The sequence below is a fragment of the Acidobacteriota bacterium genome (assembly GCA_009691245.1).
In the GTDB taxonomy this organism is placed as follows: domain Bacteria; phylum Acidobacteriota; class Terriglobia; order 2-12-FULL-54-10; family 2-12-FULL-54-10; genus SHUM01.
Genome location: SHUM01000007.1, coordinates 1 through 83,034, shown reverse-complemented (window position 1 = coordinate 83,034; position 83,034 = coordinate 1). Strand labels below are relative to the sequence as shown.

Below are 83,034 nucleotides of genomic sequence, written 5' to 3'. Positions count from 1 at the left end.
TCTTCCCGCTGGCCACCGCCACTTCAACCTGCCGCAACACCGTTACGATCTGCTCTGGTTTGTACCTCTGCATCGGCATATTCAAATACCTCCCTCATGAGATTCTCTCTCACTTCGGCTGGTATCGAAATCGCCGGGCAGGTCAACTGTGAATGGCAGACCGGCGGAGGTGCTGTCCGCCGTCGGTTACCCCGGCTCCATCGAGGGCTACCAGGTGAACTTCCGCGTACCCACAGACACTACCAGAGGTGCCTCCACGGTTCAGGTAAGCGTGGCCTGGATACCCGGCCCGGCGGTAACCATCAGTGTGCAGTAAATGGCACTGCAACTTCTCACAAGATGAAGGGCGGATATCTTGCCGCCCTCCTGCACTGCATACAAAAAAATCTAAGGAGAACACCATGAAAGCGAAAAAGATCGTGCTACTGAGTGTGATGTGGTCATTGCTCGGAACGGCAGCTGTGCTGCTCGCCCCAACCAAGGCGCAGGCTCAGTTACCTGCCCTTGATCCCAACTTCCAGTGGTTCAGTGTGGATGTGTGTTTTGTATTGCCCAGGCTAGATGCCCTGGGCGCTTCCATGGGAACTTCAGCAACTGCCACTGGAGATAGGCTTGCCACTACCGCGGGTCTCCTCTATCCGGAAGGAACTCTCCCCGCCAATGTTACTGACATGACTCAATGTCCAGATGTAAATCTCTCCATCGGCACAGCGCAAAACCAGAGACAGGCGATTGCCGCTACTTCCACTAATCTAGGGGTTGCCAATCAGTACAATAACTTATTTTTTCGGCTTAACGGAGGAACTACCGCTGCCAGTCGGGCTGCCTATACAGGTCCGTTGGGTGCGGTGCTTGCCACCAATTTTAATAACTCCATTCTTGTCACCGGGGGAAGCGGCGATTTTGCGGATACAGGAGATTCTTTCATCGTCGGTATTGGCGATGACTCAGGGCTTCGCAGCAAGTGGATATTCCCGCTCAAACAGAGAGCCACTCCCGCCGTGGCGGCTACTCCCAATGGCCCGGCCGTTACACACTCCAACGACTTCTCACTGGTCAGCGCGACCAAACCGGCAGTCGCAGGCGAACTCCTGTCGATCTTTGCTACCAGCCTTGGCCCCACGACTCCCGGGGTTCGCGATGGCACACCATTCCCTGCGAGTCCGTTGCAGGCAACTCGGTCGCGTGTGGGCGTTCTCGTAAATGGGAGAAATGCACAGGTGCTGTCCGCCGTTGCCTTCCCCGGCTCGGTGGACGGTTACCAGGTGGATTTCCGTGTTCCCGCAGATGCGGCTAGAGGCACCGCGACAGTTCAGTTGACCTTGGCGGGAATTAAGGGACCAGCGGTACCCATCAACATTCAATAGTTGAGGTGGTCAAATTGAAAAGGCCTGCTCGTCATGAGCAGGCCTTTTTCTGTCTCTTGGGAATTTGTTGACTGTTGGGTACCGCTCCCTCTCGGTCGCGGCTCAATTCGCGCGGCGCGGCGACACCAACTGGAAAGTTGGTCTAATCAACGTCAGCTTGCGCCCTCCGTTCGATTTTCTGGATGGCCCACTCAGCGTGCTCGGCGATCACCGGGTCGGCGTTCGAACGCAGACTGTTCAGCACGGGCAGGGAATCGGTGTCGCCAGAATTTCCCCCGAGATTTCCCAATGCGACCGCGACGTTGCGCAAAAATCCCTGATGCTTCGACCGCTTGATGGGGCTTGATGCGAAGTGGCCGCGGAACTCCTCCGGTCCGAGACGCGCCAGTTTCTGTAGCAAGCCCTCCGATTCATCGGTGAAAATTGGAAGTGGTAGAAATTCCGCCACGGTGCTGGCGGCGGCACGGCGATTCCACGGACAGACGTCCTGGCAGATGTCGCAGCCGAACACGTGCTGGTCGATCTGCTCCCGCATCGGCTCGGGTATCGACCCGCGCAGCTCAATTGTCAGATAGGAGATGCACAGGCGCGCATCGAGTTGATAAGGCGCCACGAACGCGCCGGTGGGACAGGCATCGAGACACGCCGTGCAGGTCCCGCAACGATCCAGCGGCGGCGTGTCGGGAGGAATCTCCAGACTCGTTAGTATTTCGCCGAGAAAAAACCACGAACCGACCTGCTGATTAATCAGGCAGGTGTTCTTCCCGATCCAGCCCAGCCCGGCGGTCTCGGCGTAGGCGCGCTCCAGTATCGGCCCGGTATCAACGTACGATTTGGCTTCAAACGGGAAGGGAAGGCTGGCACGCATGTCCGCCAGTAGCGCTTCCATCCGCTCCGTCATTACTAGATGATAGTCGCGGCCCTGCGCGTAAACGGAAATTCCGCCCGGCGGTTTTTCTTTTCCGGCGACCGGGGAGTCTTCCGGGCTTCCCGCCGGATAATAATTCAGGCCGAGGCAGATGACCGACTTCACCGACGGCAGCAGTCTGCGCAAGTCGGCGCGCTCGCTGCGCTCCATGTAGCGCATCTCGCCGTGCCGGCCATGATCGATCCACTCGCGCCACCCCTCAACATGCTTGCCCTCGAGGTCAACCGGAGCAATCCCTGCCAGGTCAAACCCGGCCCGGTGAGCGGCGTCCAATATGATTGCGCGGATTTCAGTTTCCATAGGTGGTGTATCAGAAGTTGTGAATCAGAGCCCCGATCGCCAGGGAGGGGGCACGTTCAACGGCCTGTATTATTCGGTGTGATATTCGGTGTAATATTCGGCAGGCGCGCCCCCTCCCTGGCGGTCGGGGCTCTGATCCGGTGCTAACAGGTCATCGAATCAACCGTTTAATTCACTCCAGGGGAACTTCTTCGCATCCCCATTCAGCCCAGATAAATCCCCATTCAACTCTCAATAATCGCCGTTCGCCATTTTTGTGTTAAGTTCCTTACCCATACGCATCCTATAATACAGCGATCACAGTAGATGTGTATTTTTAGTAGACGCGCATCCGGGCCTGACCCCGGCGTTGCCAGATTTGGAAACGGCGCGTTGTAAAAGTTTGCTCCGGACTGTTCCCGGAAAAGTCGATTTTCAGAGAGGCAACCATCAATGCATAAGCCGGCAAAATATTTTGACAAAGGTCTTACCCTGGCCGCCAGCGCGGCATGGAACACCATCCAGTTTTTCAATAAGTACAAACCAAACGACACCTTCATTCCGAAGTGGTCGGACAAGCCGCTACTCAAGTCGTATCAGAAGACCAAGCCGACGCTGGGCTGGCCGCGCCAGACCGACTCGCTTTGTCCTACCTGCGTGCGCGAAGCGCGTGCGCGCATTCTGGACGGCGAGCAGGAACTCTCGACGCTTCTCAATGAGAAGGTCGGCGAGATCAAGGCCACCATCCTCGAGCGCGACGGCAAGATCATGATCGTGAAGGACTGCCCGCAGCACGGCCACTTTGAAGATATCCTGGCCATCGATCCTCAGTTCCTGCAGAACATTGAAGGCCGATTCCCCGGTCGCGACATTCAGGCGCACAACGACAAGGACCTGCACAATCACGGGACTTCCACCATTAAGCATGGCCGCGGCGCCGTTCTCACCATCGACCTTACCAACCGCTGCAACATGATGTGCGATCCCTGCTTCATGGACGCCAATCAAGTCGGCTTCGTGCACGAGCTGGCCTGGGAAGATGTGAAGACGCTGCTCGACAACGCCATCAAGATCAAGCCGCGCCGCCAGATGTCGGTGCAGTTCTCCGGCGGCGAGCCGACCATCTCGCCCTTCTTCCTGGAAGCCTGCGCTTATGCCCGCAAAGTCGGATACAACTCCGTGCAGGCCGCCACCAACGGCATCGAGTTCGCCACCAAGCCCGAATACGCCAAGCAGGCCTATGAGTCTGGCTTGCGCTACGTCTACCTCCAGTTCGACGGCATCGGCAATGCCGCCAACGATCATCGCCGCATCGGCAATCTGTTCGATGTGAAGCTCAAGGCCATTCAGAACTGCCACGACGCCGGCATCGAGATCATCCTGGTGACCACTCTGGTCAACGGCGTGAACAACGAGCAGGTCGGGCCGATCATTCAATTTGCGCTCGACAATCCCAACCGCATCGCCTTCATCTCCTTCCAGCCGGTGTCCTTCACGGGCCGCGACGAGGAGATCACCGATGAGCGCCGCCTGCGTCAACGCTACACTCTGTCGCACATGGCGCATGACGTGAAGAAACAGACGGGCATGACCGAGCCGCTCCGCGATTGGTTCCCGCTCTCGGCCATGGGCACCTTCGCCGATCTCGCCGACCTCATCCACGGCCCCGAAGAGCAATGGGGACAGGTGAGCTGTTCCTGCCATCCCAACTGCGGCGTAGGCACCGCGGTGATGGTCAACAAGCAAAATAAGGAGTGGGCACCGGTTCCGCAGTTCCTCAACGTCCCGCAACTGTTCGCGGACATGCGCGTGATCACCGACACAGCGCGCGGCAAGACTCTCTCGAATCTTCAAATGGGCTTGGCGCTGCTGCGCAACTACGATCCGTTCCAGGCGCCGAAGAGCCTGAAGCTCTCCGACATCCTCAAGAAATTCGACAAGTCGCTGGGCCTGACCGGCACCAGCTACGGCGTCGGCAAAGAGCGCCGCAAAGACCCGTGGAACTTCCTGTTCATCGCCGGAATGTGGTTCCAGGACCTGTGGACCTATGACTTCCGCCGCACCGAAATGTGCGTGATTCCGTATGCCACGCAGGAAGGCGAAATTTCTTTCTGCGCGTACAACACCGGCATCGGCTGGCGCAACATCATCGAGAAGATGCACATGACCGCGACCTTGACCAAGTGGTACGACGAGCACGGTCGGCACGCCATCTACGCCGGCGGCAAAGCTGTCCCGCTGCCCGACGCGACTCATGCGCTCAATCTGAATGCCGAGCACGTCGCCCGCGGACCGCAGGCCACCGCGCTGGAAGGCACGCAGAACACGCGCGACGAGAAGGCGCTGTTGCGCGACGCCAAGCATGACGCGGAAATGATGAAGCTCTATCGCGAAGTCGTGCTGAAAGAAGAAGCCGTGGACCTGGTGCAGATCGGCATGCCCAAGCCCACACCCAAAACCGCATTGGTAACCAGCATTCAACCCGCCGCAGCCAAGAAGCCGGTCGCCAAGCCGGAGAACGAAATGGTTGCAGGCGATTAGTTCGTCAGTCCGTGTGGTTCATGAGTGGATCTGCTTCGCAGCGCTACTCATATTGCAAGCTAAGCAAGCGGCTCCCGGGTTGGGAGCCGTTTGTTTTTTTAGGCGAAGAGTAAACCGAGCCAACCGGGGCAACGCCAACATCGAGCGATGACGGTTCTGCTAAAATAAAACCAGCATTGCGATCGGATAATTATTTTCACGGCGTCATGCCACGCGCGTAGGTCTTCTGCCTTATTCGGATGTCATCCTGAGCGCAGCGAAGGACTTGCTTTTGGTTTTGAGTAAGCCACAATTTTATTTTTTACGAGGAAAGTAACTCATGCCCATCTACGAATACATCTGCGCCGATTGCGAAAAGCCATTCGAAAAACTCATCTTCAATGCGCGCGAAAAAGTCCTCTGCCCCACCTGCGGCGGCAAGCACAACACGCAGCAACTCTCCGTAGTGGCCTCCCCGGCCAAGGCCGGCGGCGCGTCATCCTATAGCGAAACCGGCGGAACCTCGGGTCCAACCTCGCGTCCCGCAGGCCCCTCTGGCGGATGCGGCAGCGGTTGCGGCTGCAACTAGTAGCCTGTGCCCTTTCCTGAAATTGTTTTTTCCATTCCGAGTTGCCCGTAGGGCAACACCTCGTTGTGTAAGTTGCCCGAAGGGCAACACCGTGAATAGCCGTAGGTGAAACCTACGGAAATCGTACAAATAAACGACATCAACCCCGAATGGGGTTGACCTGTGCAGGACCGCCGCGCAGGACTATGTCAGGCCCCTCCGGGGCCGTATTTTGTTTTGGGGGTGCTGATCCGTAGGTTTCACCTACGGCTATTCACGGTCATGCCCTTCGGGCATGTGAAATTTATTGGACCATTATCAAAATTGGAGTAGAGTTCCTGACTTCCAGCCAAGCCCCGGCAGGGGCGCAAGAAAGTAGCCTACGGCGCAAGCCGTGGGTTACGCGTACGATGAAGGAGCAAGCCCCGGCAGGGGCGAAAGAAAGTGGGATGGAATCTCTTTCGCCCCTGCCGGGGCTTGTTCCTATTTACATCCACAAACCCCGGGCTTGCGCCCGGGGCTACTATCTGCCGCCCCTAGGGGGCTGAGAACTTCACTCCATCAAAAGTGAAAAAGGGTCTGGGGTTTTTTGCTACCCGCGACGAAAGATCACCGTGGCCAGCGGCGGCAGCGTCAGATTCAATGAGAACGGTCGGCCGTGATGCGATTGCGTTTCCGCGATGACGCCGCCCGAGTTGCCCTGGCCGCTGCCGAAGTAAATCGACGCGTCGCTGTTCAACTCTTCCTTCCACCGGCCGCCGAGCGGCACGCCGACGCGATAATTCTGTCGCGGCAGCGGAGTGAAGTTGCAGACCACCAGCACCGTGCCGCCGCCGTTGCGCGCGCGGCGCAGGAAGCTGACGATGCTGTTCTGACTGTCGTCGCAGTCCACCCACTCGAATCCCCATCCGTCGTAGTCGGCCTCCCACATCTCCGGCGCGCCGCGATAAAACGTGTTCAGGTCGCGCACCCAGCGTTGCAGGCCCTGATGCGGAGCGTGTTCCAGCAGATGCCAGTCCAGACTTAAGTCGTGATTCCACTCACGCGTCTGGCCGAACTCGCAGCCCATGAACAGCAGCTTCTTGCCGGGATGCCCAAACATATATCCATAGAGTAGGCGCAGGTTAGCGAATTTCTGCCACACGTCGCCGGGCATCCTGCCGATCATCGAGCCTTTGCCATGCACCACTTCATCATGCGAAAACGGTAGGATGAAGTTTTCGCTGAAGGCGTAGAGTAGGCTGAAGGTGATGTAATTCTGGTGGAAGCGCCGATGCACCGGGTCCTTCGACATATAGGCCAGCATGTCGTGCATCCAACCGAGATTCCATTTGAAGCCGAAGCCGAGGCCGCCCGAGTAAGTGGGTCGCGAGACCATCGGCCACGACGTGGACTCCTCCGCGATCACCGACGCGCCGGGAAACGCGCCGTGCACCTGCTCATTGAGTTGTCGCAGGAAGCCCACAGCTTCGAGATTCTCGCGGCCGCCATGCTCATTCGGTATCCACTCTCCCTCGCCGCGGCTGTAATCGAGATAGAGCATGGAGGCTACCGCGTCCACGCGCAGGGCGTCAATGTGATACTGCTCCAGCCAAAACATCGCGTTGCTGATCAGAAAATTCCGCACCTCGCGCCGCCCGAAGTTGAAGACGTAGGTGTTCCACTCCGGATGCCAGCCCTGCCGCGGGTCGGCGTGCTCATAGAGATGCGTGCCGTCGAAATAACCGAGTCCATGCGCGTCGCTGGGGAAGTGCGCCGGCGCCCAGTCCAGAATCACGCCGATGCCGCGCTGGTGCAGCGTGTCGATCAGGTAGCGAAAATCATCCGGCGAGCCGAAGCGCGCCGTGGGCGCGAAGTATCCAATGGTCTGATAGCCCCATGAGCCGTCAAAGGGATGCTCAGTGAGTGGTAGTAACTCAATGTGAGTGAATCCTAGGTGACTCACATAGTCCGCAAGTTTGTGCGCCGCCTCGCGGTAGGTCAGCCAGCGGTTGCCTTCATCCGGCACGCGCATCCACGACCCGAGATGCACTTCGTAGATGGACATCGGTTGAGTCTGTGCTAGTGACTGAGCGCGCGCCGCCATCCACTCACTGTCATGCCATTGATATTGAGTGAGATCCCAGACCTTGGAGGCCGTGCGCGGAGTCACTTCCGCTGCAAACCCAACTGGGTCAGCCTTATCGACGCTGTAGCCATCGACGCGTGATTGGATGTGATATTTATACAGCGCACCCGGCCCGACACCCGCCACGAAGCACTCCCATATGCCCGCGCCGTGATGCACCTGCATCGGTGCATGTCCTGGCGTCCATTGGTTGAAATCGCCAATCACGGAGACCGCTTCGGCGTTCGGCGCCCACACGCGAAAAGCCACACCGCTCCCGCCCCCCGGCTTGACCGATGACTCGCACAGGTGCGCGCCGAGTTTTTCATAGCTGCGGAAGTGAGAGCCTTCGGCCAGCAGATACAGATCGAAGTCACTCAATTGTTCAGGGTTACTCAATAGTGAGTTCTCCAAAGAATGGAAGTCCTTGATTGTAGGAAATGAGTCACTCTAGATTATACGATCACTTCATCGCGCGGTTCCAGCAGGCCCGGAGCGAGTGACTGTCCCGCGAGCCGCAGCCGCTCGATGAACTGCTCGGAAGCTCCGTGGCAGCGGAACACGCCATTTACATGTCCATCGGGTTGGACGCCGGTGCGATGAAACTCATATACGATTCTGACCTCAAAGTTGTTGTCATGCAGCCCGTCCACCTCGGCGATATGGGTTACCTTGCGCGTGCCGTCGCTGAAGCGCGCGGTCTGCACCAGCATGTGAACTACAGACGCCATTTGCTGGCGCACGAACTTGCTGGGCAGGTCGAGCTTGGCCATCATTACCATGGTCTCCAGGCGGCTGAACGCGTCGGCCGGCGTGTTGGCGTGGACGGTGGTCATTGAGCCCTCGACGCCGGTGCCCATTGCTTGCAGCATGTCCAGCGCTTCGCCACCGCGCACCTCGCCTAGCAGAATGCGGTCGGGACGCATACGCAGCGCGGTCATCAGCAGTTGCCGCTGCGTGACCATTCCCTTGCCTTCGATGTTGGGAGGGCGCGTTTCAAAGCTCAACGCATTCTCCACCTGCAACTGCAACTCGGCCGTGTCTTCAATCGTGATCACGCGCTCATTCTCCGGGATGAACCGCGAGAGGCAATTTAGAAATGTCGTCTTGCCCGAGCCGGTTCCGCCCGAGACCACGATATTCATGCGCGCTTCCACGCAGGCGCGCAGAAAATCCATCATGCCCGGCGACATGGTCTTATTGCGCAGCATGTCGTCATTGCTGATCACCTTGCGCCCGAAGCGCCGGATCGACAGCGACGGCCCATCCACGGCCAGCGGCGGGATGATGGCGTTCACGCGCGAGCCATCGGCCAGACGCGCATCCACCAACGGCACGCTCTCGTCGATGCGCCGGCCCACGCTGGCCACGATCTTCTCAATGACGTGCAGAAGGTGCCGATCATCCTTGAAGCGAATGTCGGTCTCGATGAGCTTGCCGTGCTTCTCGATGAACACATGCTTATGCGTGTTGACCAGAATGTCCGAGATGTTGGGGTCCTTCAGCAGCGGCTCCAGCGGACCCAGGCCAAACACCTCATCGAGGATTTCCTCGACCAGGCGGTAGCGCTCGGCCATGGTAACCGGCAGACGGTCCTCGCGCAGGATTCCTTCCACCACCCGCTGCACTTCGCTGCGCAGCCGGTCGCGATTCACCGCCTTCATTGCGTCCATGTTCAAAACAGCCAGAAGTTTTTGATGCACCTTGGAGCGCAACGCGATGTAGCGCTCCTGTTGAACGCCGCTCGCCGCGGAGCGACCCGCCGCCGCCGAGCGGGGAACTGGCAGAGTCTTCGTGGGAATTGTGGGTCGTGTGCTCATCCGTGCGCTTCCCTCTTCGCGTCTCTGTTGATGTCGAGCGATGGAGTGCTACCCAGTCTGCTGAACCTTCACTCTACCATGACGCGACAGAAGGTGAAAGCGGTCCCGTTGGGCTTCCGTGGCGCTGCCAGGCAGTCCAGTTGCGATGCCATCACGTAGTCCTATGCGTGCGCTAGTACTAGCTGGATCTCCGCAAAAAAAAGATAGTTCCATCCCGGTCCCGCTATAGTAGGATAGTCGCAACTCAGCCTAATAAATTGTTTTTCGATTTAGGCCGGGACCATGGCCGGATCGGCCAAATAACCTTGGAGGCCCACTGTGAAGAAACATCTTCTACCTACGATTCACTTCCTGGAATTAGCACTTACTCTAATTGTCCTGTTGCTGGCTGGTCCATCCGCGATTCTTGCCGCCGAAGACTCGCCTGCGGCGAATCAAGTTGTGCCGGGGCAGATTCAATTCAGCGGAAACGTCTTAACCGCAGAGGACACGGAGGTAAAGGCATGAGCGCGCGGTGTCACTTTCGCGCTGTTCGCCGAGCAGACGGGCGGGACGGCGCTGTGGATCGAGACGCAGAATGTCAGTGTGAGCGACGCAGGGAGTTACTCGGTGTTACTAGGCGCGGAGACCAGTGGCGGGATACCGCAGAGTATCTTCTCAAGCGGCGCGGCGCTCTGGCTGGAAGTTAGTTACTCCGCTGAAGGCTAGTCAGTCACTCAGCCGCTGGTGTTACTGGTAAGTGTGCCGTACGCGCTGAAGGCGGGTGACGCGGAGACACTCGGGTGGCTACCGGCGTCGGCCTATGCGCTGAGCGTGGATGCGCTATCCAGGCGAGTGAGTCAGGCGGGTGGCCTGGTCGGTGATAGGGCCAGCGCCTCGGCCAGCGCCTCGGCCGGCGACTCACTGCCGACCGCCTCGGCCACCACCACCGACTTCATCGCCAAGTTTCTCAACGGGACCGGCGCGCTGACCGACTCCGTGATCCGCGAAGACACGGCCAACGGACGAATCGGGGTGGGAATATTTCCCACGTCGCTGCTGCACGTGGCGGCGCCGGGGCAGGCCAAGCTGACCGTCGAGGCGACCACCGGCGACGCGCAAATTGATTTTAGCTCGTCGGGCGCGGGCGGCAGATCGTGGCTGTTCCAGACCGGCGACACCAGTTCAGGACTGAACGGGTTGTGGCGATTGATTGACTCGACGGCGGGCCAGACGCGCTTCGTGATCGACGCGACGGGCAAGGCGGGCTTCGGCGTGGCGACACCATTGTCGGCGCTGCACGTGGCCGCGCCGGGCCAGGCGGCGCTGCGCGTGGAGGCCACCAGCGGCGACGCGCAAATCAACTTTGCGGCTACCGGCGCGGGCGGGCGCACCTGGCTGTTCCAGACCGGCTATACCAGTTCAGGACTGAACGGGCTGTGGCGATTGATTGACTCGACGGCGGGCCAGACGCGCTTCGTAATCGACGCGACGGGCAAGGCGGGCTTCGGCGTGGAGACACCGGCCTCAGCGCTGCACGTGAAGGCGCCGGGACAAGCGAAGCTGACGGTGGAAGCCAACGGCGGCGACGCGCAGATCGACTTCAAATCGACGGGCGCAGGCGGGCGGAGTTGGCTATTCCAAACCGGCGATACGGCGTCAACACTGAACGGACGCTGGCGGCTGATCGACTCGACAGCGGGCCAGGAGCGAATGACCGTCGACTGAGTAGGTAACGTAGGAATAGGAACAGCCGCGCCCACGAGTAAGTTGGAAGTGAGTGGCGGCGGCAAGTTCATCGGCGACGGCTCACTGCTGACTAACCTGCCCGGCGGCGGTGGCCTAGGCGGCACGGGGACCATCAACTCGATTCCGAAGTTCACCGCGGCGACTACCGTGGGCAATTCACAAATCACCGATAACGGGACTGCGGTGGCCATTGCCGGAGGACTGGCGGTGGATACGGATACGCTTTCCGTGGACGCGTGAACAACCGAGTTGGCATCGGCACGGCGGTGCCGACAGCAAGGTTTCACATGCACTCCACTATAGATGGTGGAAACCTTCTTCGTATGTCGAACCCCGCAGCCAGCAACTTTCCATTTGCGAGCATCGTGACTCTGGTCGAGGACACAAATAGCTTTGGAACTAATGCCGAGGGATTCCGATTGGTCCACGACGGGCTTGCGAACAAGTTTTTCCTGCAATCCGCCAATGGCGCAGCCTCAACCAACGACCTCACGCTGGAGAGAACCCGGAAGAACTTCGGCATCTGGACTTCGGGCAATCTGGCCAAACTCACTGTGGCAGCCAATGCCTCGTTTCTTTCCCCAGGCACAGTCACGGTCAATGTGGGCTCGCCCACGGTGACCGGCGTTGGCACAAAGTTTCTGACCGATTTTGCCGAGGGAGATCGGATCCGAGTGGACGCCACAGTGCCCCAGGAAACGCGCACTGTTACCGCCATCGCATCGGATACTTCTCTGACGGCTGCTGCAAATTGGGTCGCCGCCGCCGCTGGTTCGACGGCCACAAACTTCCCCGCGATTTTGCGACTGGACAACTCCGCGGGCACAACCGCGCTGGTGGTGAACTCATCTGGATACCTCACAGTGGGAGGGCTTGGCCAGGGAGGACGAATTCGCCTTTCTGGTGCGGATGCAACCGCGGACGGCGTAGGCGCGGCGCTGGAAGTCATCAATGGCTCGCCGGGAGGGGATTTCTGGTACCTGCGCGCGGGAGCGACGGGAAACAACACGCCAGCGGGAGGATTCAGCATCTCCAGCGATGCCAATGACTATCCCTTCGTGATTACCAACACGGGCAAAGTCGGTATGGGGGCATTGGCGCCTGCTACCAAGCTGCAGGTTGTTGGCGATATTCGCGTGGGCACCAGCGGGACCAACGGATGCCTGCAGCGATTCGACGCCGCGCCGCTGACGGGTGTGTGCTCCTCCGACGCGCGACTGAAGAAAGACATCCGCCCGTTTGATTCGCTGCTGGACCGTTTCGCGCGCTTGCAGCCGGTGAGCCATCTGTGGCGCGCCGACGAATTCCCGGATTTCCAATTCGGCGCCAATCGCGTGAACGGGCTGATCGCGCAGGAAGTTCAGCAGATATTCCCCGAGTTGGTATCCACGGACGACAAAGGATTCTTCCGCGTAAATTACTCCGACCTACCGCTGCTGACCATTCAAGCGGTGAAGGAGTTGAAGCAGGAGAACGACGCGCTGAAAGCGCGGCTGTCACAACTCGAATCATTGATGGAAGAGCGGCTGGGCGTGCAGTTGAGCAAGGTGCGGTAAAGCAGGAGTCAGTAGTCAGAAGTTAGGAGACAGAAGTCAGGAGACAGAAATTGGAATGCGCGGAGGGGAGTAGGGCGTTAGTCAATGGGAAAATGCGGAATCTTTGGGCGGAACCGGGAAAGGCGGGGGGTAGGGTGTTGGGGGAGGCTGGCAAACTCCGACGATGCCGCGAATCTTGTCAGGTTGGACGATTTGGATAATTTGAGATTTGTGGGCAGAGTGGTCAGGTTGGCGCTCCGCGAATTTGGTCAGGTTGGTCGATTTCGATAATTTGACGTGCGAGATGGGTGCGAAGCGGCGGGAAAGTTGATCTGAGTTCCCCCCCCCCGAACCCCCAATCCCCAACCCCGAATCCCCAGTTTGTCAATCTGGGCAGAGTGGTCAGAACCGTGAACGTTTGCACTTTGGGCTGGACCGCGAATTTGGGCAAATTTGGCAGGGTCGCCCGCGAAAGAAAATGCAGGTTTGCGAGACGCGGTTAGGACCTACTGCACGGGGACGGTCACGCGGTTGCTCGCCACGCCACCGATGATGAGGCTGACCGGAATGTTGCTGGCCGGTGACAGTCCCGCGGGGACTCGCGCGTTCACTTGATAGAGGCCGGCGAATCCCGGGGCGATGCCGCTGAAGGTGATCTCCGCTTCGAGGTTGTCAAAGAAGACGCGCGGCGCCAGCGTGGTTCGATTGAGTGGCTCGCTGGTGCGCCCTGGTTCGCCCGCGGGTAGTGCCGGGTTCACGGGACCCAGGCCCACGGCATACATTGAGACAACACTTCCGCGCACCGCCGCATTGGCCGTGCTGACCAGCGATCCATCGGCCTTCAGGAAGATCCCCGTACCACGCCCAGATGAATCCACGGTGAAGATGCCCGGAGCGGCGACGGAGACGATGACCTGAATTTCATTGCCCCGCACGCCGGCGTTCTCGATGGTGAGTCCATAGGCGCCGGGCGTCAGATTGAATGGCAGCACCGCGTTGACCTGCACCGGCGATACGTAGAATAGCGGCAGGGCCACCACAGAGGCGGAGGAGATCAGCAGCGCCCGCGTCGCACGAAGTGTAACTGGCAGAGGCAGCACGGCGGCGCGCGCCTCGTCATCAGCGAGGTTCAGTCCGAAGATGGAGATGATGCCGCCGGAGGCCAACGAGGCATTGCTCGCATACGTCGCCGCGTTCACCGCCGCGCCCGCCTGCAACGCCGGCCGAATGATCTGCACCGCCTGCGCGGTGAAGACCACGGACTGATCCCGGTAGGTGGCGGTAACCTGCGTGATGCCCGCCGTGGCGGGTAGCGTCAGAACAGTGCTGGCCATGCCTTCCGCGTCGGTGATGCTGGTGCGCCGGTTCAGCAGGCCTCCGCCGCTGGTGATCGCAAAGCTGATGGACTCGCCGCTCGCGGGTATTCCATCCTCATTCAACAACGAGACTACAAATGGCGGCACTGAGGTGTTCACTCCACCGCTGGCGCTGTTGCCGGTGACCGCGGAGAGTCGCAGCAGCGTGGCTTCGATGCGTATGTCCAGGGGAATGGATTGAGAAGTCGTGGCACCGCCGAGGGAGCCGCTGGTGAGCACGAGGCGGCCGAAGTAGGATCCCGGCGCGAGGTTGGTGGAATTGACCCGCACGGTTACCTGGGCCGAAGCGCGCGGGTCTAAGGTGCCGCCGGACTCCGAGACGGACAGCCACGATTCCCCACTCGGGATTGATACCGCCAGCGACCAGTTCGCCCGCGTGGCCAGAACATTCGTCAGCGTGAGGGAGAGGGTGGCGGAATCACCCGGCGTAATCGAGGCGCTCAGTTCGAGTGGAGTGATAATCACGCTGGCGGTTACGCCCAGCACGCGCGTCTGAAATGCGCCCCGGCCCTTGGTTCCCGCGATGATGGCATCGGCGCCGGCTTGCCGCAGAATGGTTACCGGGCTGCGCGGCAGGCCTGTGTTAATGGCGATCCATTGCGTTCCGCCGTTGTAGGTGGCGTAGCCGCCGTTGTCGCCACCCACGTAAATCGTCTGCGCGGGCAGGTTACCGGCGGGTAGGGAAAGTGCGTCAATCGCGATGCTACGCAGCGTGCCGCGCGGAAGATTCGAACGCAGAGAGAGCCATGATAAAGCGTTGTCCGTGGAACGCAGCACATCACCAGCCTCCCCACGAGAACCGGCGGCGGAAAAGGGCGGGTCTCCAATCGTGGCGTATACCGTGGCGGTTTGTCGCGGATCAACGGCGAGTTGATGCACCCATCCCGTAACCGGCGCGCCCTGCGTCCAGGTTTGGCCGGAGTTGGTGGAGCGCCAGATATAAGAAATCGTCGGACAACCGGCCGCGCCGGCCAATGGAGGGATGCAGGCGGTGGCCGCATACATGAAGCGGCGCGCCAAGGGAGCCGCGGCCAGCGCCGTTACCACGCGGGTGCGGTCCGGATCAATTGTCCCAAATGCCGAAAACGTTGTGCCTTGATCGGTCGAGCGATAGAGCAGTTGTCCGGCGACATAAACATTGGCGAGGCTGCCGGGATCAGCCAGCAGCGGTGGATTGGGCGCGCGCGACTCCGCAGCGGGAATGGCCGTGGTGGAAGAAAAGACGGCGCCTCCGTCGGTGGAGCGGTGAAATGCCGAAAGCCCATTGGCCAGGATCGTTCGTTGCCCTGAGGCGGATACGTTGCCCGCCGCGACGCCACTGAATACATCCGTTGAACTCAGAGTGCTCCATAGCGAATTCGTTCCGTTATAGGCGAACAATCCTGTAGGGCTGGCGGCGAAAACATCGTTGATGGATGTTGCGGTCAGGTCCACGAACTGCGCGATGGGTGGGCTGAGGTTGGCCAGCGAAGGTCCACCGGGTTGCGCTGTGAATCTTTCGAGTCCGAGGTCGCCGGCCAGCCACAAGGTGTTTGCAGCGAATGTTGCGGCATGGATGCGCTGCTTGATGGAGCTGATCGTGCTCCATGTTTCGCCACGATTTGCCGAGACCATTAGTCTGGTGCTGCCCGTCAGGTACAACCGAGCTCCCGCGGCGTCCGATAGCAATCGCATCGGCGGAGACGCCGCCGCAATGCCGACGGTCACATTCCACGTGGTTCCGCCGTCAGCGGAACGATAGACATCGATGGTGGGGCCGCTGCCGTCAGAGGGTACATAAGCCACCGCCAGATACACCGCCGAACCGTGCACCAGCACACTGACAAAAGTGGTGCGCGAAGTGGTCTCGCCGGCAACAGTGGGAAGGGCAATATCTGTAAACGTATCTCCGCCATTGGTCGATACGGCGAGTATTCCGGTGCGCGAAGTTGCGACAGGCAGGCCGGTAAAGATACGGCCTTGTGCGTCGAAGGCGACTGCTGTTGTCGCGGTGCTGCGCACGCGCTTCCAGTTTGTTCCCGAGTCCACGGAGATGTACAACCCATCTTCCGAGCCGGCGGCGATGCGGCGACCGTCGGTGGGGTCGACGGCCAGGGCGCAGACGGGGCGATTGCTGAAAGGCAGGCTCCTGGTCCAAGTGAAGCCGCCGTTGCTGGAGCGCATGACGCCTTGACCTGGATGAGGCTCAAGGTCATCGCCGGTTCCCGCGTAGAGGAAATCCGGCTGGGAGGGATCGCGAGCCAGCGAGCAGAATTGCAGCGTGGCAGTAGTTTCAGTGAGTGGAGTCCAATTGATTCCTTCGTCTTCCGACTTCCAAATTCCGCCGGCGGGCGTGGCTATTACCACCGTGTTACCGGAGCGCGGGTCCGCGTCGATGGCGGTAACGCGGGAAGGAACAACGGCACCGCCGATGCTGGACCAGCTACTGCTGGAAAGTTGCGCACGGAGCGGCGCAACAACGGCCAAGCCGAAACACAGGCCGAAACACAGGATGAGGAGAACCCAGCGCAGAGGTGAAATCATCAAGCGAGAATTGCGCGGAGAGCTCCGCCGCCCGCCGGCGGCGAGCAGCGAGAGAATCGCTCGTGGTATTCCTTCCGGTCTGTTGCAGGCCATCATCAATGAGGTTTGCTCGGCATCCTTGGAGTCGATGGCGTTCGAAGTGGGTCTTAGTCGATGGACGTCAGAGGCGCAGCCGCGGTGGTGCTGCTGGCGGCGCCGACGGTGATGACCACGGGAAGATCGTCGCCTCGTGCGCGGTCGCCCGGTACGCGGATGTTGATCTGATAGAGGCCCACGAAATCCGGTGCCAGTCCCGCAAAGAAGACAATCTGCTCACGACCACCAATGGTAACGCGGACCGGCTGCGTAACCAGGGAGAGCGGCGAGGAGCGTGCCGCTTGTCCTCCGACGACGCTCGGCGTGGTGGCTCCCAACCCCGTGGCGTACAGGACCAAGTCCTCATCGCGGGTTGCCGGATCGGCACGCGACACCAGGCGGAACGAGTCGGCGTGGAACAGCGCGGCGGTGCGACGGCCCTCCTGGTCAATGGTAAATATGCCGGGCGCGGCGGCATTCACGGTAATCTGCGCGCCCGTACTCATGACGCCCCGGCTGGGTGAGCGGACGGCGAGCGTGATCCGGCCGGTGGCCAGCTCGGGCGGAAGCTGGGCATTGATCTGCGTAGGCGAAGTCGCCAGCAGCGGCAGCGCGATTTCATTGGCGGTAACGCAGACCTCGCCCAGGTTGGTGGGCAGCGGAAGGCTGCTGGCTTGTCCCGGTAAGGCCAGGTCCGTGCCGAAGATGCTGATCAGCGAGCCCGGTGCCGTGGGTCCGGCGAAGCTGGCCGCGTTGACCACGGCATTGGCGGTGAAGTTGGGCGCGCGACCGAGACTCTCGTTGAGTGCGATGACGCTCAGGCCGGATAAGGTAAGCAAGTATCCAGTGTTGCTGGAATCAAATGCCAGCCCACGCGGAATCAAATGGGTTTGGCCGCGCACGCCGATCTCCAATGACGTGGGCAGAGGAGGCCAGAGGCGTGTGGCGGCCGCCGCGCCCGCAACCGCCGGGCTGATGTCGGAGACCGACTCCGGCAGGCGCAACTGCTGATCGGCTTGCACGGTAGTCAGATTGAAGCGCTGGAGCGTCTGCACCGGAACGGTCGCGTTGGCTGCCGTGACGCGAATCGCATTGTTGCCGACGGCGGCGGCCCCAAAGGTAACTAACTGAGCAGCCTGTTGGCCGCCACCACCCGGCAAGCCGATGGGGGCCGCGGGCGCGAGCGATCCACGGAAGGCCAGTACGGAGTTCAGCACGGTGTCGTCCATGATGTAGAAGTTGCCATCGGCGGTGGCTGAGACCGATCCACGGAATGCGGTGAAGGCCGCGGTGCGAGTGATGGCGAAGGTGTCCGACACCGGATCAAACAAGCGCACGGTGCCGTTGCCCTCGGCCAGCACGATGGCGTTGCCGTTGGTGGGTGCGACCAGGACGTTGCGGCCATTGATGGTATTCACCGTGGTCCCGCCGAGATTCAGCCGGGGATAGCTGGTGCCAGTGGCCAGACTCAACTGCCACACCGATCCCGCGGCGGGTGCGGTTCCAGGCGTGGCAGGCAGGGGAATCACAGTGAATAAGACCACGTTGCTGGAGGCGGCAATCGAGCGCGGGAAAATCGGGTTGGCGTTCAGAGGCACGGGGGCCATCTGAATTTGCCGCCGCTCTTGCAGCGTCTCCAGATCGATCACTGAGATGGCCTCCGAGCCAGCGTTGGCCACCACCAGCGTGAAGGGATTCACCATGGCCATGGAGATGGGCCGGTTGCCGACGCGCACCGGCGGCAGGAAGCGGCGCTCGCGCAGTGAGTAGACCTCGACCTGATCCTGCATGTAATTGGCAATGTAAATGCGCTGTCGCAGCTCGTCCACGAGCAGGTCCACGCCGAATCCGGCCAGCGGAATGATCGAGCCGCGCTGGTCCACGTCGCGGAAATTCAGGTTGATCAAAATGGCGGGCTCGATATTCACTGCCTCGGGAGAAACCAGCACCAGCGAATATTGCTGCGTCCCGCGCGTGAGCACGGCGCGTGGATTGTATGAAATCTGGAGCGTCGAAGGCGCCACGCCGGAGCGCAGATTCAGAATCACCGGGGCGTTCGCGTTGTTGAGCACGGCGGAGAAGGTCATCCGTCCGGCGCCCGCGTTGCTGATGCGAATGTCGGCAATGGCCACGCCGCGGTTGCAGATGTCCACCGAGAGCACCACATTGGGGGTGTCCACCTGAAGGACCGGCAGGAGGGGCAACTGGCCCACGGGGATGACGGTCATACCCGAGGTGGAGACGGCGAACAGAAAGCGCCCGTCGGGTGAGGCGACAATTTTGGGATTAATGGCCTCGGTCAGCCGCAGCCCCATGATGGGCGTCAGGCTGGAGGCGCGCATCACCTGCAGCACCCCGAGCGTGGTGATGGTCGGACGGCCTCCGCCGGGAATGGTGGCTCCGCCGGCGTTCTGGGGATTGTTGGTATTCAGCGCGTTGATGGCCGGCTGTGTGGAGAACGTGCCGTACACCGAGTTGCCATCGGCGGAGAAGGCGCTGCCGCCTGTCAGTGCGGCGGCCGGCGTTCCGGCGCGGCCTAGGATGGCCAGCGTTTCGGTGTCGAATAGAAAGGGCCCGGCCATGAAGCGCGTGCCATCCGGCGAGATGGAGAGGATATTGCGCAGGCCGGTGACATTGCGGCTGCGCAACACGGCGCCGGAGGCCACTTCATATACGAATATCCGGTTGGTGGACAGGCCGATCATCAAGTTGCCGGACGGCGTGGCGATGAGTCCCGCGAAGAAATTGGCCAGCGCCGGCGCGGGGTTGATGATGGGGAGTCCCGCCGGCTGCGTGGGTGGCGGGGAGATGGGCAGCCGCAATATCTGGCCACTGGCTGGCTCATAGCGCATCAAGCCGGCGGTGCCCAGTATGACGACTTTTCCGTCGTAACCGGTGGCGATGGCGTCGGGACGCGCGCCCACGGCGATCTCGCGCTCGGCCTGCCGCGAGGTCAGGTTGATCACCGTCAGCGACTGCGATCCCGCATTGCCAACATAGAGGACGGAGCCATTGGGCGCCAGCGCCAGGCTGGTCGGTTGAGTTCCCGTGGGGACGCTTGCGATGATGGCATTCAGATCGACAGAATATATCTCCACCTGATTATTGGTGGAGTTGGCCAGATACACCTGCCGTCGCGCTTCATCGTACACGATATCCTGCACTTGGCCGACAACGGGGACGACCGTGCCAATATTAGCCGCGCGGGCGAACGGGGAAGTGGTGGTGGCCAGAAGCAACGTGAGCATCATCACGTTGGCCAATCTACAACCCACCATTGATTTCATTGCCCGCAGCACGCGAGCTCCGCCCGGAGCTTTTCGTGCCCGAGATTTTGCTGATGGATTCCTTGATATATCGAGAATACGCACCACCCAACTATCCGAATGACCTGAATTAAAGCGGATTCGCTCCGGTTCCAATGCCACTTATTGTCTGAACGCCAGCAGCAGTCGAGCTAATAGACTAGCGGAAGCGCCTCCGCTTTTTCAACTATGACTTTAAACCCGGTTGCCGGGCAATAGTTTCGCGCAGACGAAAGTATTGTGTTCAGCTCCGCAACATTTGTCCTTGTCGGCGGGTTCTTACTTAATTCTCCGTTTTAGCTATTTACATAACTTGTTTGGATTGGTTACAATCCGCCGTCAACTTCGCAGTGCGCGGCATCAGGCAGGACAGTGTCCGAAAAGCCATTTTTGGCGGTGTGGAACCGTACACAATCTACGCTCTTGGCCGAACGAGTCAGTTTGGCTGACATGCCCGGGCCACGTCGCAAGGGGTTGCTGGGCAGAGACCATCTGGAAGCAGGGGAGGGCCTGTGGATTGTACCGACGCAGGCCATCCACACTTTCGGGATGAGGTTCCCCATAGACGCCGCGTTCCTGGACCGCCAGCGCCGGGTGAAGCGCGTCTATCATCGCCTACAGCCGAACCGGATCACGCGATTCGTTTGGGGCGCGTATAGCGTACTGGAACTGGAATCGGGGGCGTTGCTGAAAGCTGGTACGCGAGTAGGTGATGAGTTGGAGATGAGAGAGTTTGTTAAACTTTAACATTAGATGTTTGTTGGGTTTGTCCGGCAGTGTTGAGTGGTGTGGAGAGGGTGATAGATTGCATATCCTTAGATGCGCAGGCGCACCAATTAGTAGATGCGGGGGCGCACCGATCAGTGGCATCATTCCCAGTCAGCCTCAACACGTGGGGCCAGTGCCCTTGCCAAAACACTTGGTTCTTCTTTCCTTCATGCTCATTCTTTTGACAACTACTGGATGCAGCTCCAGGCTAGCGCCTTCCCGTTTGCTGGGTGTCTTTCGGTCATCGCGCAATTCTCCTCAAGCGGCAGGAAAATCCCCATCGGCCTCTCCGCCAAACTCAGCAGTCTTATCTGCTCATTTGCCACAACCGGTGCCCCGTCCGGGGCCTAAGAAGAACGCCGTCCGTGAGGCCCTGCGCATCCAGGCGACCGGCGCGTTCGATCCGCTGCGCGATGATCAGCGTATCCAGACTTTGCAGGCCAGGCTGAAAACTGATCCGAGCAATCTGCCCGGAAACCTAAATGCAGGTCTGGAATTGTCGCGACTATATGAGGGCTATGGATTGCACAGCGAAGCCTTCGAGCAATATCAGACCACCTTACTTGTGGGGCGCGAGTTAGAAGGTAAGCCACTCGGCGAACCGGCGCTGCGCAGCATCGCGTTGGGTATCGCAAGAACAGCGCGGCAAGCGCGCCGGTCCGGGGAAGCGCTCGCCACGGTGGGAAAGCTGGCCGCAGATTTTCCATCGCCAAGCCTCGAACTTCAACTGGGATTGCTGTACGATGATACGGACGATCGGAAGTCCGCTGAGAACGCCTATCGTGCCGCAATTCGCATGGCCAGCGGCAAGGTCGGCGGCAGCGAAATTGTGTTGGCGGCGGCGCATAATAATCTTGGCCATAACCTTTTGCTGCAAGGGCAGCTCGATCAGGCCGAGACCCAGTTCCGCGAAGCGTTGATCGAGAACCCCGGTTCGCTCACCGCCCGCAACAACCTCGGCGTGCTGCTGACCAGGCGCGGCGCCCTGGATGAAGCTTGGGAGCAGTTCCGCGTCGCGAGCGCGGACTTGGCGGTGGCGCACAACAATTTTGCGGCGGCGCTGCTGCGGGCGGGTCATCTGGAATCCAGCCGCGAGCATCTGGTGCAGTCGCTGTTGCATCGCCGCGGATTCGCCCCCGCGCTCGAAAATTTTCGCCTGGTGCAAAGTTTAATGCAGGACCGCTGGAAGACCTCTGGAAACGCCAGTAAGGCGGGGCAGGCGGAGTTGAGTAATAGGAGTATGGAAGAGATGATGCGGAGCGCAGATCGTTCCACCCCCAGCGCTTCCATCACCCCGCCGATCGAGAATAGTGGAGCAGGACTGGCGGCGGAAATACCTCGGTAGGTTGGGCGGGCTGCTGTATTAATAATTAAGGAGAGCGAATCATGAAAATGTTCCTGAAGCGTTTTTGGAAAGATACCGAAGGACAGGACCTGGTGGAGTACGCGCTCATCGTTGCTGCGGTGGCGCTGGCGCTGATCGCCACGCTGCGCGGCATCGCCACAGCCATCAACACTGTCTACGAAAGCATCACCGTCGCGCTCGGTGCAATCTAACGCTGGATCAAGCGATCGAGCGAGCGCAGGCGAGTCATCAGCTCTCCCCTTGCGGGAACGTGGATTGAAACATGAGCGGGTATACACAAGCAGTAACCACCACCGTCGCCATTCCTAGCCGCGCGCGCGCGACTGCAACCGCCGTTCCCTGGCTGTTGAGCATCGTGCTGCCGAGCCTCGGGTCAGTGATCTTCGCGGTAACCCTGTTCAACGTGCTGTTCCTCTCCGCCGGGACGCGCACCCTGTTCCGCGATAGCGACACTGGCTGGCACGTCCGCAATGGTGAAGCCATCATTCGTAATAGTGCTGTGCCCACCACCGATGCCTTCTCTTACACTCATGCCGGGCGTGAATGGTTTGCCTGGGAGTGGCTGGCCGACATCATCCTGGGCGGCGCGCATCTGGCCGCCGGCCCGGCGGGCGTGGCCCTGTTGAGCGCGCTGATCATCGCACTAATCGGCTGGGGCGCGTGGCGGCTGGCGCTTTCGCTGGGGGGCAATTTGTTTCTTGCCACCGCGGCGCTACTCCCACTGCTGGGCACCACGACGATTCACTGGCTGGCGCGACCGCATCTTTTCTCCTGGATGATCGGGCTCTCCTTCATCGCCATCGCCGAGCGGCATCGCCGGGGGCTTGCTCCCGCGCGATCGTTGTATCTGCTTCCACTGCTGTCCTGCCTGTGGGCCAATCTGCACGGCAGCTTTCTGCTGGGCACAGCCCTCTTGCTGATCTATGCCGTCGGCGAGTGGCTGCGTGGTGAAGTTGGCCGTGTGGCCGGTCGGCGGTTTGCGCTGGCATCCCTGGCCTCGCTGCTCGCTTCGTTCATCAATCCATACGGCTGGCGCGTGCATGAGCACATCTTCGCTTATCTCCAGAACACCTATCTGATGGACCGCATCTCGGAGTTCCGCAGCTTCAGCTTTCACTCACCCGGCGCCATCTACGTCGAACTCTTCCTGCTGCTGGCCGCCGTCGGAACCGTGGTGTTGTTCCGCGAAGGGGCCTATGGGCCGGGTTTGCTCTCGCTGGCTCTGCTGCACATGTCGCTTTATTCGGCGCGGCATCTGCCCACCTACGCGATCCTGATGGCCCCCATTTTTGTCGCGGCCATCAGCCGACATCTGGAAACGCTGCCGCGGCTGGAGCGGGCGTTGAGCTATTCGCGGCGCGTGTGGGCGCTCGATCAGCAGGTCTCCGGCGCGGTTGCATCTGGCCTCGCTGTCCTGGTGATGGTCCTCTTGCTACAGGCGCCGGCGCGCGCGGGACTGGTGGGTTTTGATCCTCAGAAGTTTCCCGTGCGTGCCGCTGAATTCCTCGCCCGGCAAGGAACCAATAACCGGGTGTTTGCACGGGACTCCTGGGGTGGATATCTCATCTATCGCTTCGACGGCCAGATGAAAGTCTTCATTGATGGCCGCAGCGATTTCTATGGCGAGGATTGGCTCGAGACCTGCGCGCAGGTGATTGAAGTCCAGCCTGGCTGGGATCGTTTGCTGGACGCGTTCGCAGTGGATACAGTGCTGCTTCCACCGGGACACGCGCTGGCCAGCGCACTGCGCCTGCATCCGGATTGGCGTCCCGTTTACGCCGATTCCGTCGCTGCCGTGTTTGAAAGGAAGGGATGAGCATGCCAGCCGTCATGCCGTCTATCCTGCAACTTTTTCTCGCCGTGCTGGTGGTGTCCGCCGCCTTCACGGATCTAAAGTCGCGCCGCATCCCGAACTGGATTCCAGCCTCGGGATTTGCCGCGGGCGTAATACTGAATACTTACTTTCATGGCTGGGCGGGTCTCACGTCTTCGCTGGCGGGCGCTCTGCTCGGCGCGGGAATTCTGATGGCCATCTACTTAACCGGCGGCATGGGCGGCGGCGATGTGAAGCTGCTCGCCGCGGTGGGCGCGATCTCCGGGCCGCAGGCGTTGTTGGTGATCTTCGTGCTGACTGGCCTGTTCGGCGGAATTGCCGCGCTGGCAATGGCCGCCGCGCGTGGACGTATCGGACAGACTTTGGCGCGCACCACGGGCCTGCTCGCCGAACTGCCAGGAAGTTTCGCGCGACTCAACTGGAGCGGCATTCAGCAACGCAGCAATCGCCAGGCACCGGGCGCGCTGCGTTTGCCGTATGGCGCGGTGATCGCCACCGGCACGCTGGTGTTTCTATTCGCCAGCCGCACGCCGATTGGATGATGTTGCTTCGGAATCTGGAATTCGGAATCTGGAATTGGCGGTAAGGGGAACTATGCAGCGGCATCAGGTATTGCTGGCATTCGCGGTGGCTTGGGTCTCCGCCCTGGGATTGAGTTGGTGGGTCTACCGCCGCTCCGCCGTGCCGGAGCAGCGCGCCGTTACGCGCGTGGTCGCCGCCGCGCGGCAGCTTCCCTTGGGACAGAAACTTGCAGTGGCCGATCTGAAGATGATCGCGCTCGAACAAGGCGACGTCCCCGAAGGTGCGTTCCTGAAAGTGGAAGATGTCGCGGATCGTGCGCTCATCGCCGGAGTGTCGGCGGGAGAGCTGATCCTGGACGCACGGCTCACGCCCAAAGGCGGTGGCGAGGGGCTGACGGCGATGATCGAGCCGGGCCTGCGTGCCGTGGCCGTTCAAGTGAACGAGATTTCTTCCGTCGGCGGCTTCATTCAGCCGGGGACTCATGTTGATGTGCTCTACACACGAGCTTTCAGCAACGGCGATTCGGCCACCAAGACGCTTCTCCAAAACATCAAGGTCATTGCTTTCGGCAAACAAATTAGTCCTACTCCCGCCACGACTGAAACCGCTGCCGCGCGCGACCCTCGCCCCGCCACCGTGGCCACCTTGCTGGTCTCGCAGGAGCAGGCCGAGAGGATCACTCTGGCCATGCAGCGCGGCAAGATTCAGCTGGCGCTGCGCAACCCTCTGGACTCGGAGGTTCTGGAAGACTCCGAGCCGACCATTGCTGAAGATCTGGGGATACACGAACCGGTGCGTCCGGTAGCGCGTCCCGTGCCGGCGACCCCGCCGGCGCAGGCGAACAATCGTTCCGGTGCCCGGCGGCCCGGTCCCGGTGAAGTGGTGGTCAAAGTATTTCGTGGATCAAAATTAACGGAAGAGACATTTATCACGGGGCCCAGCCAGCCGCCCGGCAACGTCGCTAAATAATATGATGACTCGCAACAGCTTGCTCATGCTCGTGGCACTTGCCGCCGTGGCTTGGTTTGCAAACGCCAGGCTCACCAGCGCCCAGCAGCCCGCACCGGCGGAGTCCGTCACTACAGAACCCGCAACTCCGCCCGAGCCAACTCCCTCGATGTCGAAGCCGGCCACTCAATTGGCGCAACTGGAAATTCAATTGAAGGTCGGGCGCGGTGATCTTCAGCAGTTCACCGATGCGGTCTCCCGCGTCTCCGTCTCCGATCCGGAGATTGCCGACGCCGTAGTCGTCTCGCCCCATGACGTGGTCATCAACGCCCGCACTCCCGGCGTTACCACGGCGATGGTGTGGCACGGCGAAAACGTCTCACGGTTTGAAGTCACCGTGCAGCCCGACCTGGAAGAGATTACCCGTCAGATGAAAGCGAATCTGCCCAGCGAACCGGTGCAGATTTCCCTCAGCAAGGACGCCGTGCTGCTCACCGGCGTGGTCTCCGACCAGGAGGCCTCGCGCCAGGCCGCGGCCATCGCCGCCATCTACGCCAAGAGCGTGGTGAATCTGCTGCAATCGCCCCCGCCGGTGAATCGCCAGGTGATGTTGCAGGTGAAGTTCGCCACCATCGACCGCGCTGGCTTGAGCGAATTGGGCGTGAATCTGTTCAGCACCAACAGCAAGCTACTCGGCACGGCCACTACGCAGCAATTCCAGTTCCCGAGGCTGGGGCAGTTGCAATTGCAGCCCGGTCCCGACGGGCAGCCCGATCTGGGCAGCCAGACAGTCAGCGTCAGCGATCTGCTCAACATCTTCGCCTTCCGCCCCGACCTGAACTTCGGCGCGACGCTGCGCCTGCTGCAAAACAGGAACCTGCTCGAAATTCTCGCCGAACCAAACCTGGTTACCATCAGCGGGAAGGAGGCCAGCTTTCTGGCCGGCGGCGAGTTTCCGTTTCCGGTGATCACCAGCACGGGCTCGGGCGGGGCCTCGGCGCCGGTCGTAACCATTCAGTTTCGTGAGTTCGGCGTGCGCCTGAACTTCACGCCCACGGTGGATGCCGCCGGGATGATTCACCTGAAGGTGCGCCCGGAAGTCAGCGCGCTGGATTTTGCCAACGCCCTGACCATTCAGGGATTCCTGATTCCGGCCATCAGCACGCGCCGCGCCGAGACTGAGGTGGACCTGCGCGAGGGCGAGAGTTTCGCCATCGCGGGATTGATCGACAATCGCGTTACCGAGGTCATGAGCAAAGTTCCCGGCTTCGGTGACGTGCCCATTCTCGGTCGCCTGTTCCGATCGCGCTCGCAGAACAAGACCAACACCGAGCTGCTGGTGGTGGTAACGCCGACCTTTGTGAAGCCCTATCCGGCGGGCCAGCAGCCCGCACTGCCGGATTTCCCCAGACCGTTCCTGGACACCTCTCCGGAGGCGGACCCAGGCAATACTTCGGCGCCTACTCCGACGTTCAGCGGCCCGCTGGGGTTGGAGAATCCTGAAGGAGAGCAGCGTTGAAGGAACGCCCTGGCCATCACCATCGCCAGCTGAGGCTTAGGCCGAGGCGGAACTCTAATGGCTCGGCGGCCATTTTCCTGCTGCTGATGATCCTGGCGACGTTTGCCTTTATGACTCTGGCCATTGACGTGGGGCGTCTCTACCTGATCCAGGCCGAGTTGCAGACCGCCGCCGATGCCGGCGCGCTGGCCGCCGCGACGCGGTTGATCGGCACGGCCAATTCGCAGGCTCATGCCGCCGACCAATTCACTGTGACGTTTGACTCGACCAGCCTCAACGACAACCGCTTCAATCTGGGTCTCAGTCAAATCGGCATTGCGGGCACTACGCTGGCGACGGAGCTGAGCACGGATTACTTCGCGACGCTGGCCGATGCGCGCATTAACTCGAACGGCGGGCAGACCGGCGATCAGGCCAAGTACGTCCGCACCGAGGTGCGCGCCGAGGCTCCCGTGTGGTTCGCGCGATTGTTGAGCCCCGAGCGTGAAACGGAGTCCGTGGTCACCGCCGCGGTGGCTGGCATCGGCGGGCCTCTGTGTTCCGCTTGCGGCATTGACGCGCTAGCCGTGGTGGCGGTTGATGCGACCGACACGGAGGAGTTTGGTTTCACGCTGGCTGAGAACTACACGCTGTACATGAATCCCGCGCAGCAATTTGTGGGACTCGGCGGATGTCAAGCGGGCGTTCAGGCTCCTCTGCCTGAGACCATCGCTTCGGTCCAGTATGTTTTGCTGAATCATCTCTCCGGCGCCGCGAGTCTCGATGCCGAGGAAGAGTTGTTCCGCCTGGGCGCGGGCGGCAGCTCCAGCCGGAGCGATCTGGACCCGCCGGGCTGTGTGCTCATCGCGGCGCAGGAAGCTCTGCTCGTCGACACGCTGCCGCCGGTCTGCAACAACGGTGGGCGCGATCTGCTGTGTGGATTGAACACGCGCTTCGGCGTGGATTTTTCCACCAATGTCTGTGCGAATATTCCCGGCGTCGATGTGCTGAGTCCGCTGTTCGTCGCCGATAACGACACGGGTGAATCCGCCGTGTTGCAGGAGTATGCGCAGGACTATGACGGCAACACGCGCCGCGTGCTGACCGTCGCCGTGGTGGATGCCGCTGACACCTTGAACGTGCTCGGCTTCCGCCAATTCTTTATGCAAAACGCAGCGGCCATCGCGGGTCTTGGTCCCATCGCTGGAGCGGTGGCGTCGCGCGCGGCTTTTCGTGCGCAGTACATCGGCGCGCCGGTCCCGGTGCGCGCGGGCACGGCGGCGGGGACGTGCAACGTGACGCGTGGCGTGGGCAGGACCGTTCTTCATTAGGCCGTTTTGCGGGCACGTGTAACAGAGCCGCGACCGGAAGGGAGCGGTGGTTGGATTGCATATCGTACTTCATGGGACCGCTTCCTTCCGGTCGCGGCTTTGTTCGCGCGGCGGCAAGCGGATACGATGTGATGATGAACGCTAAGAATCGCAGGGGCGGGGAACACGGGCAGTCGGCGGTGGAGTTTGCGCTGATGCTGCCGGTGATGATGCTTCTGCTGTTCGGCATCGTGCAGATCGCCCGCGTGTTTTACGTCTACCATACTTTGCAGAAAGCCCTGCGCGGTGGCGCCGGATTTATCGCGCGGACGAACCAAGTGAACTATTGCGACGATCAGAATGAGTCATTCCTGAACGCCCGCAATTATATTGTCTTCGGTAATCTGGAAGGCAGCGGAACGGCTGTGGTGAACGGACTGACGCCGGAGATGATCCAGATTCTTCCGGAGCGCGTGGTCTCGGATCCTCCGGTGGTCGAGCAATGTCTTTGCTCCGAGGACGCCGCCAGTTGCGACATCACCAGCAGCGGGCGCGCACCGGATTATGTGGTGGTGAATCTTGGCGCGGCGGGGTTTCCCGTGGATGTGCGGTTTCCATTCGTTACCATTGGATCGATTCCCTTGCGCGTTTCGGTGCGCATGGCGGTGACGGGTGAGTAGGCGGCGAAAGATGTTAGGGCACATGTCAGGACAGCGCGGGCAGGCCAACGTGGAATTCGCGCTGGTGCTGATTGCCGGATTGATCCCGCTCTCGCTGGGGTTGATCGCCTTCGCCGAGCTGGCCTGGACATATCATTCGCTGGCGACGCTCACGCGGCAGGGCGCGCGTTACGCGGCGACGCATTGCTGGGTGGACGATGCCGGATCGAACGTGATCACATGGATGCAGAACAACTCGCCACCGTTCCTCGATCGCCCGCGGCTCTCCGACGGCGGGGCGCAGATTCAAGTCGCCTACTGGACGCAGGATTTCGCGACGCAGGAGAGCACTCAGTTTTCCGGCTCGGAATCCTGCTCTCCTGGCGCCGCGCCCGACTCGGTTACGGTGAGCATCAGCGGCTATCAGTTCGGGCACATTCTGCCGACGCTGGGCTTTTCTCCGTTGAGCGTGCCGTCGTTTGCAACCACGGTGGAGATGGAGAGCGTGGGAGCCAATCAGGACGGCGGAACGCCCGAGCCGTAAGCAAGCTCGGAATTTTTGAAGTGTGCCTAGTGTGCCTAGTGTGCCTAGTGTGACTGACGAGGTGTTATGGCGGTACATTTAATTGTGGCCAGCGCGGAGCCTCGCTTCCGTGATTTCGTTCGGGAGCAGGCCTCGCACTTTCCCGGCGCGTCGGTCATCTCCGAGCATGAGGAGATGGGACCGAATCTGCACGTGCGCATTTTGCAGGACCTGGCGTCGGAGCCGCAAGCCGCCGTGCTGCTGGATATCTCATCCCTTGCTCCCGGCGATGCCGAGCATGGACTGCGCGCGCTCGAGCACATCACGCAATCTTCGCCCGGAACTTACGTCATTCTCTCCGACGCGCAGTACTCCGCGGAGTCGCTGCTCCATTGGATGCGCCTCGGCAGCGCTGACTTTTTGTCGCAACCGTTGAAGCGTGTGGATTTCAATGAGGCTCTGGCCCGGCTCGATCAGCATCGCGCGCGTGCCAGCCTGGTGGGTCGCCAGATGGGCCGCATGTACACCTTTGTGGGAGTGAAGGGCGGTGTGGGAACCACCACTGGCGCGGTAAACTTCGCGGCCATTTGCGCCAAGCAGGGGCTGACCACCGTGCTGCTCGATCTCGATTTTGATTCCGGCGATGCCGCCGCATTTCTTGGACTACGCCATCAATACTCCATCGCGGATGTGGCCGAGAATCTCGCGCAACTGGATCGCGCCATGCTGGAAGGCATCATGGTCCGCGACGCGCTGGGGTTCTTCGTGCTCTGCGCGCCGGATGAACAGGAGAAGTCGCGCTTCATCACCGAGGACCACATTCGCGAGATCGGGTCGTTCCTGATCGAGCGTTACGACGTGGTCATTGTGGACGGCTCACGTGATATGGACGCCCTGCTGCAAAGCTGCCTGGAGCTCTCCGAGACCATCTTCCTGGTGCTCACGCAGGAATTTGCCGCCGTGCGCAACACGCAGCACTTCATGAACGCGCTGGTGCGCATGGGCTTCGGCACCGAAGCCGTCAAGATGCTGCTGAACCGCCATGAAAAGCGGCGCGGCGTGAACGCCTCCACCGAGCAGGTGCAGCAGACGCTGGGTGCCGCGCCCTTCTGGGGATTCCCCAATCAGTATGATGAGGCGGTCACTGCGCTGCACGAAGCGCGGCCCGTGGTGTTGAAAGGCAACACGGAGCTGGGCAAGTCGTATCGAGCCTTCGCCAAAAAATTGGGCATCGTCGCGCCCGAGGAAGCCGCCGCGAAACGCAAGTAATTGCATTTGGTTTGCATAAAAATCATGTCCACACAGCCTCCCAATTCGCCCACCATCCCGCCACTCAGCCCGAGGGCCCGTGTCGCTCGCCCGGCGCGCGGGTTTGCCGCAACTGCCGATCGTTATGTCGAACTAAAGACGAAGGTGCATCGCAAGCTCCTGAGCTCGCTCAACACCGATACCTTTCGGCTGATCGGCAAGGACCGTCTGCGCGTGGAGATTGGCAGCGCGGTGGAGCAGTTGCTGATGCAGGAAAACATTCCGATGACGCTGCCGGAGCGCGACCGCGTCATTGAGGAGATTCTTGATGAGGTGTTCGGCCTTGGCCCGCTGGAGCCGCTGCTGAAAGATCCCACCATCACCGACATACTGGTGAACAACAGTGGTCAGGTTTACATTGAGCGCCACGGCGTGATGCAGCGCAGCGCGGTACAGTTCAAGGACAACCGACACCTGCTGCATATCATCGAAAAGATGGTCGCCGCCGCCGGTCGTCGCGTGGACGAGGCTAATCCCATTGTGGATGCGCGCCTGGCGGACGGCTCGCGCATTACCGCGGCGATTCCGCCGGTGGCGTTGAAAGGCCCGTCGCTGGCCATCCGCCGCTTCGGTGGTCGCGTGCTGGAGAATGAGGAGTTGGTAAAAAATGGCACGCTCAGTCCGGCGATGCTGGAAGTACTCGGGGCCTGCGTGAAGGCGCGGCTGAACATTGTCATCTGCGGCGGCAGCGGTAGCGGGAAGACCACGTTGCTCAATGCGCTGTCGCGTTTCATTCCGCACGATGAGCGTATTGTTACGATCGAGGACACCGCCGAGTTGATGATGCAGCAGCGGCATGTGGTGCGCCTGGAGACACGCGCGTCGAACATTGAAGGCCAGGGAGCCATCACCCAGCGCGACCTGGTGATCAACGCGCTGCGTATGCGGCCCGACCGCATCATCGTGGGCGAGGCGCGCGGCGCCGAGGCGCTCGACATGTTGCAGGCCATGAACACAGGCCACGACGGGTCAATGACTACCATCCACGCCAACTCCACGCGCGACTGTTTCCATCGCATCGAGACCATGGTGCTGATGGCCAACGTGGGTCTCACCGAACCCATCATCCGCCAGCAGACGGCTTCCGCCATTCAGGTGGTGGTGCATACCGCGCGGCAGATTGATGGCACGCGAAAAATTTCAGCCATCGCGGAAGGCTCGGGGCAGGACGCTGAAGGCGTGCATGTCGAGGATATCTTCAAGTTTGAAAAATTGGGCATGGATGAAGACCGCCGAACGATTGGGAGATTTGTGGCCACAGGGTATCGCCCGGCATTTCTGGAACGGCTGGCCGGTGCGGGAGTGCATCTCTCCGAGGAGTTGTTCCGGGCCGGCGAATAAATTTTGATGGAAATATTTGATTGGAACCGATGACGACGATCCTCACATTGTTGATCTTCTCGACGGCCTTCCTGGCCGCGGCGGAGATCGCTGTCTGGGGACCGCGGCGGCGCATGGTGCGGCTGATGGAGTCGCGGCTGCGCGGGTTGCGCTCGCCGACAGGGCGGCGTCCCAGATCGTTGCTGCGGCAGCAGGGGCTCGGCGGCGCGACTGGCCTGCATGAGTTGTACGGGCGCATCGAGATCATGAACCGCCTGCAGGCGATCATCGATCAGGCCAAACTCCACTATCGCGCGGGTAACGTGGTTACCTTCAGCGTGGTTCTGCTCGGCGGAGTTTTTCTGCTGGCTGAGGCCGCGCAGTTTCTCCCCTTCGCCATTTTCCGCGTGCTGCTGGCGATCGCGGCGGCCTCGGTCCCATTTGCCTATATCTGGATTCGGCGGCAGCGCCGCATGAGGCAGCTCGAAGAGATGCTGCCAGAAGCCATCGACCTGTTCACGCGGGCGATGCGCGCCGGGCACAACATACACAGTGGCATGCAGGTGCTGGCCGACGAAACGCACGAGCCGCTGGCGAGCGAATTCAAGAAGCTGGTGGAGGAACTCGCGCTGGGCTCGACGGTGGAAGAGGCCATTCACAATTTCGGTGATCGCGTGCCGTTGCTCGACGTGCGCTTCTTCTCGATCGGCGTGATCCTGCAGCGCGAGACCGGCGCGAACATCGTGATGGTGATGGAAAACCTTTCGATGGTGATCCGCGAAAGGCTGCAACTGCGCGGGCGTCTGCGCGCGCATACGGCGCAGCAGCGATTCTCGGCCGGCATGTTGTGCGGCCTGCCGGTGTTCACGGCGGTGGTATCGTATTTTATTCGATATGAATATATTTCCATCTTGTGGCTCACGCCGCTGGGATCGAAGTTTCTGATCTACGGCGTGATCTCGGAGTTGATCGGTATTTTAGTGGTGCGCAAGATTTCCACGGTGAAGCTGTAGTGAACTCTTTTCGTTGTCATTCCGAGCGCAGTGAGGAACCTGCTTTTCGGGCGTGCTCCAAGCAAAAGCAGATTCCTCACTGCGCTCGGAATGACAACGGGTGTTTTGAGACTGAAGTGAGGTTGTTTTGATGGCCGGTTGGGGATTGCTATTCCTGCTGAGTACTCTGGCGGCGGCCACGCTGACGGTGGTGGCGGTGCATTACTATCTCAGCACGAAGAATGATGCGCTGGAGCGGCGGCTGGAGGAGTTGCAGGAATCTTCCATCTCCGGTGGCGGCGGAGCCGCGCACGGCGGCGATTTCTGGGACACGCTGCTGCAAGCCACCTACGGGACCGTGTTCGGGCGCGGCTGGTTCCGCGACACGGAACTGGCGCTGCTGCGCGCGGGCATTCGGGGACGTGAGGCGCTGAAGGCCTACGGCGTGGGATCCCTTGCGCTGACTCTGACGCTGGTGCTTTCGGCGTGGGCGCTGCTGCGCTCGAGCGATGCTACGATGCTGCTGCTCGGATTGGCGGGCGCGCTGGTGCTGGGCTACTTTATTCCCGATCAGATTTTGCAGATGCTCCGCAACCGCCATCGTCTGAGTTTGCTCAGCGCGCTGCCGGACACCACGGACATGCTCAGCATCGTGCTGGGTGCGGGACTCTCGCTCGATCAGGCCATTGCGCGCGTCAGCGATGAGATACGTTTTGCTTATCCCGAACTGGCCGATGAGTTCCATTGGATGACCTTGGAAGTGCAGGCCGGGCAGCAGCGCGCCGTGGCCTTTCAGCACATGGCCCAGCGCACCGGGCTGGCCGACATCCGCTCACTTTCCAGCATGATCGCGCAGGCTGAGCGATTCGGCACCGGGCTGTCGCAGGCGTTGCGCATCTACGCCGATTCGTTGCGCTCCAAGCGCCGCCTGGAAATTGAGACTAAGATTAATAAAGTGGCCGTCAAGATGATCATCCCCATCGTGCTGTTCATCATGCCGGCGCTGTTTGTTGTCGTACTAGTCCCCGGAGTGCTGTCCTTCCTCCGGGATATTCAGCTCCTGTAGCAGGAGCGTTTGAGGAGGCAAGACATGAATCCGATACTTTTACTGGCGCAGGCGACTCCCGAGGCGGGCGGTGGCTCCACCAGCACCATCCAGATCGTGGCGGGAGTGCTGGCTTTGGTTATGGTGGTGATCATAATTATGCGGCGCAAGAAAAAGCAGTCGAAGGATGACTGGTCGTAGTTCGGCGGATGTGATTGGTCGGAAAATTCTGATTGAAGAAGGGTGTTCGGATGCGAATGTTGAAGGCCCGCGGGCTGATGCCGGTGGTAGTCATAATCATGATTCTCTGCGCGGCGGCGCGCGGCAATGCGGAAGACTTTGCGATCGGCGCGATTGGCGGCTACGGATTCACCCGCGGACTGCCAGGGGAAACAACCGCGGGCGCCACCGCTCGGGCTGGCGTGCGCAACTCGACCGCCGCCGGATTCTTTCTGCGCGATGAAATGTACTCCAACATCAGCGGGGAATTTCGTTACCTCTACCGTTGGGGCGCGCACCAGGTCAGCAACGATACGGCGACGGCGAGCCTAGCAGCGCATTCGCACATCTTCCATTACGATTTGCTGTTTCACACCAAGCCGGTGGAGACGAAGTACCGCCCGTTTTTCGCCATCGGCGCCGGCGGCCGGGTCTATCAGGGCACGGGCGCGCCGCCCCGGACGCAGCCGCTCGGCAACATTGTGCTGCTGCGCAAAGCCAATGAAACCAAGCCGCTCATCTCTCTGGGCGGCGGGGTGCGCTGGACTCTGCGCGGCAATACCGTATTGCAATTGGACGTCCGCGACTATTTCACGCAGCCCCCGCGCAAGTTGTTCGCTCCGTCCGCCACATCCACGGTGAGCGGATGGCTGCACGACTTCGTCCCGCAGATCAGCGTTGCCGTGAAGTTTTAAGGCTGCCGAAAATGAGCCGCGACGGAACGGGAGCGGTTCCGTTCAGCGGTCTATGATATTCGATAAACGTGACGGCTTCCTTCCAGTCGCGGCTCGGATACACTATCCTGCAAACAGGCCGGTGCTTTTCCTCAGGTAACTTTCTGCAGCAACAGGAGCCTACCCTTTATTCTCAACTGCTGGGCCATTCAAAGTGATATATTTGAAATTGTGAGAGTTTTTCACCACAGCCTAGCGATGCTCCGTTCCCTCTTTACTGGACTGGTTTATCTGATCCAATTCAGCTGCCAGATTACCCCGCAGGTTTTCTGATAGAAGAGCTGCGGTAAGATTATTCTTAACAGCCAGACGATCCAATGCAAATTTGGCGGGGCGGCACAGAAGATTCATAAGGAGTTCATGGCCGACAGGAACCAACATGGCGCTGGGACGTGTGACGCAATCGCTCCGCCGAAGATTTTCATAGGGATGCTTTTGCTCACCTTGGTTCTGACGGCACCCCGCGCATCGGCGCAAAGCGGTATTGCAGTTCCACCCACGGAAACTATCGTGGCTCGTATGGCGCAGGCCCGGGCGGATAATCGGGCAGGTTTTCGTCCCTATGTGGTCACGCGCAACTACAAAATGTTTGGCAAGGATGAAGTAAAGCTTAAGTCCGAAGTCAGCGTGGAAGTCACTTTCGTTCCACCCAATTTCAAGAAGTTCTCGATTGGCCAGAGTAGCGGTGGGATCGGAGAGCGGATTGTTCGCCGCATCCTGCAAAGCGAGGTGGAGTCTGCCAAGGATTACACGCAGACCGACTACTCGACGACGAATTACGATTTCAGATTTCTGAGCAGTGAGCTGACCACCGATGGTTCTCCCAGTTTTATTCTGGAGATGTTGTCAAAGCGCAATGAGAAGAATCTGCTGCGCGGGAAAATCTGGGTGGATGCCAACACATACAGAATTCATCGCTTTGAAGGAGTGCCGGCAAAAGCGGCCTCCTGGTGGGTAAAAGAGGCGGGCCTCGTGCTGCTCTACAGCGAGGTGGCGGGAATGTGGCTGCAGACAGGCACGGAAGGTACGGCGAAAGTCCGCATCCTGGGGCCGCATCGCCTGATCTCGAAAAATTTGGAGTACGATTTCAACTCTCTCGACGCGGCAGCAACCTCAACTGAGACGCGGCATTTGCAGATTGTCGGCGAACAAAAATAACCGGATTCGTTTCTGCCCGTGGGTAAAGATCCGCCCGTGGGTAAAGTTCCGGAAGAAACATCCTGCATTCAACCGAATTGTCAGATAACTGAAAGTGAGGGAAAAATCATGTCAGCACTTAACGGCAATAGGCCCCGGTACCACCGCAGCCGGCAGCGCAAGCTTTTCCGGCGCAAGGCAGTCCAGGAACTACGAAAATCACTGGCGCCAGCGGTCGCGGCAAAGTCAGTTCGAAAGAGCAAAGCAGCAGCCGTCTAGGCTGGCCGACCCACCACTGTTGTTGAGTGGGCCGTAGTTCGGGTCCATGGGAAATTGTACGAGGAGCGGAGAAGTGAAATTGTTCGATCAATCTGAAACTGTGAGAGGGGATCAGTCGCGGTCCCAGCAGAGCGCGCCCTGGGAGATGCCGGTTTGGAAGGCCGCCAGGGGTAAGGAGGCCGTACTCCTCTACATAGTGTTGATACACGTCTTGGCTGTCATTGGACTCGTGTTCTACCCGGCTCCCAGCCTTACGATCATCTTGATTTGCGTTGGTTTGATTTCGCTCGGTGGCCTGGGCACGACGGTTGGCTACCACCGATCTCTGGCCCATCGCGCGGTGAAGGTGCACCCGGTGATCGAGCACCTGCTCATTTTCTGGGCCATGTTTAACGGTTCAGGGCATCCGGCCAGTTGGGTTGCCTATCATCGTCATCATCACTCCTTTACCGATATGCCCGAAGATATATCCAGCCCCAAGCACGGTGGATTCTGGTGGGCACACTTGCGCTGGTTGTATCAAACCACCCCGGCTGATAGCCAGAAGTGGTGTCCGGAACTGAGTCGTGGCACACACCGCATGTGGACGTATGCGCAAACCCCATTGCTTTTGGTCTCCATCGTCTGCGGTTTGGCGCTGGGCTGGCAGGCTTTCTTCTGGATTGGTGGCGTTCGCCTGGTCTACTCGCTGCACATGCAGTGTTTCGTGAACAGCCTTACTCACCTGAATTATTCCGGAGAAAAGGACTCCAGCAAGAACGTCTGGTGGCTGGGGCCGTTGCAGATGGCTGGCTGGGGCGAGAACTGGCATAGGAATCACCACTCCTCCATCGTATCGGCGAAGTTCGGGCGCCACTGGTGGCAGGTAGACATCGGGTGGTACTTCATTCGCCTGCTTGAGGTGCTCAAGCTTGCGAGCCATGTCAGAGTCGCGAACAGCCCCGGCAGCGATCCCGCGTAATCTTCGCCTGGGGACTTCGCATCTGCTCATACGAATCAGTCAATCAGACCGCGATGATTGAAGAAGGACCGGGCGCGCCTGACATATCGCTCTCCGCCAAAGCCACTTCCCCAGAGGGGCCGCCCGACCCGTAGCAGCGCAGCTTGCCACTACTCTTCCTCACGCGCTGCCCCTCGCCATTGTAAGTTTAGGTAACGCCCGCCGTCGCCGAGCTGGTTGCCCGTCGCGTCATCGCTGTAGGGGGAAACACCAGGCAAACCTTTTTAGCGATTTACGCGAACAGAGCGGACAGTGAAAATGATTACGGTATTGAACCAAGCGGAATCGTTCTGAGTTCGTCCACTAATGCTCATCCCAAAATTCAATCTTTATTGGGTAGTGTTCCTGGGTTGCTCTGAAGTGTTTTCGAAATTGCCGCTGACGACGGGCATGGGCAATTGACGGTAGCCGTACACCTTGCGCTTCCAAAATTGGGATAGCTGGGAAATATTTGTTCCCTTGCTGGACTGTGCGTGGAAGAACTTCTGCGAATCGATGACGATGCCCACGTGCTTCAGGTCATCGAAAAATATCAGCGTCCCATAGGAAGGCGTCTCGCCCGGCGGGAGTTTTTTCAAAGACAAAAATAGTTTTCGAGCGGTGGTTCGCTTCAGGTATACACCGTTGTCGCTCAACATGCGCCAGACCAGGCCGGAGCAATCGTAGCTCTTGTACCCTGCTGCGCCCCAAACGTAAGGCCGGCCCATATTCTTATCCACCCAGGCGCCGAGTTGCTCAACCTGCTGCGTCGGCAGCAACAGCATCAGAAAGATGAGGAGTGACGACGTCATTTGATTACTCCACCCAGATCATTTTATGGCGCTGCCTAACAGCAGTCCCAGGCCGATGAACAGGCCTGCCAGGAATATTCCTACCGCCAGATTGCCCTTTGCTAGCTCCTGCGGAAAATCAAGTCCCGGAGTCAACCAATCGAAAATTTTGTACGCGGCCAGAAGCCCTACCAGTCCGATAGCCAGCGACATGATGATACTCAACGCGTAATTCGCAAGGTCCATTATTCCCTCGACTCATCCTTCGGCATTCCGTGCAACGTGCGGTGTAGGGACTAACTTTTTGATTCTTGATTAGTTTAGGTTGCGTGTCAAGTGCGCGCCGCGTCGCTGACCACATTCGCTGGTGACGCCGAGGCAAAGAACTCGCCGTCAGCGGGCTCGATTCCGTTGCTGGGACCGCTCGACAAACCTGCGGACTGGTTGGCGGTGACCAAAGTATCCACTTTCACAGTTGTCGCGGCAGCGGAGGCGTTTGCAGTCGCCTGCGATCCGATTCTCGACTGTCCAGTCCGGAGTGATCCAGGGCTGCCCGCGCCAGCCACAACATGCGGACTGGGTGGAATCAGCAATTTCATCGGAAGCGCCGGCGCTTGCGAATTTCGCAGCACCATCCCCACCCTCAAAATCAACATCGTTTCCGTTGGTTGAGACCTACGGCTATTCACCATCATGCCCGGAGGGCATGATGGCGGGATGACGCGGCTGGCAAAGCGCGGCTGAACCGGGATGGAGCATTGCGGGAGCTTCGGAGCGGTTGTGGATCGCATGGGTCCTGTGAGTACTAGGGCTATGGTCCTAGTTACGTTTTGAGACCCCATGATCGTTGAATGGCAAGAACCAGTGCCGTATGCTACCTGAGTGGAAGTACCGCCTGATCATCGATTCATGCATGTAGGGAAACCTTGCTCAAGGGTTGCTCTCCTTGCTGAAACACACCGGCGCATCGTGCTTACCGGCACGGCCAACCGGCAGGGCCAACCAGCACGAATGATCGCCACATTTCAAATCCTGGCCAAAGCATTGTCCATAAGCGTTCAGAGAGGAAAACCATGCAAAACAAAGTAAGTCGAATGCTGTTGTTAGCCGGATTATTAGTGGCGAACTCCGCCACGCGCAGCTTCGCGCAGGCCGGCAGCCCTTCCAACCCGGAACAGGTGCGTCTGGACCTGCTCAATTTTGTGCAAGTGAACGGCGAGCTGGCCGCTTCAGCGGGCATGACCAAGCAAGTTGAAGACTTCAGTAAGCTAGAGGACCAGGTTCGTCTGCTTTCGACGGCGGATCTGGACGTGCTGCGCAATGCCATGCCCGATACAGGCGCCTTGAATGCCGCCGCCCGAACCATGCGTAGAGAATTAAATGCGCAGGATGACGTTCTCTCCTCGACGATGTCCGGAGATTTGAATATCTCGTCCTTGGCGGGGTTTCCCAACGCGGAGTATCCCTCCTGCGGCAGCACGCGGACGTCGGAAACGGCCATTGATGCGGCTGACATTGTCTTATTTGCAGCGGAAACGGTTCGTGATGTAGCCAGCCGTGGCTGCGGACAGGTGGCAGTGGTCGCGGGCTTTGGCGCCAATACCAGCACTTTATGTATTATCACGGACCAGTCTATCTGACGGCGAAGATCGTGAACTACGCGCTGCATTTCTGCACGGACAAGATTGATGCGGCGGAGATGTCGGCCACCTACGGACGGCTGGGCCATCTGCACACGGACCTGGAATCGAGCGTAGCCAACGACAACACCAACAAGACCTCCATCATCAATAACGATAACTCCAACAAGACGGCCATCATCGCCAATGATGATGCCAACCGGACCACGATTGTGAACAACGATAATGCCAATCGCACGACCATCGTCAACAACGACAACGCCAATCGAACATTAATCATTAACAATGACGACGCCAATACCGCCAACATCTTGGCCAACGCCAATAAGAATGAGGTCAGAGACCTGGTGCTGCGCACGCAGATCGAGGCCGACCTGGCGCAACCCGACAACGCCGTATACGTCGCGCTATTCGTTACGCCCACGGCCAACGGCGGCTATTTGAACCTCGTGCGGACCATTGTGGCGCAGACCATCGCCAATATCGAGGCGGCGGGTGGAAACGCCGGCCAGGCTCAGTCATTCCTCCTGCAAGGAGACGCTGCCAAGGCTGCTGGTGACTTCAAGGGGGCATACGCCAACTATCGCAAAGCCTACAAAATGGCCGTGAAGTAATTCGAGCGGCTGTTGGCAACACAATCCGCCGGCGGCAACGCCGCCACTGGTAGCTGGGCGATGAAGAGGTCTTCATCGCCCAACTTTTTTCCACCCCCCCCCAAAAAATACTCCGTCGCCAAGTCCCAAGAAACCCGCCTCGCTCATTGGGAGCATGTTGGTCCCAGTTCTTAGGTAGTGGCAGGAATTCCTGCCTGCCGCATCTGACTTAAGCGCTCGACTGGCGCAGAAGGCTGGACAAGCAGGAATGCCTGTCGCTACTTATAAACCGAGGCAGGCAGGAAATGCCTGCCGCTACTTGACGCTGCATCACGACAGCGGTAGCATCGGGGGCGATTGCCGAGTTAGCTGAGGGGGAGGGAAGTGTGATGTTTCCATCAAATAAGGTTCGGGGATTGGCTGTGGGGTTGGCGCTGGTAATTGCTGCGGCGCTGGTGATGGGTGTTAGCGGAATAGCGGTGGCGCAGAACGCGGGGGGCCCAGCATCCAACGCCGTGGCCAAGCCGACCAAGCAGCTTTACAATCCGCCTTATCCGAATAATCCGGTGAAGCCGTTTAAGATTATCGGCAATGTGTATTACGTCGGCCTGACCAACTACACTTCCTTTCTGATCTCGACTCCGGCAGGGTTGATCCTTCTGGACACCGAGGACGAGCAGTTCGTTCAGAACATCAAGGACAACATTGCCGCGCTGGGCTTCAAGTGGAGCGACATCAAAATACTGTTGCAGGCGCACGCGCATCTGGATCACGTGGGCGGGCTGGCCACGCTCAAGAAGGATACCGGCGCGACGGTTTACGTGATGGCCGAGGATGCGGCGGTGCTGGCCGACGGCGGCGTGAGCGACTTCCGCAACTTCGACGGCAAGCCGCTCTGGAAGCCGGTGAAGGCCGACAAGCTATTGAAGGATGGCGACAAGGTAACGCTGGGCGGCGTTACCATGACCGCGCTGCTGACGCCGGGGCACACCAAGGGCTGCACCACATGGACGATGACCACGGAAGAGGCGGGCAAGAAATATGAAGTGGCGTTCGCCTGCTCGCAGCGCCTGAACGACGGCGTGCCGCTGGTGAACTATCCCAAGTACCCCAACGCCATCGCCGATTACGCCAAGGGCTTTGCCCGGCTGAAGACGCTGCATCCGGATATTTTCCTGGCCTCGCACGCCTTCATGTTCAACCTGAACGAGAAGATTGCGAAGATGAAGCCCGGCGCGGCAAACCCGTTTGTGGACCGCGAAGGCTTCCAAGCCTATATCAAGGACTTCGAACTTGAGTACCGCTACAACCTGCAAGAGGAGCGCGCCGGGCGGAAGTCGGTTACCACCACACGGCGGTAGCTGCACATTAATCCTCATCGTCGTCAATCCGAGCGCAGCGAGGAACCTGCTGTTGATTTCCTTCGCGGGGAAAGCAGGTTCCTCGCTGCGCTCGGATTGACGGCTATGGAGGATTTGTCCCTACGGCCCAACCCGCCTTTGGCCCCAGTTTCCAGTTGACAACACTGCTGCCGTGACGAAAAATGGAGCTAGGCCGAAATGTCAGCTGTGGCTGTGTGTTCATCATTAAGTTAGTGCAATTTAATAAGAGAACAGCCAGTGTCGCGCTGGCAGTGTGGTCTAGCACGCTTGCGCGCAAACAGCAAAGGTTCTGCGCTGCCTGCGCGGCAATGCCTGCGCGGCAATAAGAGTCGCGTGCAAACACTAGTTTTCTAAACAGTTTGTTTTTTGAAATTTGTTTTTGAATTCCAAGGAGGGGTCAGTAATGAGACAGAGCAATTGGTTTAGAACCGTTTCTGGCATGTTTTCGACCGTGGCCCTCGGCCTGATGTTCGTGGCGGCGGCCGTGGCGCAGAACGCCACGCTGACCGGCACGGTGGCGGACGAGTCGGGCGCGATGATGCCTGGCGTCGAGATTACCGTCAACAATACGGAGACCGGCATCAAGCGCACCGCCACGTCGGACGCGCAAGGTCGCTTCAACGTGCCTTCGCTGAATCCCGGCACCTATGAGATCACCAGCACGCTGACCGGATTCGACACCTCGGTGCGTCAGGGAATTACCCTGACCGTTGGTCAGGTGGTGAACCTCCCGCTGACCATGAAGGTGGGATCGGTGAGCGAGCAGGTTACCGTAACCGGCGAGGCGCCGCTGGTGGATGTCTCCACCAGCAACGTCTCCGGCGTGGTGGAAGAGCGTCGCATTCAGGAGTTGCCGCTGAACGGCCGCGACTTCTCGCAACTCGCACTCGTCCAGCCCGGCGCGGTCTCCGTGCGCGGGTCGGAACAGGGCGCGTCCAAGGGCTTCGGCACGCGCGTGGCGCTGGCCGGCTCCCGCCCCGATCAGACCGGCTGGCAGCTTGACGGCACCAACATTAATAGCGTGGGCAATTTCGGCACCCCCGGCTCGGCCTCGGGCGTGATGATGGGCGTGGATGCGGTGCGCGAGTTCCGCGTGCTCTCCGGCGGCTATAGCTCCGAGTTCGGCGGCTACTCCGGCGGCATGGTGCAGATGATCACCAAGTCAGGCACCAATACCATCCACGGCACGGCCTATGGTTATCTGCGCAATGACAACATCGACGCCACCAGCTGGGAAAACAATCGCGCCAATCGCAAGAAGGCGGAGTTCCGCCGCAACCAGTTCGGCGGCTCGGCTGGCGGACCAATCATCAAGGACAAGGCATTCTACTTCGGCAACTTTGAAGCGCTGCGCCAAGCCAACATCGGCGTCGCCGATCCCGCGCTGGTTCCCGGTCCGGCGATACGGCAGGGCATCCTTCCCAACGGCACCACGGTTCAGGTTGCGCCGACGATTCGCCCGTACCTGGACCTTTATCCGCTCCCCAATGGTAAAGAGTCCTTTCCCGGCAGCGGAATCTTCGAGCACTTCACGCCGCAGAACCGCATCACCAATGAAAATTTCTTTGTAACCCGTGTGGACTACAATCTCAACTCGAATCAGAATCTCTTCGCGCGCTTCCAGTATGACAACGGCGACGACCGCATCCCGGCGGCGCTGAATATCTCCGACACACTGATCCGCACGCGCCAGCGCTACTCGACGGTTCAGTATGAGAACATCCTGACGCCGACACTGCTGTCCTCCACGCGCGCCTCCATGAACCGCACCAATATCGTGCCGACCATTGATCTGAAGATCGCCTATCCGGAAAGTCTCTACTTCCTGGGCAAAGACTATCCCACCGGCATCGGCTTTACGGGGATCACCACCCTGGGCTTGAACTCCAATGACACCACCTACCGCGTGCAGAATCTCTATGAGCTTGCTGAATCGCTGACGCTCAGCAAGAGCGCGCATACCCTGCGCTTCGGTTTTTCCTGGAGCCACGTAGGCTTCAACACCAGTGGACCCGCGGCGGGCGCATTTGGTGATTTCTCGTTCAGCAATGCCGCTGGCTTCCTGACTGACACCAACATGAACTCGTTCTCGGCGGAGGTGCCGGGCAGCAGCACGGCGCGCTCCACGCGGCAGGCCATCTACAGCATGTTTTTCCAGGATGACTATCGCCTGCGCACGAACTTCATGCTGAATCTGGGCCTGCGCTATGAGCCGTGGACCGCGCCCGGCGAAAAGTGGGGCCGCGTCTCCACCATTCGCAAGTGGATGGAAGCGACGCGCTACGACACGCCAGAAAACGGGACCGATACCTACTTCAACAGTCCCGGCGAGAGTACCTGGTCGCCGCGCGTCGGTTTCGCGTGGGATGTCCAGGGCAACGGCAAGACCGCCATCCGCGGCGGCTTCGGCATCTTCCATCAGTTGATTCTGGGCAATTACCTGAACACCATCACCCGCAAGAATCCCCCCTATGCCGCGACGATTGTGGTTACCCCGGCGCCGAATATCACGGTGGCCAACGCCAGAGCGTACGCGCTCAGCGTGGGTCCGTCGTTTCTGACGCCGAACCTCAGTCCCTTCCCGGTGATTGACGCGCTGGCCGAGTTCATTCAGTACGAGATGGAATCGTCCTACGACATGAAGTTCAACTTCTCCATCGACCGCGAGATCATGCCCAACCTGGCCGTCTCGGCGCAGTATGTCGGCTCGCGCGGCAATCATCTGTTCCGCCTCGCCGACGGCAACGCGGCCTATCCCACCATGGTGGGTGGCCGCCCGTTCGTGGCCACCGGCACGCCGCGCCTGAATACCTACCTCGATCAGTCCACGGTGCGCAACACGGACGGCAAGGCGTTCTACAACGGCCTGCTGGTGGAAGTGAAGAAGCGCTTCAACCGCGGCTTCCAGTTCAATGCCGCCTACACCTGGTCGAAGAACATCGACGACGCCACCACCGGACTCGCGCTGAGCGACTACAACGAAGGCGCGCAGTCGCAGCCCTATGACACCAAGGTGGACCGCGGACTTTCCACGCTGCACTTGTCGCATAACTTCGTGATGAACGGTCTGTGGTCGGTCCCTTCGCCTTTCCAGGGCGGCATCGGCTCGCTTATTCTGGGCGGCTGGCGCGTGTCGTCGATTCTGACGGCCTCGACCGGCGCTCCCTTCACCGTGCAGATCGGCGGACGCAACGTGCCCGATCAATCGCGCTCCGCGGGTCGTCAGCATCCTGAACAAGTGGATGCCAGCCGGACCGCGGCGAGCATCACCTCGGGTGTTTCAGCGGGCTGCTCGTTCGGGCCCGCCGCCGGCCAGACCATCGCCGCCGGCACCAAGCTCGGCACCACTGACATGTACTACGATCCTTGCGCCTACACGCTGCCCGCCCCCGGCTTCTACGGCAACTCGGGACGCAACACTCTGATTGGACCCAAGTACACGGTGCTCGATTTCAGCCTGCTCAAGTCCATGCCGCTGGGTCTCACGGAAGGCAGCTCGCTCCAGTTCCACGCGGACTTCTTCAACCTGCTCAACCATGCCAACTTCGGCCGTCCCGCCAACGCTCCGCTCAACGCGGGCAATCGCAACACCACGACCGGCGCGCCGCTGAACAATTGGTTTACCGCCGGCTCGGGACAGATCACCACCACGGTCTCCAACGCGCGTCAGTTGCAGTTCGGGCTGAAGCTGGTTTTCTAACTTGTTTCCCGGCATGATTGCGCCGGTTGATCTGCAACGCCAGGAAGGACCGCTCCCATTCGGGGCGGGCCTTTTGGCCTGTTGCTGGAAAGCGCCTGCTGCAAACCCGCCGTGAAAGCGGTCGTAAATCAGAGCCTGCCGTGGCCCGCACTCCGGCTGATAACACATTGATAAAATTGCCTATTGACACCTTGCAGGCTTGTATTAATATTAAGAGGCGAGATGGTCCGCGCTTGCCGGCCCGGCGGCGGCTGGGTCTAGGTGTATAAACCGGCGGACGTGGTTCATTTTAGGTTGTGTTGAAGGGTAGCAAAAAAGCTAGGAGAATTGCCGAAACTCCAGCAAAAGGGCGGAAGATGATTGAATTGAAATCTTGGAATCGCCTGGTAATTTTAATGAGCGTGATGGCGGTCGCGGCATCCATTGCCGGCGGCGCGCAGGCGCAGCAAACCACGGAACCCGTTTCGGCGAATCGCGCGCTGCTCAATAAATATTGTGTCACCTGCCACAATGAAAAATTGAAGACTGCTGATCTGATGCTGGATCAAGCCAACGTAGACAACATTTCTGAAGCGCCCGACGTATGGGAGAAAGTTGTCAAGAAGCTGCGCACCGGCGCCATGCCGCCGGCCAAGGCGCCGCGTCCCGACGCACAGGCGAATAACGATCTCGCCGACTATCTTGAAAAAAATCTTGATCAACTCGCCGCCGCCAAACCTAATCCGGGGAGCACCGTGGTGCATCGGCTGAATCGTGCCGAGTACTCGAACGCGGTGCGCGATCTGCTGGCCATTGAAGTGGACGGCGCTGCGCTGCTGCCCGCCGATGACTCGGGGCGCGGCTTCGACAATCTTGCGCAACTGCTGAACGTCTCGCCCGTGCTCATGGAGCGGTACATGTCGGCGGCGTCGAAGATCAGCACCATGTCCGTGGGTGATCCGGCGATTGCTCCGGTGGGTGAGACCTACAATGTTCCCGACAAGCTTTATCAGGACGAGCAGTTGAGCGATGACTTGCCTTTCGGCTCGCGCGGCGGCATCGCCGTGCATCATGTATTCCCACTGGATGGCGAGTACGTGGTCAAGATGAAACTCGTGCGCAACGACGACGGCATCATTCGCGGCCTCACCGGGACGGCGCATCAATTGGATGTGCGGCTGAATGGCGTGCGCGTCGCTGATTTTTCCGTCGGCGGCAAGCGCTTCGGCCTAACCGGCCCGGAGCACAATCGCAACGGCACGTTCTATCGCGGTGATCCTGATCAGACGGCCTATGAATTTTTGGCCGACGATGAGTTGGTCGCGCGCTTTGCGGTCGAGGCCGGCACGCGTACAGTTGGCGTGGCGTTTCGCGCCAAGGCCGGCGAGCCGGAAGGCTTGCTCGAAAATTTCGCGCGTCCCATGACTCCCGACATCGGCGACTGGAAGGGCGGCGACCCGGGCATCGCCAGCATCACCATTGACGGCCCATTTAACGCGAGCGGCGTGGGCAATACACCCAGCCGCCAGAAGATTTTCACCTGCCATCCCACCGCCGAGACCGAGCAGGACATCTGCGCGCAGAAGATTCTTTCCGGCCTGGCGCGCCGCGCCTATCGTCGCCCGGTAACGGACAAAGAAATGCAGTCGCTGGCCAAACTCTATCAGGCCGGTAAAGCGGATGGCGGGGCTGCCAATGGCTTTGAAAGTGGCGTGCGCATGGCGATCCAAGGCATGCTGGTCAGCCCGGAATTCCTGTTCCGCATTGAGCGTGATCCCGCGGGCGCCGCGCCCGATTCACCTTACAAGTTGAGCGATATCGAGCTGGCTTCGCGCCTCTCCTTCTTCCTGTGGTCCAGCATTCCCGATGATGAATTGCTGGCTGCCGCCGAAAATAGCAAGTTGAACGACGCTGCCGTGCTGGACGCGCAAGTGAAGCGCATGATGGCAGATCCCAAGGCCGTTGCGCTGGTGGATAACTTCGCAGGCCAATGGCTCTACCTGCGGAATCTGAAGATGGTCTCGCCGGACCCCGGTGTCTTCCCTGATTTCGATGACAATCTGCGCGTCGCGTTCGAGCGCGAGACCAGTCTGTTTTTCGCGAGCATGTTGCGCGAAGACCGCTCCGCATTGGACTTGCTGCGCGCCGATTACACCTACGTCAACGAGCGCCTCGCCAAACACTACGGAATTACCGGCGTTTACGGCAGCAGCTTCCGCCGCGTTGCGGTCGCCGATGAATCGCGTCGCGGGCTGCTGGGGCAGGGCAGCATCCTGACCGTTACCTCGCGCTCCAATCGAACTTCGCCGGTGCTGCGCGGCAAATGGGTGCTGGAAAATATGCTGGGCACACCGCCGCCGCCTCCACCTCCCAACGTTCCGCTGCTTGAGGAGAAGGGCGATAAGATCAAGAACCTGACCATGCGCGAGCGCACCATCCAGCATCAGGCCAATCCAGTCTGCTCGAACTGCCATGCACGCATGGACCCCATCGGATTTTCATTGGATAATTTCAACGCCATCGGACAGTGGCGCACGGAAGATGGCGGCGCAAAGATTGACAATGCCTCCGCCATGCCCGACGGCACCAGGATCGCCGGCGCCGATGGGCTCAGGAAAGTTCTGCTCAGCAAGCCGGAGCAGTTCGTCAATACGCTGACCGAGAAGTTGATGACCTACGCGCTGGGGCGTGAGGTTGAATTCTATGATGTTCCCAGCCTACGCAAAGTCGTGCGGGAGTCCGCTGCAAAGGACTACCGCTGGTCGTCGATCATTATCGGTATTGTGAAGAGTACGCCATTTCAGATGAGGAGGACTCGCGCATCATGATGATATTCAAGAAGGCCATCCCCCGTCGCACATTCCTGCGTGGAGCAGGCGCGGCGCTGGCGCTGCCCATGTTGAGCAGCATGACCCCGGCATTCGCTGCTGCCGCGGACAACACCGGCGGCCTGCGGTTGGTGTTCATCTATGGACCCAACGGCAGGATCATGAAGAACTGGGTCCCCACAGCGACCGGCGCCAATTTTGAGTTGCCGCCGACGCTGGCGCCGCTGGCCAAGTTCCGCGAGAACATGCTGGTGCTGAGCGGCATGAATATTAAGGCCGCTGATCCGGTCGGCAATGAAGCGGGCGGCAATCACGCGCGTCCCTGCGCGGCGTATCTGACCGGCATCCACCCGAAGCCGGGTGGCGCGGTGGGCATTTCGGCGGATCAGCTGGCGGCGCGCGAGTTCGGCAAAGTAACGCAGTTGGCCTCGCTCGAAATGTCGCTCGATCAGGCCGACGATCTCGGCGCGGCCGATGGCGCGTACAGCGACGCCTACACCAAAACCATCTCCTGGCGCGGGCCGAACACTCCGCTGCCCATGGAGGCCAACCCGCGCGCCGTCTTCCAGCGTCTGATGGGCGAAAGCCGCTCGACCGATCCGGCCGAGCGCAAACGCCAGGCGCAGCGCAGCAGGAGCATCCTGGATTTTCTGTCCGAGGATGTCAGCCGCGTGGCCACGGACCTGGGTCCGAGCGACCGCTCGAAGCTCAACGAGTATCTGGAAGCGGTGCGCGACATCGAGCGCCGCATTCAGTTGGCGGAGGAGCAATCGTCGCGCGCGCTGCCCTCGATGGATCAGCCTGTGGGCATTCCCGCCACCCGTACCGAGCACGCCAAGCTCCTGTTCGATCTTCAAGTGCTGGCGTTCCAGGGCGATCTCACTCGCGTGGTTACCTTCATGTGGGGCCGCGAGCAGAATGATGTTGCGTATCGCGAACTGGGTATCCGCGATGGTCACCACTCGCTGTCGCACCACTCGGGCCAGGAGGCGGCGGTGGAAGCCTGCGGCAAGATTGACGCGCATCACTCCGCGCAGTTCGCTTATTTCCTCGATCGCCTGAAATCCTCGCAGGACGGCGATGGCACGCTGCTCGATCATTCGCTGATCATGTACGGCAGCGGCATGAGCGATGGCAACGCGCACACGCACCATGACGTTCCCATGTTGCTGGTGGGCGGAGCGAACGGACAATTGAAGGGCGGACGGCACATCCGCTACAACGCATTGCCCATGTCCAATATGCTGCTGACCATGCTCGATCTGGCCAAGCTCCCGGTCGATGACTATCTCGACAGCAAGTACAGCGACGCTACTGGCAGGCTCGACGTGCTGTCCATGTAAATCTCACGGGCGGGGAGCCGGGAGCGATCTGGCTCGCCCCCCGCCCAACCATTTGCTCCGGCAAAATCGTAAGGAGACTGGGAATGCGGATGAATCTGAGAAATCTCGGTGGTTGGGTATTTGCAGGCGCACTCACGGTGTCCGGCCTTCATGCGGCGGCAGCGCTCGACATGCAGTTGATCGATGCTGTGCGCCGTGGCGACCGCGACATGGTGCGCCGCATGATTCAGGCCGACACTGCGGCGGTGAATCGCCCTGCGGGCGATGGCGCAACCGCGCTGCTGTGGTCCGCTTATCGCAATGACACAGAGACGGCCTCGTTGCTGCTCGGCGCGGGAGCCAATCCCAACGCGGCGAACGACTATGGTGTTACGCCCTTGTCGCTGGCCTGCACGAATAAAAATGTCCCGCTGGTGGAACTGCTGGTAAAGGCCAAGGCCAATCCCAACGCGGCCGAGACCAACGGCGTTACTCCGCTGATGAACTGCGCCAAGACGGGAACCACTGAGGCTGTAAAGATATTGATCACAGCGGGAGCGAATCTCGACGCAGCTGATACCGATCGCGCGCAAACCGCGCTGATGCGCGCCGCTGCACAGAAGCAGTCCGCCGTCGTGCAGGAGCTCGTCGCTGCGAAAGCCAATGTTCATCTGAGGACGAAGAAGCTGGACCTCTACGATCCGATGAGGGCTACCACCTACAGCGATAAGGCCTATTTCCCGGGTGAGAAGGGCGGATTCACGGCGCTGATGTTCGCCGCGCAGTCCGGCGATGTGGATGCGGCGAAGGCGCTGCTGGATGCGGGCGCAAAGATTGATGATGGCACGGAGTTCGACGGCACGCCGCTGGTGGTGGCCGCGCAGAACGGCAACGAGAAGATGAGTCTGTTCCTGCTCGATCGCGGCGCCAGTCCCAATGCGCGCGACGGTTACGGCCTGACGCCGATGCACTGGGCGTTGCAGGAAGGCTTGGCGGAGTTGTTTGGCGGCGGCAAGTCGATGACCGACAAGTTCTGGGTGCGCTCGAACTCTCCCGAACTGGTGAAGGCCCTACTTGCTCGCAATGCGGACCCCAATGCGGAGATGACCAATGACTTCATGCCCTACGAAGTTCATCGCTTTGCCCGCAGCATGGGCAACAATCTGCCGCAGTTGTATCTCTCCGGCGTTACCCCCTTCATGCTGGCCACGGCCTCGGGTGATGCAGCTACCATGCGTTTCCTGGTGGAGCGCCGCGCCGATCCCAAGATCACCACCGGGCAGGGGACCACTCCTCTGATGGTGGCCTCCGGCATCGGTCGAGAGCGTGAGCCGCGCACGGAGGACGAGAAGAAGAGGTTTCTGGAAGCCATGAAGCTGAACGTGATGCTCGGCGGCGATGTGAACGCGGTGGACAAGAATAACCGCACGGCGCTGCACGGAGCGGTCTACTTGGGCGACCTCGATATGATTGAGTTCCTGGTGAAGAACGGAGCCAATCTGGAATCGAAGGACAAGTACGGGCAAACACCGATCACCATTGCCATGGGCGATCCGGGCGGGCTGGTTTATCGCCAGCTCAAAGGCGACGCGTTTGACTACAGCTTCCGCCAGCCGACACGCGAAAATAAGGGCACGGCCGAGCTGCTGTTGAAGTTGGGCGCGAAGCCCTATGACGGTCCCATCCGCGATCGTTCGGCGGAGTAAGCGGAGTTTAGTTTAGTTATTGAGGGTTCCTGGATTTCAAATACTTTTGATAAGAGGGAGTTATGTTCATGAAGAAAGTATTGTTGCTGAGTGTTGCGGTAATGTTGTTGGGTGTGGCTGGTTGGTCTCAGGCCGATCCCACATTTGTGGGTTATATGAAGGCTACGTCGGCAGCCAATGGCAGCCTGCGCAAGAATATGGAAGCCAAGATGGGTCCAGAGGCCGCCGCGGATGCCACGAAGCTGGCCGGGATCATGGGCCAGGTGAAGGCCTTCTTCGAGACCAACAAGTCAGCAGGCGCGACGATCGCTGCCAAAGCGCAGGCGGATTTCGCCAAGGTTGCCGAGCTGGCCGGCGCGGGCAAAGTGGACGAAGCTGCCGAAGCGATGAAAGTTGCCGGTGCCAATTGCGGGGCCTGCCACACCGCTCACCGTGAAAAGGTCGGCGACGGTCCTTACAGCATCAAATTCTAGTCGATTCAACGACATTCACTCCCGAGGGCGCCCAGTCAGTACTGGCAGGGCGCCCAATGTCGGCTTTGGCGGAGTGCTTTCTCCGGGCAATGTCTTTTTTTTTCGGACATGGAACGAACATCCGTTTAGGCTGGCGCGCGTTGGATGGATGGGTTCTGTCGGTATTCCTTCCTCCGATTTTTTGAGTATCTGTCCGCGGATGCCGCTTGCACTGGCCAATTGCTTTCCCTCGGACCGGTCGCGGCTCGCCAATTGAATTAATTGATGATGGACTCGCTGACAATTCGGGGCAGTGGCTGGAGATGTGTCCGCCAGCGAGTATATATTTTCGTGGTCGTGCTGGCCTGCATCCTGCAGGCTTCATCCGGCCAATCGCAACAGCCTGCTTCTGCGACGGATTCTTCTTCGCAGCCCATCGCCTTCAGCCATCGGCTGCACGCCGGTGATCTCAACATCCAATGTGTTTTTTGTCATAGCGGGGCGCGGCGGTCCGCCATGGCGGGACTTCCCGCCGTGGGCACTTGCGTTGGCTGCCATCGCTGGGTGAAGACGAAGTCCCCAGAGATGCTGAAGGTGGATGAGTACTGGGCGAAAAAGCAGCCCATCGTCTGGAAGCGCATCAATCAGATGGATGACTACGTTCATTTTTCTCATAAGCGGCATGTGGCTGTTGGGCTGAATTGCCAGGGTTGCCACGGGGCTGTGGAGAAGATGGAACGCGTGGAAAAGATCGAGCGCCTGACCATGGGCTGGTGCGTGAGTTGCCATCAGCAGCGAGGCGCGCCGCTGGATTGCTCGACGTGTCATCGCTGATCTGGCTTGAGCTGGTTTTGACTGGGACAATAGATGACCGCAACGTTTGATCGCCGAAATTTCCTGAAGGTTGCCGGCCTCGCAGGCATGGCCGGGACCGTCGGCTGCAGCCGCGACCAGGCGGGCACGCTTGTCTCGCTGGTGATGCCGTCGGACGAGACCATTCCTGGCATCGCCACATGGTACTCCACCACTTGCCGGGAATGCCCGGCCGGCTGTGGCATGACCGTGCGCACGCGCGAGGGTCGCGCGACCAAGGTGGAGGGCAACTCCGCGCATCCGCTCAGCCGCGGCGGGCTGTGCTCGCGCGGACAGGCGTCCGTGCAGGGTCTCTATAATCCCGACCGCTTCCAAGGCCCTCTGCGCCGCGCGAAGAACGGCGCGGTCGATCCCGTCAGTTGGGACGACGCCATCAAAACAATCTTGGAAAAACTAAGCGCGATCAACGCGTCTGGCGTCGCGTCTGGCAGCGCGTCCGGCCGCAAGGATCGCGTCGCATTTCTCTCCGGCGCGCGTGGCCCAGCGATGGGAAAACTGGTGCGCGAGTGGCTGGCGGCGTTCGGATCGACGCGCTCGCTGGTGCATGAGCCGTTCTCGTTGGCCTCACTGGTGGAGGCCAACCGCGCGTTGTTCGGCAAGCCGGTGGTTCCTTCGCTGCACATCGGCGATGCGGACTATGTCATTTCCTTCGGCGCGGATTATCTGGAGACCTGGCTCGCGCCGGTCGGCTTCACGCGCGATTTCGCAATGCTGCGCGGACAGGGAGCGGAGGCTGCAGCGGGACGCCTTCCCGGCAAGATTGTTCACGTTGAGCCGCGCCTCTCGCTCACCGCCGCCAACGCCGACGAATGGGTGGCGGCAAGGCCGGGCACGGAGATGTACATTGCGCTGGCCATGTCGCACGCGATTCTCACCAGGGGAGTGACCGCGCTTCCGCAGAGCGAGTCCAAGCGACTCCGCGAGATGCTGCAACCCTTTGCCGCCGCCGTGGTGAGCGTGCCCACGGGCGTCTCCGGCGAGATCATCGAGAGGATGGCTCAGGAGTTTGCCGCCGCCCGTTCCTCACTCGCCATGGGCGGAGGAGCTGCGGTGAGCGGTGAGCAAGCGACGGGCCTGATGATGGCGGTTCAGTTGCTCAATTATGTGGCGGGACGGATCGGGCAGACGGTGCGTTTTGATGATGCCTTCGAGCCGCCGCAGACGGCCAACGCGCAGGAATGGAAAACGCTCATCCAGGCGATGAATGCCGGCGAAGTGGATGTGCTCTTCGTCCATGCCACCAACCCGCTGCACACGCTGCCCGCCGAGTTGGGCCTGGCCGAGGCGATCAGAAAAGTTCCGTTGGTGGTGAGCTTGTCGAGTTATCCCGACGAGACGACGGAACTCGCTCACTTGATTCTTCCCGATCACACGCCGCTCGAGCAGTGGGGCGACTATCGTCCCGTGGCTGGTGTGCATAGCCTGCTGCAACCGTCGATGAATCCAGTGTTCGATACGCGGCAGTCCGCCGATGTTTTGCTGGCGCTGGCGCGCCTGGCTGGAGACAAGCCTTCCGCAGCGTTTTCGCAGGAGACATTCCAGAATTACTTGAAGGAATGCTGGCGTGCTGAGCACAGTCAGCACGCGCAGGGAGACTTTGAAAGTTTCTGGAACAACAGCCTGCGTGATGGGGGATTCTGGCCGAACTCCGCAAGAGCGGGTGACGAAAATTCGCCAGCATCGCGGCCCACCGTGAAAACAGAGATGGCCATCAGCGCCCTCATCGGAGCATTCCCGCCGCCCCCAACCCCGGCTGCGGCGACTGATTTTTATTTACACGCATACCCTTCGTCGCGCTACTACGACGGGCGCGGAGCGAATCGTCCGTGGTTGCATGAGATTCCCGATCCCATTACCAACATCGTGTGGGACGGCTGGGCGGAGTTGCATCCAGAGACGGCGGGCAAGCTGGGTGTCGTCGAGGGCGATGTGGTGGTGATTCAAGCGCCGGCGGGATTACTGGAAGCGCCGGTTTACATTTATGAGGGAATCCGCCGCGATACAGTGGCCATGCCGCTGGGCTTGGGCCACACCAACTTTGGCCGCTACGCCAACGATGTTGGCGCGAATCCCGTACGACTGCTTTCAGCACGATTCGATGCGAAGTCCGGCGCGTTGGCCTACGCGGGCACCACGGTTACGCTGACCAAGTCGGGTCGCCGGTCGCCGCTGGTGCGCACCGATGGATCGTTGACGGATCATGGGCGCGGTTTCTCGCAAGTGATCCCGATCAGCGCGTTAATGGGCGGCAGCCCGCAGGCACCCGCCGAGACGGGTCCTGAGACGGGGCACGAAGCGGGGCGCCATCTCGCGAGCCATTCGTATCCCGACAACTATCCGCCGCACGAGCACAAGGATTATCGCTGGGGCATGGCCATCAATCTTAACTCCTGCACCGGGTGCGGAGCTTGCGTGGCGGCCTGTTACGCCGAGAACAACGTGCCGGTGGTCGGCAAGCAGCGCGTGGCCGAGGGTCGGCACATGGCCTGGATTCGCATCGAGCGCTACATCCATGACGTTTCCGGCAAGCCGGATATTCGCTTTTCGCCGATGATGTGCCAGCAGTGCGACAACGCGCCCTGCGAACCGGTCTGCCCGGTCTATGCCACTCAGCACAATAGCGAAGGCTTGAACGTGATGACCTACAATCGCTGCGTGGGCACGCGCTATTGCTCGAATAATTGTCCTTACAAGGTGCGCACGTTCAACTGGTTTGACTACGGTTTCGAAGAGCCGCTGAATCTGCAATTGAATCCCGATGTTTCAGTGCGCAGCAAGGGGATCATGGAGAAGTGTACCTTCTGCGTGCAGCGCATTCGCGGCGCGAAGGATCACGCGAAGGACGAAGGCCGCAAGGTGCAAGATGGCGAAGGCACGCCGGCGTGTGCGCAGTCCTGTCCGGCGCAGGCGATCTCGTTTGGCAATCTGCTGGACCCAGAGAGCGCCGTCTCGAAACTATCGGCCATCCAGCACGGCTACAAAGTGCTGGAGGAGTTGAACACCAAACCGGCAATCACTTATTTGCCGAGGATTAAACAGGCCTAAGGAATTCATGAGCAGCAGCGCCGAGGCCAGAGAAATGCAGTTGAGCGGTGTCGCGGTGGATGGAATCCACCTGAGCGAACTTGCCACCGAGTTGCCGCCGAGCTTCGAGCAGGTCAACGAGGACATTCTCTCGCGCCTGCGCAACCCCGGTCCCGTCTACTGGATTATTCTGGGCATCGCGTTCGCGCTGGTGCTGATGGGCGGATACATCTGGTTCCAGTTGCTGGACAAGGGCCTGGGGCTGTGGGGTCTGAACCGGCCAACTGGTTGGGGATTCGACATCACCACGTTTGTTTTCTGGGTGGGCATCACCCATTCGGGCACGCTGATGTCGGCCATCTTTTACTTGTTCGGAGCGCCGTGGCGCGCCTCCATCAGCCGCATCGCCGAGGCCATGACCGTGTTTGCCATCATGACCGCGGGCATTTTCCCGATCCTGCATCTGGGCCGGGGGTGGTTGTTCTACTGGATGTTTCCGCTGCCGAACGAAAAGCAGTTGCCGTTCAACTTCCGCTCGCCGCTGCTGTGGGACGTGTTCGCCATCAGCACCTATCTCACTGTCAGCCTGCTGTTTTTTTATATCGGCATGGTGCCCGACCTGGCCGCGGTGCGCGACCGCAGCACGGGCCTGCGCAAGACGGTGTACGGAATCTTTGCGTTGGGATGGCGCGGCTCGGGCTGGCAGTGGCGGCACTTCAAGAGCGTCTACTTGCTGCTCGCCTCCCTTACGATTCCGCTGGCCATTTCCGTGCATAGTGTTGTCTCATGGGATTTCGCCATGGGCATCGTGCCCGGCTGGCACAGCACGGTGTTCGCGCCGTATTTTGTTTCCGGAGCGATCTTCTCCGGCCTCGCGCTGTTGTGCAATCTGCTGATCCTGCTGCGCGGCACGTTTCGTCTGCAAAGCTACATCACCACGGAGCATTACGACAAGCTGGGTCGCCTGCTGGTGCTGATGAGCCTGCTCATGACCTTCTGCTACTTGAGCGAATTCTTCACTTCGTGGTATGCGAACGAGCCTATCGAGATGTCCTCGATGCACTACCGGGCGTTTGGCGATTACGCTCCACTGTTCTGGATCATGATCGCCTGTAACTGCCTGTTCCCGCTGCTGCTCACCAGCGGCGGCTTGCGTCGCAACAGCATGGTGCTCTTCGTTGTCGCCGCGTTCATCAATGTGGGGATGTTTCTGGAACGGCTGATTATCGTGGCTGTTTCGCTAACGCACGATTACGATCCCTACACCTGGCGTATCTACCATCCCACGATCTATGAATACGGAATTCTCGCGGCGAGCATCGGGCTGTTCACTTTTCTGTTCTTGTTGTTTCTGCGGTTTTGTCCGGTCGTACCGCTATACGAAGTGAAGGAAGTCTTCTCCGCGCAAGCCGCCGGCCTGGAAGCGAACGCGCGCGAGGGCCGGAGGGTGGGGCCATGAGCGGCGTGCTGGCCATCTCGTATCAGGAGCGCCGACTGGTGGACGCGCTCGAACATCTGCGCGACAAAGGCTTCGCGCAATTTGAGGTGTTTTCTCCGCTGCCCTCGGGCGAGCTGCTGGAGGCCTGCGGAATTGGGGCGACTCCCATCCGTTACTACACGTTTGCGGGCGGTATCCTCGGGCTGCTCGGAGGTCTGGCGCTGACCTACGGCACCGCGCTCTCCTGGCCGCTGATTACTGGCGGCAAGCCGATCGTCGCATTCACTGGATTTTCGGTAGTCATCTTCGAGCTGACCATTCTGTTCGCGGGGCTCTCTACCGTTGCCGGCTTTGTGCTGCACGGCGGATTGTTTCGTTCCGCGGTGCCCGGCGTGATTTCCAAAGCGCGATACAGCGAACGATTTTCGGTGGACACCTTTGGCCTGTTCGTCGCGTGTGGGCCGGAGCAGGTGGAGGAAGTGAGCCGCGTTTTGCGGGCTTGCGGTCTGGAGGAGATCTCCATTGAAACCGCTTAAACTGCTCATCCCGGCAGGTTTTGTGCTGCTCGTGCTGGCTGCGGGAGCCATCTTGCTGGTACCCCGCGCAGGGGACTGGTATATGGGATTGCGCTACCCGGTGTCTCCAAAGCCCGCGGTGGGCAGCATGGCATGGTCAGCGCCGGTGGGTTCTGTCGGCACGACAATGCCCGGTGAGACGGATCTGGGCGCAAATGAGCCGCCGATGTCGCGGCAAGATGCGGATACCAAATTGCGCAACCCGCTGGCAACTTCGCCGGAGACGATTGAAAGTGGGAAGAAGTTGTTCGCGTCTTACTGCGCGGCCTGCCATGGACCGGAGGGCAAGGGAGACGGTCCGGTGGCTAAGAAAGCGCTGTTTCCGCCGCCTAATTTGCAGATTACGGTGGGCCGCCGCTCGGACGGATTCCTCTATGCCACGATTCGCAACGGAGGGGCGGTGATGACTTCGCTGGACCATGCCATCGCTCCCCAGGAGCGCTGGCAACTGGTGAGCTACCTGCGCAGCATCGCCATCGCGCCGCCGATGTCCGAAACGATTAGTGGCACGCAGCCCGGCGTAACCAGTTCGGGAAGCGAGGCGACATTCGCTCCGGGCGACGCGGCACGCGGGAAAGCCGTGTACGATGACAACTGTTCCACCTGCCACGCCGCTGATTCCGATGCGGAGATCGTCGGCCCGGGCCTGAAAAACCTTTTCGGCTGGCCGGCGCATCGCGGCGCGGATGGCAGCGATCACGCGCGACACACGGCGCCGATGATCCGCAAGCAGATCGTGGATGGCGGCGGCGCGATGGCGCCGATGGGAGACGCCGTGAGCGGGCAGGCGCTGGAAGACTTGCTGGCCTATTTGCAGACGCTGTAGCCAGGACCTATCGTTCGATTGTCATTCTGAGCGAAGCGAAGTATCTGCTTTCGTTCAGGGCGCGTGAAAAAGCAGAGCTCTTGTTGCGCTCAATTTATTGCGCTCAAGATGACAGTGCTAGGGCAATGTTTGAGACTGGAATGGCAGACGACTTGATGACACGCGAAAGTACGGAAGCGGGGAATCCGAAGACCATCCCGGCTGGATTATTGTCTCTGCTGGCGGCGCTGGCGCTGACTGGAGTGGGTGTGTTTGTTTGGACCGCTCTCTCCGCGCCGCAAGAGGCGTGGCGAATTTTTCTGGTGAATTTTTTGCTATGCTCCGGCGTGGTGAGCGGCGCCGTGGCGCTGGCGGCCATTTTGGAAGTATCCGACGCGCGCTGGCAGCGCACGGTCCGGCCCGCTGCGGAGGCCTGCGCGGCGGCTCTGCCCGCGGTGTGCGCGCTCTTTTTGATTTCCGCGCTGGGCAGGGAGGTTTTGTTCCCGTGGGCAGCGGTCGGCGGCGGTGTACACAAGCCCTGGCTGAACGTGGGGGCGATCTACCTGCGCGGGTCGCTGGGCCTGCTGATTCTTGCCGTCGTGGGCATGGCGTTTGCACGTAGTTCGCGGCGCGGGACAGGGAGTGGCACAGGGAACGGAACATGGAGTGGAAATACTGCGGCAACACGATGGCTGGCGATTGCCTACCTGATTGTTTTTGTGCTGGTCAGCGCGCTGCTCGCGGTGGACCTGCTCATGGCGCTCGATCCTCACTGGTCCTCCTCTCTGTTTGGCGGCTACTATTTTGTCGGCAACCTCTATCTGGGTGTGGCCGTGGCGACGGCTCTGGCCATAGCGGCCCGCCGCTGGCTCGGTGGCTCGGAACGGATGTCCCGCGAATTTCAAGACCGTGCCCGGAGCAACATGGGCAAGATGCTGTTCAGTTTTTCCATGATTTGGATGTACATGGTTTGGTCGCAGCTCCTCCCGATCTGGTACGGCAATCTTCCGCAGGAAACCAGCTACGTGCAGTTGCGACTGGCCACGCAGCCCTGGCAGACTCTTTCCTATATAGTCCTGTTGCTGAACTTCGTGCTGCCCTTTGTGCTGCTGCTGCCGAAAGCCGCCAAGCTGAATCAGCAACTGCTGCTGGGCGTGTCACTCATGGTCATAGCCGGAACCTGGATGGAGCGATTTGTGCTGGCCAGCCCCGAGCTGATGAGCGGCGATGAATCAGTCTTTGGGATGCGTGCCATCTTTATTACCGCCGGATTTACTGCGGGCATTTTGCTCCTTCTATTGACAAGCCTGCGGCGGGTTTCTATTCTGGAGATAGGCTCGGAATTAAAAGCGGCGTCCGGGTCAGAGTAAATTTGTAAGACTTAGAAGGTGGTGCTGGGCGATGTCCAAGGAAGCGAAGAAGAGAACCGTTCTGGGCGGCGTGATGTTGAGCGCAGTATTTAGCATCGGCACCGCTGGTGTGTTCATGATGTCCTCGGCCCAGCGCGGGGCGAGCCAGCCGCAGGCCGCCCCACCAGCCTCTGGCGATGCGGCCAAGGGCAAGGCCATCTTCAACGACAACTGCGCCTTCTGCCACAATGCGGAATCCTCCGAAGCCGGCGTCGGGCCTGGCCTGAAGGACTTGTTCAAGTGGCCGGCGCACAAGCTCTCCGACGGCACCGAGCACAAGGAACACACGGTGGAGATCATTAAGAAGCAGGTCAGCGAGGGTGGCGGCGGCATGGCGCCGATGGGCGAGAACGTGAACGGGCAAGGCCTGGATGACTTGTTGGCGTATTTGCAAACGCTGTAATCGCCCGACCCAATTTAAGTACCCAATATAAATAAATGAAGCGCGCAGCGGAGCGAATCCATTGCGCGCTTTTTTGTGAAATGGTTTCGATTGTCCTGCCGAGTTAGAAGATCACCTTCAGGCCCAACTGCACTTGCCGGGACTCACCACTAGTGGTGATGATCTGGCCCGCGATGGGATCGCGCGCGCGGGTAACGGCGTTGAACGGCGCGGCGCGATTGGCGGGCGGAATGCCGAAGCTGGGGCGGTTGAGCAGGTTGAAAAATCCGCCGGAGAACTCGACCGAAGTAGCTTCCCGGAAACCCAGCGGGAAGTTTTTCTTGAAATTCACATCGACGTTGGCGAATCCCGGGCCCGTAAGAATGTTGCGGCCGCTATTGCCGTAGAAGTTGATGGCGGGCGTGTTGTCGAACGCGCAGGGATCAAAGTAGAGCGTAGGTGTGCCGAGCGGAGTGCCGGCGGCGACTCCGGAGCAGCCCACGCTGACGCCCTGAGTGATACTCTCATGTGAACGATTCGGATCGACATAATCGGGGCGGACTCCGCCGCTGCGCTTATGCTCACGCAGAATGGTTCCGCTGTTCAGCACCGAGAACGGCGTGCCGTCGGAGGCCGAGAAGATTCCGGAAAGCTGCCAGCCGCCCAGTACGTAGCTCATCACTCCACGATCCTTGGGGAAGGGCAGGTCCCAGGTTCCGTTCATAGTCAGGTTGCGACCCAGGTGAATGCCCGAAAGGCCGCGATCATTCTTCGGGCCGTAGGGATATTCGGCGACGCCTTCGTTGTAATCGGTGTTGGCCACGCCGGTGGTGGCGTCGTCCACGGTCTTGGACCATGTGAATGAGCTTTGGAAGGTAACGCCCGAACTCATGCGCTTTTTCACGCCGAACAACAGGCCGTTGTAGAACGACTTGGCGTCGGTGTAGCGAATCGTTCCGACATCGGTGTTGTTGTTCACGCGAGTGAGCGCGACGCGATTCGCGCCCACGGTCTGGAAGGCCACAAACTCGCGGCCATCCGGCATGAAGGAGCTGGGCGAAGCGTTGGCGTCCGACGACCGCCACAAGTGATTCGCGCGCCCGCCCAGATAGCCAAGCGAAACGGACATGTTGCCGGGCAATTCCCGCTCCACCGTGAAGTTGAACTTGATCTCGTAGGAGGGGTCGAGATCCCACTGAAAAATTTCCATGAATGAGTCAGGAGTCATCCGCGCGTTCAGCAGTGTCGGAGCGATGCGCCGGACATCGGCTTCAAAGCTGGCCAGATTGCTGTTCGTAACATTGCTTTCCACGAACGCGCTGTAAGGCGGATTCTTCACGCCCGGTGTGCGATAGTAAGTTCCGAGCAGCGTAACGTAGAAGAGTCCAAAGCCGCCGCGCACCGCCGTCTTGCCATCGCCTTTGGGGTCCCAGGCGAAGCCGATGCGGGGCGAGAAGTTCTTCTTTGACGGATCGTTCCAGAACGGAACGTCGGTATCGAAAGAGGTAGCCTTCACCCAATCCTTGACCACGGCAATTCGATTCCACTTTTCGGTGGGTGGGGTAAACGGTTCGTAGCGCAGGCCGAGATTCAGCGTCAGGTTCTGCCGGACGCGCCAATCGTCCTGCAAATAAAGCCCATATACATGTTGTGTGTAGCTGCGCTGAGACTGCCCTCCGGGCACCTGTGCGGCAGTGCTGGAGAAGACCGCGTCGGTGAGGAACGCCGTTAAATTATTGTATTGGAAGTTGCCGTTGTCGCGTGGCCCGCCGTCGGTATTCAATCCGACTTTCTCATATTGAAAACCAAATTTGACCGAGTGCGCGCCGCCCGAGTAGACCATGTTGTGATGAAACTCATACAGGTTCTGCACATTCTTGAAGACGTCGCGGTCGCCAGGGCCGAACGAGTCGAGCCCGGTAACGAAACTGAATTGCGGAGGCACGCGCTTATTCAGGACGAACAGATTCGTCGGATAGTCGATGTTCAGCGAAACATCGGAGGCCAGATTGGAGCGGTTAAAAGCGATGCGATTGGTGGAAAGCCAGCGCGAAGACCACACGCGGTCATACTGCACCGAGGCGTAACGCGTGCGCGTGCTGATATCGGCGTTGACGATCGGAATTGGATACGGGCGGGTTTTCTCGCCTTGATCGAGGGTGAATCGCGCAAAGATGGATTGATTGTCATTGATCCGATAATCAGCGCGGGTCATCCAGTACATCTGGTTGGTGACGTCGCTGGCCACTGAAATCAGTTCCGCCGCGCCGCCACCGAGGTTGGCGCCATTCGGCGTCGGCCACAAGCTCAGGTAGGGACGGACGGAGGCCGCGATGGCGACGGTTCCCGGCCCCAAGATTCCCCGGCGCGCATCCTCATCCGGAACGCGCTGAATGTTGGTGAGTCCTTCACGCTCGCGCAGCGCTTCATAATTTCCGAAAACGAAAAACTTATCCTTGCGGATGGGGCCGCCGAGCGACGCTCCGAACTGGTTGCGCTTGAACTCCGGCTTGCTCTTGGGGTTGGTTCGCGTAACGCGGTCGAAGAAGTTGCGCGCGTCCATGTTGTCGTTGCGCAGATACTCGTAGGCCGTGCCGTGAATCTGATTGGTGCCCGACTTCGTAACCATGTTCACGATGCCGCCGGTGCTGCCGCCGTACTCGGCGGAGTAGTTGCTGGTGAGCACTTGGAACTCGCGCACCGCGTCCACGCCGAGCATCAGGCCGGAGGCCGAGCCGGGCGTGCCGAAGTTCGACATGCTCTTGATGTTGGTGCCGTCGAGCAGCCAGCCGGTCTGGTCGGGGCGTGAGCCGGCAAATGAGATGCGCGCGCCGAATCCCTTCTGGACGGTTGAATCCGTCTTGCGCGCGGGCAGCACGCCCGGCTCGATGAGGGCCAGTTGCGAGAAGTCGCGGCCATTGAGCGGCAGGTTCTGAATGCGTTCTTCGTTCACGATGCCAGTTACGGCGCTGGCGCTGGTATCGACCAGCGGCGCTTCGGCGGTGATGGTAACTTGCTGCGTTACCGAGCCGACCGTGAGCGGCAGATTGAGGTGCGCTTCCTGGCCCACGGTGAGGGCGATGCCGGTGCTGACCAGCGTCTCGAACCCTTCCTTGGAAACGGTCACCTGGTAGCGGCCCGGCTGCAACTGCGGCGCAGTGAAGCGGCCTTGCGCATCGCTGGTGACTACGCGCTGTGCGCCGGTCTCGCTATTAGCCACGGTGGCCTGCGCGTCTGGTATCACCGCACCGGAACTATCGGTGATGGTTCCCGAAAGCGTGGCGGTCTGCGCGTGGATCCGCGCCGTGCCGCACAGAAGCATGGCAAATGCCAGCACAAATCCAAACACAAGTCTGCGAACCACGTTGCTAATCATTCCAGAATCCTCCTGTTATTTGCCGACGCAATCCCCAAATTCAGGTCTGACTTGACGGCGAAACTTACCCGCGTTCAACCAAACAATCTTAAGGGGACTATGCCGCCAGAGGGCCTGATTTGTCAAGGGAAAACCGGAATGGCATTTTTCCCTTGACTCACCGCCAAGTCCTGCTATAAATGGCGTATAAGTTATTGTCTTGAATGAAGGTTCTAGGGAACAGGGGAGACGCTTCATGGCTCACAAAGTAACTCCGTTCGCGGTCCAATTGGGAGGGCGGCTGTTGATGCTTGCGGCGTTGGCCTCCACGGCGTTGCCCACAAGCGCGGCCACTGCTGACGCGCGATTGATGGAAGCGATTGAGCGCGGCGACCGGCAGGGCGTGCAGGCGTTGCTCTCCGAGCGCGTGGACGTGAACTTGAGCGCGGCGAATGGCGCGACTCCGCTGGCCTGGGCCGTGCATCGCGATGATCTCCCGATGGCCGAAATGCTGATCCGCGGCGGGGCCACGGTGAATGCCGAGAATGACTACGGGGTTACGCCTCTATCGCTGGCCTGCACCAATGCCAGCGGGGCGATGGTGAAGCTGCTCTTGAAGAGCGGCGCGAATCCCAACAAAGCCAACTGGACCGGTGAAACCCCGCTGATGACTTGCGCGCAGACCGGCAACGTGGAAACCGTGCAAGCCCTCCTCGCCGCAAAGGCGGACCCGAATATGAAGGAATCCCGCAAGGGTCAGACGGCGCTGATGTGGGCGGCGGCGGAGAAGCATACGGTCGTGGTGAAAGCGCTCATCGCCGGCGGCGCCAACGTGAAGGTCCGCTCGACCGTGATCCCCACGCGCACGCCGTTTGAGATTACCTGCACGGTCAACGACCCCTGCATGGGTGGCGAGTTTGAAGGCACCACGTATCGCAAGGAAGTGTATTTCCCGAAGACTACCGGCGGCTTCACCGCGTTGCTGTTCTCCGCGCAGCAGGGCGACATGGAGACGGCGCGTGTGCTGCTGGATGCGGGCGCGGGCATTGATGACGCAACGGATGAAGACGGCACGCCGTTGGTGGTGGCCACCGCGAGTGGTCATGAAAAGCTGGCGCTCTATCTGCTGGAGCGCGGCGCCAATCCCAATGCCAAGGACGCTTACGGAATGTGTCCGCTGCACTATGCGCTCTACAAAGGATTCCATGAAGTCAGCAGCGCGAAGAATGAGCCGACCGATCGCTTCGGCTGGCGCAAGCAGAACATGATGGATCTGGCCCGCGCGCTGCTGGCCAAGGGCGCCGATCCCAATGCCCAGGTCGAGCACGATTTCGCGCCGTATGACTACGCTCCCGTGGCGCGGTCGAATGGCAACAACCTGCCGCAGATTACCTTCGTGGGCGCCACGCCATTCTTTCTGGCCGCGGCGGGCGGCGATGTCGCGGCCATGAAGACGCTGGTCGAGGGCCGCGCCAATCCAAAAATTACAACTCAGCATGGGGCTACGGCGCTGATGGTGGCCGCGGGCGTCTCGCATGAATCGGGTGATTGGGATGAGGCCGACATGAAGGCAGCGCTGGAAGCCACCAAGATGGCGCTGGCGCTGGGCGCGGACGTGAATGCGGTTGGTGATGGCGGACGCACCGCGCTGCACGGCGCTGCCGCACAGGGCGCTAATGATCTGGTCCGCTTTCTGGTGGAGCATGGCGCTGATACCGAGGCCAAGGACAAGTACGGCCAATCCGCGTTGACCATCGCCATGGGCGATCCCGAGGGACTGGTCTATCGCCAGCTCCCCGGCGGGCGCTACGATTACAGCTTCCGCCAGCCCCGCAAACGCGACAAGACCGCCGCTCTGCTGGTCGAGCTTGGCGCCAAGCCCTTCACCGGCAAATACCGCGACCGCTCCGGCGAGTAACTCTATCCTTGTCGTGCCCGTGCCACGTGCCACGTGACGCGTGACGGTGCCGCGCAATTTGTCGCGCGACGGCGCTAGGCGTTCAAGCTAGCGCGCAATTTGTAGCGCTGGATCTTGCCTGTTGCGGTTTTCGGCAGGTCGTTGACGAAATGGATGTGGCGCGGGCATTTGTAGTGCGCCAGAATTTCGCGGGTGTAATGGATCAGCGCGGCCTCGGTTTGCGGGTTGGCTTCGTTGCTCGGCTTCAGGACGACAAACGCGGCGGGCTTCTCAAGACCCTGCGCGTCTTTCTCCGCGACCACGGCGGCCTCGGACACGGCGGGGTGACTGAGCAGCGCGGTCTCCACCTGAATGGGCGAGATCCAAATGCCGCCAGCCTTGAACAAATCGTCGCTGCGACCGTGGTAGGAGAGGTAGCCGTCCTTGTCGCGCTGATACTGATCGCCAGTGAGCAGCCACTCGCCGTTGAAGGCGCGCTTGCTGCCTTCGTGATTGCGCCAGTAATAGGACGCGACGGCGGGTGAGGAGACCCATAGCTCGCCCAGTTCATCCTGCCCCGCTTCCGCGCCTGCGGCATTCACCAGACGGAAATTGTGTTCAGGGAAAATCTTGCCGCTGGAGTCGAGATGAATGTCGCCGGGCCGGTTGCAGAGATAGATGTAGCCGAATTCAGTGGAGCCTACTCCGTCAATCGTTTCCAGTGCGGTCTGTGCTTTCCACTCGGAATAGATGGGGGAAGGCAACGCTTCGCCCGCCGAAACGCAAAGGCGCAGGCTCTTCAGTTTAGCTGGGTCCATGTTCTCGCGCAGCAAGCGGTTATAGCCTGTGGGCACGCAGAAGAAGATGGTGGGCTTATATAGTTCAATAAACTCAAAGATACGCTCCGGCTCCGGACGCATGGGCATCAGCACCACGCTGCCGCCTGTCCAGAGCGGGATGAACATGGAGTTGGCCAGGCCGTAGGAGAAAAATAGGCGCGAGACGGAGAAGGTAATGTCGTCGGGGGTCATCTGTAAAACGTGGCGGCAAAAGGGATCGATGGCGAACATCGTGTTCTTATGCAGATGCACCGCGCCCTTGGGATTGCCCGTAGAGCCGGAGGTGTAGACCCAGTGCGAAGGATCGTCGCGATGCGTGGGCGCCGGGTCCAGCTCGGTCGATTGCGCGGAGACCAGTTCCTTGAAATCAATCTCGCCGACGCTGGTGTTGTCGCGGACCGTAACCACGGCGAGCAGGTTGGCCTTCTTTAAGGTGTCGGCTATAGGCGCGAGGAATTCCGCCTCGCCCACCACGATGCGAGCCCGGCTGTTGCTGAGATAGAACTCGTACTCGGAAGGATGAGCGAAGGTGTTCAGCGAGACGGGGACCGCGCCCATCTTCATCGCGCCGAGGTAGGTGGCGATGAATTCCGGCGAATCGCGCAACAGAATGATCACGCGCTGCTCGCGTTGCAGGCCGAGCCACTTCAACGCATTGGCGGTTTGATTGACCAGCCGGGTAAGTTCTGCGTAAGTATATTCGCCGGCTGGTCCGCGCAAAGCGATGCGCGCGCCGCGACCTTCGGCCAGATGACGGTCGAGCAGTGCGGCGGCGAAATTAAATGTCTCCGGTAAGTCCTCAGGGCTGCGCACGGCGCGCACGTCTTTGTTTCGCCACGCGCTCTCCCAGGTGTCCCCCCCCCTCCGTCCACTTGCGGACTTGCCACTCGAACCGGCCATTCTTTTCCTCCAATTATTAGACCATCTTTACAATCGTTGTGCCGCGCTGCCGCACCGGTAGCCACGGGGAGTGTCTTTCTCGCCGTGGCTACCAGAGTGCAGCGTAATACGCCACCGTGCAAATGTCCTAGCGCCGCAAAGCATCAAGAATGGCGCGGCCGCGGGCGATGTAGGCCGCGTCCATATCCGGATTTTCAAAGCGAATGCCGGTGGTAACGCGCGCCGCTCCTTCGTAGTCAAGCGCTTTGTCTTCCAGCACCGCGTCAATGCGGATATTCATCATGGCCATGCCGGGAAATCCGGCCAGCTCGGGCGCCAACTCGGTGGCCGTGCCTTGAATATAGTAGGCCATTTCGGTATCGACCACGATCAGGTTTACTTTCCCATTGCGACGCATGTTGGCCGTGGTGGTGCTGTTGCTCCAGGGAGCCACGCGCAAGTTGGAGTGGTCCACGGCGATCAATTCCAGCAGGCTCAGCATGGCCACATAGGGCCATCCGCGCTCATCAACGGTGATGAGTAGAAACACTTTGCTCAGATGCGCGTCCATCTGGCTACCATCAAAAATGGGAACCAGCCGTTCGGGCAGAACCGGCTCCAATCGCTTGGACAATATAGTAACTCCTGGCGCTCTGGCGCGCGGGGATAAAACGTCAATATACGCTATCAACGGATCGAATAGAACCGGCAATTTCTTGCAGAGCCGCGCCAGTGAGCAAGCGGACCGGCTCGCGGATTCCCAGTGACCAATGACCCGGTCCGCTCGCTTACGCGCGCGGCTCTGTGAGCATTCGTGTGCGGCGGAGATAGAGCCGGGCGCGATCGATGTCGGAGATGATCTGCTGCCTGAGTGCGCTGGGTGAATCAAACTTGCGTTCATCGCGGAGACGGTGGAAGAAAAAAATCTCCATTGCGGCGGGTTGCCTTGTCGCTGCTGGCAACGTTTGGAGCAGGTGAGTCTCAACCCCTATCTCGCGCTCACCGAAGGTGGGCCGTGTTCCGACATTGGTGACAGAATCAATCGCTTCGCTCGTAACCAGCGAAGAAAAGTCGTCGCTGAACAACTTAGTCCTTGTGACGTAGACTCCGCGGACAGGCAGCAATCCGGGGTAGTCGCCTAGATTGAACGTGGGCACCGTTTGCGCTGCTCCAATTCCCAGACCGGTTGCGATGCCGGCGCGCACGGAAAAGGGTCGTCCCAACAGGCGATTGGCGTGCGAAAGTTTTCCAGTTTCCAGCAGCACGCGAATCTCCGAACTACTGATGGTGCGGCCGCGGAGCGTCATCTTCGGGAAAATTTCGGCTGTGTAGGAAAATTGTTCGCCCAGTGCCTGCAATAACTCCGGAGTGCCGGATTGACGATGGCCGAAGCGGAAATTATCGCCGACGATGACCGCCTTGGCATGTAACGCGGCCACCAACACTTGCTCAATAAACATCTCGGCGGACCATCGCGAAAGCTCGGTGGTAAAAGGAATCAGGAGCAAGCGGTCGATTCCCGTGGAGGCCAGCAGAGCAACCTTGGCAGGCAGCGGCGTCAGCAGTTTGGGCATGCGGCTGGGAGCCAGCACGGCCAGAGGGTGTGGCTCAAAGCTGACGGCGACGGAGACGGCGTTCCGCGCGCGCGCCTGTTCGCAGACGCGCCGCAGCAGTTCGCGATGGGCAAGGTGGATGCCGTCGAAGCTGCCGATGGTTACCACGCTGGGGCGTTGGTCTTGTTCCCGACACGCGGCGATATCAGCGATGGATTGGAAAATTTGCATGGTTGGCTAATTTTACAGTTGCGTATCAGAGCCCCGACTGCCAGGGAGGGGGCACGTTAGCCGAGCCGCATGGTCCTTTGCACGTGCCCCCTCCCTGGCGGTCGGGGCTCTGCTCGGAATGGTCAACAATCGAATTCGAGTTTCATGCCGTCGTAGCAGAGCCGGACGTGATCCGGCAAGGTGGCGTCGGTTTCTTCGTGGTTCAGATCATGCGCGATGTGCGTGAAAAAAGCACGCTTCGGCGCGAGCCGGTCCACCTCACTGAGCGCTTGCGCGACGGTCTGATGCGTGGGATGAGCCATGTGCCGCAGCGCGTCGAAGAAGATCACATCCAGGCCGCGCAACTGTCGCGCCGAGGCATCCGGGATTTCGTTGTAATCGGTCAGGTAGGCCACCTTGCCGAACTTGAAACCGATCACTTCCAGGTAGCCGTGCATCACGCGAATGGGTGTGAACTCCAGTCCAAATAGCTCAATCGGGCCGGTGATCAAATGATCTTTGATGAGCGGTACGCCGCCCCATGGATAGTTTCCGTCGAAAACGTACTTGAAGACGCGGCGCAGTCCGTCGAGCGCGGGCCGGTTACCGTAAAGAGGGATGACATGCGCGCCCTGCATGTTGAAGGGGCGCACATCGTCCAGGCCCAAAATATGGTCGGCATGCGCGTGCGTATAGAGAATGGCGTCCAGGCGGTCCATGTCTTCGCGGAGGGCCTGCTGACGAAAGTCCGGGCCGGTGTCGATGACCACGGCGCGGTCGTTGTAGCGCAACAGAATGGAGGGTCTTGTGCGCTTATCGCGTGGATCGCTGGAGCGGCAGACGTGGCAACGGCAGCCCATGACGGGCACGCCCATCGAAGTGCCCGATCCGAGAACTGTCAGCTCGACGCGCATAGTTAATTGATCCGTCCGGCTGAGCGGCGAGTGATCTCCACGTAGGCCAAGCGCAGTTCCTGAAGGCTGCCGGAGAGTAACTGGTCTTCATGGGGCGTTCGATTGCCCGTGGTCTTCATATGCAGGATGCCGAGGATGTCGATGGTCTCGTGCGCGGCGGCAAAATCGGGTTTGGGCGCCAGATCGCCAGGGCGCGCTGCCAGCCCCAATTGCAGCATGGCTTGGGTTACCAGCGACATGATCAGATGCTCGAACTGGACAGGTTCGCCGGGCGCGCCTGGAGCACTGGAGTCGGCTGGCGGTGCGCCGGGTGATGGCGTGGCCTCCACGGGCGGCGCATCTGCTAGTGGGGGCGGCGCGGCCATGCTTAGTCCTGCTGAGGGAGGAGCCACCGCGGCGAATGGCTGTGTGGGAGGCGGCACATCAATTTTGGGTATAGCAGCAGGCTCCGGAGCGGGAGCGGATTGGGCAGGTTGCGAGGTCGCCACGGGTTCAGCCACCGGCTCTGGTTCAGCGTCGGAGCGGGGCTCACCATCTGAAGTAAACTTGCGCCGGTCAACTACTTTGAATTCAACGGGCTCTTCTTCGTTGTGTTTTGGCTTGTTATTGGGCATATAAGGGTCAGTGATCTCTCAACCAAAGTTATCCGCTCCGCAGGCCGGCGATTGAAAGCAGCCGGAATGGTTTTGCGCAGAACAGGTTCCAAGCTAGTAATTTTACTCTGATACCTTTTCCGGGAGCAACACGCAGGTTCCGGGAGCCATGCAGTGAGGGGCCGCCCGAAAGTGATTGGGCAGTCTAATGTGGCGGAGGCGTTGGCAGATATGGGACATTGACCAATATATGCTACTTCGCCAGTTCCATTACTCCGATGATAATAGTAGGCTATTGACAACGGCATTTGCGAGGGGATCAGTCTGCTTGGCATTGCCGGTTGTCGGCAGTAGTGCGTAATATTTGAGGAGCCGCTGGTGTCGGGAATTCGTCTTGGTGAACTGATGGTCAAGGATGGCCTGATAACTCAGGTTCAGTTGACTCAGGCTGTCGAGAATCAAAAAAAAACGGGGACGCGACTCGGTAGCTGCCTGGTGAAGCTGGGCTTTGTCTCCGATGAAGACGTCACGACATTTCTATCCCGCCAATACGGCGTTCCTTCCATCAATTTAACTTATTTTGAAGTCGATCCCGACGTGGTGCGGCTGGTGCCGGAGGATACGGCGCGCCGCTACGAAGTGGTTCCCTTGAGCCGCGTGGGTACGTCGCTGACCATTGCCATGGTCGATCCCACCAACGTCTTCGCCATGGACGACATTAAGTTCATGACCGGCTTCAATGTGGAGCCGGTGGTGGCCTCCGAGTCGGCCATCCGCGATGCCATCGATAAGTTCTATACGCAATCTCAGGGCAATGCCCTGGAGAAAGCGATGGCTGAGTTTGGAGACGGTGATGAAGTTCTCGAACTTGACGCCACTGAATCGGAGCTTTCCGAAGCCGAGCTGGAGCGGGCCGCCGGTGATGCCCCGGTCGTAAAGCTTGTGAACGCCATCCTGCGCGAGGCGGTGGGCCGGGGTGCCAGCGATATCCATATGGAGCCTTACGAAAAAGAATATCGCGTCCGCTATCGCATTGACGGAATTTTGCATCCCGTCATGGCGCCGCCCATGAAGATTAAGGATGCCATCACCAGCCGCATCAAAATCATGTCCAAGCTGGACATCGCGGAGAAGCGCCTGCCGCAGGACGGACGCATCCAGTTGAAGCTGGTACAGAACGGCAAGAAAAAAGCGCTGGATTTTCGCGTCAGCGTGCTGCCCACCATGTTCGGCGAAAAAATCGTCATGCGGTTGCTGGATAAAGAGAACTTGCGCCTGGACATGACCAAGCTCGGATTCGAGCAGGAGTCGCTCGACAAATTCGAGAAGGCCATTTTGAAGCCGTATGGCATGGTGCTGGTTACCGGCCCCACGGGTAGCGGGAAAACCAACACGCTCTATTCAGCGATTTCGCGATTGAATAGCCCTGATACCAACATCATCACCGCCGAAGACCCGGTCGAGTTTCAGTTGATGGGTGTCAATCAAGTGCAGATGAAAGAGTCGATCGGCTTGAACTTTGCCGCCGCGTTGCGCTCCTTCCTGCGGCAAGATCCGAACACCATTCTGGTGGGAGAGATTCGCGATTTCGAAACCGCCGAAGTGGCTATCAAGGCGGCCTTGACCGGCCATCTGGTGCTTTCCACGCTGCACACCAACGATGCACCGTCCACCATCAGCCGCTTGATGAATATGGGAATTGAGCCTTTTCTGGTGGCCACGTCCGTGCATTTGATCTGCGCCCAGCGCTTAGTACGCCGGGTCTGCGTGAATTGCAAGACTGAGTTCAAAACACCTGTGCAAGCGCTGGCGGATGCCGGCTTTACGCCGGAAGAAGTGAAGACCATTGTGATTCGCAAGGGCAAGGGTTGCGAGACATGCAATGGCAGTGGATACAAGGGTCGCGTGGGGTTATACGAAATTCTGGAAATCAATGACGAACTGCGCGAATTGATCCTGGTCGGCGCTTCGTCCCTGGAGTTGAAAAAGAAGGCTGTGGAGCAGGGAATGATCACGCTGCGGCGTAGCGGGCTGATCAAAGTGAAAGAGGGTCTGACGACGCTGGAAGAAATTGTTCGTGAAACAGTTTTGTAACGTCTCGGGAGTAATCAAACGTTCAACCCGGTACGTTTGAGAATATAAATAAAGATTATAGGCATGGGCAAAATGCGGGAGCGTTGGCGTCGCCAGCGGGAGGAACAAGCATGGCAGCCTCATTGAGTGAACTACTCAAGAAGATGATCGAGATCAACGGAAGCGATCTGCACATCACCACAAATTCACCGCCACAGATTCGCGTGGACGGTTCGCTGCGTCCTCTGGACATGCCGCCGATGACGGCCAGTGAGACCAAGCAATTGGCCTACAGCGTGCTCACCGACGCTCAGAAGCATCGCTTTGAAGAGCATCTTGAACTCGACTTCAGCTTCGGTATCAAAGGGCTGGCGCGCTTCCGCGGCAATGTGTTCAATCAGCGCGGCGCTGTCGGCGCTGTCTTTCGTATGATTCCTTACGAAATTCGTTCCTTCGATAAGTTGGGGCTTCCCGCCATCGTCTCGAAAATGTGCGATAAACCTCGTGGGTTGATTCTGGTTACGGGCCCGACGGGTAGCGGCAAGTCCACTACCCTGGCCGCCATGCTGGATAAGATCAACAACGACCGCCACGATCACATGATCACGATCGAGGACCCTATTGAGTATCTTCACGGGCACAAGAACTGCCTCGTGAATCAACGGGAAATAAATTCGGACACTCATTCGTTCGCCAATGCGCTGCGCGCCGCTCTTCGTCAGGATCCGGACGTGGTGCTGATCGGTGAAATGCGCGACTTGGAAACCATTGAGGCCGCGCTGCGTATCGCCGAGACGGGCCACCTCACGTTCGGAACGCTGCACACCAACTCCGCCGCTTCCACCATTAACCGCGTGGTAGATGTGTTCCCAGCACACCAGCAGCCGCAGATTCGCGCCCAGTTGTCGCTGGTGCTGGAAGGGATTCTTTGTCAGGCGCTCTTGCCGAAGGCCGGCGGAACGGGCCGGGCGATGGTCCTGGAGATCATGGTGCCGAATGCGGCTATCCGCAATCTAATCCGCGAAGACAAAATTCACCAGATCTATTCCGCGATGCAGACGGGGCAGGACAAGTACGGGATGCAGACGTTTAACCAGGCCTTGGCCACGGCATACTCCACCAAGCAGATCACTTTGGAAACTGCGCTGTTGCGGTCGAGCAACCAGGACGAATTGCAGGACATGATCAATCGCGGCGTTGGTTTGATCAACCAAGGCGTTAAGCCCGGCGCGGCTGCCGGGGCGATGAAGCGTTAACCGGTACCGCCAGGATGCACGTTGTATGCGTCGCGCCTGGACTCCAGTCCCGATTGGGTGCCTGGTTGAATTTAATAGAGTATTTGGGTTTATTGCAGCGAGGGATGGACCATGCCAGTTTACGTCTTTGATGGCCGCACAGCTCAGGGTGCAAAGGTTTCCGGGGAGCGCACCGCGGATAGCAAGACGGCGTTGATCAGTTTGCTTCAACGCGAGCGCATACGCCCGGTGAAAATCAAGGAGAAGGGCAAGGAGTTTTCACTGCCGACTTTTGGCGGGCAGAAAATTACGGCGAAGGACCTGGCCATTTTTTACCGCCAGTTCTCAGTCATGATTGACTCGGGCTTGCCTCTGGTCCAGTGCTTGGAAATTATCGGGGGCAATCAGGAGAACAAGGCGTTTCAGAAGATTATTGCAGCGGTTCGGGGGCGGGTGGAAGCTGGATCAACGCTTGCGAACGCTCTGCGCGAACATCCCAAAGTGTTTGACGCGCTGGTTGTCAACATGATTGATGCCGGTGAGACGGGCGGTATCCTCGATACGATTCTGCAGCGCCTGGCCATTTACGTGGAAAAGGCCGTCAAGCTCAAGGCAGCGGTGAAGTCCGCGTTGATCTACCCGGTCGCCGTGGTCGGTATCGCCGTTCTCATTGTCGGATTGCTGCTTTGGAAAGTCGTGCCGATTTTCGCCAACATGTTCACTTCGCTCGGCGTAACCCTGCCCCTGCCGACGCGAATTGTGGTTGGAGTCAGCGGGTTTATTGGCACGTTTGGATGGGTGTTCGTCGTACTGGCTTTCGCCCTGTCTGGCGCAGTCAAAACATTCTATGCTTCGCCCGGAGGTCGGCTTACCATCGATGGCTTCCTGCTGAAGTTGCCGATCTTTGGCCCTCTAATCCGCAAAATCGCGGTGGCTCGCTTTACGCGTACGCTGGGCACGCTGATCACCAGCGGTGTTCCCTTGCTGGAGTCGCTGAATATAACCGCTCGCACCAGCGGCAATGCCGTCATTGAACAGGCCATCCTGAAAGTGCGCAAGGCTGTCGAAGAAGGGCGCACGCTAACTGATCCGCTGAGGGAGACCGAGGTGTTTCCAAACATGGTTACTCAGATGATCGCCGTGGGTGAGCAGACCGGCGCCATGGACGCCATGCTTCAGAAAATTGCTGACTTCTACGAAGCCGAAGTGGACGCGGCCGTCAAAGACATGCTCACGCTATTGGAGCCGGTCATCATCCTCTTTCTTGGCGTCACGGTCGGAGGAATTGTCATTTCTCTGTACTTGCCCATGTTTGAGCTCATCGCCAAAATGGCTGGCTAGGCACCAATACTCTTGCCGAGCCGGAGAATCGCTTCGGAACATTGCAAGTTGTCAATCAAGAAGGGGTTGCCGATCGAGCAGCCCCTTCTCTATTTTGGGGCATCCCTTCCATAGCCAGGGGAGAGTATAATTGATATGTTGAGTATTCCCGCTGCCCAGTGGGGATGGCGTGGATTCTGATGCCTTGGCTGAATGTGGTAAATCCCGGCCGGGTGAAATACCAGGGAAGTGATCAGGAGGGGCTATGCAAAGAGTGTCTACGACCAGCCTCGCCAAACTTAAAGAACGCCGTGAGAAGATTGTCATGGTCACGGCCTACGACTACCCCAGCGCATGTTTGGTCGATGAAGCGGGCGTGGATGTGGTGCTGGTAGGCGATTCGCTGGGCATGGCGGTGCTCGGCCACTCCACAACGCTTCCCGTTACGCTGGATGACATGCTCCACCACACCAAGGCGGTGGCGCGTGGCGTGCATCGCGCGCTCGTGGTAACCGATATGCCGTTTTTGAGCTACCAGACCTGCCCGGAAGATGCGCTACGCAATGCCGGTCGCTTCTTGCAGGAGGGCGGAGCCAGCGCGGTCAAGCTGGAGGGTGGAGTGGATTACTGCCCGCAGGTGCGCGCATTGGTCGCCGCCGGCATTCCAGTGATGGGGCACCTCGGACTGACTCCCCAGTCGGTTCACGTGTTAGGTGGCTATAAAGTGCAAGGGAAAACAGAAAAGGCGGCGCGCCGTTTGTTGGATAATGCCCGTGCCCTCGAAGACGCCGGAGCATTCGGCATCGTGCTGGAATGCATTCCAGAAGACGTTGCCGCGCGCATCTCTGCCAGCTTGCAGATTCCCACCATCGGCATTGGCGCCGGCGTTCATTGCGACGGACAGGTACTCGTGTTTCACGATCTGCTTGGATACAGCGGGCAGGATGTGCAGTCGCGCCCCCGTCCGCGTTTTGTGAAACAGTATGCCAACCTTTCCGAGACCATCCGCGGTGCCGTCCAGCAGTACGCGGCGGAAGTCCGGCAGCAACTTTATCCCGGCCGGGAGCACAGCTTCTCTCCTGAGCCACTCGAAGCGAAAACCAAGTCGGTAGTCCCTGCAGCGCCCTATTCCACTTTGAGCCGGAAATGATCTCCATTCTGCGCACCATTCCAGAAGCTCGCGCATGGGTCAGCGAGCAGCGTCGGCAAGGCCTGCGCAGCGGCTGGGCGCCCCTGCGCATCGGTTTGGTGCCGACCATGGGCGCTCTGCACGCCGGGCACGTTTCGCTTGTGGAACGATCCGTGGCGGACTGCGACCGCACCGTTCTTTCCATCTTTGTGAATCCCACGCAATTCGGTCCGGGCGAAGATTACGAGCGCTATCCGCGCACCTGGGAGCGCGATCTCGAACTCGCCACGGCGGCGGGCGCGCACGCGGTCTTCACTCCAGCAACTACAGAGATGTATGGCGCTCCTCAGCAGATGGCCCAGATTGCTATTGATCCCGGCCGTCTGGCCGAGCCGCTCTGCGGCGCGTTCCGGCCCGGTCACTTCCGCGGAGTCGCCACGGTCGTTGCCAAGCTATTCAATATTGTTCAGGCGGATGCCGCATTTTTTGGACAGAAGGACGCGCAACAAGTCATCATCATTCAGAACATGGTTCGCGAGCTGAACTTCTCGATGGAGATTGTCGTCTGCCCCATTATTCGTGAGCAGGACGGATTGGCCCTGAGTTCGCGTAACGCCTATCTAAGCGCGGAAGACAGAGCCACCGCCACGGTTCTTTCGCGTGCCTTGCGGCAGGCCGAGGCATCCGTTAAGAGCGGAATTCGTGAAGTGGCACAACTGGAAAGGCAACTGCTCGATACGATTGGGGCCGTTCCCGGCGCCAGGATAGACTACGCGCGTATTGTGGATCGCGAGACGCTTGGCGATATTGCGACGATCACGAAGCCTGCGTTGGCCGCGGTCGCCGTGCGTTTCGGCGCGACTCGCCTGATCGACAATATCATTCTCGACCCGGAGCAATAGTGAGAATCAGCAAAGTTACCACCAAGACCGGAGACGCCGGCCAAACGAGCCTGGTCAACGGCGAGCGCGTCAGCAAAGCCTCGGCCCGCGTTGCGGCCATCGGCGATGTCGATGAACTTAATTCGTTGCTGGGTCTGATTCGGCAGAAACTCCGCCAGGGCCAATCCGCTTTGGCATCGAGTGGAGAAACGCCGCGGGAAATAGAGTCGCTGCTGCAAGAGATTCAGAACCACCTTTTTGTAATGGGAGCAGACTTGGCCACGCCTCAGCCGGATGAAGCGGACAGCAGTCAACGGGCGATTCGCCGTATCGCCTTTAGCGAAGTGGAGAGATTAGAAGAGGCGACGGAGCATTACAATTCAAAACTCCCGCCGCTAAAGGAATTTATACTGCCCGGTGGAAGCGAGGCCGGCGCTCTGCTGCATCTGGCGCGTACGGTCGCCCGCCGCGCGGAACGAATTGCCGTCGCCCTGATGGCCGTGGAAAAAGTGAACCAGCCCGTACTGATTTACCTCAACCGGCTCTCCGACCTGTTGTTCGTTCTGGCGCGCCACGTGAATGGCCTGGCCGGCGAACCGGAAACCGGCGCAAGTTTTCATTGATTGCGGCCCGCCGCGGCTATCCCCAGACTTTGCGAGAGGTCTCCATCATCAAAGCGAGCTTGCGCCACTGATCTTCTTCGCTGATCAGGTTGCCGCGCAGGTCGGAGGCGAATCCGCACTGCGGGCTGAGTGCGAGTTGTTCCAGCGGCAGGTATTTCGTGGCGGCTTCGATGCGCCGCTGGAGATGGTCCACGGTCTCCAGTGTTCCCGTCTTGGTGGTAATCAATCCGAGCACAACAATCTTGTCCTTGGGGACAAAGCGCAGCGGCTCGAATGTCCCGGCGCGCTCGGTGTCGTATTCAATCAACAGGCGCTGGTGCTTCACGCCGGTGAATATCTGTTCCGCTATCGCGTCCAGCGATCCTTCCCGGTGCCACATGCTGTGGCGGTTGCCCCGGCAGAGATGTAAGCCGAACACCGTCTTTGGAAATCCTTCAATCACCGCGTTGTCGGCGCGGATGGCGGCGGCGAGATTCTTCTGCGGGTCTTCACCGCGCTCATGCATCACTTGTAGCGAAGCCGCATCAACGTAGCGCGTGTAGCTGGGCGCATCCATCTGAATATACTTGCAGCCCGCGTCGGCAAGCCCTTTCACCATCTCTCGCTCAATGGAAACTACGTCATCGAGAAATGCGGACGTATCCGCGTAGAAATTCCGTGACCCTTCGGGATCGTAGCCCTGGCAGATGCGATCCGTGTCCAGTAGCGTGACCTTAACGGGCTGCGAAGCGATGGTCTGAGCAAACTCGAACTCCTCCAGCGGGCGATTGCGCATGAGCTTCAATCGACTGGTAACCGATCGCTGCGTACGAAGCGTGGGGTCGATGCCGAGAATATCGCGGGAGTTGGCGGCGTCGGCTTCGTCGTCCAGCGCGCGGATCACCGCGTCCAGCTTGCTCTTCCACTGCTCCATCCCGGCCACTTCACCAAAACTCTCCATGAAGTGGACGCGTCGAAACTCGCCGTCCGTCAGCACCGGCAGCCCATGAGCCTGCTGCGTCGTGATCGCTTCCAGGATGGCCTCGTCCTGCGCTTCGTGCAAATCCTGCACCGAGAGTTTACCCTGAAGATGGCGGGCGTAAGCGGCCTTCAGCGTGCTGGGCCTCTGCAGGCTTCCAATCTGATCGACGCGCAAGGTTCTTAAATCAAGTGAGGGCATGATGATCCTTCGGAGTTCCAGCGAGGATATTTCTTGCTGTCATCCTTTGCTGCGCTCAGGATGACAGTCGAATAGGAAAATCACAACACGCGAGCTACTCAAACTGAGTCAATTTCTGGAATACTCGGAAGCGGCTGTCGATCTCTTCGCGATTCAGGTGGCGCAGGCGATCCAGACCGAACTGCTCCACCGTGAAGCTGCCCATAACGGAGCCAAAGATCACGGCGCGCCGTAAATCATTGGGCGCAATCTCATCCTTGGAGGGGGGCAGGGAAGCGAGGTAGCCCATGAACCCGCCCGCGAAGCTGTCGCCCGCGCCGGTGGGATCGTGGACAACTTCCAGCGGCAGCGCCGGAGCGCTGAAGATGTGTCCATCCTGATAAATCGTCGCGCCGTTATCGCCGCGCTTGATGACCACCGTATGTGGCCCGAAGCTGCGAATGGCGCGGGCGGCCTTGGCCAGATTCCACTCGCCGCTCAATAGACGGGCCTCCGAGTCGTTGATCAGCAACACGTGCAGGCCTTTTAATGTTTCGATCAAGTGCTCGCGTTTCCCTTCGATCCAGAAATTCATGGTGTCGCCGGCGACCAGGCGCGGGTCTTGCATCTGACGCTGCACGCGAGTCTGCAATTCCGGATCAATATTGCCAAGAAATAGATAGGGTGATTTGCGGTAATGCTCCGGAAGCTTGGGTTCAAAGGTGGCGAATACATTGAGCTGCGTGTCGAGCGTGGTGCGGTCGTTCATATTCGGGCTGTACTCACCGGACCAGAAAAACGTCTTGCCCGCCACGCGCTCCAGACCCTCCGTGCAGACGCCGCGGTCGCGGAAGACCTGATGATGCTCGTCCGCGAAGTCGTCGCCCACCACGCCGACAATCCGCACCGGAGTGAAGTAGCTGGCCGCCACGGCGAAGTAGCTGGCCGACCCTCCCAACATGCGATCAATGTTTCCATGCGGTGTCTTTACCGCATCAAACGCCACCGATCCCACAACCAATAAACTCATTACTTTCCTCCATCATTTGTGGGCCAATTACTTGGCCAGATATTTTCCGATGAGCAGGTCCAAGTCGCGCCGCGTTCCGGCGGGAATCCTGGCGCGATCGGTGAGAATTGAATTCTCCAGTGCGGAGCCACAGCGGCAACCGCGTGCGCTCGGCACGCTCTCGAGGGTGTGCAGCAAAACTTTCGTAGCGTTGTCCGCATTGGCCATAAGGTTCTGAACGATCTGCTGCACGGTAACGGCATCGTGATCCGGATGCCAGCAATCGAAATCGGTAACCATCGCGACGGTGGCATAACAAATCTCGGCCTCGCGCGCGAGCTTGGCTTCCTGCAAATTGGTCATGCCGATGACGTCCATCTTCCAGGAGCGATAGACATGCGACTCGGCTTTGGTGGAGAACGCCGGGCCTTCCATGCAGACGTAGGTGCCGCCACGGTGTTTGGAGACTCCCGCCGCGGCGCAAGCCGTATCCAAGGAATTGAGCATCTCCGGGCAGATCGGGTCGGCGAATCCGACATGCGCGACGCAGCCGTTGCCGAAAAAAGTGGAGATACGGCCGCTGGTGCGATCAAAGAACTGGTCCGGCAGCACGAACATCTGCGGCGGCAAATCTTCACGCAGCGAACCGACGGCGCTGAAGGAGAGAATTCTCTCGACGCCCAGTTGTTTCATGCCATGAATGTTGGCGCGAAAGTTCAGCTCGCTGGGCAGGATTCGGTGGCCACGGCCGTGCCGCGCGAGAAACGCGAGCCGCCGTCCCTTCATCGTGCCGAGCATGTAAGCATCGGAGGGTTGCCCCCAAGGCGTCTCCAGTCGCACTTCTTCGATGTTCTCAAGTCCCGGCAGACCGTAAAGCCCGCTGCCGCCGATCACGCCGATCTCCGCTCGCTGCTCGATTGGTTGCATCCATTTGCCTTTCCAGCTTTTCTATTGCGCCTGCACCAGTTCCAGTAAAACTCCGCCCGCGCTTGCGGGGTGGACAAAAACATAGCGATGGCCGCCTGCGCCCTCCTGCGGTTCTGCCTGCAGCAACTGCGCTCCGCTCTGCTTTAGTTTGTCCAGCGCCGCGCCGAGGTCAGGAACTCGAATGCAGATGTGGTGCAGTCCCGGTCCCCGCCTGGCAAGAAATCGGCCGATGGGAGAGTCGGGCTGAGTGGCTTCCAGTAACTCGATGCGGGCCTCGCCGGCGGGCAGCATCGCCACCCTGGTTAATTCCTGCGGAATGTCATAATAACCGGAGACACGCAGCCCCATGGCATCCTCGTAAAACTTCAGCGATTCGGCGATTGACGCAACTGCGATTCCCATATGATCGAGAACGGCCGAGTCGTCCAGCGCTGCCTTGATGGGAACCTCTGGCCGCTGTTTTGAGGGGCGGCCTGGAGCCAGCAAATCTGCGATCGCCAATATCAATTGTGGCACTCCTGTGCCTTCCGTGGCCACTGTTCGGACAATCGGAGCCAATCGCGCTGACTGATTGCTTTCATCCGGCTCCCGCAGTTGCAGGCTTTCAACGACATCCGCTTCGAGCTGAGCCACGCCAGCATCATCCGCTTTGTTCAGCACGTAAATGTCGGCCACTTCCATCAGACCGGCCTTCATGGCCTGCACGCCGTCGCCTGTTCCTGGAGCCAGCAATAACACGGTTACGTCCGCCAGTTGTGCGACGGCGATTTCGTCCTGCCCGACGCCGACTGTTTCAATCAGGATGAAATCCTTTCCCGCGGCGTCCAGCACCGCGACGGCATTGCGCGTGGCCGCCGCTAATCCACCGACTGCCCCGCGCGTGGCCATGCTGCGAATCAGCACGCCGGGGTCGAGGCCATGCGCCTGCATACGAATGCGGTCGCCCAGAAGCGCGCCGCCGCTAACAGAGCTGCTGGGGTCGATGGCCAGCACGCCGACGGTCTTGCTCTGTCGGCGCAGCTCCGTAATCAGCGCATCGGTGAGCGTACTCTTGCCGGTTCCCGCCGCGCCGGTGATTCCCACGACAGCGGAATGGCGCAAAGTTTGCACGGATTGCGCGCGGAGTCCGCTGAGCAGGGCCGCCGAATCCGCTGAGCGATTCTCAATAGCTGAGATGGCGCGCGCGACGGCGCGCACATCGCACTGCCGGATGCGGTCGATCCATTCCTCTATATTGCGAATCGATTTGTCGGGATGGCTGCTCACGGGTTCGTCCATGCGCCACCGCTGATACCATCGTGGAATTCAGGCGCAGAAGTCGAAGTTAGAGCATTGAGCGGGGAAGGTCAAGCAAACTGCGCGGAGATGGGGCTTAGCCGCGCACGCGAATGGTATTGAACGCGATCAAACGAACCTCGGCGGTCGGGCGCCCGTGAAATGTTGCCGGATCAAAGACTGTGAACGTCAGACGATTGCGCAATTCCCGCATATCCTCGTCTGTATGGTTGCCGGAAAGGATGGAATAGTCGGCAACGCGGCCATTGTGGTCAATCAATACTTGAACGACCAGATTGTCGGAACCCGGACCCAATTCAGTCGGTCCCATTGCGAGCAGGCGGGCTGGCGTGGCCCATTCGATCTGTACGTCGTTCTTGTAGACCGTCCCGGGTACAGCCACCTCGGGAATGAACAGCGCAAAGATGACAATAGCAGACATGGTTCCGGAGAATGCCGGCATGGCGAAGGGTTGTACACGCATGCGCAGCCTCCACCACAAGCTGGGCCGCTGCGTCTGATAGCGCGCCTGAGCAATGCGCACTCGAACGTCAAAGGCCAGTCTTTCCGGGACTGCTGGAACGGGAATTTGACGCAACTCGTCGCGCAGCTCGGACATCTGGCTCAACTCTTCGCGGCAATCGGCGCAGCGCTGCAAATGTTTCCAAATCTTGCGATGCTCCGTACTGGCCAGCGTCAGGTCCAGATACGCC

At 59.8% G+C, this 83,034-nt stretch carries 65 protein-coding genes; 48 read left to right on the top strand and 17 right to left on the bottom strand.

From position 1 onward, the window contains the following. The first annotated feature begins 118 nt into the window (after window positions 1-118). Both EXQ56_03310 and EXQ56_03305 read left to right on the top strand, forming a co-directional pair. Entirely contained in the window at window positions 119-316 is a 198-nt protein-coding gene (locus tag EXQ56_03310; protein ID MSO19479.1) for a hypothetical protein, read from the top strand. Window positions 317-401: 85 nt separating this feature from the next. Beyond that, window positions 402-1,367 (top strand): hypothetical protein, encoded by a 966-nt coding sequence (locus EXQ56_03305; protein ID MSO19478.1) that lies wholly within the window; start codon window positions 402-404, stop codon window positions 1,365-1,367. A gap of 142 nt (window positions 1,368-1,509) precedes the next feature. On the opposite strand, the gene queG is transcribed toward EXQ56_03305, so the two are convergent. Next, window positions 1,510-2,595 (bottom strand): tRNA epoxyqueuosine(34) reductase QueG, encoded by a 1,086-nt coding sequence (gene queG, locus EXQ56_03300; GenBank protein ID MSO19477.1) that lies wholly within the window; start codon window positions 2,593-2,595, stop codon window positions 1,510-1,512. A 432-nt stretch (window positions 2,596-3,027) separates the two neighbouring features. Between queG and EXQ56_03295 the strand changes: the two genes are divergently transcribed. Both EXQ56_03295 and EXQ56_03290 read left to right on the top strand, forming a co-directional pair. Further along, a complete protein-coding gene (locus EXQ56_03295) occupies window positions 3,028-5,115 on the top strand; it encodes a radical SAM protein (GenBank protein ID MSO19476.1) in 2,088 nt (695 codons plus the stop codon). A gap of 319 nt (window positions 5,116-5,434) precedes the next feature. After that, window positions 5,435-5,683, top strand: coding sequence for a zinc ribbon domain-containing protein (locus tag EXQ56_03290; GenBank protein ID MSO19475.1), 249 nt, complete (start codon window positions 5,435-5,437; stop codon window positions 5,681-5,683). A 571-nt stretch (window positions 5,684-6,254) separates the two neighbouring features. On the opposite strand, the gene glgB is transcribed toward EXQ56_03290, so the two are convergent. Both glgB and EXQ56_03280 read right to left on the bottom strand, forming a co-directional pair. Then, a complete protein-coding gene (glgB, locus tag EXQ56_03285; GenBank protein MSO19474.1) occupies window positions 6,255-8,201 on the bottom strand; it encodes a 1,4-alpha-glucan branching protein GlgB in 1,947 nt (648 codons plus the stop codon). 23 nt (window positions 8,202-8,224) lie between these two features. Beyond that, window positions 8,225-9,589: a CpaF family protein gene (locus EXQ56_03280; GenBank protein ID MSO19473.1), complete on the bottom strand. Its 1,365-nt coding sequence runs from the start codon at window positions 9,587-9,589 to the stop codon at window positions 8,225-8,227. Between the two features lie 318 nt (window positions 9,590-9,907). Between EXQ56_03280 and EXQ56_03275 the strand changes: the two genes are divergently transcribed. From EXQ56_03275 to EXQ56_03260, 4 genes are all read left to right on the top strand, one after another. After that, the gene (locus EXQ56_03275; GenBank protein ID MSO19472.1) at window positions 9,908-10,096 is read left to right on the top strand and encodes a hypothetical protein; all 189 of its coding nucleotides are present in this window, start codon (window positions 9,908-9,910) and stop codon (window positions 10,094-10,096) included. Between the two features lie 219 nt (window positions 10,097-10,315). Further along, a complete protein-coding gene (locus tag EXQ56_03270) occupies window positions 10,316-11,296 on the top strand; it encodes a hypothetical protein (protein ID MSO19471.1) in 981 nt (326 codons plus the stop codon). Window positions 11,297-11,338: 42 nt separating this feature from the next. Continuing rightward, window positions 11,339-11,557: a hypothetical protein gene (locus EXQ56_03265; protein MSO19470.1), complete on the top strand. Its 219-nt coding sequence runs from the start codon at window positions 11,339-11,341 to the stop codon at window positions 11,555-11,557. Beyond that, entirely contained in the window at window positions 11,554-12,873 is a 1,320-nt protein-coding gene (locus EXQ56_03260; GenBank protein ID MSO19469.1) for a tail fiber domain-containing protein, read from the top strand. The genes EXQ56_03265 and EXQ56_03260 overlap by 4 nt, the downstream gene beginning before the upstream one ends. A gap of 485 nt (window positions 12,874-13,358) precedes the next feature. Here EXQ56_03260 and EXQ56_03255 read toward each other — a convergent pair whose 3' ends face one another. Both EXQ56_03255 and EXQ56_03250 read right to left on the bottom strand, forming a co-directional pair. Then, entirely contained in the window at window positions 13,359-16,847 is a 3,489-nt protein-coding gene (locus tag EXQ56_03255) for a hypothetical protein (protein MSO19468.1), read from the bottom strand. A 50-nt stretch (window positions 16,848-16,897) separates the two neighbouring features. Beyond that, window positions 16,898-20,113: a hypothetical protein gene (locus EXQ56_03250; protein MSO19467.1), complete on the bottom strand. Its 3,216-nt coding sequence runs from the start codon at window positions 20,111-20,113 to the stop codon at window positions 16,898-16,900. Between the two features lie 468 nt (window positions 20,114-20,581). Here EXQ56_03250 and EXQ56_03245 point away from each other — a divergent pair, with 468 nt between their 5' ends. The 18 genes from EXQ56_03245 (at window position 20,582) to EXQ56_03160 (ending at window position 37,554) form a co-directional block, all read left to right on the top strand. After that, complete coding sequence (locus EXQ56_03245) at window positions 20,582-20,878, top strand: DUF192 domain-containing protein (protein ID MSO19466.1); 297 nt, start codon at window positions 20,582-20,584, stop codon at window positions 20,876-20,878. Continuing rightward, complete coding sequence (locus tag EXQ56_03240) at window positions 20,865-22,244, top strand: tetratricopeptide repeat protein (protein ID MSO19465.1); 1,380 nt, start codon at window positions 20,865-20,867, stop codon at window positions 22,242-22,244. The genes EXQ56_03245 and EXQ56_03240 overlap by 14 nt, the downstream gene beginning before the upstream one ends. Window positions 22,245-22,285: 41 nt before the next feature. After that, complete coding sequence (locus tag EXQ56_03235; GenBank protein MSO19464.1) at window positions 22,286-22,456, top strand: Flp family type IVb pilin; 171 nt, start codon at window positions 22,286-22,288, stop codon at window positions 22,454-22,456. A gap of 71 nt (window positions 22,457-22,527) precedes the next feature. Next, window positions 22,528-24,081: a hypothetical protein gene (locus EXQ56_03230; protein ID MSO19463.1), complete on the top strand. Its 1,554-nt coding sequence runs from the start codon at window positions 22,528-22,530 to the stop codon at window positions 24,079-24,081. Further along, on the top strand, window positions 24,078-24,641 hold the full coding sequence (locus EXQ56_03225; GenBank protein ID MSO19462.1) for a prepilin peptidase: 564 nt from the start codon (window positions 24,078-24,080) through the stop codon (window positions 24,639-24,641). Before EXQ56_03230 ends, EXQ56_03225 begins: the two co-directional genes overlap by 4 nt. Before the next feature lie 52 nt (window positions 24,642-24,693). After that, window positions 24,694-25,590, top strand: coding sequence for a Flp pilus assembly protein CpaB (gene cpaB, locus EXQ56_03220; protein MSO19461.1), 897 nt, complete (start codon window positions 24,694-24,696; stop codon window positions 25,588-25,590). Window position 25,591: 1 nt separating this feature from the next. After that, window positions 25,592-27,088, top strand: a complete 1,497-nt coding sequence (locus tag EXQ56_03215; GenBank protein MSO19460.1) for a type II and III secretion system protein — start codon at window positions 25,592-25,594, stop codon at window positions 27,086-27,088. Then, a complete protein-coding gene (locus EXQ56_03210) occupies window positions 27,085-28,398 on the top strand; it encodes a hypothetical protein (protein ID MSO19459.1) in 1,314 nt (437 codons plus the stop codon). The genes EXQ56_03215 and EXQ56_03210 overlap by 4 nt, the downstream gene beginning before the upstream one ends. A gap of 50 nt (window positions 28,399-28,448) precedes the next feature. Next, on the top strand, window positions 28,449-29,057 hold the full coding sequence (locus EXQ56_03205; GenBank protein MSO19458.1) for a pilus assembly protein: 609 nt from the start codon (window positions 28,449-28,451) through the stop codon (window positions 29,055-29,057). 10 nt (window positions 29,058-29,067) lie between these two features. Continuing rightward, window positions 29,068-29,580: a pilus assembly protein gene (locus EXQ56_03200; protein MSO19457.1), complete on the top strand. Its 513-nt coding sequence runs from the start codon at window positions 29,068-29,070 to the stop codon at window positions 29,578-29,580. Between the two features lie 66 nt (window positions 29,581-29,646). Then, window positions 29,647-30,828 (top strand): hypothetical protein, encoded by a 1,182-nt coding sequence (locus EXQ56_03195; GenBank protein ID MSO19456.1) that lies wholly within the window; start codon window positions 29,647-29,649, stop codon window positions 30,826-30,828. 24 nt (window positions 30,829-30,852) lie between these two features. Further along, the gene (locus EXQ56_03190; protein ID MSO19455.1) at window positions 30,853-32,208 is read left to right on the top strand and encodes a CpaF family protein; all 1,356 of its coding nucleotides are present in this window, start codon (window positions 30,853-30,855) and stop codon (window positions 32,206-32,208) included. Between the two features lie 20 nt (window positions 32,209-32,228). Further along, window positions 32,229-33,200: a hypothetical protein gene (locus tag EXQ56_03185; GenBank protein MSO19454.1), complete on the top strand. Its 972-nt coding sequence runs from the start codon at window positions 32,229-32,231 to the stop codon at window positions 33,198-33,200. 130 nt (window positions 33,201-33,330) lie between these two features. After that, a complete protein-coding gene (locus EXQ56_03180) occupies window positions 33,331-34,245 on the top strand; it encodes a type II secretion system F family protein (GenBank protein ID MSO19453.1) in 915 nt (304 codons plus the stop codon). A 24-nt stretch (window positions 34,246-34,269) separates the two neighbouring features. Then, window positions 34,270-34,425, top strand: a complete 156-nt coding sequence (locus EXQ56_03175; GenBank protein ID MSO19452.1) for an LPXTG cell wall anchor domain-containing protein — start codon at window positions 34,270-34,272, stop codon at window positions 34,423-34,425. A 50-nt stretch (window positions 34,426-34,475) separates the two neighbouring features. After that, entirely contained in the window at window positions 34,476-35,138 is a 663-nt protein-coding gene (locus EXQ56_03170; GenBank protein ID MSO19451.1) for a hypothetical protein, read from the top strand. A 549-nt stretch (window positions 35,139-35,687) separates the two neighbouring features. Then, entirely contained in the window at window positions 35,688-36,335 is a 648-nt protein-coding gene (locus tag EXQ56_03165) for a hypothetical protein (GenBank protein ID MSO19450.1), read from the top strand. A gap of 469 nt (window positions 36,336-36,804) precedes the next feature. Next, a complete protein-coding gene (locus tag EXQ56_03160) occupies window positions 36,805-37,554 on the top strand; it encodes a hypothetical protein (protein MSO19449.1) in 750 nt (249 codons plus the stop codon). 368 nt (window positions 37,555-37,922) lie between these two features. On the opposite strand, the gene EXQ56_03155 is transcribed toward EXQ56_03160, so the two are convergent. Together EXQ56_03155 and EXQ56_03150 are read right to left on the bottom strand one after the other, a co-directional pair. Continuing rightward, window positions 37,923-38,384 carry a hypothetical protein gene (locus EXQ56_03155; GenBank protein ID MSO19448.1) on the bottom strand — a complete coding sequence of 154 codons (462 nt, stop codon included), beginning with the start codon at window positions 38,382-38,384 and terminating at the stop codon, window positions 37,923-37,925. Between the two features lie 18 nt (window positions 38,385-38,402). After that, on the bottom strand, window positions 38,403-38,609 hold the full coding sequence (locus EXQ56_03150) for a DUF350 domain-containing protein (protein ID MSO19447.1): 207 nt from the start codon (window positions 38,607-38,609) through the stop codon (window positions 38,403-38,405). Between the two features lie 827 nt (window positions 38,610-39,436). Here EXQ56_03150 and EXQ56_03145 point away from each other — a divergent pair. From EXQ56_03145 to EXQ56_03075, 15 genes are all read left to right on the top strand, one after another. Then, complete coding sequence (locus EXQ56_03145) at window positions 39,437-40,003, top strand: hypothetical protein (protein ID MSO19446.1); 567 nt, start codon at window positions 39,437-39,439, stop codon at window positions 40,001-40,003. Beyond that, window positions 39,976-40,617: a hypothetical protein gene (locus EXQ56_03140; GenBank protein ID MSO19445.1), complete on the top strand. Its 642-nt coding sequence runs from the start codon at window positions 39,976-39,978 to the stop codon at window positions 40,615-40,617. The genes EXQ56_03145 and EXQ56_03140 overlap by 28 nt, the downstream gene beginning before the upstream one ends. A 368-nt stretch (window positions 40,618-40,985) precedes the next feature. Then, the gene (gene bla / locus EXQ56_03135) at window positions 40,986-41,957 is read left to right on the top strand and encodes a subclass B3 metallo-beta-lactamase (GenBank protein MSO19444.1); all 972 of its coding nucleotides are present in this window, start codon (window positions 40,986-40,988) and stop codon (window positions 41,955-41,957) included. 424 nt (window positions 41,958-42,381) lie between these two features. Continuing rightward, window positions 42,382-45,678 (top strand): TonB-dependent receptor, encoded by a 3,297-nt coding sequence (locus tag EXQ56_03130; GenBank protein ID MSO19443.1) that lies wholly within the window; start codon window positions 42,382-42,384, stop codon window positions 45,676-45,678. A gap of 356 nt (window positions 45,679-46,034) precedes the next feature. Continuing rightward, window positions 46,035-48,485: a DUF1592 domain-containing protein gene (locus tag EXQ56_03125; GenBank protein MSO19442.1), complete on the top strand. Its 2,451-nt coding sequence runs from the start codon at window positions 46,035-46,037 to the stop codon at window positions 48,483-48,485. Further along, window positions 48,482-49,828 (top strand): DUF1552 domain-containing protein, encoded by a 1,347-nt coding sequence (locus EXQ56_03120; protein ID MSO19441.1) that lies wholly within the window; start codon window positions 48,482-48,484, stop codon window positions 49,826-49,828. The genes EXQ56_03125 and EXQ56_03120 overlap by 4 nt, the downstream gene beginning before the upstream one ends. 83 nt (window positions 49,829-49,911) lie before the next feature. Further along, window positions 49,912-51,513, top strand: coding sequence for an ankyrin repeat domain-containing protein (locus tag EXQ56_03115; protein ID MSO19440.1), 1,602 nt, complete (start codon window positions 49,912-49,914; stop codon window positions 51,511-51,513). 68 nt (window positions 51,514-51,581) lie between these two features. After that, window positions 51,582-51,986 carry a hypothetical protein gene (locus EXQ56_03110; GenBank protein MSO19439.1) on the top strand — a complete coding sequence of 135 codons (405 nt, stop codon included), beginning with the start codon at window positions 51,582-51,584 and terminating at the stop codon, window positions 51,984-51,986. 264 nt (window positions 51,987-52,250) lie between these two features. Next, window positions 52,251-52,799: a menaquinol oxidoreductase gene (locus EXQ56_03105; GenBank protein MSO19438.1), complete on the top strand. Its 549-nt coding sequence runs from the start codon at window positions 52,251-52,253 to the stop codon at window positions 52,797-52,799. 33 nt (window positions 52,800-52,832) lie between these two features. Then, a complete protein-coding gene (locus EXQ56_03100; protein MSO19437.1) occupies window positions 52,833-55,883 on the top strand; it encodes a 4Fe-4S dicluster domain-containing protein in 3,051 nt (1,016 codons plus the stop codon). 7 nt (window positions 55,884-55,890) lie between these two features. Continuing rightward, a complete protein-coding gene (locus tag EXQ56_03095) occupies window positions 55,891-57,321 on the top strand; it encodes a hydrogenase (GenBank protein MSO19436.1) in 1,431 nt (476 codons plus the stop codon). Continuing rightward, entirely contained in the window at window positions 57,318-57,836 is a 519-nt protein-coding gene (locus EXQ56_03090; GenBank protein MSO19435.1) for a DUF3341 domain-containing protein, read from the top strand. Before EXQ56_03095 ends, EXQ56_03090 begins: the two co-directional genes overlap by 4 nt. Further along, on the top strand, window positions 57,823-58,701 hold the full coding sequence (locus EXQ56_03085) for a c-type cytochrome (GenBank protein ID MSO19434.1): 879 nt from the start codon (window positions 57,823-57,825) through the stop codon (window positions 58,699-58,701). The genes EXQ56_03090 and EXQ56_03085 overlap by 14 nt, the downstream gene beginning before the upstream one ends. A 140-nt stretch (window positions 58,702-58,841) precedes the next feature. Further along, window positions 58,842-60,050: a hypothetical protein gene (locus EXQ56_03080; GenBank protein ID MSO19433.1), complete on the top strand. Its 1,209-nt coding sequence runs from the start codon at window positions 58,842-58,844 to the stop codon at window positions 60,048-60,050. A gap of 31 nt (window positions 60,051-60,081) precedes the next feature. Further along, window positions 60,082-60,492: a c-type cytochrome gene (locus tag EXQ56_03075; GenBank protein ID MSO19432.1), complete on the top strand. Its 411-nt coding sequence runs from the start codon at window positions 60,082-60,084 to the stop codon at window positions 60,490-60,492. A gap of 103 nt (window positions 60,493-60,595) precedes the next feature. Here the strand turns inward: EXQ56_03075 and EXQ56_03070 are convergent, their stop codons facing one another. Beyond that, window positions 60,596-63,847, bottom strand: coding sequence for a TonB-dependent receptor (locus tag EXQ56_03070; GenBank protein MSO19431.1), 3,252 nt, complete (start codon window positions 63,845-63,847; stop codon window positions 60,596-60,598). Window positions 63,848-64,082: 235 nt separating this feature from the next. Between EXQ56_03070 and EXQ56_03065 the strand changes: the two genes are divergently transcribed. Then, window positions 64,083-65,744, top strand: coding sequence for an ankyrin repeat domain-containing protein (locus EXQ56_03065; protein MSO19430.1), 1,662 nt, complete (start codon window positions 64,083-64,085; stop codon window positions 65,742-65,744). Between the two features lie 74 nt (window positions 65,745-65,818). Here the strand turns inward: EXQ56_03065 and EXQ56_03060 are convergent, their stop codons facing one another. The 5 genes from EXQ56_03060 to EXQ56_03040 form a co-directional block, all read right to left on the bottom strand. Beyond that, on the bottom strand, window positions 65,819-67,462 hold the full coding sequence (locus EXQ56_03060) for a benzoate-CoA ligase family protein (protein ID MSO19429.1): 1,644 nt from the start codon (window positions 67,460-67,462) through the stop codon (window positions 65,819-65,821). A 127-nt stretch (window positions 67,463-67,589) separates the two neighbouring features. Beyond that, a complete protein-coding gene (locus EXQ56_03055) occupies window positions 67,590-68,342 on the bottom strand; it encodes a hypothetical protein (GenBank protein ID MSO19428.1) in 753 nt (250 codons plus the stop codon). Continuing rightward, complete coding sequence (locus EXQ56_03050) at window positions 68,230-69,225, bottom strand: bifunctional riboflavin kinase/FAD synthetase (GenBank protein MSO19427.1); 996 nt, start codon at window positions 69,223-69,225, stop codon at window positions 68,230-68,232. The genes EXQ56_03055 and EXQ56_03050 overlap by 113 nt, the downstream gene beginning before the upstream one ends. Before the next feature lie 122 nt (window positions 69,226-69,347). Beyond that, window positions 69,348-70,118 carry an MBL fold metallo-hydrolase gene (locus EXQ56_03045; GenBank protein MSO19426.1) on the bottom strand — a complete coding sequence of 257 codons (771 nt, stop codon included), beginning with the start codon at window positions 70,116-70,118 and terminating at the stop codon, window positions 69,348-69,350. Between the two features lie 2 nt (window positions 70,119-70,120). After that, window positions 70,121-70,732, bottom strand: coding sequence for a DUF1844 domain-containing protein (locus EXQ56_03040; protein ID MSO19425.1), 612 nt, complete (start codon window positions 70,730-70,732; stop codon window positions 70,121-70,123). Window positions 70,733-71,089: 357 nt separating this feature from the next. Here EXQ56_03040 and pilB point away from each other — a divergent pair, with 357 nt between their 5' ends. The 6 genes from pilB (at window position 71,090) to EXQ56_03010 (ending at window position 77,972) form a co-directional block, all read left to right on the top strand. After that, window positions 71,090-72,805, top strand: a complete 1,716-nt coding sequence (pilB, locus tag EXQ56_03035) for a type IV-A pilus assembly ATPase PilB (GenBank protein MSO19424.1) — start codon at window positions 71,090-71,092, stop codon at window positions 72,803-72,805. 110 nt (window positions 72,806-72,915) lie between these two features. Next, window positions 72,916-74,040 (top strand): type IV pilus twitching motility protein PilT, encoded by a 1,125-nt coding sequence (locus EXQ56_03030; GenBank protein MSO19423.1) that lies wholly within the window; start codon window positions 72,916-72,918, stop codon window positions 74,038-74,040. Window positions 74,041-74,151: 111 nt separating this feature from the next. Next, complete coding sequence (locus EXQ56_03025; GenBank protein MSO19422.1) at window positions 74,152-75,360, top strand: type II secretion system F family protein; 1,209 nt, start codon at window positions 74,152-74,154, stop codon at window positions 75,358-75,360. A gap of 244 nt (window positions 75,361-75,604) precedes the next feature. Beyond that, entirely contained in the window at window positions 75,605-76,489 is an 885-nt protein-coding gene (gene panB / locus EXQ56_03020) for a 3-methyl-2-oxobutanoate hydroxymethyltransferase (GenBank protein ID MSO19421.1), read from the top strand. Beyond that, window positions 76,489-77,370: a pantoate--beta-alanine ligase gene (locus EXQ56_03015; GenBank protein MSO19420.1), complete on the top strand. Its 882-nt coding sequence runs from the start codon at window positions 76,489-76,491 to the stop codon at window positions 77,368-77,370. The genes panB and EXQ56_03015 overlap by 1 nt, the downstream gene beginning before the upstream one ends. Beyond that, a complete protein-coding gene (locus EXQ56_03010) occupies window positions 77,367-77,972 on the top strand; it encodes a cob(I)yrinic acid a,c-diamide adenosyltransferase (GenBank protein MSO19419.1) in 606 nt (201 codons plus the stop codon). Before EXQ56_03015 ends, EXQ56_03010 begins: the two co-directional genes overlap by 4 nt. A 16-nt stretch (window positions 77,973-77,988) precedes the next feature. Here the strand turns inward: EXQ56_03010 and EXQ56_03005 are convergent, their stop codons facing one another. The 4 genes from EXQ56_03005 to meaB form a co-directional block, all read right to left on the bottom strand. After that, window positions 77,989-79,131 (bottom strand): methionine synthase, encoded by a 1,143-nt coding sequence (locus EXQ56_03005; protein MSO19418.1) that lies wholly within the window; start codon window positions 79,129-79,131, stop codon window positions 77,989-77,991. Window positions 79,132-79,225: 94 nt separating this feature from the next. Next, window positions 79,226-80,140: a sugar kinase gene (locus EXQ56_03000; GenBank protein ID MSO19417.1), complete on the bottom strand. Its 915-nt coding sequence runs from the start codon at window positions 80,138-80,140 to the stop codon at window positions 79,226-79,228. 27 nt (window positions 80,141-80,167) lie between these two features. Further along, entirely contained in the window at window positions 80,168-81,046 is an 879-nt protein-coding gene (gene mtnP / locus EXQ56_02995; GenBank protein MSO19416.1) for an S-methyl-5'-thioadenosine phosphorylase, read from the bottom strand. A 21-nt stretch (window positions 81,047-81,067) separates the two neighbouring features. Then, window positions 81,068-82,324, bottom strand: a complete 1,257-nt coding sequence (gene meaB, locus EXQ56_02990) for a methylmalonyl Co-A mutase-associated GTPase MeaB (protein ID MSO19415.1) — start codon at window positions 82,322-82,324, stop codon at window positions 81,068-81,070. Between the last annotated feature and the right edge of the window lie 710 nt (window positions 82,325-83,034).

What these genes read in the sequence shown, in the direction of transcription:
- EXQ56_03305 (MSO19478.1), top strand. Translation starts at nt 402, where the DNA reads ATGAAAGCGAAAAAGATCGTGCTACTGAGTGTGATGTGGTCATTGCTC.
- queG (MSO19477.1), bottom strand. Translation starts at nt 2,595, where the DNA reads ATGGAAACTGAAATCCGCGCAATCATATTGGACGCCGCTCACCGGGCC.
- EXQ56_03295 (MSO19476.1), top strand. Translation starts at nt 3,028, where the DNA reads ATGCATAAGCCGGCAAAATATTTTGACAAAGGTCTTACCCTGGCCGCC.
- EXQ56_03290 (MSO19475.1), top strand. Translation starts at nt 5,435, where the DNA reads ATGCCCATCTACGAATACATCTGCGCCGATTGCGAAAAGCCATTCGAA.
- EXQ56_03280 (MSO19473.1), bottom strand. Translation starts at nt 9,589, where the DNA reads ATGAGCACACGACCCACAATTCCCACGAAGACTCTGCCAGTTCCCCGC.
- EXQ56_03255 (MSO19468.1), bottom strand. Translation starts at nt 16,847, where the DNA reads ATGATGGCCTGCAACAGACCGGAAGGAATACCACGAGCGATTCTCTCG.
- EXQ56_03250 (MSO19467.1), bottom strand. Translation starts at nt 20,113, where the DNA reads ATGAAATCAATGGTGGGTTGTAGATTGGCCAACGTGATGATGCTCACG.
- EXQ56_03245 (MSO19466.1), top strand. Translation starts at nt 20,582, where the DNA reads ATGCCCGGGCCACGTCGCAAGGGGTTGCTGGGCAGAGACCATCTGGAA.
- EXQ56_03235 (MSO19464.1), top strand. Translation starts at nt 22,286, where the DNA reads ATGAAAATGTTCCTGAAGCGTTTTTGGAAAGATACCGAAGGACAGGAC.
- EXQ56_03230 (MSO19463.1), top strand. Translation starts at nt 22,528, where the DNA reads ATGAGCGGGTATACACAAGCAGTAACCACCACCGTCGCCATTCCTAGC.
- EXQ56_03225 (MSO19462.1), top strand. Translation starts at nt 24,078, where the DNA reads ATGAGCATGCCAGCCGTCATGCCGTCTATCCTGCAACTTTTTCTCGCC.
- cpaB (MSO19461.1), top strand. Translation starts at nt 24,694, where the DNA reads ATGCAGCGGCATCAGGTATTGCTGGCATTCGCGGTGGCTTGGGTCTCC.
- EXQ56_03215 (MSO19460.1), top strand. Translation starts at nt 25,592, where the DNA reads ATGATGACTCGCAACAGCTTGCTCATGCTCGTGGCACTTGCCGCCGTG.
- EXQ56_03200 (MSO19457.1), top strand. Translation starts at nt 29,068, where the DNA reads ATGTTAGGGCACATGTCAGGACAGCGCGGGCAGGCCAACGTGGAATTC.
- EXQ56_03195 (MSO19456.1), top strand. Translation starts at nt 29,647, where the DNA reads ATGGCGGTACATTTAATTGTGGCCAGCGCGGAGCCTCGCTTCCGTGAT.
- EXQ56_03190 (MSO19455.1), top strand. Translation starts at nt 30,853, where the DNA reads ATGTCCACACAGCCTCCCAATTCGCCCACCATCCCGCCACTCAGCCCG.
- EXQ56_03180 (MSO19453.1), top strand. Translation starts at nt 33,331, where the DNA reads ATGGCCGGTTGGGGATTGCTATTCCTGCTGAGTACTCTGGCGGCGGCC.
- EXQ56_03175 (MSO19452.1), top strand. Translation starts at nt 34,270, where the DNA reads ATGAATCCGATACTTTTACTGGCGCAGGCGACTCCCGAGGCGGGCGGT.
- EXQ56_03170 (MSO19451.1), top strand. Translation starts at nt 34,476, where the DNA reads ATGCGAATGTTGAAGGCCCGCGGGCTGATGCCGGTGGTAGTCATAATC.
- EXQ56_03155 (MSO19448.1), bottom strand. Translation starts at nt 38,384, where the DNA reads ATGACGTCGTCACTCCTCATCTTTCTGATGCTGTTGCTGCCGACGCAG.
- EXQ56_03150 (MSO19447.1), bottom strand. Translation starts at nt 38,609, where the DNA reads ATGGACCTTGCGAATTACGCGTTGAGTATCATCATGTCGCTGGCTATC.
- EXQ56_03145 (MSO19446.1), top strand. Translation starts at nt 39,437, where the DNA reads ATGCAAAACAAAGTAAGTCGAATGCTGTTGTTAGCCGGATTATTAGTG.
- EXQ56_03140 (MSO19445.1), top strand. Translation starts at nt 39,976, where the DNA reads ATGTATTATCACGGACCAGTCTATCTGACGGCGAAGATCGTGAACTAC.
- bla (MSO19444.1), top strand. Translation starts at nt 40,986, where the DNA reads ATGTTTCCATCAAATAAGGTTCGGGGATTGGCTGTGGGGTTGGCGCTG.
- EXQ56_03130 (MSO19443.1), top strand. Translation starts at nt 42,382, where the DNA reads ATGAGACAGAGCAATTGGTTTAGAACCGTTTCTGGCATGTTTTCGACC.
- EXQ56_03125 (MSO19442.1), top strand. Translation starts at nt 46,035, where the DNA reads ATGATTGAATTGAAATCTTGGAATCGCCTGGTAATTTTAATGAGCGTG.
- EXQ56_03120 (MSO19441.1), top strand. Translation starts at nt 48,482, where the DNA reads ATGATGATATTCAAGAAGGCCATCCCCCGTCGCACATTCCTGCGTGGA.
- EXQ56_03115 (MSO19440.1), top strand. Translation starts at nt 49,912, where the DNA reads ATGCGGATGAATCTGAGAAATCTCGGTGGTTGGGTATTTGCAGGCGCA.
- EXQ56_03110 (MSO19439.1), top strand. Translation starts at nt 51,582, where the DNA reads ATGAAGAAAGTATTGTTGCTGAGTGTTGCGGTAATGTTGTTGGGTGTG.
- EXQ56_03105 (MSO19438.1), top strand. Translation starts at nt 52,251, where the DNA reads ATGATGGACTCGCTGACAATTCGGGGCAGTGGCTGGAGATGTGTCCGC.
- EXQ56_03100 (MSO19437.1), top strand. Translation starts at nt 52,833, where the DNA reads ATGACCGCAACGTTTGATCGCCGAAATTTCCTGAAGGTTGCCGGCCTC.
- EXQ56_03095 (MSO19436.1), top strand. Translation starts at nt 55,891, where the DNA reads ATGAGCAGCAGCGCCGAGGCCAGAGAAATGCAGTTGAGCGGTGTCGCG.
- EXQ56_03090 (MSO19435.1), top strand. Translation starts at nt 57,318, where the DNA reads ATGAGCGGCGTGCTGGCCATCTCGTATCAGGAGCGCCGACTGGTGGAC.
- EXQ56_03080 (MSO19433.1), top strand. Translation starts at nt 58,842, where the DNA reads ATGGCAGACGACTTGATGACACGCGAAAGTACGGAAGCGGGGAATCCG.
- EXQ56_03075 (MSO19432.1), top strand. Translation starts at nt 60,082, where the DNA reads ATGTCCAAGGAAGCGAAGAAGAGAACCGTTCTGGGCGGCGTGATGTTG.
- EXQ56_03070 (MSO19431.1), bottom strand. Translation starts at nt 63,847, where the DNA reads ATGATTAGCAACGTGGTTCGCAGACTTGTGTTTGGATTTGTGCTGGCA.
- EXQ56_03065 (MSO19430.1), top strand. Translation starts at nt 64,083, where the DNA reads ATGGCTCACAAAGTAACTCCGTTCGCGGTCCAATTGGGAGGGCGGCTG.
- EXQ56_03060 (MSO19429.1), bottom strand. Translation starts at nt 67,462, where the DNA reads ATGGCCGGTTCGAGTGGCAAGTCCGCAAGTGGACGGAGGGGGGGGGAC.
- EXQ56_03055 (MSO19428.1), bottom strand. Translation starts at nt 68,342, where the DNA reads ATGAACGCAAGTTTGATTCACCCAGCGCACTCAGGCAGCAGATCATCT.
- EXQ56_03050 (MSO19427.1), bottom strand. Translation starts at nt 69,225, where the DNA reads ATGCAAATTTTCCAATCCATCGCTGATATCGCCGCGTGTCGGGAACAA.
- EXQ56_03045 (MSO19426.1), bottom strand. Translation starts at nt 70,118, where the DNA reads ATGCGCGTCGAGCTGACAGTTCTCGGATCGGGCACTTCGATGGGCGTG.
- EXQ56_03040 (MSO19425.1), bottom strand. Translation starts at nt 70,732, where the DNA reads ATGCCCAATAACAAGCCAAAACACAACGAAGAAGAGCCCGTTGAATTC.
- EXQ56_03030 (MSO19423.1), top strand. Translation starts at nt 72,916, where the DNA reads ATGGCAGCCTCATTGAGTGAACTACTCAAGAAGATGATCGAGATCAAC.
- EXQ56_03025 (MSO19422.1), top strand. Translation starts at nt 74,152, where the DNA reads ATGCCAGTTTACGTCTTTGATGGCCGCACAGCTCAGGGTGCAAAGGTT.
- panB (MSO19421.1), top strand. Translation starts at nt 75,605, where the DNA reads ATGCAAAGAGTGTCTACGACCAGCCTCGCCAAACTTAAAGAACGCCGT.
- EXQ56_03005 (MSO19418.1), bottom strand. Translation starts at nt 79,131, where the DNA reads ATGCCCTCACTTGATTTAAGAACCTTGCGCGTCGATCAGATTGGAAGC.
- EXQ56_03000 (MSO19417.1), bottom strand. Translation starts at nt 80,140, where the DNA reads ATGAGTTTATTGGTTGTGGGATCGGTGGCGTTTGATGCGGTAAAGACA.
- mtnP (MSO19416.1), bottom strand. Translation starts at nt 81,046, where the DNA reads ATGCAACCAATCGAGCAGCGAGCGGAGATCGGCGTGATCGGCGGCAGC.
- meaB (MSO19415.1), bottom strand. Translation starts at nt 82,324, where the DNA reads ATGGACGAACCCGTGAGCAGCCATCCCGACAAATCGATTCGCAATATA.